Annotated in this window: 104 protein-coding genes and 2 tRNA genes (2 of these 106 only partly in view); 48 read left to right on the plus strand and 58 right to left on the minus strand. The window is 47.8% G+C overall.

Annotation, left to right across the window (positions count from 1 at the left end; all coding sequences use genetic code 11):
• Positions 1–894, minus strand: the 5' portion of a protein-coding gene (locus ACH3Y6_RS12760) for a dihydroorotase (protein ID WP_490836002.1). 375 nt of this gene lie to the left of the window's left edge; the window shows 894 of its 1,269 coding nt (coding positions 1–894); the start codon lies at positions 892–894; its stop codon lies off the left edge, out of view.
• 274 nt (positions 895–1,168) lie between these two features.
• On the opposite strand from ACH3Y6_RS12760, the gene ACH3Y6_RS12765 reads away from it, so the two are divergent.
• A complete protein-coding gene (locus tag ACH3Y6_RS12765; RefSeq protein WP_490836177.1) occupies positions 1,169–1,372 on the plus strand; it encodes a GIY-YIG nuclease family protein in 204 nt (67 codons plus the stop codon).
• Between the two features lie 6 nt (positions 1,373–1,378).
• Positions 1,379–1,452 (plus strand) — tRNA-Pro (locus tag ACH3Y6_RS12770).
• Between the two features lie 119 nt (positions 1,453–1,571).
• On the opposite strand, the gene ACH3Y6_RS12775 is transcribed toward ACH3Y6_RS12770, so the two are convergent.
• A complete protein-coding gene (locus ACH3Y6_RS12775) occupies positions 1,572–1,988 on the minus strand; it encodes a nucleoside-diphosphate kinase (RefSeq protein ID WP_490836003.1) in 417 nt (138 codons plus the stop codon).
• A gap of 134 nt (positions 1,989–2,122) precedes the next feature.
• Between ACH3Y6_RS12775 and ACH3Y6_RS12780 the strand changes: the two genes are divergently transcribed.
• Complete coding sequence (locus ACH3Y6_RS12780) at positions 2,123–3,130, plus strand: DHH family phosphoesterase (protein WP_490836004.1); 1,008 nt, start codon at positions 2,123–2,125, stop codon at positions 3,128–3,130.
• A 6-nt stretch (positions 3,131–3,136) separates the two neighbouring features.
• Positions 3,137–4,066, plus strand: coding sequence for an FKBP-type peptidyl-prolyl cis-trans isomerase (locus ACH3Y6_RS12785; RefSeq protein WP_490836005.1), 930 nt, complete (start codon positions 3,137–3,139; stop codon positions 4,064–4,066).
• Between the two features lie 74 nt (positions 4,067–4,140).
• On the opposite strand, the gene folP is transcribed toward ACH3Y6_RS12785, so the two are convergent.
• Positions 4,141–4,965 carry a dihydropteroate synthase gene (gene folP, locus ACH3Y6_RS12790; RefSeq protein WP_490836006.1) on the minus strand — a complete coding sequence of 275 codons (825 nt, stop codon included), beginning with the start codon at positions 4,963–4,965 and terminating at the stop codon, positions 4,141–4,143.
• Positions 4,966–5,033: 68 nt separating this feature from the next.
• Between folP and ACH3Y6_RS12795 the strand changes: the two genes are divergently transcribed.
• From ACH3Y6_RS12795 to ACH3Y6_RS12805, 3 genes are read left to right on the plus strand one after another with little or no spacing between them, the layout of a single operon-like run.
• Entirely contained in the window at positions 5,034–5,579 is a 546-nt protein-coding gene (locus tag ACH3Y6_RS12795; protein WP_490836007.1) for a DUF1599 domain-containing protein, read from the plus strand.
• 5 nt (positions 5,580–5,584) lie between these two features.
• Positions 5,585–6,691: a BT_3928 family protein gene (locus ACH3Y6_RS12800; protein WP_490836008.1), complete on the plus strand. Its 1,107-nt coding sequence runs from the start codon at positions 5,585–5,587 to the stop codon at positions 6,689–6,691.
• A gap of 31 nt (positions 6,692–6,722) precedes the next feature.
• Entirely contained in the window at positions 6,723–7,766 is a 1,044-nt protein-coding gene (locus tag ACH3Y6_RS12805) for an ABC transporter permease (protein ID WP_490836009.1), read from the plus strand.
• Positions 7,767–7,805: 39 nt separating this feature from the next.
• On the opposite strand, the gene ACH3Y6_RS12810 is transcribed toward ACH3Y6_RS12805, so the two are convergent.
• On the minus strand, positions 7,806–8,087 hold the full coding sequence (locus ACH3Y6_RS12810) for a DciA family protein (RefSeq protein ID WP_490836010.1): 282 nt from the start codon (positions 8,085–8,087) through the stop codon (positions 7,806–7,808).
• 202 nt (positions 8,088–8,289) lie between these two features.
• The gene (locus ACH3Y6_RS12815) at positions 8,290–8,817 is read right to left on the minus strand and encodes a hypothetical protein (RefSeq protein ID WP_490836011.1); all 528 of its coding nucleotides are present in this window, start codon (positions 8,815–8,817) and stop codon (positions 8,290–8,292) included.
• Positions 8,818–9,179: 362 nt separating this feature from the next.
• Here ACH3Y6_RS12815 and ACH3Y6_RS12820 point away from each other — a divergent pair, with 362 nt between their 5' ends.
• From ACH3Y6_RS12820 to ACH3Y6_RS12830, 3 genes are all read left to right on the plus strand, one after another.
• Complete coding sequence (locus ACH3Y6_RS12820) at positions 9,180–10,130, plus strand: IS1595 family transposase (protein WP_490836012.1); 951 nt, start codon at positions 9,180–9,182, stop codon at positions 10,128–10,130.
• A gap of 97 nt (positions 10,131–10,227) precedes the next feature.
• Positions 10,228–10,632 (plus strand): hypothetical protein, encoded by a 405-nt coding sequence (locus ACH3Y6_RS12825; RefSeq protein ID WP_490836013.1) that lies wholly within the window; start codon positions 10,228–10,230, stop codon positions 10,630–10,632.
• A gap of 581 nt (positions 10,633–11,213) precedes the next feature.
• A complete protein-coding gene (locus ACH3Y6_RS12830; protein ID WP_490836014.1) occupies positions 11,214–12,344 on the plus strand; it encodes a hypothetical protein in 1,131 nt (376 codons plus the stop codon).
• Between the two features lie 167 nt (positions 12,345–12,511).
• Here the strand turns inward: ACH3Y6_RS12830 and recF are convergent, their stop codons facing one another.
• A complete protein-coding gene (recF, locus tag ACH3Y6_RS12835; protein WP_490836015.1) occupies positions 12,512–13,630 on the minus strand; it encodes a DNA replication/repair protein RecF in 1,119 nt (372 codons plus the stop codon).
• 82 nt (positions 13,631–13,712) lie between these two features.
• On the opposite strand from recF, the gene pyrR reads away from it, so the two are divergent.
• From pyrR to ACH3Y6_RS12855, 4 genes are all read left to right on the plus strand, one after another.
• On the plus strand, positions 13,713–14,234 hold the full coding sequence (pyrR, locus tag ACH3Y6_RS12840; protein ID WP_490836016.1) for a bifunctional pyr operon transcriptional regulator/uracil phosphoribosyltransferase PyrR: 522 nt from the start codon (positions 13,713–13,715) through the stop codon (positions 14,232–14,234).
• A gap of 109 nt (positions 14,235–14,343) precedes the next feature.
• A complete protein-coding gene (locus ACH3Y6_RS12845; RefSeq protein ID WP_490836017.1) occupies positions 14,344–15,270 on the plus strand; it encodes an aspartate carbamoyltransferase catalytic subunit in 927 nt (308 codons plus the stop codon).
• 74 nt (positions 15,271–15,344) lie between these two features.
• The gene (coaD, locus tag ACH3Y6_RS12850) at positions 15,345–15,824 is read left to right on the plus strand and encodes a pantetheine-phosphate adenylyltransferase (protein WP_490836018.1); all 480 of its coding nucleotides are present in this window, start codon (positions 15,345–15,347) and stop codon (positions 15,822–15,824) included.
• Positions 15,825–15,828: 4 nt separating this feature from the next.
• Positions 15,829–16,257, plus strand: coding sequence for a hotdog fold thioesterase (locus ACH3Y6_RS12855; RefSeq protein WP_490836019.1), 429 nt, complete (start codon positions 15,829–15,831; stop codon positions 16,255–16,257).
• 8 nt (positions 16,258–16,265) lie between these two features.
• Here ACH3Y6_RS12855 and ACH3Y6_RS12860 read toward each other — a convergent pair whose 3' ends face one another.
• Positions 16,266–16,682, minus strand: a complete 417-nt coding sequence (locus tag ACH3Y6_RS12860; protein WP_490836020.1) for an NUDIX hydrolase — start codon at positions 16,680–16,682, stop codon at positions 16,266–16,268.
• 82 nt (positions 16,683–16,764) lie between these two features.
• On the opposite strand from ACH3Y6_RS12860, the gene pyrE reads away from it, so the two are divergent.
• Positions 16,765–17,397, plus strand: coding sequence for an orotate phosphoribosyltransferase (pyrE, locus tag ACH3Y6_RS12865; RefSeq protein WP_490836021.1), 633 nt, complete (start codon positions 16,765–16,767; stop codon positions 17,395–17,397).
• A gap of 24 nt (positions 17,398–17,421) precedes the next feature.
• The gene (locus ACH3Y6_RS12870; RefSeq protein WP_490836022.1) at positions 17,422–17,826 is read left to right on the plus strand and encodes a heavy-metal-associated domain-containing protein; all 405 of its coding nucleotides are present in this window, start codon (positions 17,422–17,424) and stop codon (positions 17,824–17,826) included.
• Positions 17,827–18,011: 185 nt separating this feature from the next.
• Here the strand turns inward: ACH3Y6_RS12870 and ACH3Y6_RS12875 are convergent, their stop codons facing one another.
• On the minus strand, positions 18,012–18,458 hold the full coding sequence (locus ACH3Y6_RS12875; protein ID WP_490836023.1) for an LEA/WHy family protein: 447 nt from the start codon (positions 18,456–18,458) through the stop codon (positions 18,012–18,014).
• 251 nt (positions 18,459–18,709) lie between these two features.
• On the opposite strand from ACH3Y6_RS12875, the gene ACH3Y6_RS12880 reads away from it, so the two are divergent.
• The 3 genes from ACH3Y6_RS12880 (at position 18,710) to ACH3Y6_RS12890 (ending at position 24,122) form a co-directional block, all read left to right on the plus strand.
• The gene (locus ACH3Y6_RS12880; RefSeq protein ID WP_490836024.1) at positions 18,710–19,351 is read left to right on the plus strand and encodes a WbqC family protein; all 642 of its coding nucleotides are present in this window, start codon (positions 18,710–18,712) and stop codon (positions 19,349–19,351) included.
• Positions 19,352–19,453: 102 nt separating this feature from the next.
• Positions 19,454–23,089 carry a gliding motility-associated C-terminal domain-containing protein gene (locus tag ACH3Y6_RS12885; RefSeq protein ID WP_490836025.1) on the plus strand — a complete coding sequence of 1,212 codons (3,636 nt, stop codon included), beginning with the start codon at positions 19,454–19,456 and terminating at the stop codon, positions 23,087–23,089.
• A gap of 4 nt (positions 23,090–23,093) precedes the next feature.
• The gene (locus ACH3Y6_RS12890; protein WP_490836026.1) at positions 23,094–24,122 is read left to right on the plus strand and encodes a PorP/SprF family type IX secretion system membrane protein; all 1,029 of its coding nucleotides are present in this window, start codon (positions 23,094–23,096) and stop codon (positions 24,120–24,122) included.
• 4 nt (positions 24,123–24,126) lie between these two features.
• Here the strand turns inward: ACH3Y6_RS12890 and ACH3Y6_RS12895 are convergent, their stop codons facing one another.
• The 5 genes from ACH3Y6_RS12895 to ACH3Y6_RS12915 form a co-directional block, all read right to left on the minus strand.
• Positions 24,127–26,091: a M56 family metallopeptidase gene (locus ACH3Y6_RS12895; protein WP_490836027.1), complete on the minus strand. Its 1,965-nt coding sequence runs from the start codon at positions 26,089–26,091 to the stop codon at positions 24,127–24,129.
• Positions 26,092–26,094: 3 nt separating this feature from the next.
• Complete coding sequence (locus ACH3Y6_RS12900) at positions 26,095–26,478, minus strand: BlaI/MecI/CopY family transcriptional regulator (protein WP_490836028.1); 384 nt, start codon at positions 26,476–26,478, stop codon at positions 26,095–26,097.
• Between the two features lie 179 nt (positions 26,479–26,657).
• Complete coding sequence (locus tag ACH3Y6_RS12905) at positions 26,658–27,134, minus strand: hypothetical protein (protein WP_490836029.1); 477 nt, start codon at positions 27,132–27,134, stop codon at positions 26,658–26,660.
• Positions 27,135–27,232: 98 nt separating this feature from the next.
• On the minus strand, positions 27,233–29,668 hold the full coding sequence (locus ACH3Y6_RS12910) for a sodium-translocating pyrophosphatase (RefSeq protein ID WP_490836030.1): 2,436 nt from the start codon (positions 29,666–29,668) through the stop codon (positions 27,233–27,235).
• A 118-nt stretch (positions 29,669–29,786) separates the two neighbouring features.
• Positions 29,787–31,007, minus strand: a complete 1,221-nt coding sequence (locus ACH3Y6_RS12915) for a serine hydrolase domain-containing protein (RefSeq protein WP_490836178.1) — start codon at positions 31,005–31,007, stop codon at positions 29,787–29,789.
• Between the two features lie 115 nt (positions 31,008–31,122).
• On the opposite strand from ACH3Y6_RS12915, the gene serA reads away from it, so the two are divergent.
• Positions 31,123–32,361, plus strand: coding sequence for a phosphoglycerate dehydrogenase (gene serA / locus ACH3Y6_RS12920; protein ID WP_490836031.1), 1,239 nt, complete (start codon positions 31,123–31,125; stop codon positions 32,359–32,361).
• A 46-nt stretch (positions 32,362–32,407) separates the two neighbouring features.
• Here serA and ACH3Y6_RS12925 read toward each other — a convergent pair whose 3' ends face one another.
• The 11 genes from ACH3Y6_RS12925 to ACH3Y6_RS12975 form a co-directional block, all read right to left on the minus strand.
• Entirely contained in the window at positions 32,408–32,926 is a 519-nt protein-coding gene (locus ACH3Y6_RS12925; RefSeq protein ID WP_490836032.1) for a HEAT-like fold family protein, read from the minus strand.
• A gap of 16 nt (positions 32,927–32,942) precedes the next feature.
• Positions 32,943–33,653, minus strand: a complete 711-nt coding sequence (locus ACH3Y6_RS12930) for a copper homeostasis protein CutC (RefSeq protein WP_490836033.1) — start codon at positions 33,651–33,653, stop codon at positions 32,943–32,945.
• Positions 33,654–33,673: 20 nt separating this feature from the next.
• Positions 33,674–34,687: an isoaspartyl peptidase/L-asparaginase family protein gene (locus ACH3Y6_RS12935; RefSeq protein WP_490836034.1), complete on the minus strand. Its 1,014-nt coding sequence runs from the start codon at positions 34,685–34,687 to the stop codon at positions 33,674–33,676.
• A 56-nt stretch (positions 34,688–34,743) separates the two neighbouring features.
• On the minus strand, positions 34,744–35,049 hold the full coding sequence (locus ACH3Y6_RS12940) for a phosphoribosylpyrophosphate synthetase (RefSeq protein WP_490836035.1): 306 nt from the start codon (positions 35,047–35,049) through the stop codon (positions 34,744–34,746).
• Positions 35,050–35,559: 510 nt separating this feature from the next.
• The gene (locus ACH3Y6_RS12945; protein WP_490836036.1) at positions 35,560–38,358 is read right to left on the minus strand and encodes a M14 family metallopeptidase; all 2,799 of its coding nucleotides are present in this window, start codon (positions 38,356–38,358) and stop codon (positions 35,560–35,562) included.
• A gap of 1,625 nt (positions 38,359–39,983) precedes the next feature.
• The gene (locus ACH3Y6_RS12950) at positions 39,984–40,670 is read right to left on the minus strand and encodes a hypothetical protein (protein ID WP_490836037.1); all 687 of its coding nucleotides are present in this window, start codon (positions 40,668–40,670) and stop codon (positions 39,984–39,986) included.
• A gap of 467 nt (positions 40,671–41,137) precedes the next feature.
• Positions 41,138–41,554 (minus strand): hypothetical protein, encoded by a 417-nt coding sequence (locus ACH3Y6_RS12955; protein ID WP_490836038.1) that lies wholly within the window; start codon positions 41,552–41,554, stop codon positions 41,138–41,140.
• Positions 41,555–41,758: 204 nt separating this feature from the next.
• The gene (locus ACH3Y6_RS12960; RefSeq protein WP_490836039.1) at positions 41,759–41,926 is read right to left on the minus strand and encodes a hypothetical protein; all 168 of its coding nucleotides are present in this window, start codon (positions 41,924–41,926) and stop codon (positions 41,759–41,761) included.
• Between the two features lie 90 nt (positions 41,927–42,016).
• Entirely contained in the window at positions 42,017–43,384 is a 1,368-nt protein-coding gene (locus ACH3Y6_RS12965; protein WP_490836040.1) for a hypothetical protein, read from the minus strand.
• 15 nt (positions 43,385–43,399) lie between these two features.
• Entirely contained in the window at positions 43,400–46,051 is a 2,652-nt protein-coding gene (gene gyrA, locus ACH3Y6_RS12970) for a DNA gyrase subunit A (protein ID WP_490836041.1), read from the minus strand.
• Positions 46,052–46,300: 249 nt separating this feature from the next.
• The gene (locus ACH3Y6_RS12975) at positions 46,301–47,014 is read right to left on the minus strand and encodes a head GIN domain-containing protein (protein ID WP_490836042.1); all 714 of its coding nucleotides are present in this window, start codon (positions 47,012–47,014) and stop codon (positions 46,301–46,303) included.
• 180 nt (positions 47,015–47,194) lie between these two features.
• Between ACH3Y6_RS12975 and ACH3Y6_RS12980 the strand changes: the two genes are divergently transcribed.
• Positions 47,195–48,490: a saccharopine dehydrogenase family protein gene (locus tag ACH3Y6_RS12980; RefSeq protein WP_490836043.1), complete on the plus strand. Its 1,296-nt coding sequence runs from the start codon at positions 47,195–47,197 to the stop codon at positions 48,488–48,490.
• Positions 48,491–48,585: 95 nt separating this feature from the next.
• Here the strand turns inward: ACH3Y6_RS12980 and rnr are convergent, their stop codons facing one another.
• The 6 genes from rnr to ACH3Y6_RS13010 form a co-directional block, all read right to left on the minus strand.
• On the minus strand, positions 48,586–50,610 hold the full coding sequence (rnr, locus tag ACH3Y6_RS12985) for a ribonuclease R (RefSeq protein WP_490836044.1): 2,025 nt from the start codon (positions 50,608–50,610) through the stop codon (positions 48,586–48,588).
• A complete protein-coding gene (lpxK, locus tag ACH3Y6_RS12990) occupies positions 50,607–51,692 on the minus strand; it encodes a tetraacyldisaccharide 4'-kinase (protein ID WP_490836045.1) in 1,086 nt (361 codons plus the stop codon). Before lpxK ends, rnr begins: the two co-directional genes overlap by 4 nt.
• Positions 51,682–52,251, minus strand: a complete 570-nt coding sequence (locus ACH3Y6_RS12995; protein WP_490836046.1) for a 5-formyltetrahydrofolate cyclo-ligase — start codon at positions 52,249–52,251, stop codon at positions 51,682–51,684. Before ACH3Y6_RS12995 ends, lpxK begins: the two co-directional genes overlap by 11 nt.
• 2 nt (positions 52,252–52,253) lie before the next feature.
• Entirely contained in the window at positions 52,254–52,907 is a 654-nt protein-coding gene (gene bioD, locus ACH3Y6_RS13000) for a dethiobiotin synthase (RefSeq protein WP_490836047.1), read from the minus strand.
• An 88-nt stretch (positions 52,908–52,995) separates the two neighbouring features.
• On the minus strand, positions 52,996–53,538 hold the full coding sequence (locus ACH3Y6_RS13005) for an RsmD family RNA methyltransferase (protein WP_490836048.1): 543 nt from the start codon (positions 53,536–53,538) through the stop codon (positions 52,996–52,998).
• Positions 53,535–54,377 carry a DUF3822 family protein gene (locus ACH3Y6_RS13010; RefSeq protein WP_490836049.1) on the minus strand — a complete coding sequence of 281 codons (843 nt, stop codon included), beginning with the start codon at positions 54,375–54,377 and terminating at the stop codon, positions 53,535–53,537. The genes ACH3Y6_RS13005 and ACH3Y6_RS13010 overlap by 4 nt, the downstream gene beginning before the upstream one ends.
• 80 nt (positions 54,378–54,457) lie before the next feature.
• On the opposite strand from ACH3Y6_RS13010, the gene ACH3Y6_RS13015 reads away from it, so the two are divergent.
• Both ACH3Y6_RS13015 and ACH3Y6_RS13020 read left to right on the plus strand, forming a co-directional pair.
• Positions 54,458–55,828, plus strand: a complete 1,371-nt coding sequence (locus tag ACH3Y6_RS13015; RefSeq protein ID WP_490836050.1) for an MATE family efflux transporter — start codon at positions 54,458–54,460, stop codon at positions 55,826–55,828.
• Positions 55,829–55,871: 43 nt separating this feature from the next.
• Positions 55,872–56,537, plus strand: coding sequence for a hypothetical protein (locus ACH3Y6_RS13020; protein ID WP_490836051.1), 666 nt, complete (start codon positions 55,872–55,874; stop codon positions 56,535–56,537).
• 77 nt (positions 56,538–56,614) lie between these two features.
• Here ACH3Y6_RS13020 and ACH3Y6_RS13025 read toward each other — a convergent pair whose 3' ends face one another.
• The 6 genes from ACH3Y6_RS13025 to ACH3Y6_RS13050 form a co-directional block, all read right to left on the minus strand.
• Complete coding sequence (locus ACH3Y6_RS13025; RefSeq protein ID WP_490836052.1) at positions 56,615–56,872, minus strand: acyl-CoA-binding protein; 258 nt, start codon at positions 56,870–56,872, stop codon at positions 56,615–56,617.
• 52 nt (positions 56,873–56,924) lie between these two features.
• Positions 56,925–57,677 (minus strand): tetratricopeptide repeat protein, encoded by a 753-nt coding sequence (locus ACH3Y6_RS13030; RefSeq protein WP_490836053.1) that lies wholly within the window; start codon positions 57,675–57,677, stop codon positions 56,925–56,927.
• A 12-nt stretch (positions 57,678–57,689) separates the two neighbouring features.
• On the minus strand, positions 57,690–58,052 hold the full coding sequence (locus tag ACH3Y6_RS13035; RefSeq protein ID WP_490836054.1) for a dihydroneopterin aldolase: 363 nt from the start codon (positions 58,050–58,052) through the stop codon (positions 57,690–57,692).
• A 73-nt stretch (positions 58,053–58,125) separates the two neighbouring features.
• Positions 58,126–59,073, minus strand: coding sequence for a thioredoxin-disulfide reductase (gene trxB / locus ACH3Y6_RS13040; protein ID WP_490836055.1), 948 nt, complete (start codon positions 59,071–59,073; stop codon positions 58,126–58,128).
• 80 nt (positions 59,074–59,153) lie between these two features.
• The gene (locus ACH3Y6_RS13045) at positions 59,154–60,029 is read right to left on the minus strand and encodes a DUF4249 domain-containing protein (RefSeq protein ID WP_490836056.1); all 876 of its coding nucleotides are present in this window, start codon (positions 60,027–60,029) and stop codon (positions 59,154–59,156) included.
• 104 nt (positions 60,030–60,133) lie between these two features.
• Entirely contained in the window at positions 60,134–60,991 is an 858-nt protein-coding gene (locus tag ACH3Y6_RS13050; RefSeq protein WP_161818490.1) for a sigma-70 family RNA polymerase sigma factor, read from the minus strand.
• Between the two features lie 255 nt (positions 60,992–61,246).
• Between ACH3Y6_RS13050 and ACH3Y6_RS13055 the strand changes: the two genes are divergently transcribed.
• The 3 genes from ACH3Y6_RS13055 to ACH3Y6_RS13065 are packed head-to-tail and all read left to right on the plus strand — an operon-like array spanning position 61,247 to position 64,453.
• Entirely contained in the window at positions 61,247–62,263 is a 1,017-nt protein-coding gene (locus ACH3Y6_RS13055) for a threonine aldolase family protein (protein ID WP_490836057.1), read from the plus strand.
• Positions 62,264–62,306: 43 nt separating this feature from the next.
• Positions 62,307–63,965, plus strand: a complete 1,659-nt coding sequence (pgi, locus tag ACH3Y6_RS13060) for a glucose-6-phosphate isomerase (protein ID WP_490836058.1) — start codon at positions 62,307–62,309, stop codon at positions 63,963–63,965.
• Positions 63,965–64,453 (plus strand): GNAT family N-acetyltransferase, encoded by a 489-nt coding sequence (locus ACH3Y6_RS13065; protein WP_490836059.1) that lies wholly within the window; start codon positions 63,965–63,967, stop codon positions 64,451–64,453. Before pgi ends, ACH3Y6_RS13065 begins: the two co-directional genes overlap by 1 nt.
• A 49-nt stretch (positions 64,454–64,502) precedes the next feature.
• On the opposite strand, the gene ACH3Y6_RS13070 is transcribed toward ACH3Y6_RS13065, so the two are convergent.
• From ACH3Y6_RS13070 to hemN, 3 genes are all read right to left on the minus strand, one after another.
• Positions 64,503–64,961 carry a DUF3276 family protein gene (locus tag ACH3Y6_RS13070; RefSeq protein WP_490836060.1) on the minus strand — a complete coding sequence of 153 codons (459 nt, stop codon included), beginning with the start codon at positions 64,959–64,961 and terminating at the stop codon, positions 64,503–64,505.
• Positions 64,962–65,089: 128 nt separating this feature from the next.
• Positions 65,090–66,940: an ABC transporter ATP-binding protein gene (locus ACH3Y6_RS13075; protein ID WP_490836061.1), complete on the minus strand. Its 1,851-nt coding sequence runs from the start codon at positions 66,938–66,940 to the stop codon at positions 65,090–65,092.
• Between the two features lie 161 nt (positions 66,941–67,101).
• The gene (hemN, locus tag ACH3Y6_RS13080) at positions 67,102–68,466 is read right to left on the minus strand and encodes an oxygen-independent coproporphyrinogen III oxidase (protein ID WP_490836062.1); all 1,365 of its coding nucleotides are present in this window, start codon (positions 68,464–68,466) and stop codon (positions 67,102–67,104) included.
• Between the two features lie 160 nt (positions 68,467–68,626).
• On the opposite strand from hemN, the gene ACH3Y6_RS13085 reads away from it, so the two are divergent.
• Complete coding sequence (locus tag ACH3Y6_RS13085; protein ID WP_490836063.1) at positions 68,627–70,531, plus strand: gamma-glutamyltransferase family protein; 1,905 nt, start codon at positions 68,627–68,629, stop codon at positions 70,529–70,531.
• 68 nt (positions 70,532–70,599) lie between these two features.
• Here ACH3Y6_RS13085 and ACH3Y6_RS13090 read toward each other — a convergent pair whose 3' ends face one another.
• From ACH3Y6_RS13090 to fucP, 4 genes are all read right to left on the minus strand, one after another.
• Complete coding sequence (locus ACH3Y6_RS13090) at positions 70,600–71,643, minus strand: NAD(P)-dependent alcohol dehydrogenase (protein ID WP_490836064.1); 1,044 nt, start codon at positions 71,641–71,643, stop codon at positions 70,600–70,602.
• Positions 71,644–71,783: 140 nt separating this feature from the next.
• The gene (locus tag ACH3Y6_RS13095) at positions 71,784–72,551 is read right to left on the minus strand and encodes an SDR family NAD(P)-dependent oxidoreductase (protein ID WP_490836065.1); all 768 of its coding nucleotides are present in this window, start codon (positions 72,549–72,551) and stop codon (positions 71,784–71,786) included.
• 10 nt (positions 72,552–72,561) lie between these two features.
• Positions 72,562–72,912 (minus strand): L-rhamnose mutarotase, encoded by a 351-nt coding sequence (locus tag ACH3Y6_RS13100; RefSeq protein ID WP_490836066.1) that lies wholly within the window; start codon positions 72,910–72,912, stop codon positions 72,562–72,564.
• Positions 72,909–74,174, minus strand: coding sequence for an L-fucose:H+ symporter permease (gene fucP / locus ACH3Y6_RS13105; protein ID WP_490836067.1), 1,266 nt, complete (start codon positions 74,172–74,174; stop codon positions 72,909–72,911). The genes ACH3Y6_RS13100 and fucP overlap by 4 nt, the downstream gene beginning before the upstream one ends.
• 119 nt (positions 74,175–74,293) lie before the next feature.
• Here fucP and ACH3Y6_RS13110 point away from each other — a divergent pair, with 119 nt between their 5' ends.
• Positions 74,294–75,028, plus strand: a complete 735-nt coding sequence (locus ACH3Y6_RS13110) for an IclR family transcriptional regulator (RefSeq protein WP_490836068.1) — start codon at positions 74,294–74,296, stop codon at positions 75,026–75,028.
• A gap of 9 nt (positions 75,029–75,037) precedes the next feature.
• Here ACH3Y6_RS13110 and ACH3Y6_RS13115 read toward each other — a convergent pair whose 3' ends face one another.
• Positions 75,038–76,192 carry a dipeptidase gene (locus ACH3Y6_RS13115; RefSeq protein WP_490836069.1) on the minus strand — a complete coding sequence of 385 codons (1,155 nt, stop codon included), beginning with the start codon at positions 76,190–76,192 and terminating at the stop codon, positions 75,038–75,040.
• Between the two features lie 119 nt (positions 76,193–76,311).
• On the opposite strand from ACH3Y6_RS13115, the gene ACH3Y6_RS13120 reads away from it, so the two are divergent.
• A tRNA-Ser gene (locus ACH3Y6_RS13120) sits at positions 76,312–76,396 on the plus strand.
• A 177-nt stretch (positions 76,397–76,573) separates the two neighbouring features.
• Here ACH3Y6_RS13120 and ACH3Y6_RS13125 read toward each other — a convergent pair.
• A complete protein-coding gene (locus ACH3Y6_RS13125; protein ID WP_490836070.1) occupies positions 76,574–76,891 on the minus strand; it encodes a hypothetical protein in 318 nt (105 codons plus the stop codon).
• A 47-nt stretch (positions 76,892–76,938) separates the two neighbouring features.
• On the minus strand, positions 76,939–79,050 hold the full coding sequence (locus ACH3Y6_RS13130; protein ID WP_490836179.1) for an endonuclease MutS2: 2,112 nt from the start codon (positions 79,048–79,050) through the stop codon (positions 76,939–76,941).
• Between the two features lie 176 nt (positions 79,051–79,226).
• Here ACH3Y6_RS13130 and msrA point away from each other — a divergent pair, with 176 nt between their 5' ends.
• Positions 79,227–79,910, plus strand: coding sequence for a peptide-methionine (S)-S-oxide reductase MsrA (gene msrA, locus ACH3Y6_RS13135; RefSeq protein WP_490836071.1), 684 nt, complete (start codon positions 79,227–79,229; stop codon positions 79,908–79,910).
• Between the two features lie 41 nt (positions 79,911–79,951).
• Here the strand turns inward: msrA and ACH3Y6_RS13140 are convergent, their stop codons facing one another.
• A complete protein-coding gene (locus tag ACH3Y6_RS13140) occupies positions 79,952–81,622 on the minus strand; it encodes an ABC transporter substrate-binding protein (protein ID WP_490836072.1) in 1,671 nt (556 codons plus the stop codon).
• Positions 81,623–81,649: 27 nt separating this feature from the next.
• On the opposite strand from ACH3Y6_RS13140, the gene ACH3Y6_RS13145 reads away from it, so the two are divergent.
• Both ACH3Y6_RS13145 and ACH3Y6_RS13150 read left to right on the plus strand, forming a co-directional pair.
• Complete coding sequence (locus ACH3Y6_RS13145; RefSeq protein ID WP_490836073.1) at positions 81,650–83,320, plus strand: M1 family metallopeptidase; 1,671 nt, start codon at positions 81,650–81,652, stop codon at positions 83,318–83,320.
• Between the two features lie 129 nt (positions 83,321–83,449).
• Complete coding sequence (locus tag ACH3Y6_RS13150; RefSeq protein ID WP_490836074.1) at positions 83,450–84,985, plus strand: lipopolysaccharide biosynthesis protein; 1,536 nt, start codon at positions 83,450–83,452, stop codon at positions 84,983–84,985.
• A 114-nt stretch (positions 84,986–85,099) separates the two neighbouring features.
• On the opposite strand, the gene ACH3Y6_RS13155 is transcribed toward ACH3Y6_RS13150, so the two are convergent.
• Complete coding sequence (locus ACH3Y6_RS13155) at positions 85,100–85,816, minus strand: C40 family peptidase (protein WP_490836075.1); 717 nt, start codon at positions 85,814–85,816, stop codon at positions 85,100–85,102.
• A gap of 239 nt (positions 85,817–86,055) precedes the next feature.
• Between ACH3Y6_RS13155 and dnaE the strand changes: the two genes are divergently transcribed.
• Positions 86,056–89,727, plus strand: a complete 3,672-nt coding sequence (gene dnaE / locus ACH3Y6_RS13160) for a DNA polymerase III subunit alpha (RefSeq protein WP_490836076.1) — start codon at positions 86,056–86,058, stop codon at positions 89,725–89,727.
• A gap of 5 nt (positions 89,728–89,732) precedes the next feature.
• Here dnaE and ACH3Y6_RS13165 read toward each other — a convergent pair whose 3' ends face one another.
• The gene (locus tag ACH3Y6_RS13165; protein ID WP_490836077.1) at positions 89,733–90,455 is read right to left on the minus strand and encodes a superoxide dismutase; all 723 of its coding nucleotides are present in this window, start codon (positions 90,453–90,455) and stop codon (positions 89,733–89,735) included.
• 207 nt (positions 90,456–90,662) lie between these two features.
• On the opposite strand from ACH3Y6_RS13165, the gene ACH3Y6_RS13170 reads away from it, so the two are divergent.
• The 4 genes from ACH3Y6_RS13170 to mqnE all read left to right on the plus strand — a co-directional run bounded on the left by ACH3Y6_RS13170 (position 90,663) and on the right by mqnE (position 95,348).
• The gene (locus tag ACH3Y6_RS13170) at positions 90,663–91,886 is read left to right on the plus strand and encodes a DUF418 domain-containing protein (protein ID WP_490836078.1); all 1,224 of its coding nucleotides are present in this window, start codon (positions 90,663–90,665) and stop codon (positions 91,884–91,886) included.
• Between the two features lie 213 nt (positions 91,887–92,099).
• On the plus strand, positions 92,100–92,513 hold the full coding sequence (trxA, locus tag ACH3Y6_RS13175; protein ID WP_490836079.1) for a thioredoxin: 414 nt from the start codon (positions 92,100–92,102) through the stop codon (positions 92,511–92,513).
• A 288-nt stretch (positions 92,514–92,801) separates the two neighbouring features.
• The gene (locus tag ACH3Y6_RS13180; RefSeq protein ID WP_490836080.1) at positions 92,802–94,043 is read left to right on the plus strand and encodes a nucleoside permease; all 1,242 of its coding nucleotides are present in this window, start codon (positions 92,802–92,804) and stop codon (positions 94,041–94,043) included.
• Between the two features lie 129 nt (positions 94,044–94,172).
• On the plus strand, positions 94,173–95,348 hold the full coding sequence (mqnE, locus tag ACH3Y6_RS13185; RefSeq protein WP_490836081.1) for an aminofutalosine synthase MqnE: 1,176 nt from the start codon (positions 94,173–94,175) through the stop codon (positions 95,346–95,348).
• Between the two features lie 45 nt (positions 95,349–95,393).
• Here mqnE and ACH3Y6_RS13190 read toward each other — a convergent pair whose 3' ends face one another.
• Together ACH3Y6_RS13190 and ACH3Y6_RS13195 are read right to left on the minus strand one after the other, a co-directional pair.
• Positions 95,394–96,677 carry an NAD(P)/FAD-dependent oxidoreductase gene (locus tag ACH3Y6_RS13190; RefSeq protein WP_490836082.1) on the minus strand — a complete coding sequence of 428 codons (1,284 nt, stop codon included), beginning with the start codon at positions 96,675–96,677 and terminating at the stop codon, positions 95,394–95,396.
• Between the two features lie 123 nt (positions 96,678–96,800).
• On the minus strand, positions 96,801–98,225 hold the full coding sequence (locus ACH3Y6_RS13195; protein WP_490836083.1) for an L-serine ammonia-lyase: 1,425 nt from the start codon (positions 98,223–98,225) through the stop codon (positions 96,801–96,803).
• 132 nt (positions 98,226–98,357) lie between these two features.
• On the opposite strand from ACH3Y6_RS13195, the gene ACH3Y6_RS13200 reads away from it, so the two are divergent.
• Together ACH3Y6_RS13200 and ACH3Y6_RS13205 are read left to right on the plus strand one after the other, a co-directional pair.
• Complete coding sequence (locus tag ACH3Y6_RS13200) at positions 98,358–99,548, plus strand: pyridoxal phosphate-dependent aminotransferase (protein WP_490836084.1); 1,191 nt, start codon at positions 98,358–98,360, stop codon at positions 99,546–99,548.
• 92 nt (positions 99,549–99,640) lie between these two features.
• Entirely contained in the window at positions 99,641–100,594 is a 954-nt protein-coding gene (locus ACH3Y6_RS13205) for a class I SAM-dependent methyltransferase (RefSeq protein WP_490836085.1), read from the plus strand.
• A gap of 87 nt (positions 100,595–100,681) precedes the next feature.
• Here the strand turns inward: ACH3Y6_RS13205 and ACH3Y6_RS13210 are convergent, their stop codons facing one another.
• The 5 genes from ACH3Y6_RS13210 to nusB all read right to left on the minus strand — a co-directional run bounded on the left by ACH3Y6_RS13210 (position 100,682) and on the right by nusB (position 103,669).
• Positions 100,682–101,074: a hypothetical protein gene (locus ACH3Y6_RS13210; protein ID WP_490836086.1), complete on the minus strand. Its 393-nt coding sequence runs from the start codon at positions 101,072–101,074 to the stop codon at positions 100,682–100,684.
• Positions 101,075–101,171: 97 nt separating this feature from the next.
• Positions 101,172–101,531, minus strand: coding sequence for a cupin domain-containing protein (locus ACH3Y6_RS13215; protein WP_490836087.1), 360 nt, complete (start codon positions 101,529–101,531; stop codon positions 101,172–101,174).
• Positions 101,524–102,129, minus strand: coding sequence for a dephospho-CoA kinase (gene coaE, locus ACH3Y6_RS13220; RefSeq protein WP_490836088.1), 606 nt, complete (start codon positions 102,127–102,129; stop codon positions 101,524–101,526). Before coaE ends, ACH3Y6_RS13215 begins: the two co-directional genes overlap by 8 nt.
• A 163-nt stretch (positions 102,130–102,292) precedes the next feature.
• Positions 102,293–102,610: a preprotein translocase subunit YajC gene (gene yajC / locus ACH3Y6_RS13225; RefSeq protein WP_490836089.1), complete on the minus strand. Its 318-nt coding sequence runs from the start codon at positions 102,608–102,610 to the stop codon at positions 102,293–102,295.
• Positions 102,611–102,745: 135 nt separating this feature from the next.
• Positions 102,746–103,669: a transcription antitermination factor NusB gene (gene nusB, locus ACH3Y6_RS13230; RefSeq protein WP_490836090.1), complete on the minus strand. Its 924-nt coding sequence runs from the start codon at positions 103,667–103,669 to the stop codon at positions 102,746–102,748.
• Between the two features lie 423 nt (positions 103,670–104,092).
• Between nusB and ACH3Y6_RS13235 the strand changes: the two genes are divergently transcribed.
• A complete protein-coding gene (locus ACH3Y6_RS13235) occupies positions 104,093–104,374 on the plus strand; it encodes a co-chaperone GroES (protein ID WP_490836091.1) in 282 nt (93 codons plus the stop codon).
• A 124-nt stretch (positions 104,375–104,498) separates the two neighbouring features.
• Positions 104,499–106,136 carry a chaperonin GroEL gene (gene groL / locus ACH3Y6_RS13240; RefSeq protein WP_490836092.1) on the plus strand — a complete coding sequence of 546 codons (1,638 nt, stop codon included), beginning with the start codon at positions 104,499–104,501 and terminating at the stop codon, positions 106,134–106,136.
• A gap of 71 nt (positions 106,137–106,207) precedes the next feature.
• Here the strand turns inward: groL and ACH3Y6_RS13245 are convergent, their stop codons facing one another.
• Complete coding sequence (locus tag ACH3Y6_RS13245) at positions 106,208–106,411, minus strand: hypothetical protein (protein WP_490836093.1); 204 nt, start codon at positions 106,409–106,411, stop codon at positions 106,208–106,210.
• 383 nt (positions 106,412–106,794) lie between these two features.
• A complete protein-coding gene (locus ACH3Y6_RS13250) occupies positions 106,795–107,394 on the minus strand; it encodes a lysoplasmalogenase (protein WP_490836094.1) in 600 nt (199 codons plus the stop codon).
• A 204-nt stretch (positions 107,395–107,598) separates the two neighbouring features.
• Here ACH3Y6_RS13250 and ACH3Y6_RS13255 point away from each other — a divergent pair, with 204 nt between their 5' ends.
• From ACH3Y6_RS13255 to ACH3Y6_RS13285, 7 genes are all read left to right on the plus strand, one after another.
• Positions 107,599–107,934, plus strand: a complete 336-nt coding sequence (locus tag ACH3Y6_RS13255; protein ID WP_490836095.1) for a hypothetical protein — start codon at positions 107,599–107,601, stop codon at positions 107,932–107,934.
• Between the two features lie 35 nt (positions 107,935–107,969).
• Entirely contained in the window at positions 107,970–108,458 is a 489-nt protein-coding gene (locus tag ACH3Y6_RS13260) for an FKBP-type peptidyl-prolyl cis-trans isomerase (protein WP_490836096.1), read from the plus strand.
• 146 nt (positions 108,459–108,604) lie between these two features.
• A complete protein-coding gene (gene secDF, locus ACH3Y6_RS13265; protein ID WP_490836097.1) occupies positions 108,605–111,709 on the plus strand; it encodes a protein translocase subunit SecDF in 3,105 nt (1,034 codons plus the stop codon).
• Positions 111,710–111,870: 161 nt separating this feature from the next.
• Positions 111,871–112,254, plus strand: coding sequence for a hypothetical protein (locus ACH3Y6_RS13270; RefSeq protein ID WP_490836098.1), 384 nt, complete (start codon positions 111,871–111,873; stop codon positions 112,252–112,254).
• A gap of 74 nt (positions 112,255–112,328) precedes the next feature.
• Positions 112,329–113,645, plus strand: coding sequence for a TolC family protein (locus tag ACH3Y6_RS13275; RefSeq protein ID WP_490836099.1), 1,317 nt, complete (start codon positions 112,329–112,331; stop codon positions 113,643–113,645).
• A gap of 29 nt (positions 113,646–113,674) precedes the next feature.
• Positions 113,675–114,772, plus strand: coding sequence for an efflux RND transporter periplasmic adaptor subunit (locus ACH3Y6_RS13280; protein ID WP_490836100.1), 1,098 nt, complete (start codon positions 113,675–113,677; stop codon positions 114,770–114,772).
• Between the two features lie 52 nt (positions 114,773–114,824).
• Positions 114,825–115,343 carry the 5' end (the start) of an efflux RND transporter permease subunit gene (locus ACH3Y6_RS13285; protein WP_490836101.1) on the plus strand. Its footprint extends 2,613 nt past the window's final position, so the window shows 519 of its 3,132 coding nt (coding positions 1–519); the start codon lies at positions 114,825–114,827; its stop codon lies beyond the right edge, outside the window.

Consider the following 115,343-nt stretch of genomic DNA (forward strand, 5'->3'; position numbering starts at 1 on the left):
CACACCATTCACCACAGCTTCGCGCAAAGCCAGCATATCTTCCCTGGTGCGTAAAGGCGGGTTCACTTTCAGGTTGGTATCGTACGATTGCATGTCCTCATCACAGAAGAACAGGTGGTAAGGCGTAACACTGCAGCTGATGTTCAGGCCTTCTTTTTTGGCTGCCTCAATGAAACGCATTCCGTTCCGGGTTGACGCGCCGGTGATATGCAGTCTTGATTGCGTATACCGTAACAGGTCAATATCTCTTTTGATGATCACTTCTTCTGCCAACGCCGGTATACCGGGAAGTCCAAGGCGGGTAGAGATCACCCCTTCATTGATCAGTCCACCTGCACCAATGCTTTTGTCCAGTGGCACCTGCACCAGTGTGCCATCAAAGGCTTTTACATATTGCAGGGCTTTTACTAATAATCCTGGTGACTGTACCGGTAACATGCCATCTGAAAAAGCAGCGGCACCACTTTGTTTCATATCATACATCTCTGCCAGGTCTTTGCCTTCCGTTCCGCGGGTAATGGCGCCGAGTGGCTGGATGGTCACCGGTAAGGATCTTGATTTCTGGCAGATATATTCCACCTGCGATTTGCTGTCCACCACCGGTAAAGTATTCGGCAGCACAAAAACACGGGTAAATCCACCCGCTGCGGCAGCAGCAGCCCCGGTTTCCAGGGTTTCCTTGTATTCGTAGCCCGGATCACAAAAATGGGAGAAGATATCTACCCATCCCTGCGATACCAGTGCGCCGGCGGCGTCAATGATCTCATCAGCTGTATCGGAAATATTCGGAGCGATCTTACTGATCTGTTCTCCATTGATCAAAATATCGGTAGTCTGTCCGTGATAAGGCGAACCCGGATCGGCAATAACCGCCTGCTTTACAAGTATCTTCATGTAGCGGTGGGAAAATTTTCTGCAATATAACCTGAATTTTTCTTTTACCCCCTATATTTGCAACCCATTTACTGGTTGTTGGTTACTAGATGCTGGATACTGGATACTGGATACCAGATACTGGATATTAGCAACTAAATGGTTTTCGGGACGTAGCGCAGCCCGGTAGCGCATCCCGCCGTTAGGCGGGAGGGGGCGAAAGAAGTTCATTGAGAGAGAAAGATAACATGGATTTTGTGGTCTACATATTATTCTGTGATCATCTTCAAAAGTACTGTACTATGTTGGTCAGACCGGAGATCTGGAGAAGCGAATAGAGAATCACAATCTAGGGAAATCCGCCTTTACAGCAACAGGCATTCCCTGGAAACTAGTACATATTTTTGCTTGTAGTAATAGATCGGAAGCCATTAAATTGGAGCGTTCGATTAAGAAAAGAGGAATTAAGCGGTACTTACAGGATAAACATATTCTGTAATTTTTTCGGGACGTAGCGCAGCCCGGTAGCGCACACGTCTGGGGGGCGTGGGGTCGCAAGTTCAAATCTTGTCGTCCCGACAAGTAGGCCTCGTGGATTTTATCCACGAGGCTTTTTTTATGGGTGTTGTTTCTGGCGGGACATAAAAAAGCCATCTTTTCAGGGATGGCTCTTTCATTCATCAGTATAGTTGTTCTTATTAGAACCTTTCCAGTTTGGAGAAAAAGAAATCTCCTTCGATCACAGCGTTCTCATCACTGTCACTTCCGTGTACGGCGTTCTCACCTACAGAAGCTGCGAATTTTTTACGGATGGTACCTTCTTCTGCCTGGGCAGGGTTGGTGGCACCGATCAGTTTACGGAAATCAGCTACGGCATTCTCTTTTTCCAGGATAGCGGCTACGATCGGGCCACTGCTCATGAATGCAACCAGTTCACCGTAAAAAGGCCTTTCTTTATGTATCTCGTAAAACAGACCAGCCTGCTCCTGGGTCAAACGGGTCCATTTCATCGCTTTTACGGTAAAACCCGCTTTGATGATCTGGTCTAAAATAGCACCGGTATATCCTTTCTGGGTGGCATCCGGTTTGATCATGGTAAATGTTCTGTTACTCATATAGTTTGTAAAATTTCGGGCGCAAAAGTAAGCATTCAGCTGTCGTTTTGAGGATAATAAGGGTTGTTTTTTGTTAAAGTGATACAAATTGATTTGATAGAATAGCCCGGAAACCGCAATTTTGCCGGCATTATATGCTTCCGATCGATCAGTTTTACTCCCAGCTCAATACCCCCGCCAGGGTAGTGATTACCATGCACCAGAAGCCTGACGGCGACGCCATGGGATCTGCCCTCGGACTCTACCATTTTCTCATTGCCATGGGGCATGAGGTTACCGTGATATCACCCACCAACTGGGCCAATTTCCTTGACTGGATGCCAGGGATCGATACGGTGATCGATTTTGAACAGCAGCGGGACAAAGCCCTGGGTACCATACAGTCTGCCCACGTGATCTTCTGCCTCGACTTCAATGTGCTGCACCGAACGAAGAATATGGAACAGCCGTTACTGGATGCTAATTGTACCAAGATTCTGATTGACCACCACGAACAACCGCAGGAAGAAGCATTTACCTATGGCATCAGTAATACCGCCAAAAGTTCTACCTGTGAAATGGTCTATGACTTCATCGTTGATTCAGGTAATCTCGATAAATTATCTCTGCCTGCAGCAGAATGCCTGTATACGGGTGTGATGACCGATACCGGTTCTTTCCGTTTCCCGGCCACATCCGCAGGGGTGCACCGTATGGTGGCCACTTTGAAGGACCTGGGATTGAAACATACCAAGGTGCATGATAATATTTACGATAACTTTCTAGAAAACCGTCTCCGCTTCATCGGTTATGCCCTGGTGAACAGAATGGAAGTTATGTATGAATATAACACAGCTTTGATGTATATTACCCGCTCGGACCTGCAGCGGTACAATATCAAAACAGGAGATACCGAAGGACTGGTGAATTACCTGTTGACGATACAGGGTATCCGTTTCGGGGCGCTGGTGATAGACAGGGAAGGCGAGCGCAAATGGAGCTTCCGCAGCAAGGGCACTTTTGATGTGAACAAGTTTGCCCGGGAACATTTCAATGGGGGCGGACATGTGAATGCTGCGGGTGGAGGCAGTTACGACAGTCTGGATGCCAATGTGGCCCGGTTTAAAGAAGTGATCAAAGAATATCAACATCAACTACAATAAAAACAAATGATGAGAACAACCAGCACGCTGTTACTAGCGATCGTATTGCTTGCAAGCTGCAATCAATTCCAGAAAACCCCATCCGGTCTTTCTTATAAGATCACCAGTGGCGGCAGTAAAGACAAATTGAAACATGGCCAGTTTGTGAAATTTAATATTGAATATAAGGTTCCGCCAAAAGATTCTGTCCTGACCTCTTCCTATGGTCATGTACCTGCTTACCTTGTGATCGATACCTCTCGTCCCAGCAAACACAGTTTTCTTGAGATCATCACCAAATGTGCCGTTGGCGACAAGATCGAATTCAGCATGAGCGTGGATACCCTGAAAAAACTGGGTATGCTCGAGTACAACAATATCTTCCATGCAAGGGATATGATCAAAGGACGTGTAGAGATCCTGAAAGCATTCGACAAGCAGGAACTGGCTTCAGCCGACCTGGCAAAAGAACAGGATCTGGAGAAACAAAAAGAGATTAAGGAACTGCAGGAATTCACTGCCAAAAAAGGTATCAAAACCGTGTCAACCCCTTCAGGTGTGCTGGTTGAGATTCAAACACCCGGGGATGCCCAGTTCAAAGCCGATTCCGGCAAACAGGTATCCCTGATGTACAAAGGAACTTTCCTGAACGGTAAGGAATTCGATTCTAACATGGATAAGAATTCACCCAATAACCAGCCTTTACAGGTGGTAGTAGGCACCCAGGGGGTGATTCCCGGTATGGACGAAGCGCTGCGTTTGTTCAGCAAAGGTGCTAAGGGTAAGATGTATATCCCTGCTATGCTGGCCTATGGTCAGAATGGACAGCCTCCGGTTATTCCTCAATATTCCAATCTCGTGTTCGAAATTGAAATGCTGGATGTGACCACACCTGCACCGCAACCTGCACAACCTGCAGGCCCACAGGGTCAGCCACAGCAGCCACAGAGAAAATAATCAGGTCTTACTGAAATCATAATACAAAGGCTCCGGATTCCGGAGCCTTTGTCATTGTATATGAATGAATCCAACTATAAAAGATATTGGGTTAATTCGATGGCTTCTGCAGCTTCTCTCACATCATGTACCCGGAGAATGGCTGCACCTTTTAATAGACCGGCAGTGTTCAGTACCGTAGTGCCGTTCAGCGCCTCATCAGGGGTAATGCCCAGGGTCTTATAAATGGATGATTTGCGGGAAACCCCCAGCAGTAAAGGCTTTTCAAGCATGGAGAACAGTTCCAGGTTCTTCAGTATCTCAAAATTCTGGGCAATGGTCTTGCTGAAGCCGAAGCCAGGGTCAATGATCAGGTCTGTGATCCCGATATCGATGCAGGCCTGTTTTCTTTCGATAAAATAATCCAGCACTTCTTTGGTGATATCGCTCCCGGCATCCGATTGATGCATGGTGTCTGCACTGCCTTTTACGTGCATGCAAACATAAGGAACCCGCAATGCTGCCACAGCAGCAAGCATCCTGTTATCGAAACTGCCACCGCTGATATCGTTGACGATTGCCACGCCTGCCTCAACAGACGCTTTTGCTACCTCCGAAAAATAAGTGTCTATTGAAAGAAAACTTTCCGGAAACCGCTGGCAAATGGCTTCAATCACCGGTAATACCCTTGCCATTTCCTCTGCTGCTGTAAGGGTCTGGCTTCCGGGCCGGGTGCTTTGTCCGCCAATATCCAGGATCCGGGCTCCTTCGGCCAGCATGTTCTCGGCAATGCGCAGGGCACTGTCTACCGTAAACCGGCGACTCTCCGTATAAAAAGAATCGGGGGTGACATTGATGATGCCCATGACAACGGGCCGGGATATTTCCAGTAACCTTCCTTTACAATTCAGCGTGTACATACAGCGGGATTCATTTATCTTGCAGTCGGTCAAAGGTATTACCAAAGCGACGATAAATTGCGCAAAAAATGAGCAGAACGAATGTACAATACGATGAGGCGGTAAGCCAGTGTAAGGATATCTTTATCAAGAAGACCAAGGATTACGGAACAGCCTGGCGCGTACTGCGCACCATTTCGGTGGTGGATCAGATCTTTATCAAGGCGCTCCGCATCCGTACCATACAGGACCTGAATACGCAGAAAGTAGGGGATGATATCCCTTCAGAATTCAAAGGCATCCTGAATTATGCGGTCATTGGCCTGATGCAGCTGGAACTGGGTAATCCCCAGGTAGAGGAACTGCCCGTTGAAAAAGTGGATGAGTTATACCGGAAGAACATCGAACTGGCCAAAAACACCATGCTTGATAAGAACCATGATTACGGTGAAGCCTGGCGCGAAATGAGCCAGCAGAGTTTTGCCGACCTGATCCTGATGAAGCTCATGCGTATCAAACAGATCCTGGCCAATGATGGCAAGACCCTGATCAGTGAAGGGATCGATGCCAATTATGTGGACATCATCAATTACGCCGTTTTTGCACTCATATTGATCGCTGAAGGAAAACATTAATCCCCATGAAGACATTTCTGCTGCTCATCCGCTGGATCGTAGGCCTGTTGTTTATTTTCTCCGGACTGGTGAAAGCCAATGACCCTTTGGGCCTGAGTTATAAGATGCAGGAATTCTTTGAAGTATGGGGCCTGCATTTCCTGAACGATTATACCCTGGCTTTCGCGCTCCTCATGAACCTCTTCGAGATCGTTGCAGGCGTGGCCGTCATCATTGGCTGGCGCATGAAACTCTTCAGCTGGTTGTTGTTACTGCTGATCATTTTCTTTACATTCCTCACCGGTTATGCCTTGTTCTCCGGAAAGATCAAGACCTGTGGCTGTTTCGGTGATTGTTTGCCCTTGACGCCTGCCCAGTCCTTCGGAAAGGATATTTTCCTGCTATTGCTGATCCTGATCCTCTTCTTCAGTGCTAAAAAGATCAAGCCAGCCGTAAAACCGATCGGTGCAATGGTGTTGTTATTATTGGCTACGGTTGGCGTGGGATATGGCCAGTATTATGTACTGCAGCACCTGCCCATAGTGGATTGTTTGCCCTACAAGAAAGGCAATAATCTGCTGGAACAGATGAAGACCCCGGCCAATGCCATACCGGACAGCTTCTCCATTGTTTTTACCTACAAACACAAGGGCAAACTATTGGAATTCGACCAGGCCAATTTTCCTGCGGATTTTGATTCTACCTATGAATATGTTGACCGGAAAGACCAACTGATCAAAAAGGGGAATGGTTTACAGGCCAGAATCACTGACTTCTCTCTGCAAACATTATCAGGCAATGATACTACTGCTGCCGTATTGGGTACAGAAGCAAAGTACCTGCTGTTGCTGGTAAAAGATTTTGACCATTCAGCCGACTGGCTTTCGGGTTTTGACCAGGTGAAGGAAGCGGCTAAAAAGAAGAACCTGCCGGTACTCATTGTAACTGCAGATGCCGACAGGGCGCAGGCCAGTCTCCCCAACAGCATCATCCTGAAATGTGACGCTACCGTACTGAAGACCTTCGCCCGCGTAAACCCCACCTACGTGCTCATGCAAGGCGCCACCGTACTATCCAAGACCAGCTACGTAGACCAAAACCAACTACTATCCCAAATCACCCCCAAACCCTGATCAAAACATTCACTCATTCACTCATTAACCCATGTCTTACCTCGCCAAAAAACTCCTCTACGGTCTCCTGGTACTGGTAGGCGTGGTGATCATGGTATTCTTCCTGTTCCAGGGTTTTGGTGACCCTGCCAGGCTGGTACTGGGGCAGGCGGGAGACAGTGCCACCATCCAGAATATCCGCAAGGAACTGGCCCTGGATCAGCCCAAATGGAAGCAGTTCGTATTATACCTGAATGATGTTTCACCGATTGCTGTGCACAGTACCGCTGATATTGAAAAGAAACAGTTGAAAGGTTTTTTTGTAGGAGGAGAGAATAAACTGGGCATCAAATTACCTTACCTGCGCCGTTCCTATCAGACCAAAAAAGATGTGGGCGAAGTGTTGCTGGAAGCGTTGCCCGGTACAATGGTACTGGCCCTGGCTGCTATGTGTATCGCTACAGTGATCGGGATCTTGCTGGGGATCCTTGCTGCAGTCAAACAAAATACCTGGCTGGATACTTCTTCTGTTTTTGCCAGCGTGCTGGGTATTTCGGCACCTTCTTTTTTCATGGGTATCGTACTGGCCTACCTGTTCGGTTTTGTGTTCAGTCAGTATACGGGTTTGCACATGACGGGCAGTCTATATAATATCGATCCCTTCACAGGTAAGGATCTGCAGCTCAAGAACCTGGTGCTGCCTGCTATTACCCTGGGGATCCGCCCATTGGCCATTATCACGCAACTCACCCGGAGTTCCATGCTGGATGTGCTCGATCAGGATTATATCCGCACAGCGTACGCGAAAGGATTACAGAAAAAACTGGTCATCTTCCGCCACGCACTGCGTAATGCCCTGAATCCCGTGATCACCGCCATCACCGGCTGGTTTGCCGAATTGCTGGCAGGCGCTTTTTTTGTGGAATATATCTTTGGATGGAAAGGCATCGGCAAAGTGACCGTGGATGCCCTGGAAAAACTAGACTTCCCGGTGGTGATGGGCAGCGTACTGCTCACGGCCACTTTCTTTATCCTGGTCAATATACTGGCTGATCTTCTTTACGGAGTAGTAGATCCAAGGGTTCGGGTAAAATGATCCAGTGGTATTGTCCTAAATGACCCCTCCGGAAAAGGATTATTGTATGATCACTTCATTGATCACTTTCTCACCGAACGCTTCATTTACACGGTCAATGATCTGTTGCTTCTGGTAAAGCAATTCATTCTTCAACGGACCCACTGCTGTATGGATGAACAATTTCTGGTTGATGATCTGTATCTTATTGGTGTATTTGGCAATGGTCTTGCCCATCAGCTGTTCCCAGATCTCCTCGATCTGTACCGCACGGATCCCGTTACGCAGGTTACTCTTATGCAGGAACCCCTTGATCGCATCGCCAATATGAAACTCAGACATGGGGGTGAAATTAGTAATTAGTAGTTAATAATTAGGAATTAAGAAATAGAATAAAGGCAGACGTAAGCACATCCTCTGTATAAATCAATTAATAATTACTAATTATTAATTATTAAGGCAATTATACCCATTTACACGCAACTAATAAGTTAGTTGTTCCCGTTCTTCACTCACAAACTTATTGAAATGAAATATATAAAATCTATTTATTGGTGGCAGTATCTAAATGTAGCTTCTGCTCTATGGGCTTTGCTGTTTTCAATACATCTGTCCGTAGACTATCAATTTGACGGGATACATTGGATATTGATTCTTTTAGCGACTTGCGCTCTGTGTTGTTGTCTGTGGACAATATGGTTGCGAATACGGCAAATCCAGCTACAATAACAGATGCTACTAAATTACCGTTTTTAATCGCTCTATCAAATTTATCACTTTCCGATTTTTTAGTTTCTTTCTCTTCTTCGTATTTAAGATATGCCAAGTACGAACCATGTTTTCTAATTATTTCTAATCCAGTGCTTGCCATAATCCAAGCACCTAACTCTGGTCTGGTTCTAATTAATCCTAATTCTTTTGCCTTTATGAGTAACCTATTTAAATCCCATTTATGCACATCCGAACCTAAGTTTTCTTCTATGTGTCCAATGGGTATATATACAAATTCACCATTATTGTAAATCAATGCGAGTATTAAATCAATGGATTCGTTGTCGGTTAATTGGTTCATGAGTATGTAAAGTATTAAAGCATATTAATTAGTGCAAGTTTTTTTAAAAATAGTTAGTTTAAAGTTTGCAAGTACCAACTAAGTAATATATCTTTGGTGTATGAAAGGGGCTAAAAATACCGTTGACCTGAACGCATTGAAAACGATAAAGAACTTCGCTATTGGGGAGGGTGTTACTACCGCTTACATTTATAAACTGATAACAAATAATGTAATGGATTGCTTTACTATTGATGGAGTACAGTTTATTAATACAAATGAGTTTCCGACTATTCCGGCATCTGTAAAAAGGCGCAATAGATAGTCATATATTTTTTCACCTATTAGTTGACAGTTTTAAACCATAAACTAAACTATTTAAAATGGATTTCGCCTTCAAAACAATTTCAGAATTTAACGACTATTTCAGGGATGAAAAAACCTGTTATGAGTTCTACGAGCAAATAAGATGGAACGGTGTTCCATGCTGCCCACATTGCGGGAGTGCGAAATACTATACTGTTAAGGCAAGAGGTAAGTTCAAAGATATACCGTCTTACCGTTGTGGTATTCGTGAGTGTGGTTTACCGTTCACGGTAAGAACGAAAACAATTTTTGAAGGTAGTAAAGTGGAGTTCCGAAAATGGTTACAGGCTGCTTATGAATTGAGTATCGGCAAGAAAGGAATATCTTCTATTGAGTTGGGCGTAAGGATAGGTGTAAGCCAAAAAACGGCTTGGTTTATCAATCACCGTTTACGCAGTATGCTAACAGAAACAGCACCGAAATTATTACGTGACGTAGTGGCTTTAGATGAAACGTTCGTGGGCGGCAAAAATAAAAACCGTCACGCTGATAAGAAGATACCAAACTCGCAGGGAAGATCAGGGAAAGGGAAAACAACGGTTTTAGGTGCAAGGGGCTTGTTAGGAACTGTAAAGACAAAGGTTATAGCAAGTGCTGATAGTGAGCATATAAAGCCAGTCATTGAGCAATGGGTAGAGAAAGGTAGTATTATGGTAACAGACGAGTGGGGAGCTTACAACTCACTTAAAAACGATTATTTCCATGTTACGGTTAACCATAGTGAGGGAGTATATGTTAGCGGTGCATTTTCAAGTAACGGTTTAGAGAACTACTGGAGCATCTTAAAGCGTGGCATTATCGGTACTTTCCATTTCGTTAGCCCTAAGCATCTGCAAAAATATTGTGACGAGTTCACAGAGCGTTATAATAAGAGGGATATAACCAACATAGACCGTTTCATGAAGTCTATTGAGAAAAGCGAAAATAATAGGCTTACCTACAAGGAACTCACAGGTAAAGCAGAATAATCTCAAAGGGGGCTAATTGCCTCCTTTTTTGTCTAATTTCTGAAAAACTGAAAATATATTTGTTAGTTTATATTAGACGGATTAAATTTGACTTAAAATGAGCGAAAAAGCACCCAATATAATCCCTATAGACCTTTCTGAAATTGATAAGGAGATATTAGAAAAGGACGCTAAAATTGAAGCACTTCAAAATGAGCGTGAATTTCTAATTACTGTTAGGAGATTTCTTGTAACTAAGGTAGGGAATGCCGCTCCGCAATCTTTCCCTGTATTGGACTTAGGTATTTCAGACTACATCTTATCTCTGTTGCGAAAGTCACCGTTAGAAGGTGCAGCCATTAAACTATCCTATGCCAAAGCAATAGGTAAGAGTGTGAAAGAAGTAACAAATAATGTAGGGAACGCACTTACACGCTTAAAGGATAAAGGAGATATTGAAAGTACCGCTAAGGGAAAGAGTAAAAAAGCGGGTAGTGTATATCGGCTAATAAAAAAGGACTGATAAATCAGTCCGATTAAAATATTGGTGGGTCGAGGACGGTCTCATAAGCCGCTAAATCCGTGCTTGCAACACGTGTTTGAGATAGGGTTTAGTAGACTCTGACCATCAATCCCCGAAGGGGGTTAAAACTAAACATATAAGTGGTTGCGCGAACCCACAAGAAAACTATCCCCGAGATAGTCGCCTCGTCTTTACGGGGCTTTCTTGTTTCACAAAGATAACAATTTACTCTGTAAAAAGTATATTTTTATGGCGAAAATATTGGCGTTTAGCATTTATTCGGGTTGAGAGAAACTGGGAAATTTTTCAAAGTAACCAATGGATATAGTGCGATACGCTCACGTACGGCGTGGGCTATCGGCTATTGTGGTTACTAAGGTCTTCCCAGTCCTTTCTCAATCCTTTGGCTATAGTTCCACGTCATTTTATTTAAACAATTGCCATAGGAAACATGGCAGACAAACTAACGGCTTATGTTTTGGCAATCTGTCCTCCAAGGAGTTCTCATCCTATTAAACCTTAAAGTATGGTTGCTCATAGCGGGATATGCAATAGTTACAATGCTATTTCACCGTTCTTTTATGAACAAAATGATTACTACTAACGACCCAAGTAAAATAGCTAAATCTGGAATGGTTTTCATGATCCGCAAAAGTTTAATTGATAGCTTACTTATAGTGGTTGTTATTGTATTTATTGCACCAATTATCTTTGGTGGTACAGAGCTAAATACTTTCGCTAATGTATTCAAGGGCATTATCCCAATACTGGTTGTTACCGCTATCATAACAGGTGTTAGGGTAATATTTGCGAGTTTTAATTCTTTCAAATACGCTTTCGCAGAAGGTGGCGGCTACGCAACTTCGTTTATATGTATGATACTTATTATTACGATGGCAAACGCTTCTTTAGGTTCATTCGTTGACCTGAAAGACCCACAGCATATTCAATATCCATCATTTTGGATGAGTGCAGGTCTTTTTCTTATTACACTTCCAATGATATGGCTATTCATATTAGTATTTGGAGTTATCGCACAATCAATAGAAGAAAAAACACGGGAAGCTATAATAAAGGGTGTGGTTTTATCTTCAGGATTGATTTTTGGTATTGTCTTTATGCGGATGTATGGAGCAACGGTAGTTACTATGAATGGTACGCCAATAGTAGCAACTACCGATGCACCCGTAAACGATGGGATAGATTGGGATAAAAAACTATCAGCCGATATACGTTCATCAATTTATCTCATAACAGAAAGTACGGGTAAAGATGTAAATGTTTTAGAGCTAAATACTAATTGCGAAGAGTTTACAAATAAAATAAGCAAGTACCCTACCGATAGAATAAACTACATAAAGGAAGCAACCCAAACGTATATAAAATACAGTTTTGCCGATACTAAAACATTAGTAGATGCAATGAATGGATACTTTGAAAGTGGTGTCCTTACTCTCTCATTTAGTGATTCAATGATAGCCTATAAAAATATTTTGGTAGAGAAATTCAAACTGAATGATATAGTAGAATCATTAGAAAACGGCATGAAGCAACAAGCGGAGCAAATGAAAACAACACCTATTGGGGATAAAGAACAAGTGAACAAATTAAAAGAGCAATACAAAGCCAATTTATCCGCCTATATGGACAAGGCAAAAACTACAATGAATAGGACGTACAAAAGTATCTTCAATGAAGATTTAGTATATTAGCAGTATGAAAGATAAGAAGCCAAAAAAGACTAAACCAAAGGAAACTACGCAGGTAGTTACAGGTTCTTTTTTGGACATAATGAAAGCATCTGTTAAACACGCAGATAGCAAAGTAGTAAAGAAAAAACCTTAGAAAACTACTCTTTACTCATTATCAACCTCTTACGTTAGAGTGCGTGTAACTGGGTATAATTGCCATTATTAATTAACTCCACCACCTGGTAAGGCACATTGATCTGGGAGAGATGGGATTGCAGCCTGTCTGCATGGGTGTCGGTGATGAATACCTGTCCGTCGCTTTCTGTACAGACCCAGTTCAGTAACTGGAACATGCGCTGTTCATCCAGTTTTTCAAAAACATCATCCAGGAGCAGGATGGGAGTGAAGCCTTTTTTTTCCTTTAATACCTGCCATTCGGCCAGTTTCAGGGCAAAGAGCAGGCTTTTGCGTTGCCCTTGTGAGGCTTCGGTCTTAAAAGGGGCGGCTCCCATGAAGAATAAAAGATCGTCGCGGTGAATGCCCACCGTGGTGCGTGTCAGTGCCAGATCTTTTTGACGGGACTGCTGTAGCAATGAGGCAAGATCGTCTTTCAGTAACTGGCTTTCGTATGCCAGGCCAAGCCCGTCATCTTTACCGGCAATGCGTTGATAGATGGATGCGACCAAGGGCAGGAAATCCTGCAGGAAGTTTTTTCTTTCTGCAAAGATCAGGTTGCCTTTCACACATAACTGTTCATTCAGTATCTGAAGCAGTGCCTCATCGGTATCTCCTGTTTCTGCCGCCTGTTTCAGCAGGCTGTTGCGTTGCTGCAGTAATTTCTGGTAATCGATCAGGGCCAGCAGGTAGGTCTTGCTGATCTGCGATAACAATGTGTCCAGGAAGGCCCTTCTTTCCTCGCTGCCGCCTGTTACCAGTATCACATCGTCCGGAGCGATCATCACACAGGGGATCTTGCCGATATGTTCCGAGAACTTCTTGTAGGTCTCTTCGTTCAGGGATACTTCTTTCCGGTTATTCTCCCGGAGTATGCAGACCAGCTTCTGCGGCTCATCCTGCAGCGTGTACTGGGCTTCAAGACGCATGCCTGCCAGGCCATGATGAACGTTCTGGCTATCGGGGCGCGAGAAATAACTTTTGGTGAAACTCAGGTAATAGACGGCATCCAGCAGGTTGGTCTTACCGGTGCCGTTCAGACCGGAAATGCCTACGATCCGTTCCGAGAACGAGAACTGTTCCTGTACATAATTGCGGAACTGGACCAGCGATATGGAATGAAGCCGTAGCATTTGCGGGCAAATTAAACCAGACAGGCTGAATTATTCCCATCGGGTATGCGGGAAAGCATTTATTTTTATAAAAAATTCGGTTTTGAAGACGATATTATCTGAGCAACAACTGGCATTGACCGTTAAAAGGCTGGCACACCAGATACTGGAGAACAACCTGCAGTTAACCGATACCGTCATCATCGGCCTTCAGCCGCGTGGCGTATACCTCAGCGACCGGATCGTACACGAACTGAAAACGATCGTTGCGCCTGAACTGGTGAAATATGGCAAACTCGACATCACTTTTTACCGAGATGATGTGCGTAAGAGCCTGCACATCGCCAACCAGACCGATATCCCGTTCAGCATTGCCGAGAAAAAAGTGGTATTGATCGACGACGTATTATATACCGGCCGCACCATACGCGCGGCCCTGGATGCATTGCTGGATTTCGGCCGTCCCTCAAAAGTGTCGCTTTGCGTACTCGTAGACCGCCGTTTCAACCGGGAACTACCCATTCAACCCGATTATGCCGGCAAGGTCATCGATACCATCATTTCGCAGAAAGTGAAAGTGAACTGGCGCGAAAAAGACGGAGAAGATGCCGTAGTCCTAATCTGACCCCCTCAAAAAAATCCAGCATCCAGTAACAAGTATCCAGTATCCAACATCCAGCACCCAGTAACCAAATTTGCTACTTATACCCGGATTATATTACCTTTGATTTTTAATGAAACTATCTACCAAACATCTCCTTGGTATCAAAGATCTCAACAGGGAAGATATCCAGTTAATTCTCTCCACTGCACAGCAATTCAAAGAAGTTCTACAACGGCCGGTCAAAAAAGTTCCTTCACTCCGTGATGTGACCATCGTGAATCTCTTTTACGAGAATTCTACCCGTACCCGTATGTCTTTTGAACTGGCGGAACGCAGGTTATCTGCCGATGTGCTCAATTTTGCCGCCAGCAGTTCCTCTTCGGCAAAAGGAGAGACCCTGCTGGATACGGTGAACAATATCCTGAGCATGAAAGTGGATATGGTGGTGATGCGTCACAGCGCTTCCGGCGCACCGCATTTCCTGGCCAAACATATCCCTGCCGCCATTGTGAATGCCGGTGACGGTATCAATGAACACCCCACCCAGGCCCTGCTGGATGCCTATTCCATGCAGGAGAAACTGGGCAAACTGGAAGGCCTGAAAGTGGCCATCATCGGAGATATCATGCACAGCCGCGTGGCACTGAGCAATATGTACCTGCTGAAGAAGATGGGAGCCGAGATCATGGTAGCGGGCCCACCCACCTTGATCCCGAAATACATCGCCGAGGCATTGGGCGTAAAAGTGGAATATAACCTTAAGAAAGCCCTGCAGTGGTGCGATGTGGCCAATGTGCTCCGCATACAGCTGGAGCGCCAGAACCAGCCGCTGTTCTCTTCCCTGCGCGAGTATAACCTGGCGTATGGTATCAAAAGAAAGGTACTGGAAAGCCTGGGCAAAGATATCGTGATCATGCACCCGGGACCCATTAACCGCGGCGTGGAGCTGGACAGTGATGTGGCCGACGGACCTTATTCCATCATCCTGAACCAGGTGGAGAACGGCGTTGCGGTGAGGATGGCGGTACTGTACCTGCTGGTAGGCAGGGAACAGTAATTCCCGAACATTTAATCAAACGGCCGGTATTTTGTATTCTGTACTTCGTACTTTCACGCCCAGAATGCTGCACTATGGAAAGAATCTGCCTGTTTCCCGGAACCTTTGATCCCGTAACGCTCGGGCATACCGATATCATTAACCGGGCTTTGCCTTTGTTCGATAAGATTTATGTGGGTATCGGTATCAATTCTTCCAAAAGCCCCATGTTCAGTGCAGAACAGCGGATGCAGTGGTTCAGTGAGATCTATAAGAATGAACCCAAAGTACAGAGCGTGGTCTACGATGGACTGACCGTCAATTACTGCCGCAGTATCAAAGCCAACTTCATTTTGCGGGGAATCCGTTACGTGAGTGATTTCGAGTACGAGAAGACCATCGCTGATGCCAACCGTACGCTCGACAAACATATTGAAACGATCTTTCTTACCGGAGAGCCGAAATATACTTCCGTGGCATCTACCATTGTCAGGGATATCCTGCGCAACGGGGGAGACGCTTCGCCTTTCCTGCCCGATGCGGTGAACCAAACCTTATATCCTTCCAAAAAATAAGCGCATGCCTATCTGGTTCAAAAAAGACCTAAGCCTGGCCGATTTCGAAAACCTGGGCAAGGATACCATGGGAGACCATATCGGGATCCGCTTCTCAGAACTGGGCGATCAATACCTCAAAGCCACCATGCCGGTCGATCATCGTACCAAACAGCCCTATGGCCTGTTGCACGGGGGCGCTTCGGTGGCTTTAGCGGAGACTTTGGGCAGTGTGGGGTCTGCGCTGGTGATAGATCCGGAACAGTGTATCTGCGTGGGACAGGAGATCAATGCCAACCATATCCGCAGCGCCCGCAGCGGGCAGGTGACCGGAACCGCAACCCCCATCCATCTCGGCGCCACATCGCATGTGTGGGAGATCCGGATTCACGATGAACAGGACAAACTGGTCTGCATAAGCCGGCTAACGGTCGCGATCCTGAAAAAGCGGTAAAAATTTATTTATAGCAGCCCGGCCTTGCTGATCACATCAGTGACATTGTCGTAGGTGTTTTGCAGGCAGTCAGCCAGGCTTGCATCTTTTACCCATTTGATCTCAAGGATATCTTCTTCCGTTTGCGGCACCAGGTTCTGAACCCCTTTGGCGCGCATGGAAAACCAGTGTGTTTCCTTGATCACTTCTTCCTGCAGAAAACGGTCGAAATACTCGTGGTAACCGATGTCGATCAAAGCACCCAATTCCAGGTTGGTGGCACCGGTTTCTTCGGCCACTTCCCGCAAGGCACAGGCTTCAATCGTTTCACCATCATCCAGTTTGCCCTTGGGCAGGTCCCATTTGCCGCGACGGAAGATCATCAACAGTTCACCCGAATCGTTCAGTACCAGTCCGCCACCGGCGATTATTTTCTTTTTCACCATGATGCGTCAAATGTGAACCCTTTTTCTCAATTTCCCAAACCGGCCGGTGGGTGTTGGACGGTAATTATCTTAATTTCGCGGCATGACAAACGAAAAAGCCGTAGCTGAGAAACTGCTGCAGGTAGCTGCTGTAAAACTGAGTCCCGAAAAGCCCTTTACCTGGGCCAGTGGCTGGAAAAGCCCTATTTACTGCGATAATCGCAGGGTCTTATCATTCCCTTTTGTACGCGATTTTATCAAAAGTGAAATGTGTAATGTGATATTCGAACATTTTCCTGCAGCTGAAGTGCTGGCAGGTGTGGCTACAGCGGGTATTCCCTGGGGCGCCATGGCTGCCGACCAGTTAAAGCTGCCATATATCTATGTGCGGCCCAAGCCCAAAGAACATGGACTGGGTAACCAGATTGAAGGGCATTATACCCCCGGGCAGCGGGTGCTGGTGATCGAGGATCTGATCTCTACCGGTAAAAGCAGTTTACAGGTGGTGGACGTGCTTCGAAATGCCGGCGTGGAAGTAGTAGGCATGGTGTCTATTTTCACGTACGGTTTTGCGGTGGCCGATAAGGCTTTTGCAGATGCCGGCGTACCCTACCGTTCGCTCACCAACTATGCCAACCTGATCAGCCTGGCGGTTGAAAAGGGACAGGTATCGGCCGATACGGAACAACTGCTGCTTTCCTGGCGCAATGACCCCGCCAGCTGGCAGGGGATCTAAATAGGGATGTATAAACCTCATCGTATGAAAAAACTATTAGTACTGGCCGGTTTCTTACTGGCAACTGTGTTCGCAGTTCAGGCACAGCAACCCAAACCGGAATGGGTGACCATCAAATCGGCCAATCTGCGTTGCTGGGAGTGTAAAGAACGTCTGGACAAGTACCTGCTGATGGAGAACAAAGCCCAGATGGAAAGTGGTATGATGCAGTGGAAGATCAACCTGCTGCAGGGCGAGATCAAGGTACAGTTCCTGCCCGATCGTACCAATGCGCTGGCCATCAAAGCAGCCCTCAACAATGCCGGTTTCGATGCCGATAGCGATAAGGCCGAACCCGAAGCCTACCAGAAATTACCTCCCATCTGCAAACGTGCAGAAGACGGCGGAGGCCCGCAGAAAGGCAAACCCTGTCATATGCAGCCGTATTGAATATTGAATGATGAACAAGGAATGTTGAACGCTGAAGTGAAGAACTTTGGCGTTTTTTTATGTTGCCAGAGAAACCATTAGTCTGCCGAATCTCTCACACTTCAACATTCATCTGTTCCTTGCTCCTCTGTTCCTCTGCTCAAAAAACACTCATCATTCATCATTCCTTGTTCATCATTCATCATTCAAAAGAGATCCAGCTTGTGCCTGGATTCGTAACTGAAGGGAACATTGGTGAAAAAGCCGGCTTTGCCAACCCGGGTGGTGCCTTTTACCTGAACCAGTACTTCCTGGCTGAACAGGAGGTTGAGCCCGTTTTTCAGGATGGTTTTCATGTCTACGGCGATCCGGGAGGGTAGGTTGAACTCTGCTTTCCGGGGGATATGCATCAACGTGTCCAGCTGGTACCTGCCCAGGTAGCTGTTATCGATATAGATATCACAATCCACTTTTTTCAGGTCCACCCCAAAACCGTTGGGGTTGTAGTATACCAGGTCCATGGCCAGGAGGGTCTTGTCGAACCCCATATTCTCGATCTTGACATTTTTGATGGAACGGTAATCGAAGCCCTGTGGTTTCTGGCAGGCGAACAGGAAAAGGGCAAATAAGGCGAATAGAAGGCTTTTCTTCAAAAGGGAACAATTTGCCTGCAAAATAGGAGAGACTCGCCGATTTTCAAGAAACCGTCTTGTTAAATGCGGTATCTTTGTTGCTAAAATTATTAGCTTTTGACAGCAAAAACCATGAATTTCTTGATACTAATATTATTAGCTAACTGATAAATGTCATAAAGTATTAATAATCATTAAATTAATATAGTCTACTTCATTTAAATAAATTCCATTTTTGTAGTCAAAAACAATCAAAAGACAGTTGATCGGAAATGCTTAAACAAGGTCAAAATAATGAATCATTATTAATTGATTCTCAATTTTTTGGAACAATTGATTATTATAAAACTTTATTTCAATTTTCAAATATTGAAATTGAACAATATGAGACCTACCAGAAAATGAGTTTTCGCAACCGTTGTATGGTTGCGGGGAGCAATGGCGTGGTGGGTTTGTCGGTTCCGATCGAAAAAGGAAGGGGACAGCGGGAGTTGATGAAGGATACCAGGATCAGCAGCGGAGGCAACTGGAAGGTGCAACATTGGCGGACCATCGCTTCCTGTTACAGCCGGGCGCCTTTTTTTGAATTTTACAGTGATGGGGTGCATGATCTCCTGCTGAAGGAACATGTGTTCCTGCTCGATTGGAACCTGGAGATCCTGGACTGGTTGAAACGGATATTGAAACTGCCGGCCGAAATCCACAGGAGTCCCGAGTACCGGAAAACGGTTCCTGAAGGGATGACGGATCTGCGGAACCATCTCTTACCTAAAAACTACCAGGCAGAAGCCTGGAACATGAAGTATATCCAGGTATTTGAAGACCGGATCGGCTTCCAGCCCAATCTTTGTATCCTCGACCTTTTGTTCTGCTGTGGCCCTGAAACAAGGGGGGTGTTACAGACAGCATTTTAATGTTTTAATGCGTCTTTAAAGTGTTTCTTAAACATAGATGCCGTAATTTTAAATTTCGTGTGTCTATCAACAAGATACGCTTCGAATCATTGACCGCCCCCCATGAAGTATAATCGATTTCTGTTAGTTGTTTTGGCTATTCTGGTATACTCAGTTCTGCCCGCGCAGGATTTCTCCAATAAAGGAAAGGATTTCTGGTTAGGATATGGATTTCATGTGAATATGGGCGCCGGTGTTGCTGCCAACCAGAATAACCTGCAGGACATGGTCCTGTATTTCACTTCAGATAAAAATGCTAATGTCACTGTCGATATACCCGGTATCAACTATAAAAAGAGCTATTCTGTCCTAGCTAACCAGGTTACCACGTCAGATCCGATCCCGAAAACGGGTACACAGGATGCCAGGATCTACGGACCGGGAACTTTTGACCGGGGTATTCATATAGAAAGTGATGTGCCGATTGTTGCCTATGCGCATATTTACAACGCAAGTGTATCCGGAGCCTCCCTACTATTTCCTACCAATACCCTTGGTAAGGAATATTATTCGGTGAACTTCACACAGTCGTCCAATGCCAGTTTTGCCAACTCTTTTTTCTTTGTAGTAGCTACAGAAGACAATACTTCTGTAGAGATTACGCCTTCCGGAACCAACTTGAACGGGCTTGCCCCCGGTGTGGCATCGACGGTTACCCTGAACAAAGGACAAGTGTACAGTGTCATGGGTACTACCACGGGAACATTGGGTACAGACCTAACCGGCTCAAAAATCCGTTCGGTTAGTGCCGGAGGATCGGGGGGCTGTAAAAAGATTGCGGTGTTTTCTGGTTCAGGAAAAGTAAGTATCGGTGGAGCTGGCAATGCAAGCGGCAGTGCCGATAATTTGTTTGCACAGGCGTTTCCGGCAGTTGCCTGGGGTAAAAAATACCTGACGGCACCAACAGGTTCTCAGCCTAACAATTTTTACCGTGTCTGCGTAACCGATCCTACAACCGTTGTAAAACTGAATGGGGTAGTATTACCTGCTACCTCTCTCGTTAATGGTTTTTATTATCAGTTTAAAAACGCCAATGCTTCGGGAACCAACCCCGCGGTTCCCAATCTGATTGAAGCGGATAAACCCGTATTGGTGTCCCAGTACTGCACTACGCAGGGGCAGGAAGGAAATCCGAACACCACACCTTTCGGTGACCCTGAAATGATCTATCTGAGTCCCGTGGAGCAAACCATCAACCAGATCACCCTGTATTCTGCCGATAAATACCGGATATTACAGAGTTATATCAATGTCATCATCAAAAATGGTGGTACCGCCAGTTTTACCCTGGATGGCAGTAAGGTCACCGGTTTTCAACCCCACCCGCAGGAACCTAATTATTCGTATGCCATTATCCCGGTATCTGCCGGTTCACATACGCTGTATTCTGACACAGGTTTCAATGCCATTGCGTATGGTTTTGGTTCGGCAGAAAGTTATGGCTATAATGCGGGTACCAACGTCCGCGACTTTTCCTCAACCACCATCATTCAAAACCCCTATGGCAGGATTGACTCTGCCGTGACCTGTGTTAATACCCCTCTGCAATTGTCTGTTCCGTTCACATTTACCCCGGCAAGCATTACCTGGGATTTCTCCGCGGCGCCCAATATTTCTCCCAATACCAGGATCGGTCCCATTACTACCGTTGTGGCTGATAGCACGGACCTGGCAAGGAACCTGCGATATTACAGTCCCGGTAAAACTTTCACATTCACCAATGCCAACACGGCTGCCGTACGCGATACTATTAAATTGTACACCACTTCTTCCACGCCTGATGGTTGTGGCAGCACAGACCAGTTGTTTACCATACCGATATCCGTAAAGGATCTGCCTGTGGCGAAATTCACGGTTGCGGCAGGCGGCTGTGCCAACGATCCGGTTACCCTTACCGATCAGAGTACCGCGGCTCAGGGAACCGTGAAACGCTGGTTCTGGGATTTTGGTGACGGTACCACTGCCGATCTCGCGACTGCAACGGTACCCCAAAAAATATACAACAGCCCGGCCGCCTATACGATCAAACTGAAAGCAGTATCGGATATCGGTTGTTTGTCTGCTGAGACTTCACAGACGGTTCAGCAGAGTTCCAAACCGGTGGCACGTTTTACTACATCCACGCTAAAATGTATTGAAAAGGATGTGGTATTCACAGATGGCTCCACTACTTCCACCGGTACCCTGGCCAAATGGACCTGGGACCTGGCCGATGGGAAAACGGTTATCGTGAATTCCTCCAATGCAGCTGTCACCACTCAGTATGCATCGGATGGCGCTAAATCCGTTAGTCTGAAAGTAGCCACCACCACCGGTTGTGAAAGTGATCCTTACACACCGGCATTTGCTATCAATCCAAGTCCTAAGCCTGGATTTACTTTACCCGAAGTTTGTTTGAGTGATGCTTTTGCCATATTTACAGATACATCCAGAATTTCTGATGGTTCTGAATCACAATTCAAATACCTGTGGAATTTTAATGCCGGAACACCTGTAAGTCCCGGCCCCAATATCAGCAGCAGCACGCTCAAGAATCCGCAGGTCAAGTATGCCAGATCTGCCGTGTACCAGGTATCGCTTACGGTCACTTCCAAAGATGCTTGTGTGGCCAGCCTGGTGCAGGATTTTACCGTGAACGGAAGTATTCCCAAAGCGGCTTTTGATTTTGCCAATGCGGCGCCATACTGCGGGGTAAAACCTGTGAAACTGCGTAACAATTCCACCGTAGACTTTGGGGGGGTAACCCGGCTTGAGATCTACTGGGACTTTGCTAATGCCCCAGCCATAAAGGAAGTGGATGAAAACCCGGTGCAGGGTAAGATCTATCCGCATGCCTATCCTGATCCAACAGCTCCGAAAATTTATACCATCCGTTTGGTGGCGTATTCAGGAGGTTCGGCCTGTGTGGATGCCACTACGCAGACCATCACCGTGTATCCGCAGCCGAAAGCGGCTTTCAACGTGTCCGTCAGTCAGTTATGTTATGGCGATATCGTGAACTTTACCGACAAGAGTTCTGCAGGGTCCGGCAGCATCAGTAAATGGGTATGGGACCTGGGAGGAGGCACTGTCTCTGCCTCACAGAATCCCAATAAACAGTTCAATGATTCCGGGTCCTTTACCACACGTCTCTATTTCTTCAATACGGACGGTTGTATCAGCGATACGGCCACACAGGCACTTACCGTTTATCCCAATCCTAAATTGCTTTTACCGCATATGATCACGGTGTTGGCTGGCGGACAAGTTACGCTTACGCCGACCTATGTGTTTGGAAATGAGCTTAGTTATCTCTGGACACCCCCCACATACCTCAGCAGCGATACGGCAGCCACACCCAAAGCCATTCCGGATGATGATATCACTTATCAATTAAAGTTGACGGCACGTGGCGGATGTTCAGTAACGGATACTATTTTTATACGGGTTTTAAAGGGACCGGAAGTGCCGAATGCCTTCTCGCCCAACGGCGATGGCATCCATGATACCTGGAAGATCAAATACCTGGATGGCTATCCGGGTGCTACGATCGACGTGTACAACCGTTATGGTCAGATCGTATTCCGTTCACTGGGTTACGACAAGGAATGGGACGGCACCCGCAACGGCAACCCTTTACCGGTGGGAACGTATTATTATATCATCAATCCAAGAAACGGGCGGCAGATCATAACGGGATCGGTGACCCTGATAAAGTAAGTATATGCGAATCAAACAGTTCATGATAGGGGTCGCTTTGGCAGGCTGCCTGACGGCCGCAGCGCAACAACGCCCGTACTACACGCAATATATCATGAACAACTATATCATCAATCCTGCCGTGGCCGGAATTGAGAATTACTGGGATGTTAAAGCCAGTCACCGTCTGCAATGGGTAGGCCTGCAGGATGCACCCGTCACCACTTATCTTACCATACATGGCCCGCTGAAGAAAAGTGATTATGACGACAGGGGATCAGCCACCAGCTTCCGGGCAAGCGGACAGAATCCCAGGGGAGAAGCTTACTGGCGCGATTATACCGCACCCGACCCGCACCATGGAGTAGGTTTTACGATGCTCAACGATAAAACAGGTCCTTTGAACCGCTTTGCGATGTACGGAACCTATTCCTATCACCTGAGCCTTTCACCAACCACTTCACTGGCGGCCGGAGCATCGGTTGGTTTTACCAATATGAGCCTGGATGCGAGTAAACTGAATTTTGGTGGTACCTCCGTTGATCCTGCTGTGGCAGGCAGTGGTGTCATCAACCGCATCAAACCGGATATCAGTGCCGGTCTCTGGTTGTATTCGCGTAACTATTTTGTGGGCGTGGCCGCACAGCAGATCATACCGCAGCAGATCGCTTTTTCCGATAATACCGTGTATCTCCAGAACGGGAAATTGTTGCCGCACCTTTTTGTGAGCGCCGGATACCGCATGCAGTTATCGGATGATATCAGTCTGTTGCCTTCTATGTTATTGCGTTATATCAGCCCCTTACCGCTGGGCTTCGATCTGAATACCAAAGTTCAGTACCAGGACCTGCTCTGGGCCGGTGCCTCATACCGTTACCAGGATGGTTTTGCGGCCATGGTCGGACTGAACCTGAACCGTAACATCAATATCGGGTATTCCTACGATGTGCAGACCTCTAACCTGAACACAGTTAGCCGCGGAACGCACGAGATATTGATCGGTTTCTTATTGGGTAACAAATATGGCGACTGGTGCCCGCGTAATCTCTGGTAGGCCTTTACTGGAAAACGATCAGGTTCCGGTTTTCATTGTTCACCCGTTTGCGGTGCACCAACTGTATCAGTTGTACCTGTTTTTCGCTGGCATCTTTTACCAGAACCAGTTGCAAATGCATTCTTACTGACAAACGCTGGAGCAGCGCTGTTTTCATCCTTTGTATATCAAGGGGTGAAAGAACCGGTAGCGGGAAGGTGAGCAGGCTGTCTGCAGATTCCCTGATTTCCATCATCGCCAAAGCATCTTTGGGATCGGGTACATCCGGAATTTCCGGTATGGGTTCGGTCAGGATGGTTTTGGAGGATTTGAGATCAGTGGGATGCCCGATCTTATCATAACCACGGAGCATCGGTTCTACCGATTGCAGGGATTGCATGATGAGTTTGTTCAAACCTGCTTTATCAAGTTCGGCTACAGTTTCCATTGCTTTCTGCACATCACGCAGGATCTTTTCTTTGTTCAACTTGATATTGGCGCTTTCCTGGAAGGCTTTCTGCATGTCTGCCTTGGCTTTTCGGATCTCTGCAGACGCATTGCGCAGCTCTTTGTTCATGTCCTGCCTGAATTGGGTTCTCAGGTTGGCGGGCAGGAACAGGGAGTCGACAGACAGGGTCCTGTCCAGTTCCTGTTTGGCTTTTTCGATCTGTCCGATCTCTTTCTCCCAGTCCGGTTGCTGTGTTTGCATTTCCTGTGCCGCCAGTTTCAACGCGCTGGCCACCATCGGGGTAAGGGATGTGATCTTTTTCTGATCGGCTTTACTGGCTGCTTCCTGCGACTTCCCGGTACTGGCCATACTTTTCTTCATTTCGGCCTGCAAGGGCTTGGCCAAAAAGAATACGGGGTTGAATAAAGGGTTCTCTACGGTCATGGCCATGGGCTCTACCGTATAGGTCTGTTTGCGTTGTCCCAGCCGGGAAAGGCTTTTTGTAGCGGCCGTCTGTTTATCGGTCCGTGTGGTGTGCATCGGGCTTAACCAGGCCACCGAACTCAGGATCCCCGTTAAGAGGCAAAGGGCCAGCAGCTGTTTCCGGTAGCTGAAACTGTTCTCTTTTTGATCGGTCATCCGTTTTACACGATTGAGCAGGTCGTTCTTTTTACCGGTAGCGGCCATGGCCAGCGATGGTGCCTGTTGCAGGTAAGCGATGCGCAGCAGGGCTTCTGCATACACGGGAGCCTGGTACTGGAACTGCAATACCCAGTCGTCGCAACTGTTCTCTCTTTCTTTGCGGATGGCTTTGCTGAGCAGTTGGGTGAACGGGTTGAAGAACAGGCTGATCTCGGCAACCGACAGCAATAGGTTGAACAGGTAATCGTATCGTTTGATATGTGCTAGCTCGTGCAACAACACGGCTTCCATCTGTTCGGTGTTCAGGTGGTTGATGCTGGCCACCGGCACCAGGATCAACGGCTTCAGGAAGCCAATGGTGAGCGGGGTGCTGACCTGTTCAGATAAGAATACCTGTACCGGTTTTCTGATATCGAGCTGTGTGGCGATGCGTTGCACGAACAAACGCCATTCAGCCGGCATTTTCTGCAGGCCCAGGTACCTGATCTGTTGTGTTTTCCGGTACCCCAGGAACCAGCGGATACAGAGCACCGTGATCAGCAGCAGGTAGGCCATGGAAATATAGGGCAGTAACAGTTCGCCCTTCAGCATCCATTGAATGATGCCGGAAAGATAACTGCTGCCCTGTGGTATCACAGGCTGCAGTTCCGGCACCGCCGTGTTCTGCAACGGTTGCCAGGCGGCATGGTATTGCTGGTAATAGAACCGGAAGGTGAACAGGAACCAGATGAAACCCATACTTTGGGCGATGATGCCCATGCGGTACCGGGCAGCGGCACTCATAGAGATCAACCCGGTGATACAGACATACAACAGCCAAACAATAGCTGTTTGCCAGATGCTATGGGCAATGGCATAGCCCAATGCCTGTAAAAAACTGGATTGGAACAGTGACTGCATACACTACTGTTTTTTCAGGTTGTCCAACAATTTCTGGATCTCTTCCAGTTCCGATTTGTTGGGTGCATGGTTACCCAATGCCTGCATCACCAGCTGTGTGGAAGAACCACCGAACAGGGAGTTGATCATTTTACCAACGATCTGCTGTTGGGTGTTCTCACGCGAGATATTGGCACGGTAAATATGCGTTTTGCTGCTGTCGTCCCTTTTCACGATCCCCTTTTCAAACATGATCTGCATCAGCTTCAGGGTGGTGGTATAACCGGCGTCTTTGTGTTCACTCAGGATCTCGTGCACTTCCCTGACAGTGGCAGTGCCTTTGTCCCAGAGCACCCGTAAGATCTCCAGTTCACTTTCTGTGGGTTTGACATTCTTGGAAACGGCCATTTCTACGATTTTGTTCGTAAGCAATTTACTAAGCGTGTTCAAACAAGCCAAATAAAAAAATGTTAAACGGCAGCAGGGGAGGATAATTAACAGTTAAAAATTAATAGTTAATAGTTGATAGTTGGACTTGTGTGAGAACAGGGGGACTAACTGATCAATTAGAAATTATTAATTACTAATTATTTCTTCGTCTTATATGAGCCTACATAATAGCTGTTGGTCGTTTTGATCTGCAGGCGGTCGTTTTTGAAGCTGACCCTTTTGTAGGGTTTGAATTCCTGTTTCTTGTCCAGGAACCCGATGATGCAGGAGAGGGGTTCCTCGCCTTTACGGATTGCTACGGTAGGTTGTATGCCGAAATTTGGAATGGTCAGTGAATCTGTGATCCTCACTTCTTTGGCCTGCACACGGATGGTATACCGGAATGTCTGCCTGGTTTCATAAAGGGATACGCTGAATGTCCAGTTATTCAGTTCATCCGGGATCGGCTCGCTGTAACTGGCTGCCGGTGCCGTCTTTACACTGGCCCTGGTCTCGGGGATGGTGTCATAACTGACCACAACGGTGCTGTCTGCGCCGGTTTCATTGACCGGAGCATCTGATGCGCAGCCGGCCAGCAGGCACAGGCACAGGCATAAGAGGTGACTTATTCTCATGCGATAAAAATAAATGCTATTATCTGAACAGCCATCTATCTACAACAAAAATCCCGGTCATTGACCGGGATCCTGTAAACGAGCTTCTGATGAATGGGTTATTTTTTTTCAACTGACTCATCCAGTGTGATGTGGATGGATTTCTTGCCGTTGAAATAGCTTTCATATTTTTTCAGCACATCAGCAGACTGCTCTTTGCCGTTGATGCTGAACTTGCCGTCCTGGTACTCGATAGACAGTTTGCCTTCAGTGGCCAGGCCATCTTTTTTCAGGGCTTCCACCAGGCTTTTGAATCCATCTTCGCTGGCATTGACCGTTACTTCGGTGGTGGCAGAATCATTGCCGATCACTTTCACTTCCATCTTCTGCTCGATCACCTGGGCCGGTTTGGCATCTGATGTATGCAATTGTGCAAGGGTAGGCGCAATTACGAGCGATACGATCGACATCAGTTTGATCAGGATATTCATAGAAGGACCAGAAGTATCTTTGAAAGGATCGCCCACGGTATCACCGGTCACGGATGCTTTGTGCGGTTCAGATTTCTTGTAGAACATCTGTCCGTTGATCTCAACACCGGTCTCGAAAGATTTCTTGGCATTATCCCAGGCTCCACCCGCATTGTTCTGGAACATACCCATCAGTACACCACTTACGGTAGCACCGGCCAGGAATCCGCCCAGTACTTCCGGACCGAATACAAAACCAATGATGATCGGGGATAGGATGGCGATGGCGCCGGGCAACATCATTTTTTTCAGGGAAGCTTCGGTAGAGATGGCCACACATTTATCGTACTCGGGTTTGCCGGTACCTTCCATGATGCCTGGAATGGTGTGGAACTGGCGGCGAACCTCTTCCACCATCGACATGGCAGCTTCACCCACGGCACGGATGGCCAGTGAAGAGAAGATGAAGGGGATCATACCACCCACGAACAAACCTGCCAGTACATCGGCATGGTAAATATCAATTCCCTTGATGCCTGCAATACCTACGAAAGCGGCAAACAGTGCCAGCGCCGTCAGGGCTGCAGAAGCAATGGCGAAACCTTTACCGGTAGCAGCAGTGGTATTACCCACGGCATCCAGTACGTCGGTCTTTTCACGAACCTCTTTGGGCAGTTCACTCATTTCAGCGATACCACCTGCGTTATCTGCAATCGGACCGAATGCATCGATCGCCAGCTGCATGGCAGTAGTTGCCATCATACCGGCTGCTGCAATGGCCACACCGTACAGACCTGCGCAACAATAAGAACCATAGATACCACCTGCCAGCACCAGGATCGGCAGCAGGGTACTTTCCATACCGATGGCCAGACCGCCGATGATATTGGTGGCATGTCCGGTAGACGACTGGCGGATGATGCTCATCACCGGGCGTTTACCCATGGCTGTATAATATTCGGTGATCATGCTCATCAGCGTACCAACGGCAAGACCTACCATGATGGCGCCGAATACTTTATTGGGTGTAAAATCAAAACCTCTTAATAACATATGTTCCGGTAACAGGAAACTTACCAGGAAATAAGAAGCGATAGCTGTCAGGATGATGGAACCCCAGTTACCCATGTTCAGGGCAGCCTGTACCTTTTGGGTACTGATGCCGGCACTGTCTGAAATGCGCACGAACCAGGTTCCTACGATCGAGAACAGGATACCGATACCAGCGATCAGCATCGGCAGTAGGATGGGGGATAACCCACCAAATCCATCTTCCAGCACCACACCACCGGCTCCGGTCACTTCGCGTCCAAGTACCATGGTGGCCAGAACGGTAGCCACATAACTACCGAACAGGTCGGCACCCATACCGGCAACATCACCTACGTTATCGCCCACGTTATCGGCGATGGTGGCAGGGTTCCGGGGATCATCTTCCGGGATACCTGCTTCTACTTTACCAACCAGGTCAGCACCTACGTCAGCAGCTTTGGTATAGATACCGCCACCCACGCGGGCAAACAGCGCAATACTTTCCGCACCCAGTGAAAAACCAGTCAGTACTTCGATCGTACGCTTCATTTCCTCACTGTCCACGGCTGCTTCCGGAGCGAAGATCGCTTTCAACACTATGAACAGACCTCCCAGACCCAGCACAGCCAGACCCGCTACGCCCATACCCATCACAGAGCCGCCGGTGAAAGAAACCTGTAAGGCTTTTCTCAGGCTGGTCCTGGCCGCTTGTGCCGTACGCACATTGGCTTTGGTGGCGATCTTCATACCTACAAAACCGGCAAAAGCACTGAAGAAAGCACCCATTACAAACGCAAGGGCAATGCTCCAGTGGCTATGAGGGTCTGAATAACCCATGAAACCTAATAATAAAGCGACAATCACTACGAAATAGCCCAGGATCTTATATTCAGCTTTCAGAAATGCCATAGCACCTTCGGCGATATAGTTGCTGATCTGCTTCATGCGGTCTGTACCCGCATCCTGCTTGGATACCCAGTTAAACTTGATCAATGTGTAGAGGAGACCCAATGCTCCCATCGCCGGAACGGCGTAAAACAAGATTTTGTCCATAAAGCGAATTAATCTGCTGGTTTTTTAAAGTCTGCAAAAATAGGTGGATTTGACTAAAATACTTGCCCAAGCATTCTTTTCTGCCTGGGATAGGCTAAATCCGATGATAATCAATTAATTACTCTTCCAGTAGGGTGGTGTCTGCATGACCGGTGAACACTGAGCTCATTTTGCCTGCAGCCCAGATATTACGGTTGAATTTATTTCCCAGGATGATCACGGTGGCCGTATCGGCGATCAGCCTTTTGAACACCGCATTGTTGCCATGCCACCAGCCATTGTGGTACACGATGGTGGGATCCGGTGGTTTGATGAAGAGATGCCAGCCCAATCCGTAATTTTTCTGTCCACGGGTCTCATTACTGTAAGGCTGGAATGCCATTTCCAGTGTCTCTGTACTCACAAAACTTCCCTGGTACAGGGCACGGTCCCATTGCAGCAGGTCCCGCACGGTGCTGTACACATTTTTGTCGCCATACACACAATCCAGTTTCTGCAGCGGAAAGGGTGCGTTGTTGTAATTGTAAGAAGGTACGTAGTTAGATGCGTCTTTCAGGCTGAACACATAACTGTTGTTCATGCCCAATGGCTCAAATACCTGGGTGCGGAGGTAGTCGGGGTAAGACATATTGGTCACCTGTTCAATGATCAGCGCAAGCAGCATATAGTTGGTATTGCAATAGCTGAAACGCCTGTCGGGATTCGATTCGGGAGCAGGGCGGTTATTGATCATGTACAGCAGCACGTCCTTGTTGGTGGCCAGTCCGCTAAACTGCGGCGCAATGCGCACAGTTCGGGCTTTTTTAACCCATTTGCCTTTTTTGTTCTTCACCCGGATCATTTCCGTACGGGTGCCATCCATGAAATACTCGTATTTGGGCAGACCGCTGCGATGGGTCAGCAGGTTTTTGATGGTGATATTGGCATAAGGAAAATCGGGGAAGTATTTTTCCAGGTGGTCATCCAGTGTCAGTTTACCTTCTTCCATCAGTTTTAATATCACGGCAGAAGTGAAGGTCTTGGATACCGAAGCGATATGGAAAGGCGTGTTGGCGGTGATGGGCTCCTTGGTGCGCATGTTCACAGAACCGCGGTAGTCCTCAAACACGATCTCCCCGTTCTTGGCCAGCAGAATGCCTCCGCTGAACCCTCTTTTGGCCAGCAGGTTCTGGTACATGGGCGCAATGGCATTGGCATAATAGGCTTTCTCTTTGGGAGATACAGGGGAGAAACCGGAGTTGTTGGCCGTTTTGTGGGAGGGCGCTTTTTTGTCCGGCGAAGGATTGGCGCCACAGCCGATGATCAGGAAAGTAAGTAAAGGGATCAACTTCGGTTGCATCACGGTTGCGGTTTGGTACTAAAGCCGCAAATATAACTTCTGCCCACAGTGTAGCCAACCTTCGTGGAAAACTATGTGCATGGTGTTAAAACAAATAACATTTATTTTCGCGTACATGAGCAAGCAAGCCGTAACCAGTTATCCCAAAGACCGGATCAATATCCTGTTCCTGGAAAATATCAGTGACAAAGCCGTACAACAGTTCAACCAGCATGGCTATGTAAAAGTCCGCAAACTGGCGGGCGCTTTAAGCGAAGAAGAGCTGATCAAAGAGATCAAAGATGTTCACCTGCTGGGCATCCGTTCCAAAACCCATATATCCGCCAAAGTGCTGGCTGCAGCCCAAAAACTGCAGGCCATTGGTTGTTTTTGCATTGGTGTGAACCAGGTTGACCTGAAAGCGGCCACCCAGGCGGGTGTGGTGGTCTTCAATGCCCCTTACAGCAATACCCGCAGTGTGGCCGAACTGGTGATCGGTGCCTCCATCATGCTGATCCGCCGCATCATCGATAAGAACAACGCCGCCCACAAAGGCATCTGGATGAAAGAGGCCAAGGGCAGTTATGAATTGCGTGGCAAGACCCTGGGTATCATCGGTTATGGCAATATCGGCTCACAGGTAAGCGTACTGGCCGAAAGCCTGGGCATGAAAGTGCTTTTCTACGATACCGAGACCAAACTGCCTTTAGGGAATGCTACCGCAGCCAAGAGCCTGAAAGACCTGGTATCGCAGGCCGATGTGGTATCGCTGCATGTACCCGATACACCGCAGACTAAAAACCTCGTCAATAAAAACCTGCTTAAGTCATTCAAGAAAGGTTCTATCCTGCTGAATTATGCAAGGGGAGAAGTGGTTGACCTGAAAGCGCTGGCAACAGCCTTGCAGGAAAAACACATCAGTGGCGCCGCCATCGATGTGTATCCCTGGGAGCCGGAGAAAAATGGCGACAGGTTCGAGACCCCGTTGCAGGGTCTATCCAATGTGATCCTTACCCCGCATATCGGAGGTTCTACAGAGGAAGCCCAGGAAAATATTGGTGAGGACGTGAGCATCAAACTGTTCCAATACCTCGAAAGAGGTATTACCAACGGTTCTCATACGGTTCCGGCCATCGGTCTGCCGCCGGTAGAGAATGCGCACCGCATCCTGCATATCCACCACAATATTCCCGGTGTGTTAAGTGCCATCAATACAGCTTTGTCCAAAAACAATATCAATATCGTTGGCCAATACCTGAAGACCAATGATGCCATCGGTTATGTGGTGCTGGATGTGGACAAGAAACTGTCTAAACAGGCCGTGGAGCTGTTGAAGGAAGTGAAGTCTACGATCAAGGTAAGGATCCTGTACTAAGCTTACGGATCAGCGGATGCAGAACAGATCCTTGATGAGAGATCTGCTAATGCTTCTTTAACGCGGATAAGATCTTTCGGGCCCTGCTTTTAAAAGCGGGGCTTTCTGTTTCCCAGTTGTTCTCGATGATGAGTTTGAGTTCCTGCCGGATCTCGGGGTAAGTATCTGACAACCGGAACAGGATGGTGAGTGAAAAAGCCTTGATGGCCGCAGGTGTAGCGGGTGTTCCAATGAAACTGAAACAGGCATTCATCAGTTCTCCATGAAATCTTTTGGGAATATCCACCTGTTCCAGCACCCTGACCGAATTGCGTATCAGTGCGGGATGAATGCCTGTCCGCTGCAGGCAGGCCACCAGGTCCTTGATATAAGGACGGATCATCTCCGGCTGCTGTAATGCCGCCCAGCTCACGCTCCAGGCCGCACGTTGTGCTACGCGGTATTCCGGGCTCAGGAAACACTGCATCAGTTCCCTGAAATTTGCCGGGGAGCTGCAGGCATAATGCGCTATCCGCAACGCCTGTTTGCGGGAATGTTCCTGCAGTAATTCTTCACGAATGATCATAACGATCAGGAGTTGATCAGAACTGCGCTTTGATCTTACTGATCTCAGCGGCATCTACAAAATCAATATCAAAATCTTCCGGGATCCTGGCATTGCGGTATTGTGTTTCTGATGGTACACGGATGCGGGCCGAAGTATGTACTTCCGTTACACCGGCCGTAGCAATGATCTGGGCCACATTCGAACTGTTCAGTCCGCTGCCGGGCATGATAATGATGCGGTCGTCTGCCTGGTCCACCAGTTGTTTTACCAGTGCCAGGCCTTCTGTCACTTTTGGCTCCTGGCCACTCGTAAGGATGCGGTTACAGCCACAGGCAATGATCGTTTCCAACGCTTCCAATGGATGCTGACATCGGTCGAAAGCCCGGTGGAAAGTGACTTCCAGCGGATAAGCCGCTTCCACCAGTCGGGCGGTATTGTCGCGGTCGATCGTACCATCCTGGTTGAGCAGACCAAATACCACTCCATCAAAGCCCAGTTCTTTGCAAAGCAGTATGTCTTTCCGGATGATCTCTATCTCATCGGCGGTATGAAAATAATCACCACCTCTTGGTCGTATCATCGGGAACACGGGGATCTGTATCTTCTCGCGCACCGTTTTCAGGTAACCGTAGGAAGGCGTGGTTCCGCCATTGGCATAATTCTCGCATAGTTCCAGCCTGTCGGCCCCTGCTTTTTCTGCAGCAACGGCTGTGGCCGTATTAAAAACGCATATTTCCAGTAACATGATGTCCTTTCTGTTGGTGATTAAAGCAGGTATTTGCCATCTACCATAAAGTTCTTGTCGTCTGCATAACAGACCGCGAAATTGAAGCCTTTCTGTATGCAGTATCCGCCATATTCGCCCTGTTTGTTGATGGCGATGAAACCCACCTGTATGTCTTTGGCTTTGTCGCCCTTGATGCGGATGATCCTTTCCACGGCCTTTTTGCAGGCATTCTCGGGTGAGTGTCCCTGACGCATCAGTTCCACCACCAGGTGTGAACCACAGATGCGGATCACATCTTCTCCCTGCCCGGTGGCTGTGGCGGCGCCGATCTCATTGTCCACAAACAACCCCGCACCGATAATGGGCGAATCTCCCAGGCGCCCGCGCATCTTAAAGCCCATGCCACTGGTGGTGCAGCTGCCGCTCAGGTTTCCCTGCGCATCCATGGCCACCATACCAATGGTATCGTGGTTCCATTCGCCGTTCTCAAAGCGGGTGGGAGCGTAGGCGGTCTGGTTCTTGCTGTTCTCGATATTGATCACAGGTTTGTATTCACTTTTCTGGAGCCAGTTCTTGTAGGCTTTGTCCGCTTCAGGCGATAATACCTGCGGCTCCAGCGGAAAACCTTCTGCTACGGCAAACTGTTGCGCACCGGATCCCACCAGCATCACATGCGGTGTTTTTTCCATCACCCTGCGGGCCACAGAAACGGGGTGTTTTATGCGCTCCAGGAATGCCACGCTGCCGCAATTGGCATGTTCATCCATGATGCAGGAATCCAGTGTCACATAACCATCCCGGTCTGGATTGGCGCCCAGTCCCACACAGCAGTTCTGTGAGGCTTCCGTGACCATAACGCCTTTTTCCACGGCATCCAGTGCACGGCCACCGTTGCGCAATACCTGCCAGGCCGCGGCATTGGCGGCAATACCGGTATCCCAGGTAGAGATCACGATCGGTTTGCGGGCAGGTCCGGCGCTACGGAAACCGGCAAAAGAAAAAGAAGTAAGGCCCAGTGAGCCCAGTTGCAGAAATCGTCTTCTGTGGAGCATACTATTCTGATTTGTCTTTGAACAACAAGGGCGTGAAAATAAAGGAATTGATCCGATTATTTGTGTACGGAAAGTTTTTGGATCATCTCGTCACTGGCTGCATCTGCGTAGATGCCATAGGCGCTGATGAGTGTGCCTTTCATCTTGCCGTCTTTCGACTGGATCACATACAACACACTGGAATCATCCGGATCGGTATTGGCTTCAAATCGGTGATGGGCCACGATCTCGAATTCGGCAGGTGAGAGGTTTATTCCCGAGAGTCTGCACTGGATAGCATCAAAGGCAAGATGAAAATCAGTGACAAAGCCTTTTTGTTTCAGGTCGTTCACCGCATCTACCAGATTTTCGTATACCTGCATAAAATTTTGTTTCCTTAAAGTTACTGTTTTGCCGGTGATGAATAGAACAGAACTGATCAGGAATCAGAAAAACACTGATCAACGGCTTGCGCTTTCCGCAAGCCCATATCGATCACAGAACGGTCTGATCCCTACCTCATCCCGTATCCCATTGCTTGTCTGTTAAGAGATATCACCCCTATGAACCGTCAATATCCTGCCTGTGACCCGCCCTTTACAAGAGGCGGGTTATAGGCGGGTTATCTGCGGGTCATCGGCGGGTTATCCCTGAATCAATAGTGGATAATCAATGAGTTAGCATGCTTTCGCTGGCTTATGTAGACCGGTACAAGGCAGAGATCGTAATTAATGATTCATAATCAAATAGATAGGCAGCAGCTGGCCTGAGATCTGTCAGGTGAACGATCCCTTACTGCTGATCCTGTTCAGTTTGTTATGGGCTGTGTAAAATGAGAACGGGCCGTAAATCTTTCCATTTACGACCCGTTCTTACTATGAGAGGATCAACGGTTATTTTGTGGCCGGTGTGGTCACATATAACTCATTGAAGAGGAATTTGAATGTACCATGTGTCTGTGCACGGAAAGTGATCTCCGGACCAAAGGCGAACAGTTTACCCTGGCCCACATGGGCCACAAATGCGGCCACTCCGTCCTGCAGGTAGGATTGTCCCCAGGCCCAGCCACTGCGCAGGGGTTTGTTGGTAGAGAACCAGGCGATCGGTTTGACTATTCCTTTGGAACTGGCTTCAGGGGTGATCTTGAATACGGGACTGGCATCGAAATACACATCGGCCTGTGATGCCATGCCCCAGGCTGCCTGCTGGGTGGAGTCTACACTCACACGCAGGATACTTCCGGGGATATAATATTTTTCTGCGGCAAGTCTTTGTTCCTGTCCGTTCACCAGTTCCACCAGTGCATTACGAACCGGTACGCCTACATGGTAGGCCAGGTTGGTGCTGGAACCCATGGTCACGATCTGTCCGCCCTCTTCCAGGAACTTTTTCAGTTGCGGGATGGATCTTTCGGCTGTGATCCTGCCCAGACGGGCACGATATTCTTCCGGTATGTCCTCTGCACGGGGTGCGCCACCGCCAAAACCGCCTCTCATCGACGCACCTGCGCCTGGCAGGGCAGGGATGGCCCCGTCAACAAAAAGGATCACATCGTATTTGCTGCGCAGTCCACCGGTATCTATGTCTTTGGGATAGATCACGTCCACATCAAAGTGGAACTGTTCCATGATGTAGCGCATCCAGCCGGAAGGCATGGAGCCGCCATACATGTCCCACAAAGCGATACGCGATGCTTTGATCTTCTGTAATGTAGTGGCAGCAGGCTTTTTGGCCAGGGTCGTTACTTTTACGCCTGCGGAAGCGGCTGTTTTTTCCAGCAGGTTTTTGGCTTTGGCAGATGCGGGAACATAGAATGATCCGATGCTTGCATCGGGCTGTGCTTCCTGTAAACGGTATACGTTCAGGCCGGCTTTCAGCAGGTCATTGGCGGCTGTGAAAGACTGGTTGGCCTGCGCGGTCAGTACATATCCTGCCGCCGCAGTGCTGGGCATAGAACCTGGTACTGCCTGTAATTCGCCATAGGGTATGCGTTGAAAAGGACCGTCAAAATTCTCCTGGAACCGGTCGAATTGCACGCCCATGGTATAGGCCAGTGTCCAGCCGGCAGCATCATAAGGGGCCACGGGCGGACCTCCGGGGTATTGGAAATCGTTGGGGTGATCCTGTGGTTCGAACATATCCAGTACATGCGGGCGGAATGCCTGGTCTGTTTTTACGATATAGGAACCGGCAGGATATTGTTTTCCTTTTACGGTGAAAGCTTCTGTGGCTTTCTGTACCAGTACCCCTGTCCGGATCAGGGCATTCAGGAACCGGATGGCCGAACCCAGATCGGGTTGGTCTGCGGGTATGATATAGCCCCTGGCATCGCGCAGTGCGGGATTCTTGAAAACAGAATCAAAATATTTCACGGGTACCGTGCTCACGCCGCGTTGTGCAGCGGCTGCTTCGGTTTCGCTGGCGGCCGGACGCGGGTTGTTCCTCTGCTGATCGGCCTGGTAGAGCTGGTTGATCTCGGCCACCCGCTTGGGCGACAGTGTCCAGTAATCCTTTTGTCCGCGCTCGATCGAATTCCTGCCCATTTGATACATGTTGAACAGCAACTGGTCGCGGTTACGGCTGGCATAATCGAGAACGGCATAGTTCAGCGACACGGAATAATCGATCGACTGCCTGAAATACCATTTCTGGGGCACTACCGGGAAGGGTGTGTTGCCACTGGGGATCAGTCGCGACGGCACCAGCGGCACTTCAGAAGGGGTGGGGTTACCGATGATCTCGGTGAGCAGTCCCACCATGTTGTGGAAATAAGTGGTGGTACGCAATCCGCCGTTATACCAGGTAGAGAAATTGGAGCCACCGCGTTCCGTATAACCGGGTTTGCCCTCCACGTTCAGGCGGTTGCTCATGGCAGCGCCCAATGCGTCGAGACTGGTCACGATCACCGGATCGAATACATAGTTGAAGGGATCACGGTATGGCGCACCGGCCACCACGGATCCGGGAGGACCTGCCTGGTGGTGGTTATACATGACCTGTGGCAGCCACTCGATATACAGTTGACGGTTGATGTTCTGTGTTTCGCGCAGGTTCATCATGAAAAAGTCGCGGTTATTGTCGTGACCAGCATATTTCTCGTACAACCTTGGCACCTGGCTCAACGAGCGTTTTTCCGGAACGGGATTACGCATATACCAGTTGCTCACCAGTTCCTGGCCGTCGGGATTGGCGTGGGTGCAGAGAATGATCACATTGTCGAGGATACGTTTTGTTTCGGCATCGTTGCGGCTGGTCAGCTGGTACATGATCTCGATCAGCTGGTGGGCGCCCACGGTCTCTGTGGCGTGCAGGCCGCCATCGATCCAGACCACGGATTTACCTTCGGCGGCCAGTGCACGGGCCTGTTCGGCGGTAAGCCCTTCGGCATAGGCCAGTTTGCGCGAGATCTCCTTGTAGCGATCCAGTTTTTTCTGGTTCTCGGCCGATGTGATGATGAGCATGAACTGTGAGCGGCCTTCCTCAGTTTTGCCGATGTCCACCAGTTTGGCCCGGTCAGATGCGGCCGCCAGTTTTTTTACATAGGCTTCGGTCTGGGTGTACGTGGCAAGCTGGTAGTTGTCGCCAATGTTGAAGCCGAAATGTTCTTTGGGTGTGGGAATGTTTTGTGCGTGCAGCAGGCTGAAGCTACATAGGAGCAGCAACAGCAGGCCGATTTTTTTTCTCAGATGCATTACAGTTGTTTTGGAGGTTCAGATCCGTTTGGGCGGATGCAGGGAATTTCTTCCCATAAAAATATCCGTATATCCGTTCCCCAGAAAATAAATTGACAGGTGGAAGAAGATCGCTTTTTGCAGGATGAAGATGTCCTGCCTGTATACCATATAATATTATACCATTATTCCGGTCTGTGTCAATACCAGCTTAGGTTTCAGCTATCTTTCAAATATTACTGATTATCCTATAATGTATTTGCGTTATGTTACTTAAGTTAGCCTTGTGTGTGGCGTGATTTAAAAAGAAAATACCGCGGAGCCGTGAGTTGAAAACGAACATAAAAATAGAGTGCATAAAAAAAGACACAGAAAATCTGTATCTTTAGTTTTCTATTAATAGAAGCAACAAGGAGCCGCAATGGCTCGACTTGGGGCACCAATCCTAAGTTGTAAACCGCACTCTTTGAGCGGCGGGCGCCAATCCGCCGCTGCTTTTTTGAAGCGTTGGCTTTTCTTTTTTAATCACCGTGCGCTTATTTAACATAACGACTAATTATAGGTAGTTTTATTTCCTTGTCCGGTTATTGCGAATTATTACAGCCGCCCTTGCAACTACTGAGAGGCGTAATAATTCGCAATAACCGGACACCCGTGAGCGATAGCGAATACACTAAAGACAATAAAACTACCTATAATTAATATTATGTTAAACAGTGCACATAACTCATTGATTTCCAAGGATTTAAAAACGGCCAACGCTTCTGTTTAATATTATTTGTTTGGAAAGTTGGAAAGACTTAGCTTTGAACAAGAATAAAAAACTCCCGATGCGCTAACATCAGGAGAAAACCACCCGCGGTTTTTTTTGCCGCAACGCTATAAACGTTACGGTGTGAGCTCTGCAAGTTCCACAGACTTTAAACAATTTTAACCCGTATTTTTCAAAAGTACGGGTTTTTCTTTTAAAATACGGGAGTATTAGGCTCGTTTTCAACTCGCTTTGCTATTGGTTTTTAAAACCTTGTAAATCCATGAGTTCCCAGCATCGGGGCAATCGAACTGCTATCGCTAAACTTACGATTGCCCCTGCACACGGGCTACCTGTGTAACATAATATTGAGTTATAATTATTTTCCTTGTCTCTTTAGTTGGTTCGCTATCGCTCACGGGTGTCCGGTTATTGCGCCGATACCCGTTAAATCAGTAGTAAGCCTGTCGGCAACGGGTATCGGCGCAATAACCGGACAAGGCAAGGAAAACACTTATAACAAACCATTATGTTAAATGGCGCACAGCGAAATGGTTTGAAAAAAAAAGCCAACGCTTCTACTTTTGATTAGTGCGAGTAATGATTGTATTTAATTTTCAGAGTGTTGGTACGCGCAGATGTTCAAATGGAAATTTTTTGTTTACACTTTTTTAGGTAACGTCTTGTTTTGGTTTAAGAGTTTAGTCCTTTATTGGCTTTTATTGACACTTAACTCATGCTGGAGTTCAAAAAAAGATATTTCTAATTTATGTCATCCATCTATCAATAATGGCAATGTGATAGACTCTTTAATTAAAATGTATGAAAAAGGAGGCTTAAAAGACTTTGATTCAATCCGAATAAATAATGATGTTTATGTGGTTTGGGGTGATTCTTAATTATAAATTTCCCATTTTTCAGAACCTTTAGTTAATGTCAAAAATTTAATAGGTAAGCCAACACTTTCATCATGAAATGATATTTCTGACTTTATAGCTTTGATAATACTGGTTTTAATATTCAATGTATTATCAAGGCGTGGGATGTGGTCAGATGCTCCCAATATACTTATTGGGGAATCATTAGATATAAATTTTACCACAGGAATCCCATTAACTTCTGTTAGCTTAAAGAGATAAGTCGTCATAAAAGGATTATTTATAAATCCAAATATTGACACTTCTGCTATTTTGCCTGATTTTAAGTATCTATTGTAAATATCAGGAGCCGATTTCTTTAAATAATTAAGAGAACCAGTATATTGTTGAACTACCATTTTACAATAATTGTTCATTTTTTCAACTAAAGAGGCAACAGCGTTGGTGTTTATTGCTTTTATAGCTGTTTCGTGCAACATTTCATCTTGAGTACCGGATACAGCAAAAAAATATTTTCCTATTTTATGTATTTTTTCAATAGTTCTATACTCTTTAATTACTTTCCCGTTTTTTAATATATTAAATACCTGCCGACTATCTGCGGCGGCATAAATTGCAGTTGGTGTCAGTAATATTATTATGCAGGTTGCATACGAATTACTAACTGTAATGACCAATAAAAAAAACAGAACTATTTTTCTCATTTTTTGGCAGACTTATTATCAATACCTTAAATCTAAGCAAAAAGACCTGCTTCGGCTATCGCCTCAGTCGTTCCACGCTTTTTTTCTTTAAAACCTTTCTCCCTCCCCGCCCGTTTTTACGCTCCGCTGAAAATAAAAAACGGGCTACACAGCCCTAACCAAGTAACATAATATTGAGTTATAATTGTTTCCCTTTCTCTTTTAGTGGGTTCGCTATCGCTCACGGGTGTCCGGTTATTGCGATTTTATCCCTGATAATGCAGTTGAAGGAAAGAAAACAGGGATAAAATCGCAATAACCGGACAAGGAAAGGGGAACACTTATAACTAACTTTTATGTTAAATGGCGCACAGCGAAAAGATTTAAAAAAGGCCTACACTTCTATTTTTGATTATGAAGAAAGTAAGTTTGGCTTGTTTATAATAAAGTACTCCCCGTGATAATAACGCTAAAAGTTATTGTGCTGTTTACTCTTTTAATTTTAGAACTAACAAAACCAAAGAAATCAATAACGCTACGACAGCAAACGAAAAAGTGTACCAGTAAGTATTATACAGCCTCTGCGCATTAGCCAAATCAATTTTCTCTTTTCTTTCTTTTTCTTGTTCCTCTCGATATATCCTACCGAATCCTCCAGTTTCTTTAAAGTGTGCCGTTGAAATTGTACTTATAAAGTATCCATTCTTAACACCAGAAAATATATCACCTTCTGGGTCATAAGTGAGCAAAAGTATGTTTAGCAAGTCCATATTTTCTTGACTAAACCCATATCTCTGAATAACCTTAAACTGGGCCAATGTATCAGTCAGCCCAATTTCTATTGATAGGTCGACTATTAAATCCAAGTCTTTAGCCGACTGTTCGGTCAATCTAAGTATAGCCATGTAACTGGTTTTGATTGTCTCAAATCTAAGCGAAAAGGCTTGCTTCTCCTGCCGGCTCAGTCGTTCCACGTTTTTTTTCTTTATAACCTTTCTCCCGCCCAGCCCGGTTTTGCGCTCCGCTAAAAATAAAAAACGGGCTTCACAGCCCTAACCAAGTAACATAATAAGGATACAAGGAAAAATCACTATCATTGACCCAGTTATTTATCCTAAAACCACCACCATGCTCAAAAACACGATCTGTATCTGCTTTTTATTACTGTTCCTGGTTTCCTGTGCCACTGTAACCAGGCCGATGACCAACGCACCGGCCAAACCCACCACCGCACCGGTAGCTGCCACCACCAGTAATTGAATGCGATAACGGGGCATTTGCCAATGCGATAGCCTCTTCTTAAGATACTACCATAAAAAAACGCCGGCTTTTGGCCAGCGTTTTTTTATGTAATGAGGTTATTATACTTAGTATTTACCGTGTAAAGCATCAAATTCCTTGTACTTGGCTTCGAAGGCATCGAAAGCTTTGGGGTCCTTACCACGTACTTTGTCGCGCTTATAGGCGTACAGATTGGCCAGGAAGTCAACGGTCTTGTTGATCACGCTCTTCTCGGTATTGTTGCGGGTGCTCTTGTCCTTCAGGATCACATAGGCTTTCTCCAGCCATTCCAGCGACAGGTTCAGGTTCTCGTTCAGGGGCTTCTCAATATCGGCATTGGCCTTGCGGATCGGGTCCAGTTTGGCTTTCAGGGCCGCTTCAGCTGCTGCTTTTTTCTTGGGATCCTTTTCCTGTGGCCTGTCGGCGTTGATGCCCTGCATGGTACGGATGTTCTGTGCATAGGCATCATCGTACTCGCCATAGATATTGTAGTATACCACGCCTACGTTGAATGCGGCAATGGCGTTCTGGTTGTTCTTGGCATATGCTTTCTTGTAAGCATCCACCGCTTTCTGGTTGTAGAATTTTTCAGCGGCGCTGTCGAGGCTCTTGTCCTTGTGGTGTGCGTTCACGAAGATATCGGCGAACTGCAGGTATTTGACCTCGCTCAGAGTGCCTGCTGCATCTTCCTTATCGTACAGGGCGGTCTTTTCGGCCAGGGTCAGGTTCTGGTCCATGTAGTCGATCTCGAACTCATCCCAGGCAAAGGCAGGATACAATTTACGGCCCAATGCCACGTATTTCTTGAACAGTTCCTCATTCTTTACAGTGGTATAGTGACTGGCCAGGAACTTATAGATATCGATATACATCTCGCCTCCTACCTCTGCATCGGCCAGGCGGCTGTAGTATTTGGCCGCATCGTCGGGTTTAGAGGCATTCTGGTATGCATATGCCAGGTACAGGATCGATGTGGTATCGAAAGCGATGGTGGCATTGCTCCATTTGTTCTGGAAGATATAGTCGCTGTATTCTACGGCATATTTGAAACTGCCGGCGGCATCATCCCATTTTTTGTCGTTGAACAGTTTTACACCATTGGCGTAAGAAGTGGCGTACATATCAAAAAAGCCCTCTGCTCCTTTTTCTTTTACCTGTGCAAAAGCAGGATCGGCAGTTTTGTATGCTTTGAATGCCTCATCTGCGGTGGTGATTGCTGTCGGGTACTTGGTGCGCAGGTTGGCATCCTTGTACACGGCTGCATACACTTTTGCCTTCCAGTACAGGGCTTCCGGTTTGGCATTCTGTTTGGCATCGGCCATCACCTTATCTACTTCTGTCTTGGCATCTTCCATCTTGTTGATCAGGTAAGCTGTCTGCACTTTTTTCAGGTCTTGCGCCTGAACCATCTGCAGGCTTGCTGCAACCAGGGCAAGTAATAAGAACTTCTTCATATTAAGCGGGGTTTATTATTGATTTTCAGTAGTATTATCGTTGTTATCTTCTGTTTTATTTTCGGTGGAATCCATGTTTTCTGCTCCCTGATCTTCCGGGTTAACGGTTTCTTCCTCCTGTTCTTCTATCTGTGAAATAGCGGCGATCTCATCCCCTTCATCCAGCCTGATCAGGGTAACACCCTGGGTGGCTCTGCCCGCTTCGCGAATATCCTGGATACCGGTACGGATGGTAATGCCCGACTTACAGGTGATGATCAGGTCTTCTTTCTCCGTTACATACAAAATGCCTACCAAACTACCGGTTTTCTCCGTCACATTGATGGTTTTAACACCTTTACCACCCCGGTTGGTGATGCGGTATTCATCCACCACGGTACGTTTACCGAAGCCTTTTTCGCTAACCACCAGTATGGTATGGGTAGGATCGTCCTTGTGTATGCAGATCATGCCTACTACTTCATCGTTCTGATCGTCCACTTCAATACCGGCTACCCCGATGGCTCCCCTGCCCGTAGGCCTTACTTTCTCTTCGGGGAAACGGATGGCACGGCCGCTCTTCACGGCCATCATGATCTCCTGGTTACCATCGGTCAAACGGGCCGATAACAGCTCATCCCCTTCATTTACGGTGATGGCGATGATACCATTGGCACGCGGGCGACTGAAGTCTTCCAGTGAGGTCTTCTTGATGATGCCTTTGCGTGTACAAAGTACAACATAATGGTCCTGTACATATTCCTTGTCGTCCAGTTTCTTCACATCGATGATGGCTTTCACCTTATCATCTGCGGGCAACTGTATCAGGTTCTGTATGGCCCTTCCCTTGCTTTGTTTTTCTCCTTCGGGGATCTCGTATACACGCAACCAGAAACAGCGTCCTTTTTCGGTGAAGAACATCATGGTACCGTGGGTAGAAGCCACGAACAGGTGTTCCACATAATCTTCTTCGCGTGTTTTGGTACCTACGGCTCCCCTGCCGCCGCGGCGTTGCTGGCGGTATTCGGTAGCGGATGTACGTTTGATGTATCCGAGGTGCGAAATGGTGATCACCACGTCTTCGTCCTCGATCAGGTCCTCGATCCGCATTTCGTCTGCCAGGTACTGGATCTCTGTCTTACGCGCATCGCCGAACTTCTCCTTCACTTCGATCAGTTCTTTTTTGATGAGCTCGTAACGCATGTCTTCGCTGGCCAGCAGTTCTTTCAGGTATTTGATGGTGTTGATCAGGCTGTTGAATTCTTCCACGATCTTATCGCGCTCCATACCTGTCAAACGTTGTAAACGCAGTTCCAGGATGGCTTTGGCCTGTGCTTCCGACAGGCCGTCTTCCTGTTGGTACAGGTTGTTGGTGATATCAGAGAACAAGGCCCTGTTGAGAACCCATTTTTCTTCACGGCTCTTATTGATCAGGTTCTCTTTGGCGTCATCCGGCGTGCGGCTGGCACGGATCAGGGCGATCACTTCGTCCAGGTGATCCAGTGCTTTCAGGTAACCTTCCAGTATATGGGCGCGCTCTTCAGCTTTGCGCAGGTCGAACCTGGCGCGGCGGATCACCACTTCCATCCGGAACTCGATGAATTCGGCGATCAGATCCTTCAGGTTCATCACCCGGGGTCTGCCTTTGCTGATGGCTACGTTATTGATACCGTAACTGGTCTGCAGTTCGGTGAATTTATACAGTTGGTTGATGATGACCTGTGCCACCACATCACGCTTCAGGTCCAGTACGATACGCGTTCCTTCGCGCATGTTACTTTCGTTGTTCACGTGGGCGATGCCCTCGATGGTCTTATCGTTCACCAGTTGCCCGATACGGTCGGTCAACTGGTCGCGGTTCACCTGGTAAGGTACTTCGGTGATGATGATCTGTTCGCGTCCGCTGGTCTTGGTATCCACATGCACTTTACCGCGCAGCACTACCCTTCCGCGTCCGGTGAGCAATCCCTGGCGAACCCCTTCCATACCGTAGATGATACCACCGGTCGGAAAGTCGGGTGCTTTTACGTAGTTGATCAGTTCTTCTACCGGGATCTCGCGGTTGTCCACATAGGCCACGCAACCATCCACCACTTCGCTCAGGTTATGGGGCATCATGTTAGTTGCCATACCTACGGCGATACCTGATGAACCATTGACCAGCAGTTGCGGGATACGGGTGGGCAGTACGGAAGGCTCCTGCAGCGAATCGTCGAAGTTCAGCTGGAAATCGACCGTTTCTTTTTCGATATCATCCAGCATGGCTTCGGACAAACGTTGCAGACGTGCTTCTGTATAACGCATGGCTGCCGGCGGGTCGCCATCCTGGTTACCAAAGTTACCCTGGCCATCTACCAGTGTGTAACGCATGGTCCAGTCCTGGGCCATACGCACCAGGGTATCATAGATGGAGGAGTCGCCGTGCGGGTGGTATTTACCCATCACTTCCCCCACGATACGGGCCGATTTTTTATAGGGTTTGTTGCTGTTGTTGCCCAGTTCGTTCATGGCGTAGAGCACGCGGCGGTGAACGGGTTTGAATCCGTCCCGTACATCGGGCAGGGCTCGGCCAACGATCACCGACATCGAATAGTCGATGTAAGCGGTCTTCATTTGCTCTTCGATATTCACCTGAATAATCCGGTCGTTATCATTGGTTTTTTCCGGTGGTAACAGATTGTCTTCCATGTGTGTGATTCCGTGAGATTTTAGTTCTTTGACAGGTTGCTAAACAGCCCTGTTTACAGGTTGGCGAAGATACTTTTTTTAAGGGGGAAAAGGGGCCAAAAACAGCTCTTTTTTAAGGGGTTTTATCCACAGTTGTGAACTCGGGCCGCTGGCAGGATCGGGGTGTTATCAGCCGTCTGGCAGAAGGCATGCAAAAAGGGTTTCCTTTTGCCGGAAACCCTTGTCTGTATTGAATTCTATGCGTTGGTCTCAGTTCACCCGCTTGATGCTTCCTCCACCGCTTTTGCTGGTATGGGAAGTGGCGGATCCTTTGTAATACACATCGCTGCCTCCGCTGGCATTGGCCTGCAGCTCTTTGTTGGCGGTAATACGCACATCACTGCCCCCGCTGGATTCGATGGAACAGGTATTGGATACCAGTTCAAAACCATGCACATCACTGCCTCCGCTGGCAGTGATCGAGAGCTTATCCGCCTTTCCGGATAGATAGGCATCGGAACCGCCGCTGGCAGCTAATTTTAACTCACCGGCATCCAGTTTACCCCGAAAATCGGAACCTCCTGAAAGGGCCAGTGAGAGTTTCTCTGTGGTCAGCTGGTCCTCTATATACACATCCGATCCACCTGAAGCTGAGAGCCCTTCCAGTTTCTTCACCGTCACATAGGCTTTCAGTTTTCGGTTGCCAAACCAGTTCAGTCGCCAGGTGCCTTCCTGGTTAAAGTTGATCTTCAATACACCATTCACCACTTCGGTGCGAATGCGGTCGCGGAAATCGTTGGTGGAAGCACTTACCACAACAGCCTCCTCATTGCCCTGGCTAAGGTAGAGGTCTACCCCATCGGCTATCTCAATGGCGTGGAAAGGGCCCACATTGCGCACAGTGGCATTGGCATCGTGCACCGTTTTTTGTGCAGATGCAGCCAGCGTTGTGAGCAATAAAAAGAAGCAAACTATTTTTTTCATGAGGATGATTTGTTTTGTAACGGATACTCCGAAAAAATGTTACAGTCTCCTTTCAGGAAACTTCATTTTGCCGGTAAGGAAAGATAGGGAGAACTTTTTACGGTTGAAATACGGTGATCGACCATGACCGGTTTTTGTGGTAAGGAATGCGGACGTGAATACTCAGTATCTTTACAGATTATGAAACAGCTCCTCCTCTTTGGCGCCGGCAAGTCGGCAACCGTACTGATCGATTACCTGAAACAGACCGCTACCCAGAAACAATGGCAGGTAACCGTTGCGGATGTGAACCTGGCAGCCGTACAGGCCAAAGTGGGCGATCATGCCTGGGTGAAAGCCGTGGGTGTTTCGATTGATGATGCCACTGCCAGGCAGGCATTGATCCGGCAGGCTGATGTGGTGATCTCTTTACTGCCTCCTGCCCTGCACTATACGGTAGCGCTGGATTGCCTGGCATTTGGCAAACACCTGCTTACGGCATCGTATGTGGATGACAAGATCCGGGCACTGGCCGCAGAGATCCAGGAAAAACAGATCCTGTTCCTTTGTGAGATGGGACTTGACCCGGGCATCGATCATATGAGTGCCATGCAACTGATCCACCGGATCCAGGCCAAGGGCGGACAGATCGAATCCTTCCTTTCGCATTGCGGCGGACTGGTGGCTCCTGAGAGTGATACCAACCCCTGGCACTATAAGATCAGTTGGAACCCCAGGAATGTGGTGCTGGCTGGTAAAGCGGGAGCCATCTACAAAGAAGATACGGCAGTGCAGCGCAGGACCTACGAAGAGGTATTTACCGGCTGTGGCGAAGTGACCATTCAAGGCCTGGGCAGATTGGCCTATTACCCCAACAGGGATTCCCTGAGTTACATACCTACCTACGGACTGGAAAATGTCGCCACTTTCAAACGCACCACCTTACGTTACCCGGATTTCTGTACGGGCTGGAAACAGGTGATTGACCTGGGTCTAACGGATGAAACGGATTCCGTGGCTACCGATGGACTGAGCATAGCAGAATTCCTGCAGCAGCGTTGCCAGGACAGGAAGATCCGCTTTGAGGAGATGACTCCGTTATTGCAGGAACAGTTCCTTTTCCTTGGCTGGAACGACGATACCCTTATCAACAAAGGTCATTGCTGTTCTGCAGATGTGTTACAGTTCATCCTGGAAAAACAATGGGTATTGTTACCGGGCGACAAGGACCTGGTGGTGATGCTGCACGAACTGGGTTATGAAATGGATGGCGCTCATTACCAGATAAGCAGCAGCCTTGTGGTGACCGGTGAAGACCATATCCGCACCGCCATGGCTAAAACTGTGGGCCTGCCGCTGGGCATTGCCGCCACTTTATTGCTCGAAGGAAAGATCCGGGAAACAGGACTGCATATCCCCATCATCCCGGCCATCTATGAACCGGTACTGCAGAAACTGCAGGAGCAGGGGATCGTTTTCAGGGAAACAGCTGGATGAAAATAAGGTACAAGGATCAAGGAACAAGTATCAAGAATCAAGGAACAAGCATCCAGTATCAAGGATAAAGTATCAAGTATCCAGCATCCCGCCGCTTATTTCTTTTTGTTCTTTTGCGACTTGTTCTTCGGTTTGGCTTTTTTCTCTTCGTCCCCGCCGGCATTGATGACCCATTCGTAATCGAGCTGCCTTTTTTCGAGATTGGCTGCCACTACGCGGATGAAGACCTTATCGCCCATGCGAAAAGTTCTGCCGCTGCGTCTGCCTACCAGACTGTAATCGCCATCTACGTGGCGGAAATCATCATAATCTGAGAGACTGATGATGCTCACCAATCCTTCGCATTTATGCGCCACCGTCTCTACCCAGAAACCGAAGCTGGCAACACCGCTTACGACGCCTTCGAACACTTCGCCGATATGGTCGCGCAGGAATTCTACCTGTTTGTATTTATTGCCGGCCCGTTCGCATTCCATGGCCGCCCGTTCGCGTTCGCTGCTGTGTTTGCATTTCTCCTCCATCTTCTTATCGGTCTGCGGCTGGTCGTTCAGGATGGACTCCAGCACCCGGTGTACCAGTACATCAGGATAACGGCGTATGGGTGAGGTAAAATGGCAGTAGTATTCGAATGCCAGCCCGTAGTGGCCAATATTCTCCGTTGTATAGATGGCTTTGGCCATGGTGCGGATACCCAGCTGTTCCAGCACATGCTGTTCGGGTTTGCCTTCCGCATCTTTTAGCATGGAATTGAAGCTGTGCGCAATGGCCTGTGGTGAGGAAGTATCAAAACTATGCCCGTGTTTTTTGGCGAAAATGATGAAGGGGGCCAGTTTCTCTTCATCTGGCCTGTCGTGCACCCGGTATGGGAATGGCAGGGGTTTCTTGTTGATCTTGAGTTTGGCCACATTCTCGGCAACGGTTCTGTTGGCCAGCAGCATGAACTCTTCGATCAGCTGATGTGATTCCTTGCTTTCCTTCACCACCACTGCAATGGGTTTCCCTTTCTCATCCAGTTTGAAGCGCACTTCCTGTGAGGAAAAATTGATGGCCCCTTTGCTGAATCGTTTCTTGCGCAGTTGCTGGGCTATATCGTTCAACAACAGGATCTCATTTTCGTGTTTGCCTTTCCGGGTCTCGATGATCTGTTGCACATCTTCATATGCATACCGATGGTCTGAATGGATCACGGTTTTTCCTAGCCAGTACTGTTTCACTTCGCCTTTCCCGTTCATCTGGAAAATGGCCGAGAAAGTGAACTTGTCCTCATGAGGACGCAGTGAGCAGAGCTCGTTCGAGATCCTTTCGGGTAACATCGGGTTAACGCGGTCTGGCAGATAAACGGAAGTGGCGCGTTTATAGGCTTCCAGGTCCAGTTCGGTATCGGGGTGCACATAATAACTCACATCGGCAATATGCACACCGATCTCATACAGGCCGTTATGGAGCGTACGGATGGAGAGCGCATCGTCAAAATCTTTGGCGTCTGCCGGGTCAATGGTGAAGGTGAGTATGTCGCGACAGTCCTTTCTTTTTTTGATCTCTTCGCTATCGAGTACATCGGGCAGGCGCTCCGATTCCTCCAGCACGTCTTCGGGAAAGAACAGCGGGAATCCGGCTTGTGCCAGCAGTTCTTTCATGGCCGCATCGTTCTCGTCTTCCGGCTGCATAATGCTCACTACCGTGCCAACGGGTTTCTTATCGTCCTTGTCCCATTTCAGTAAACGTGCCACTACCCTGTCGCGATTCTTTGCCCCGTTCAGTTCTGCCAGGGGTATGAACAGGTCGGGCATGGGTTTATCGGTATCCGGAACAAAAAAAGCATAGTTGGTGGATAACTGTATGTGCCCGATGAACTCTGTCTGCTTGCGTGTGACCACTTCGGTGATCTTTCCTTCTTTTTTACCGGTACGGGTGTTCTCCTTGAACACTTTTACCCGAACGGTATCGCCGTTCAGTGCCGTGTTGAAATCGCCCGGGCGGACCAGCACATCGCCTTCGGTATTCTCAACGATCACGTAGCCCATTCCTGAACGGGTCACTTCCAGTTTCCCTTTTAAGAGAAGCTGGGCTGCAGGTTTGCCCTTTGATTTGGACCTGGTCTTTGTTTTTTTCTTACTCATGTTGCTGGATTGAAGTGGAAGTTCGTAATAAAATCCGTCACCAGTTCATTGAATTGTGGCCCTTCATCAAATAAAAAATAGTGGCGTATGGGTAATACATACAGGGGCAATGTGGCCAGTTCTTCCGTGAATTTGACCAGTCTTACCGCATCTTTCTCCGTGGTAAGGATCATTTTATCCTTGGCATGTATGTCGTTGAATTTCTCTTTGATCTCTTTCAGGTCATCAATGGTGAAAATGTGGTGATCTGAATAGTCCTGCTGGTAATAGGCATGTGTCTTGGCCAGCAGGTATTCTTTCAGGGGTTTGGGATTGGCGATGCCGCATACCAGTAACACTTCGTCCCTTGGCGTGATGAGCCACTCATCTGTCCTGTCAGTGATGTGGTAAGGCGTTCCGTATTCAATGGTGGTGAAAAATACTTTTTGTTTTGCTTCCGGTTTCAGGCTGCGGATGATCTTCTGTTTGGCTTCGGCCGAAAGGTTATAGGGGCATTTGGTGACAACGATCACATCGGCTCGTTTGGCAGATGACCACTGGTCGCGCAAATCGCCTGTGGGCAGGAAAAAATCCTGTGGGTACAGGTTGCTGTAGTCCGTAAGCAGGATGTTGAGACCTGCTTTCACCACCCGGTGCTGGAAGGCATCGTCCAGGATGATGGCCTGCAGGTCGGGCACGTCCTGCAGCAGGTGCGGGATACCCACGATCCTTTCTTCACAGGATGCTACCGCCACATTGGGGTATTTGTTGTGAAAGAGCATGGGCTCATCCCCTATCTCGAGGGCGGTCGTTACACGGTTGGCGAGCACATACCCTTTGGTCTTTCGTTTGTAGCCCCTGCTCAGGGTTCCGGTCTTGTATCTTTTCTCCAACAGTTCCACCAGGTATTCCACCATGGGCGATTTGCCCGTGCCACCTACCGATAGGTTACCCACACAGATCAGCGGGAAATTGAATTCCGCGGACTTGAGGTAACCTTTGTCGAATAACCAGTTACGTATGACCACCACCAACCCGTAGATCAGTGAAAAGGGCAATAACAGGATGCGGAAAGACTTCAGGAAGAACGCGTTAAAATTCATAGGTCTGCTGCGGCGTGATACAATACGATAAAGGTACATCAAAATGCCCGGTGTCGCTGATCTGTTCGATGGGATCGAAATATGAGAAGCCGATCTTAACAATATCTTCTCTGCAGAGAGCGAGGAACCTGTCGTAGTAGCCTTTCCCATAGCCTACCCGGTAGCCTTGGGTATCGCAGACCAATAATGGCACCAGTACCAGGTCGATCTCTTCCGGTTGCAATATTTCGCCTTCTTTGGGTTCGGTGATGCCCAGTGTATTGGTTTTGTAAACGGTGTCTTCATTGATAGCGATGGCCGTCATTTCGCAGGTGCGGGTATTGGTGAGCGGGTAGGCCAGCACCAGGTTGGGCACCATATGCCGCAGGTAACCCGAAAAAAGATGTGTGTTGGGTTCTGCCTGTCCGGATAAGGGCCAGTAAGATAATACAGTATAAATACCCGAAAAATCGAACTGCTGGAATTGTAATAACAACAGGTCATCGAACCGCAGTCGTGACCGCGGATCGAGGCTGGCCCTTTTTTCCTTATAGATCTGTCTGAGTGTTTCTTTGTTCATGGTCAGTGAGCAAAGGTACCGGTTAAAACGGGTTTCAGGCGTTGCGCCTGTTCCCGTATGGTAGCTGCATTGATGACGGACAGGTGCGGGACACGGCCCAGCGACGGATAACCCGACCAGCCTACGATCTCGTCATCGTAATACAGGTAATCGTCCATGAAGATCCAGCCAGCCACAGGGATATTGTGGTGGCGGCACCAGGCAGCGGTCAGCAGGGAATGATTGATACTGCCGAGATAATTGCGGCTTACCAGGATCAGTTTTGCCTGCAGGGTCCTGATGAGGTCGGCCACGGTATGTTGCGGAGACAAGGGCACCAGTAATCCACCTGCCCCTTCAATGATCAGTTGGCGGTTCGGTTGTTCCGCCTGGATCCGCTTTGCCTCTGCCGCAATGGAATCGATATCAATGGTAACCTGGTCGATCCTTGCCGCGATATGCGGTGAAGCCGGTGTGGTCAGGCGGTAGACTTCGGGGTGTATCTGCGACCGGTGATTACTGAGCAGGGAACGGACCCGCATGGCATCGGTGCCATCCTCCAGTCCTGCCTGTACGGGTTTCCAGTAATCTGCTTCCAGCGCCTCGGTCACGATGGCCGCTACCAGTGTTTTACCTACATCGGTTCCAATGCCTGTGATAAATATGGGAGAATGCATGGGTTGTTTTTTTGTGAGAAATGGTTGCTGGCGACCGATAGCGTATGCTGATCCGGGTATACGCTCCTCTTCATCTATCGACCAACAACTATTCCCCGCTGACGAAAAATGAGAATAAGGTAGTGCCGTAATTGCGAACAAAACTGAAGCCGGCAAAGTTCTCGTATTGGTTGCGTGGGGTATGTTCCAGCACAAAAAAGCCGCCGGGCCGGATCATCTTTTTTGCCACAATGATCTTGGGCAGTTCATCGATAGTGCCCAGCGCATAGGGCGGGCCTGCAAAGATGAAGTCGAAGGATTCGGAACAGCTGTTCAGGTATGCGAACACATCCATCTTCAGGATCTTTACGTTTTCCGCTCCCAGCAGGTTCATATTTTTTGTGATGAAAGCATGCATGATATTGTCCTTCTCCACGATCGTCATATCAGCCGCGCCCCTTGATGCCAGTTCGTAACTGATGCAGCCGGTTCCGCCGAACAGGTCCAGTGTTTTGATGCCTGTAAAATCCATCCGGTTCTGCAGTATATTGAATAGACCTTCCTTGGCGATATCGGTAGTGGGTCTTGTGTGGGGCATTTTTGCCGGCGGATGAATTCTTCTGCCTCCCCATTTGCCGGAAATGATCCTCATACAACCAGTTTATAAAAAGGGGTAAAATAATGTAAGGGATGTGCGCCCGCTGTTTTGAAGATGCCATCCGGTTCTGTTGATTCAAAACTGATCAGACCGAACAGAGACTGCAATTGTTTGTGCAGTTCCGAACCTGTATCGAATTTTCCGCTAAGCTCCAGATGTGATCTTTTTGGATCGAGTGAGAACTGGCGGCTCAGGTTGGCCAAATGGTACAGGGCATCTTCCTGGGTTTCGCTGGCAAAGGACTGCACCAGTTGTAACTGCCCGTCCTTCACTACCGCTGCAACAAAATGTTTTTCGTAGAGCAATACTTTGATAAAATGCTCCGGCAGGTCTTTTGCGGCAAGCACATGCTGTACCAATACGGAATAGATATGGTGTGGCTTGTTCAACAGGAAATAACGGTTCACCTGTTCCAGTATCGTCTTTTTGATGCGGTATACGTTGACCATGGGCGTTTCCCCGACAAGGGTGTCGTACCTGATCTCGTGACGGTCGCTTTCTCCATAGACCAATCCAAGCATATCTTCTGCGGCACCGGCACTGAACAGGTGTTGGGGAACCAGCAGGGCCTCTTCAAAATTGTAATAACAATGGATATCACGATAGGTACGGTTCAGGAAAAGCGATTGGGACTTAATCTGGTGAAAGATATCATTCCATTCGGCAGCCGGCTGCTCGATGGTGAATATTTCCAGCGCTTCCACTTCCCCGGAAACAGCTCCCTTTACCAGGCAGGCGATATGCGATGTGCAGACCTCCAGCACCAGCTGGTCCGCATCGGAATGTGATGCGCCCGTGATATCGTTGTAATAACTGATGGTTCTGCTGGTCATGAAATTGAATTACACTGCAATGATATAAAAAAAGCCTTAGGCCGTAAAAGGCGAAACAGTAAAACTGCAAAATAGTAGCTTTGCGCCACATTATGGGAAAAGCCTTACAAGAGATCAACCTGCAGGTGAATACGAGCAACCGGCAAATACTGGGTATCGCGCTTCCCATTACGGCCGCGATCATTGTTCCGCAGATCAATTTCATCACCAACAATATTTTCCTGGGCGGTCTCGGACAAAAAGAGCTGGCTCTGGCCGGCATTACCGGTGTGTACTACCTGATCTTTGCGGTGATGGGACATGGCCTCAACAACGGTCTGCAGGCATTGATCTCGCGCCGTGCCGGTGAGAACCGCATTGATGCCATCGGTAACCTTTTCTCGCAGGGACTGCGTGTGGCCATGGTGTTCGCATTGATCGGTATGCTGCTTACCTGGTTCATCGCCCCTACCGTATTGGGCTGGTCGCTGCACGATGCGGAGAGCGTGCAGATCTGCGTTCGTTTCCTGAACATCCGCATCCTGGGGCTGCCCTTCCTGTACCTGTACCAGATGCGTAATGCTTTGCTGGTAGGTACCAATAACAGTAAATACCTCATCATCGGAACGGCAACGGAAGCCCTTACCAATATCTTCTTTGACTATTCACTGATCTATGGAAAATTCGGTATGCCGCAACTGGGTTTTGATGGTGCCGCTTATGCATCGATCATTTCTGAGTTCGCGGGCTTGCTGGTCATTTTCATCGTAATCCGCTGGAATGGCGTTGCCAAACAATTACACCTGTTCCGCAACTGGGCCTATGATGCTTCGAATGTGAAACTCATTATCAATCAGTCGTACCCGTTGATCCTGCAACATGGGATCAGTGTAATCAGCTGGGAATTCTTTTATATCCTGATCGAACACCATGGTGAACGCGACCTGGCTGTATCGAATACCATGCGGAATATCTTCGGCTTCTTTGGTTGTTTTACCTGGGCTTTTGCTGCCACGGCCAATACCATGGTCAGTAATGTGATCGGCCAGAACCGGGAGCATCATGTGAAGGAACTCATTTACCGCATCATGTCCTGGAGCCTTGGTTTTGCATTGCTGGTATGTTTGTTCCTGAATATTTTTCCGCATTTATTCCTGTCTATGTACGGACAGGGAGATGATTTTATTGCAGCTGCCATACCTGTTTTGCGTGTGGTGTCAAGTGCATTGGTGCTGATGTCCATCGCCGTTGTATGGATGAATGCGGTTACAGGTACCGGGAATTCCAAAATGAACCTGTTGTCTGAAATAGCTGCCATTACCTTTTATTGCATCTACGTGTATATCGTACTGGAGAAATTACAACTTCCTATTGCATGGGGTTGGGCCAGTGAATGGATCTACTGGTCAACCATCTTTATTCCGTCTTATTGGTATATGCAAAGTGGTCGCTGGAAAGATACGCGAATCTGATCTTTGGTATGATAATTGGAGCTCATCCGGAAAACCAATTACCATGAAAAAATTATGTTTAGTACTCGCCTCGTTTTGTGTTGTGTATGCTGCTGAGGCTCAGTTCAGTACCGGTCAGCGAATGATCGGCGGACAGTTGTCTGTGGGATATAGTAATACGGATTTCAATACCACCCCTATCATAAAACAGAACAATAGTTCTGTTAGCATCTCTCCTATTTTTTCCAAATTCAGCAGTCCCACAAGGATTAATGGTTTCGGCTTACAATACAGTTATCAGCATCAGAGAACCGGCATTGGCAGTCCTTCGGAGCAGACCTACAATTCGCATCTGATCGGTGCTTTCGTATCGCAGACACATTTGCAACCACTGGCCAAAAAATTGTATTTCACCTTGTCAGGAACCGTAGGTGCCAACTATCAGTTCCAGAAAACCAGCAACACGAGTTCGCCTGCTACGACCGATACCAAGGGTGTAAATGTATATCTCCGCGGCGGCATCGGATTATTGTACCAGTTGAACCAGCGCTTTGTACTGAGTACACAATTGAACAATCTGGTAAGTCTTGAGTTCGGTCACGGTAAGACCACTAACTTCAATGGTACTACCTCTGTCAACAGTACCAGCAACCAGGTTGGTTTCTCAACCGGCCTGAATGGTTTTTCTCTGAATTCGATTGGTATCGGAGTCAGTTATCTGTTGAAATAAGATGTGTCTAAACAAGGAACAGATGAATGACTCCCATTCATCATTCATCTGTTCCTTGTTCCTCTGTTCAACATTACCTACCCTTTGAGTTGGGTTACCAGGTCAATATACTGCTGCATGGCAGACTCTTTAGAAGTGCCGGCCAGTTTGGACCAGGCTTCGTGTTTGAACTTGGCCACAAAGTCAAATGGATTTGAGGGGCCGCTTTCTGTGTTATCCCCTTCAGTAGCCTGTTTGTAGAGCGAATACAGTTTCAGTAAAGTTTCATTATCGGGTTTTTCAGAAAGCAGTTTACTGTTGGCTACGGCCTGTTCAAATAGTTGCTGGAGTTCCATGGTAATTAAAAATTTAAAATGAAAAATTCAAAATGGGAATACCGGTATGCAGTTATTGCATTGACTCCAGTAGTTTAGTTCCTTCTGCTTTGCTGGATATGTCATCGGTGCTTCGGGTAGGCAGTTTTATCAGGCGGTTCAACACTTCTATGGCCTGTGCCGGTCTGCGGTTGTCTTTATAGGCTTTGGCCAGATCCAGGTAATTGCTCACAAAATAAGGTTCCAGTGATTTGCATTTTTCCATATACGTGATGGCATCATCCAGGTTGCCTTCGGGTAAACCGCCATAGAACAGCTTCACGGCTATTTTTTTGACGCCCGACAGGTTGGCCATTTCATAATGCCATTTGCCCAGGGTATAGTTGGCCCTTGCATGATTGGGGTTGATGGACAATGCGCGGTCGGCGTACTTTTTTACATCCTTCACATAAGCTACGATTTTTTTGTTTTCTGTTTCCACATCCGTCATTTTTCCGGATGCCATCGACATGGCATAAGATGCATCCGCCTGGTTGCTGTCGGCCATAAACGCCCGGTTGGCAAAAGACAAAGCTGACTCGTAATACAGGCGTTTGCTGTTCTTATCGGTTTGCCGGTTGCCCAGGGATACATTCAGCTCGGCCGCTTTGACCAGGGCTTTCAGTTGCACCGGGTTCTGCAGCAATACCTGTTTGTATTTTTCCAGCGCTTCCGGTTCTTTGAGTTGTTTCTCAAGATTGTCCGCCTCTTTCAACAGCACATTGATATCCTGTGCACCGGCGGTGAACATCAACAGGGAACCGATAAGGATGACCAGGTATTTCATGGGTACGATGGATTATAATTCTTTTCTTGTGATCGCAAAACTTACCCCTACACTGCCCTCTATCTGTTGGATGGGCGGGTGTTTTTTCCGGATAGAGATGTCAACTTCTTCGGCCAGCGGGAATTTCTTCAGTATTCCGATCGCGATCTCGGTGATCACGGTCTCCAGTAAGGGCGTGGCCTGTGCCATCCTTGTCCTTACCAGTTCATACACGGCCACATAATCGATGCTCTCTGATAAATGCTGTACGGGTAATTTTTCGGGTTGGTACCGGATGGTGAGATCCAATTCGAACCAATTACCCAATATTTTTTCCTCCGCATAGATGCCATGATGTGCAAACAGCTGAAGTTGATGAAGATGGATCGATAACATGATGCGTTTTGAGATCCGGGGCTTGCTGACGGGAACCTATCGGCACTCAACAGCAAACCCCGGTAATGACAGATCAGGCGAGCCCTTTGGCACTTAAGTAACGCTCAGCGTCCAGCGCGGCCATACAGCCACTGCCGGCAGCGGTAACTGCCTGGCGGTAGTTCTTGTCCTGCACATCGCCTGCGGCAAATACCCCTTCCAGGTTGGTCTTGGTAGTACCGGGTTCGGTGAGGATATAACCGGTCTCGTCCATTTTGATATAGTCCTTGAAGATATCGCTATTGGGTTTGTGACCGATGGCCACAAAAAAACCGCTTACAGGGATCACCTGTGTTTCCTGTGTTTGATTGTTCCTGATGCGGACCGCTTCTGTTTTATGTTCGCCCAGGATCTCTTCGGTATCGGTGTTCCAGTATACCTTGATGTTCGGGGTGTTCAGCACCCTGTCCTGCATCACTTTACTGGCACGCATTTTATCTTTCCGGATGAACATGTGAACGGTGGTACAGAGTTTGGAGAGATAGATCGCTTCTTCTGCAGCGGTATCTCCTGCACCAACAATGGCCACTTCCTTGCCCCGGAAGAAAAAGCCATCACATACGGCACAGGCACTTACGCCAAAACCGTTCAGGCGTTCCTCGCTGGGCAGACCGAGCCATTTGGCAGAAGCACCGGTACTGATGATCACCGCGTCGGCCTCGATCAGTTTCTCCTCATCGATCCATACTTTATAGGGTTGCTGGCTGAAATCCACTTTGGTGGCTAGCCCGAAACGGATATCGGCTCCCATTCGGGCAGCCTGTTTCTCAAAATGCACCATCATCTCCGGGCCCTGTATCCCATCGGGATACCCTGGATAGTTCTCCACTTCTGTGGTGATGGTCAGTTGTCCACCAGGTTGTATACCCTGGTACAATACCGGTTTCATATTCGCCCTGGCCGCATAAATGGCAGCCGTATATCCTGCAGGGCCTGATCCGATGATCAGGATATGCACCCTTTCTGTAGCCTCATTTGACATATGTACTCTTTTATCTTTTATAACGAACAAAAATATCAATCCCTTACGGATTATACGCGTTGATTGTACACAAAAACGCTTTATTTGGGGATAATCAGCTTTTTGTACTGTACCGCGTATCCGCAAAAGGAGCCTAATCCACCATTATCGATGTTTCCGATGACTTTTCCGGGGGTGGAAAAAGGATTGCCGATGGACTGGTAAGCGAATTCCCAGGTCTTCCAGAAATCAAAACTGGCTTTGTCGATATTGCACATTTTCACGATCACGGTATCCCCTCTTTTGAAATAACCGTAATCCTCGAATTTGATCTTCTGGTTCTTGGTAACGCCCTGGTCTATCTGGATATCGTATGTTTTACCATCCACGATCTGGTCATCGAACACGCTGTTCATGCCCGGAAAGAACTCCTCGCTGTTGACTTTGGTAAAATATCGGATATAGTTGCCCAACCCCGGAGGATCTGTAACCCTTGACATCAGCACTACTTTATTGGTATCGGTATTGAACGGGGCTTTTTTCCACCAGAGCGAGTCGATCTTCTTGGTGAGATAAGGAATACGCGTGGAGGACTTATAAAGCTGTCCTCCGCTTTCAATACTGAGCTGGTAGGTCTTGCCCTGCTCTCCAAATAAATTACCACCACTGCCGGTACTATAATAGTAAAAGAAATAGCCGTTGCCAAGTGGTACGCTGTATTCCTGCAGGGCAACATTTCTGCTGCCGTCGCTGATACTCACTTTTGCATTGCGTACATAGGTGCCGTTGAGTGTGGCGGCGTCAATGGTAGAAAAATAATTCAGTGAGCTGGATAAGATCACATAGGGAGCCTGTCCGTCCTCGATCTGCGCTTCCACCACCAGTTTGGGTGCCTGTATTTCGGGTTGCAGCTGGATGTCCTTTTCGCAGGAAACGAAAGCAAAGAGCACAACTGCCAACCATCCCCATTTTTTCATACGGTAAAATTATAGGTAATACAACAAGCAGAAATCATAAAAGTTAGCGACAAAAAAAGCTCCCTGCAGTGCAGGGAGCCTGGTTATGTTACAGGAGTAAAGTTTTACCCCAGATACGCTTTCAATGCATTGCTGTAACGCGCTTTCTGCAGGCGTTTGATGGCCCTTTCCTTGATCTGGCGGATACGTTCCTTGGTAAGATCGTATTTCATGCCGATCTGTTCAATGGTAACCCCATTCTCGCCATCCAGTCCAAAATACGCGTTCACGATCTCGGCTTCGCGTGGACTGAGTGATTTCAGCACGCGGCGGATCTCTTCGCGCAGTGAATCCTTCATCACGTCCTCATCGGTATCATCGCTGCCTTCCAGCAGGTCGCCCATGGCCACGTCTTCTGCTTCGTGCACGGGGGCATCCAGTGAAGTGTGACGGGTATTGCTCTGGAAGATATTGTTGATCTCTGTTTCGCTCATTTCCAGGATCTCGGCCAGCTCTTCGGTAGAAGGCTCACGCTCGTGTTCCTGTTCAAATGCCATGTAGGCTTTGTTGGCTTTATTATAGGTGCCGATCTTGTTCTGTGGCAGACGTACCAGACGACCCTGCTCGGCCAAAGCCTGCAGAATAGACTGACGGATCCACCATACGGCATAAGAGATGAATTTAAAACCTTTGGTTTCATCAAAACGCTGGGCAGCTTTGATCAGGCCAAGGTTACCTTCGTTGATCAGGTCGCTCAGGGAAAGACCCTGGTGCTGGTATTGCTTAGCAACAGATACCACGAAACGGAGGTTGGCCTGCACCAGTTTATCCAGTGCCCGCTGGTCGCCCATTTTGATTCGTTGTGCCAAAGTAGTTTCCTCTTCTGGAGTGATCATTGGGATCTTGGAAATTTCCTGCAGATACTTCTCAACGGCTTGCGAATCTCTGTTGGTAATCTGTGTAGCGATTTTGAGCTGCCTCATGTTGTATGGTTACGTATTTATGGTAAACGACTTTAAGACCCCAATTGTTTTATGAACGCTGTAAAGGATTTCGTTAAAATAACGAAAATCCATTCTGAGGCCTGCAAAGGTACGTTGGAACATCGAATTATGCCAGCTTTTGTGGAAAAACTTACCTAAATGAGCAAAAAAATGCAGGATTTTGCTGTAAATCTGTATAAATTATCCCTGTCTCCCCGAGGGTTACAGTCCGGAATCGGAGTATCTTCGCAACTTATGATAGATTTTCGTTCCGACACCGTTACCCGCCCTACCCCGGGCATGCTGGAAGCTATGATGAAAGCCCCCGTTGGGGATGATGTTTTTGGTGAAGACCCCACTGTAAATCAGCTGGAAAACATGTCAGCCGAACTTTTTGGCATGGAAGCGGCCATTTTTTGTCCCAGCGGCACCATGACCAATCAAATAGCAATAAAATGTCATACACAGCCGGGTGATGAAGTGATCTGTGAAAAACTATCGCATATCTACCAATATGAAGGCGGCGGGATCGCTTTTAATTCCGGTGCTTCCGTTCGGCTGATCGATGGTGACCGCGGACGGATCACGGCTGACCAGGTAAGGGAGAACATCAATCCCAAAGAAGATGTGCATAAACCCCTTTCCACCCTTGTCTCCCTTGAAAATACGGGTAACCGCGGCGGAGGCAGTTGTTATAACTTTACTGATATACAGCAGATTAAAGAGGTTTGTTTACAAAATAATATGAAGCTGCACCTGGATGGTGCCCGACTGTTCAATGCCCTGGTGGCCAAAAATGAGACCTGTAAACAGTACGGTGAAGTGTTCGATTCGATCTCCATCTGTTTGAGTAAGGGATTAGGTACCCCGGTGGGCAGCGTACTGATCGGAACCCGCGATACCATTAAAAAGGCACGCCGCATCCGCAAGATCTTTGGAGGCGGTATGCGACAGGCGGGTTACCTGGCCGCGGCCGGGATCTATGCCCTGGAGAACCATGTGGCACGTTTGGCGGATGACCACAAACATGCGCAGCAGATCACTGCGGCACTGGCCGGCAAACACTTTGTTGGCGAGATCCTGCCTGTTGAGACCAATATCGTTATTTTTGAGGTCAAAGGAAAATACACAGCAGCCTCACTGGCGGCCCTGTTGAAAGAGCAGGGGATTTATGTGATGGCTATTTCCCCCAAACAGATCAGGATCGTGGTTCACCTGGATATCCGTCCGGAAGATGTAGAGCGAACCATCGACACGATCAACACCCTTTAGCAGAGAAGAAAGCAGCAAGAGAATCATTAATATCAGTACAGCTATGTTACCCAGAATTAATCCCACGAATACGCAGGCCTGGTTTTTATTGAAGAAACACCACGAGGAAGAGATGAGTCGCCGTCATATGCGCGACCTGTTTGCACAGGATCCCGACCGTTTTCAGAAATTCTCCATCCGGTTGGATGATATTCTCTTTGATTATTCCAAGAACATCATCAACCAGAAAACATTGCAACTGCTGTTACAACTGGCGGAAGACTGTCAGTTGAAAGAAGCTATCCACGAAATGTTTGCGGGTATCAAGATCAATGAGACCGAGCAGCGTTCCGTGTTGCATACGGCCTTGCGCAATTTTTCCGATACGGCGATCCTGGTGGAGGGTAAGGACATCATGCCCCGGATCCGCAAGGTGAAAGCGCACATGAAAGAGTTCTGTGAACAAGTGCATAGCGGTAAATGGAAAGGTTATACCGGCAAAAAGATTAAATACATTGTGAACATCGGTATCGGTGGCAGCGATCTGGGGCCTTTCATGGTGACCGAAGCGCTTCGCCCCTACTGGGTGGAAGGTGTCGAGACCTATTTCGTGAGCAATGTGGATGGTACCCATATTGCTGAAACGCTCAAGAAAGTAAAAGCAGAGGAAACCCTGTTCCTGGTGGCTTCCAAGACCTTCACCACGCAGGAGACCATGACCAACGCGCTCACCGCACGCGAATGGTTCCTGAAGCATGCCAAGGATGCGGCTCATGTGGCCAAACATTTTGTGGCGTTGAGCACGAATGAGACCGAAGTGACGGCATTCGGCATCGACAAAGCAAACATGTTCGAATTCTGGGACTGGGTAGGCGGCCGTTATTCTCTCTGGAGTGCGATCGGGCTTTCGATCGCATTGACCATCGGATACGACAATTTTGAGCAATTGCTGAAAGGCGCCAATGCGGTGGATGAACATTTCCATAAAGAGAAATTCGATAAGAACATACCCGTGCTGATGGCATTGATCGGTATCTGGTACACCAATTTCTTTGGGGCACAGAGTGAAGCCATCCTGCCTTACGATCAATATATGCATCGTTTTCCCGCTTATTTCCAGCAGGGAAATATGGAAAGCAATGGAAAGAGTATTGACCGAAGCGGCAACCCTGTCAATTATGCCACCGGCCCCGTGATCTGGGGTGAGCCCGGGACCAATGGCCAGCATGCATTCTACCAGCTGATTCACCAGGGCACCTGCATGATCCCCTGCGATTTCATAGCACCGGCCATCAGCCACAATGCCATCGGCGACCACCATGTGAAGCTCCTGTCTAATTTCTTCGCACAGACCGAAGCGTTGATGAACGGGAAAACAGAGAATGGTGTGAAAGTGGAACTGATGAAAGCCAATAAGTCTGAGGAAGAGATCAAGAAACTGGCACCTTTTAAAATATTCGAAGGCAACAAGCCCACCAATTCCATCCTGGTAAAACAGATCGATCCCTATACCCTGGGTAGCCTGATCGCATTGTACGAACACAAGATCTTTGTGCAGGGCGTGATCTGGAATATTTTCAGTTTTGATCAGTGGGGTGTGGAACTGGGTAAACAGCTGGCCAACCAGATCCTGCCTGAACTGATCACCGAAGAGGCCGTGGATTCGCACGATGCCTCCACCAATGGATTGATCAACGCATTCAAAAGCTTCATAAAACAATAATGGAAGGGATAGAGATCAGACCCATACAGTTTTCCGATAACGCCACCATGGCGCGTATCATCCGTAACAGCCTGGAAGAGTTCGGCGCGGCGCGCCCCGGTACTGTTTACTTTGATGAATCGACCGATCATTTATTCGAATTGTTCCAGTCTACTCCCTTGAGCGCCTATTTCGTGGCCGTGAAAAATGGAGCGCTGGTAGGCGGTGCGGGTATCTTTCCAACGGAAGGATTACCGGGAAGCACCTGCGAACTGGTGAAAATGTATCTCTCTCCTGAGGTACGTGGTATGGGACTCGGGCGCTTTATGATCGACCGCTGTTTACAGAAAGCAAAGGAGAACGGTTTCGATTCGGTGTACCTGGAAACCATGCCCGAATTGAAAAAAGCCGTCAGCGTATATGAAAAATTCGGGTTCGCCTATCTCAACGGCCCCATGGGTAATTCAGGGCATAATGGTTGTGATATCTGGATGCTGAAGAACTTATAAAAAAAGAGCCGCTGAAAAGCGGCTCTTTTGATTGGTCTGTATAAGGTCATTACCATTTGTCTACTTCTTCTGAAGCCAGGTTCGAAGCGGCTTCATCGGTAACCGAACTGCTGGCTGCCGGGGTTACCGGAGCTTCGGCCACAACTGCAGGCTCAGCGGGAGCGGCACTTACTTCAGCTTCTTCTGCCACTTCTGCTACGGGTGCACCTTCTTCGTCGTATTCATGGTTGAAAGCATCGAAATCGAAATCAGGCATCAGGTCTGTTTTCACATAATCGATCGCTTCGCCCAGTGCCTTGATAAACTTATTAAAGTCTTCTTTGTACAGGAAGATCTTATGCCTGTCGTACCCATTGTCATCAAAGCGCTTACGGCTTTCTGTAATGGTCAGGAAATAATCGTTACCCCTGGTTGCCCTTACATCAAAAAAATAGGTCCTTCTTTTTCCTGCCCTGATCCGTTTGCTGTAAACACTTTCCATTTTTTTGTCGTTGTTCTCGTACGCCACAGTAGTTAGTTTTTTGGTTTTCGAATCCTTTTTTAAGTAGGACAAATATAGGATTGTTTCAGAATTACCAAAATTTTACGAAAAAAGGACAACAGCCTGTAGAACCGGGGTTTTATCCATTTCAGGCATTACGGGTTCTCTGGTTTTTCAGCCTTTTCTGTGGCCCGGTCTTCCATCAGCTGAAGCCTGAACAGTTCGGCGTAATAGCCATTTTGGGTCATCAGGCTTTCGTGTGTGCCCTGTTCTACCAGTTCGCCGTTCTCGAGAACCAGTATCTTATCGAAGGGAAAACTGGAGAAGATCCGGTGTGTGATGATGATGGCCGTTTTATCGTGCAGGTAACGGTACAGGTTACCGATGATCTCATTCTCTGTTTTGGCATCCACGGCACTAAGGCAATCATCGAATACGATGATCTCCGGTTCCTTGATCAGTGCCCGGGCGATGGAGATCCGTTGTTTCTGGCCACCGCTCAGCGTAACGCCCCGCTCGCCGATCATGGTCTCATATCCCTTGCTGAAGCCCAATATCTCTTTGTGTACACTGGAGAAACCGGCTGCCTGCTCCACTTTTTCCTGGGTGGCCGGATTGGCCAGACCAAAGCTGATATTATTGCGGACCGAATCGCTGAAAAGGAACACATCCTGCTGCACATAACTGATCTGCTCCCGCAGGCTGGTAAGATCAATATCGCGGATGGGGGTACCCCCTATCTCTATACTGCCACTTGTCGGATCGTAAAAACGAAGCAGCAGCTGCGCCAGTGTTGATTTGCCGCTACCCGTTCTGCCCAGTAACAGGATCTTCTCCCCTTTCCGGATCTGCAGGTTACAGTTTTTCAGCGCTTCGATGCCCGTATGCGGGTAGGTGAAATTCACGTTGCGGAAATGGATATCGCCGGCAACGGTCTGTTTACGCGCACCGGCCGTATTGGCAATGGTGGGCTCGGTATGCAGAAATTCATTCAGCCTTTTTTGCGAGGCTGCTGCCCGTTGTATCATACTGGCCGTCCAGCCGATGGCACTTACCGGGAATGTGAGCATATTGATATAGATCACGAACTCCACGATCAATCCAACCTTACTGCTGTCCTCCAATGCCTGCATACCCCCCAGCATGATCGTGACCAGTGTGCTTAACCCGATCATCAATGCCATACTCGGAAAATAGATGGCTTCCACTTTGGCCAGTCCGATGGCATTCTTCTTGTATTCCTCACTGTTCTTCTGGAAGAAACCCAGCATCGCTTTTTCCTGTACAAAGGATTTGATCACCCGGATACCGGAAAAGGATTCCTGTGCATTGGTGGTAAGGTCGGATAACAGGGCCTGTATCTTTTCGCTTTTTTTGTTGATGACGCTGTTCACCAGGTAAATGGTGATGGCGAGTATGGGCAGTGGCGCCAGTACCAATAAGGTCAGCTGCACATCTTTTCGCAGCATGTTCACCACACAAAAACCGATCAGGGTAACCAGGTTGATGAAATACATCAGTGCAGGACCTGTATACATCCTCACACGACTCACATCTTCCGTCATCCGGTTCATCAGGTCGCCGGTGCTGTGTGTCTTGTAGAACTGTGTATCCAGTTGCTGGTAATGGCGAAAGATCTCGTTCTTCTGGTCATATTCTATGTGCCGGCTCATCACAATGATGGTCTGCCGCATGAAGAACATCAGGATACCGCGCACGATGGCCAGTCCCAGAATGGTGAGACTGCAAATGGCCACCAGCCAGCCAAAACTGAACTGACCCGATTGCATGGTATCCACGAACCAGTTCACCAACTGATCGTGTGCCGGCCTGGTAACGGCGGGTTTGGCACCGGGTAAACGCTGCTGTACCTGGTTCACCACAAAACCGGTGACCTGTGGTGCCAGCACGGCAAAATAGTTGGATGCCACCACGAAAAAGATCCCGATGAAAAAACGGTTGCGGTATTTCCAGAAATATTTATTGAGGGCCGAAAGATGCTTCAATGCTGGTACTTGTTTGTGCAAAGGTAAAGGGCGAAGCGCATCTGTGTGAATCGCTTTTTGATAAGTGGGTAAATGGCTTGTGCGGACAGAACTCATACCCGAACGGACACAAACCCGCTAAACCTTCGCTCATGCCGCAGCTTTTCTCTGTATTGACCGGATCAAATGGCTTTACTGAATGTATTGGCGCCACTGTGGTTGCGCCAGAGATGGGCATCGATCGTTGCGCTGATATTCCGGATGAACGACATGCCCAGCGGGGTAACTTCGATCCTGTTGCCCGACAGCGTTACCAGTCCGTCTGCTTCCAGCAACGCCAGTTTCCGGAAAGCTTCCTGAACAAATGCCGGATCCAGTTCCGGGTCATCGAGTTCGGTCTGGTTGCGGCACATCAGTTCCAGGATCTTTTTACGGAGTACCCCATCCTCCTTATTCAGCAGGTGGCCATGTACCAGGGGCAGTACACCCTGGTTGATCTTGGCCTCATACGCTTCCACTTCTTTTTCGTTCTGGGCAAACGCATGCCAGGCATCGCTGATGCTGGATACGCCAAGACCGATGATCAGTTTGGAACGGGTTGTGGTATACCCCATAAAATTGCGATGCAGATTTCCTGCACGCGCTGCCGTAAATAATTTATCGTTGGTCAGCGCAAAATGATCCATGCCGATACTCTGGAAACCGGCGGCTTCCAGCAATTCCCTTCCCCTGCTGTACATGGCCCATTTCTCTGCTGCTGCCGGCAGATCGGCCTCTGTATAACGGCGCTGCACCTTACTTTTCCAGGGCACATGTGCATAGGAGTAAAAAGCGATCCTGTCGGGCATCAGGGTCTTGATGCGTTCCACCGTATGTTCTACACTGCTGATGGTCTGGTGCGGTAAGCCATATACGAGATCGATATTGATACTGTTGTAATGGTAGGCACGTGCCCAGTCAACCACTTCTTTGGTCTTTTCGAAAGATTGGATCCTGTTGATCACGAACTGCACTTTAGGATCAAAATCCTGCACACCCAGGCTGATGCGGTTAAAACCCAGTTCAGCCAGCCGTTTGATATGTTCTTCTGTGGTGTAGTTCGGATGTACCTCAATGCTGAATTCATGATCCTGGGTAACGATCGCATCCTGGGTGATACCGGTGATCAGTTGTACCAGGTTATCGGGACTGAAAAAAGTAGGTGTACCACCACCCAGGTGTATCTCTTTGATGATGGGCGTAGTTGGCAAGAGGGAACGATACATGGCCCATTCTTTGAGTACGGCGCTGATATAGGGATCCTCTACTGCATGGTTCACGGTGATCCGTTTGGTGCAGGCGCAGAAAGTACACATGTTCTCACAAAAGGGCAGGTGGATATAGATACAGATCTCACCATTCTCTTCCCGGAAAGTATTCACCACCGTATCCTTCCATGTCTGTTCGTTGATGCTGGCAAAATCCCAGTAAGGAACCGTTGGATAACTGGTATAACGGGGTGTGGGCAGGTCGTACTTCTGCAGTAAGGGTAATATGGATGGCTTCATACAATAAGTTGTGGTACGGGGCAAAATTATCCAGGCTGGTTGCTGTAAAATATGATAAATGTTAGCGGATTTGCCGGAAAGGCCCAAGAACTGTCATCTGGCTGTAAAATAATCGGGAGTTGAGTATCTTTAGACCTCCTGACCAACTAAAACAATGCAAATGAAGAAATCTCTTTTCTCCCTGGTTCTTGTTGTTATGGCTTCTACCCTGCTGGCCCAGCCCACCCAGAAACCGCCTTTACATGGCAAGAACTGGATGGCCATAACCGGCAAACCGCTGGCAGCCACAGCCGGATCCATCGTTTTTCAAAAAGGTGGCAACGCCGTTGATGCGGCCTGTGCCATGCTGGCCGCCACCTGTACCATGTGGGATGTACTGAGCTGGGGCGGTGAAACGCAGGCTCTGATCTATAACCCTAAAACAAAAAAAGTCATCGCAATCAATGCCCTGGGCGTAGCACCCACCGGCGCCACCGTTGATTTCTTTAAAAGCAAAGGTTACCAGTTTCCACCGGAGTATGGTCCGCTGGCTGCTGTAACGCCCGGCACCGTAGGTGGTTTGTGCCTGATGTTGTCTGAATATGGTACCATGAGTTTGAAACAAGTGCTGGAGCCTGCCATGCAACTGGCGGCAGGATACCCGATCGATGCTCAGACGGCCAATAGTATTGAGCGGGGTAAGGACCGCATCAAGGAATGGCCCTATTCCGCCAAAGTGTTCCTGACCCACAAGGGTGAAAAACGCGAAGCGCCCGAAGCCGGAGAGATCTTTGTGCAGAAAGACCTGCTGAATACCTTGACGAAACTGGTAGAGGCCGAACAAAACGCATTGAAGAAAAAGAAGAGCCGCAAAGAAGCCATCATGGCGGCATACGACCGTTTTTACAAAGGCGATATCGCCGATGAATTCGTGCGTGGCAGCCGCGAACAGGGCGGACTGATCACCAAAGAGGACCTGGCCAAATGGAAACCCATCATTGAAGAGCCCCTGATGACGAATTACAAAGGCATTGATGTATACAAACTGCAGCAATGGACACAAGGACCAATGCTATTACAGACTTTGAACATCCTGGAGAATTTCGACCTCAAATCCATGGGGTATAACAGTCCCAAATATATCCATACCGTTTACCAGGCCATGAACCTGGCCTATGCCGACCGTGATTTCTATTATGGTGACCCTGCTTTTCCGCCACAGGAACCCATCAAGGGCCTGTTGAGCAAGGACTATGCAAAAGCGAGGGCTAAATTGATCGGTTATGAGAAGAATGATGCGTTTGCCCAACCCGGTGATCCCTATCCTTTCGAAGGAAAGACCAATCCTTATCTCGATCTGCTGAAACAGCGGGTGGCACTGACAGACAGCGCTGCAGGATCCGGCAATGCCATACCTAAACACGACCAGACCGCTTCCCTGCACCAGGCAGTACCGGGTGTTGATGAAGCCTATATGGACCGTTTATGGCGCGGTACCACTTCTGTGGAAGCGGCCGATACCTCTGGCTGGGTGGTGTCCATCGTACCCAGCGGTGGCTGGATCCCTGCCTGTATTGCGGGTAATACCGGTGTGGGTATGAGCCAGCGTATGCAGAGTTTTGTACTGGATCCGCTGATCGATCCGTTCAATGTGGTAGAGCCGGGTAAAAGGCCCCGTGTGACCTTAACGCCTTCACTGGCACTGAAAGAGGGCAAACCTTATCTCTGTTTTGGTGTACAGGGGGGCGATACCCAGGATCAGAACCTGGTACAATTCTTCCTGAACATGGTTGAGTTTGATATGACCGTGCAGAAAGCCACCGAAGCACCGAATTTCAATACCAACCAGTTGTGGTTATCCCTGGGCGGAACCAAACTGGCCGATCGCAAACCCAGACCGGGCAGTATCCTGCTGTCCAATGAAACACCGGAAGCCGTTCGTAATGAACTGAAGAAGATGGGCTATAAGATCAGTACCGGCAACAGGACCAGCGGCCCTATCAATGCGATCCTGTTCGATCACAAACATGGCAGTTTGTGGGGCGGCAGCAGCAATAATGGAGAAGACTACGGAATAGGCTGGTAAACCTCTCTGTTCGCATACAAAAAGCCCTGACTGTTATACAACCAGGGCTTTTTTATGGGAATACTATTTTAAAGCGTACTCATGTCCAGCACAAACCGGTATTTCACATCAGACCGGATCATTCTTTCGTAGGCATCGTTGATATAGCTCACCGGGATCAGTTCGATCTCGGAAACGATGTTCTTTTCGGCACAGTAATCCAGCATTTCCTGGGTTTCTTTGATGCCGCCGATCATGGACCCGATGATACTCCTGCGTTTGGTGATGAGTGAAAAAGGTGATAAGGAAGGCTCTTCCGAGGGAAGTCCTACGATCAGCAGTTTCCCTTCCAGGTCAAGCAGGTCCAGCATGTCCGTATAATCATGGTTGGCGGATACGGTATCCAGGATCACATCAAAATGACCGGCATGTTTTTTCATGGCCTCCTTATCGGTCGAGAGCAGAAAATGATGCGCACCGAGTCTTTTGGCGTCAGCTTCTTTTTTTGGAGAAGTACTGATCACGGTTACATCCGCACCAAAGGATACGGCGAATTTAACGCCCATATGGCCCAGTCCACCCAAGCCCACTACGGCCACTTTCTGTCCCGCTTTCACACCTGCAAAACGCAAGGGTGAATAAGTGGTGATACCGGCACAGAGCAGAGGCGCGGCAGCTGCAGGGTCCAGTTTATCGGAAAGATGCAACACAAAACGTTCTTTCACCACGATCTGGGAGGAATAACCTCCCTGTGCAATGGTAACGCCATCTCTTTCCAACGCGTTATACGTTCCGGTCATACCCTCTTCGCAGTATTGCTCCATGTCTTTGTTGCAACTTTTACAGTTGCAGCAGGAATCCACCATTACGCCTACGCCTACTTTTTCACCTACTTTGAAATGGGTGACAGCGCTGCCCACGCCCACCACTTCACCGATGATCTCATGTCCGGGAACCATCGGGTACATGGAACCGCCCCATTCATTACGGGCTTGGTGTATGTCGCTGTGACAGACACCACAATAGTGAATCCTGATCTGCACATCATCCGCACGCAGATCCCTTCTTTCGAAGGAAAAAGGTTGTAACGGGCTTTTTGCATCCAAGGCTGCATATGCTTTTGCTGGTATCATAATCTTTTTATTTGGTTGAGTCGGGCAAAGTTCTGGATTAACAGGATAAAAAAGCAAAACAGATTTGTATTAAACCATCCATTTCTGATAGTTTATTGATAAGCTGTGCAGGGCAGGTTACTGGGACTGTTTTTACAGGACTAATTATTCAGCTTGATGAAACCGCCGTCGATGGGATAGTCGTTCCCGGAAATAAAGGAAGCTTCTTTACTGCAGAGATAGAGTGCCATTGCCGCCACTTCTTTGGTTTCAGCCATACGGCCGATGGGTTGTGTCTGTGATAGTTTGGCAAACATTTCTTTCTCTTTTCCGGGATAGTGTTTGGCAAGAAAGCCGTCAACAAACGGGGTATGCACCCTGGCCGGCGAAATGGAATTGCAACGGATGCCTTCCTGCAGGTAATCCCTGGCCACGCTGAGGGTCATGGCATAAACTGCGCCCTTACTCATACTGTAGGCAAAACGATCCGGTATGCCCACCAGGGCTGCAATGGAAGCTATGTTAAGTATGACCCCTCCCCCTTGCTGTAGCAATTGCGGAATAGCCTGGTGCAAACAATTATAAGTGCCTTTTACATTCACATTGAATACCCGTTCAAAATCTTCCGCAGAAGTATTGGCCGCATTGCCTACATGCGCCACACCGGCGCTGTTCACCAGGATATCGATATGGCCGATCTGACCGAAGACAGCCGCTACCTGGGCCTGGTCGCTCACATCACAGATATGGTATACCGCTTTGCCTCCATCAGCTTCAATACTTTCTACAGTTTGTTTCGCATGTTCCTCGTTGATCTCGATGATATGTACGATGGCACCCTGCCGGGCGAAGGTTTCTGCAATGGCTTTTCCTATTCCGCTTCCGGCACCGGTGATCACGGCTTGTTGTTGTTGTAAAGAGAACATCATGCTACACTTCTTATGATTGAATATAATCTTGTTCCAGGTCAAATATCTTGTTCATCAGCACCCATTTTTCACCAGGCCGGGCAAATGGGAGGGCTTGCTGAAACTGCCACATCAGTTGTTCCCATTCCTGTACTTTCGGGTTGCCGGCATCGGCGCGTGCTTTCTCTTCAAAACGGAAACTGTCGTTCACTTCCATGATCATAAAAAGCCGGTTGGCTACCCGGTAGATCTGCATCTGTGTGATGCCGGATGCGGTAATGCTGCCGATGATCTCCGGCCATACTTTCCGGTGCCAGTCATCATAAGCCGCAATGCGGGCAGGCTCATCCACCAGGTCAAGTGCAAAACAATACCTGTTCATGAAATAACGGTTTTACGGATCCTCTGCCCTTTCCATCCAAAATAAAATACTATGGCAAAACAAAAGAGTGGCACGATATATCCCAGCTGGATATTGCCTGTCATATCACTGATCTGTGCCATCACCGGGGGCATGATGGCGCCTCCCACGATGGACATTACGATCAAACTGCTGCCAAATTTAGCATCACCCCCCAGTTCGCGGATACCCAGTGAAAAAATAGTGGGAAACATGATCGACATGAAAAAAGCAATGGCGATTACCGCATACACGGCAACCATACCCTGTGCAAACATGGCGACACCGCATAATACGGTGCTAAGCAGCGCATAGATGGCCAGCAACCGGGCAGGTTGTATGAACTTCATAAAGAAAGTGCCCGCAAAACGGCCGATCATGAATGCCATCCCACAACCCCAGCCAAGATAATCGGCCGCTTTCACCCGGTCAATACCGGCTGCATCAACGGCAAAAAGTATGAAGAAGCTGAACACACATACCTGTGCGCCCACATAAAAGAATTGTGCGATCACGGCCCAGCGCAGGTGGCTGTGGCGGAGACTATGGAACAGGTTCTTGCCAACGATCTGTTCATCCTGGTCATGGATCTCCGGCAACCTGATCAGGGCGAACAGGATGGCTACAACCAGGATGATACTGCCCAATACCAGATACGGTGTTTTTACACTGGACGCTTCGGATGCCAGTGCCAGTTTTCTTGCTGTTTCCGTCATCGCATTCAGCTCTTCATCTGAGAATCCTTTGGTCAGGATGATCCGGGCTCCAATGATGGGTGCCAGGGTAACGGCCAGCCCGTTGAAGGACTGCGCAAAATTCAAACGCTGTGTCGCTGTGGCCGGATCGCCCAGCAGGGATGCGTAGGGATTGGCAGCAGTCTCAAGTATGGTCAACCCGCAGGCAATGATGAACAGTGCCAACAGGAAGAATAAATATTGTTGTGTATTGGCTGCCGGAATGAACAGGAAGGATCCAATCGCGAAAAGCAACAAACCCGCAATGATGCCAGCTTTGTATCCGTATTTGCGCATGATGAACCCTGCCGGTAAAGCCATCACGAAATAAGCAATAAATACGGCAGAATCTACCAGTGAGGACTGCAGGGTATTCAGGCTGAATGATTTTTTCAGGTGTGGTATCAGGATGGGATCCAGGTTATGCACAAAACCCCATAAAAAGAAAAGCGATGTCACCAGTATAAAAGGATACAGCATATTGCGCTGTTGCGGCGAGGCTGATTTCATAAGCAGGTAGTCGTTTATTCCATGTAATGGAACTATATTCTTTTATATGGATTGAAACTAAGGTTTTCTCTGAATCATTCCATATTTTTGTTTTGTTTTTTACAGAAAATTAAAGATGTATGATACAGGTAATCCATCGGGCGATCGATATCCTTGAGTTTGTAGCACGTGACCCGGAAAGGCCTAAACTTTTGGGTGAGATCTCTGCCGGCATCAACCTGAAACCCGGTACCTGCGCCAATATTGTAAAAACGCTTACCCTACGCGGTTATTTGGAAAAATTGGATGCACAGAAAGGTTATCTCCCCGGTAAACAACTGTACACTTTACTGGGCAATACCGGATACAAGAAAGACCTGATAGAAGCGGCAGATCTGGAAATGGAGATCCTGACCGCTAAATTGAATGAGAACACTTTACTGGCCGTACTGAATGGCGAAAACCGGGTGGTGATCCACCGCAAACAAAGCAACCAACTGGTTCAGGCGCACACGCCGGATGAGAAAAAAGCATACGATTCTTCCACCGGCCGTTTACTGATCGCTATGTTACCGGATGAGGAACTGGAGAAATTCATCACCCGTTTTGGCCTGCCCCCTTCGCAGTTATGGCACGATGCCAACACCCAACGTAAATTTTACCAGCAGGTGGAACAGATCCGCGACAAAGGATATGCATTGATTGAAGACAGTGTACAGATCATTGGCCTGGCCGTACCGGTTTACCGGAACGATACCATGGTGGCCAGTCTCAGTATCTATATGCCGGCATTCCGCTGTACCGACAAGATCCGGAACCGCATGATCAAACTGGGAATGGAAGCGGCCAAAAAAATATCTAAGAACCTGAATTAACCTGCCTGCTTATTCCGGCAGGTTTCGCAAAAAGAAATCACGGATATTGCCGCCCATGATCTTTTCAATGGACTGCCTGTCGTAGCCCAGTTTTACCAGTTCCGTAACGATCAGCGGCGTGCCGGTCACATCAAAATGCATTTCAAAAGCACCGTCCCAGTCGGAACCGAGAGCTACTTTATCCACCCCGATCCTGTTGGCCACATATTGAATGGTACGGGCCGTGGCCGCAGCATCTTTACCACAGACAGCGGTCTCCCATAATCCTACGCCAACCAGTCCGCCACGTTTGCCGATCTCATCTATCTGCGCATCCGATAAATTGCGCTGGTTATCGCACAGTGCCCTTACACCGGTATGTGATACCAATAAAGGTCCTGTATGGTACCTGAACACATCATTGATGGTGGCCTGCGAACTGTGGGCCAGATCAATGGTGATGTGCAGGCTGTCCATCTTCTTCACCAGTTCAATACCCTTGGTAGTAAGACCGGTTTTCTGCATCCCATGCGCCGATCCGGCCCATTCGTTATCAAAGAAATGGGCCAGGCCAATATACCGTACGCCTGCTTTGTAAAAAACGTCCAGGTTGTTGAGGTCATTCTCCAGCGGTTGGGCACCTTCCAGTCCCAGCATACCAGCCGTCAGTTTGGGGTTAGCGGCCCTGTCGGAAATGAACTGGGCCAGTTCCCTTTTATTCGTGACCACCCGAAAAGCTCCTTTTGAATTCCTGGCCAGGCGGTCCAGGTCGTGACACTGCCGCAAAGCCCTTGTTTTGATGCTGAACCAGTTACCCGGTGTTTGCAATTGCGCAAAATTGAGGAGTCCGATCTGGTCCGAGTTGGAGGGATTCTGTTCAATATTGATGCCTGCCGGCACTTTACTCACAATGGTGAATACCTGTAATGCCATATTGGCCTGCTGCATACGGGGCAGGTCCACATGACCATATTCATGAAATTGGGTCAGGTCGCGGTTCCATAACAGGGCATCGCAATGCAGGTCGGCGATAAAAGGGATCGAGTCGTACCAGCTTTGTTTTGGGAAGGGCCCGGTAAGGGTCACTTTGTTTTTTGAGCGATCGATATAGGATGGACCATAGATAAAGAACAATGCAACAAAAATGACCAGCAGGATCGCCAGTGTACGAAGGATTTTTTTCATGGCTTACAGATTAGGAGATCGGTAAGTTATGAAAAGCCAATGTATTGGCTAGCAAGATGTTTTTGACAAAATCCATTCTTTTTTTGGTAGATCGATCGCCACACTATTATTTTGCACCCGGAGAGATGGCAGAGCGGTCGAATGCGGCGGTCTTGAAAACCGTTGACTGTCAAAGGTCCGGGGGTTCGAATCCCTCTCTCTCCGCTGAAAAGCCTGCAAATCAATTTTGCAGGCTTTTGCTTTTTGTATTGCCGCTATTCATTCATTGTAATGGTTACCAGCATATTTAATGCTACAATTACACTTCACACTTAACTCAATAATTTCAACTTATTTATTATCAGATATTTACACTAATATCCTATTGACTCTGCCTATTGTTTATGGAATATCATACTGGATATCGATTGCCCCTTTTGTGGCCTTATAATGATGGTATGAGACCTCATACGCTTTCGAATAGAAATCTAACTGCCAGTTTTCATGGATCTTACCCCCGGGTACTTTCTTTCCCTGCAGCATAATGGTATCATCAACGTTACCCTTAACTGATAGAATGATCGTCGTGGTCTGGCTTTTATTGGTTTTGATAAGAAATGATGTATCCCTTGATGCATCCACAACAGTCAGTGAACCCTTCCCATCAGAGCATCCGATGAAAGAAATAGCCAAAGCGAGAAGAACAATCAGGCATTTCATGCTATAAGTTTTTCAGGGTTGAATGAAAAGATTTAGCAAGTCCTGGTCTATTTCTCAACCTTCTCTTCCAGTTTTTCCACTGTTATCAGATCGGCCAGGTCCACATTCATCGGTAACACGCCGATCTGCACAATGGCCCGTTTACCCCGGATCTCTTTCACCTCTCCTACCTGGTAGTTCTTTTTCAGTTTCACCAGCGAGCCAACCGTGATGTTCTGGTTCAGTTCCTTGTATTTCTGGTCCACTTTTTTGGCCAGTTTGTTGACCACGATCTCTTCCTTGCGTTTGAAGAGCAGGTTCTGCAGGTTCCTGACCACCTGGTTCTTATCCTCCGATTTTTTCCAGTCCAGTACGATCTGCTTCAGTTTGCGTTCCATGTCCTTCAGGTACGCCAGCCTGTCTTCCGCTATCCGGTTCTGCTGTTTCAGTAACTCTACCTGCTGACGGTGACGTTCTTTGTTCATCACCAGTTCCATTTCTTTCTTCAGTTTCTCGTTCTCTTTTACCAGCCGGGCCAGTTCTTTTTTCTCTTTCTGCAGTTGCTGCAGGTCCTGCTCGGTGCTGTTCAGCAGCCTGTCCAGTTTAAAATGATCCTCATCCACCAGTTTCCTGGCGCGGTTGATGAGGTGTTGTGGCAGACCGATGCGCTCTGCAATGGCAAATGTGTAGGAGCTGCCGGGTTTACCCACGATGAGTTTGTACATAGGCTGCAGGTGTACCTCATCGAACTGCATGGCGCCGTTGATGATGCCCTGGGTATGGTTGGCCATCACTTTCAGGTTCAGGTAATGCGTGGTAACGATACCGAAGGAATGCCGGCGCGACAATTCCTCCATGATTACTTCTGCAAATGCCCCACCCAGGTTGGGATCACTGCCGCTACCCAGTTCATCGATGAAGAACAGGGTCTTACCGTTGGCCGTTTCAATGAAATATTTCATGTGCAGCAGGTGACTGGAATAGGTACTCAGTTCAAATTCCAGGTTCTGCGTATCACCGATATGGATAAAGAGCTGTTTAAAAATGCCCATCTGCGATAACGGGCTTACCGGCACCAGTAACCCGCTCTGCAGCATCATCTGGTTCAGCCCAATGGTTTTCATGGTCACGGTCTTACCGCCTGCATTGGGGCCGCTGATCACCAGGATCCGGCTTTTATCATCGAGGGTCAGTGTGACCGGGATCGTTTTTTTACCGGAAGCCTTGTTGTAGAGGTATAACAACGGATGATAGGCATCTATCAGGTGTACATGTGCTTTATCTGCCAGCTCGGGAAACTGGCCGTTCATGTCCAGCGCCAGCCGGGCTTTGGCATGGATGAAATCGTATTCGCCGGTGATCTCCAGGTATTGTTGCAGGAGAGAGGCGTATACGGATAACCGCGATGTGAGCTCCCGCAGGATACGCTGCACTTCGCGACCCTCTTCGTGTTCCAGGGCGAACACGTCGTTGTTGAGTTCGATGGTTTCTTCGGGTTCGATGAATGCGGTCTTGCGACTGTCACTCTCCCCATGCAGGATCCCTTTTACCTGTCGTTTGTGTTCAGAAAATACCGCCACTACCCTCCTGCCGTTGCTGAAGCTTTCATCGATATCTGCACTGTAGCCTGCTTTGGCCAGTTTGGCCACCACTTTTTCAAATACCCTTCGTAATTCATTTCTTTTACGGAATAGGCTCATGCGGATCTTTTGCAGGTCTTCCGAAGCATTGTCCTTTACGTTCCCGTTCTCATCCAGTACCTCGTCGATCATCTCGATGATCAGCTTCTCGTAGTAACTGCCCGAGATCACTTTCGCCAGTGCCGGAAATGCCAGCCTCCGTTCCGTATCGAACCAGCGGAAGATATTGCTGATGTTTTCGGCCAGCTTGCGTATCGGCATCCATTGTTCACCGGTCAACAGGGCGCCGGGTATGGATAACAATTTGATATCGCGGGCGATATTATGGGTAAAATCGTTTGGAAAATATTGCGCCTGCTGCAGAATGAGTTTGTACTCGTGACTTTGTTTGAGCTCTGTTTCGATGTATTCCTTTCTTGTATGGATCCGCAGGTTTTCGGCCTTTGTTTTGGCGTATTCGGTGCGGGCATGCTCTTTTAGCAAAGCCTTGACCTTGTCGAATTCCAGTTGAGTGAGAGCCGATTCCGGGTATAGACGCATAGAGATCCTTACAGTTTTAAGTGCTGCAAAGGTAATGTTGTAGCGGGTATCTCCGTGAAAACCTCTTACCGGCAATACCTGCTGCGCATGGGAGTTCCTCCCTGATATTTCACAGGGATTGTTAAAACCGGGTCGTCTTGTAAGTCCTGAACCATTGCGCCGTCCAATTGTTACTGATGTTTCGTCGTACATTTAAAAAAATTAAAATGATGCGCACCTGGTTATTCATTTTATGGCTGGTACCCGGCTTCATGGCCTGCGCGCAGCCCAAGACCGATAAGAAATTGACAACTATGCATAGCCAATCGATCCCCAATGGGGTAAAAACGGATACGGCCACTTTTGGAGAAGGCTGTTTCTGGTGTACCGAAGCTTTTTTTCAGCGCCTGGAAGGTGTTTACGAAGTGGTCAGTGGTTATGGCGGTGGTTTTGTAGAGAATCCCACCTACGAACAGGTATGCGATAAAAATACCGGCCATGTGGAATTGGCGCGTATTGTATACGACCCCGCCAGGATCACCTATGATGAACTGCTCGAAGTGTTCTGGAAAACGCATGATCCCACCACCCGCGATCAGCAGGGGAATGATGTAGGGCCGCAATACCGCAGCGTGATCTATTACCACAACGAAGAACAGCGGAAAAAAGCTGAACAATACAAGGCTGAACTGGACAAAAGCGGTGCCTGGAGCAGACCGATCGTTACGGATATTGAGCCTTTTAAGAATTTTTACCCGGCAGAGAACTATCACCAGAACTATTATAACAGTAACCAGAACCAGGGTTATTGCCGTTTCGTGATCGCTCCCAAACTGGAGAAATTCGAGAAAGTGTTCAAAGACAAACTCAAAAAGAATTAGCAGATGATGGAGTTGTCTGTTGCTATGGCAGACAACATCCCTTACTCTTCCAATTTCGCTCTCCTCAGTTCCAGCAGGTTCAACGCATTCGGATAAAAGCCGGTGATATTGGGTTGCACCAGGTGAAAAGCCATATCGTACCAGATCGGAATCACGGGTGCATCGTTGATCACCATCTGGTCCATTTCGCGGTAAAGCTGGTAACGGATTGAGTCGTTGTTCTCGAGCAATGCTTTTTCATAGAGCTGATCGAATGCAGGATTCTTGTAGCGGGTATAGTTGGGTGGCGCCGGATTTTTGCTGTAGAACATGGCCATATAGTTCTCTGCATCCGGGTAATCGGCGATCCAGCTGCCGCGGAAGAACTGGGCCTGCGATTTGGCTGTCTGCTCCAGCAACAGGCTTTTCTGTATCACTTCCACCTGCACCGGTATACCCACTTCTTCCAGCTGCCGGGCCACAAAACTGGCGATATCCGCATAGATATTGATGGTGAGCAGTTTTACCGTAGGTAATCCCCTGCCATCGGGGAAACCGGCCTGTTTCAACAATTGTTTGGCTTTGGCGGGATCATAGGGATACCCTTTCACCATTTCCGTATTACGCGAAGGCAAACCTCCCGGCACAAAACCCGCTTCGGCCGGTATGCCGATGGAGTTGCGCATGTACATCATCAGCTGCCGGCGGTTGATGGCATGGTTCATGGCCTGCCGCACCAGCCGGTTGCCATTGGCACTGTTCTTTACCAGCGGATTGTTCTTATCCACCAGTATGCCAAAGTATTCCGTGTTCAGGTAAGGATGTTTTTTCAGCAGGATCTTTCCCTCCCACTGTTTACGCAGTTCGCCTTTTTTGGTCAGCACTTCATCTTTGAAAGAAGGATCCAGGTCATTCACAAAACTCAATCCACCCTGCCGGAACTGGAGGAACTCCGTGGCTTTGTTGTCGAAGAAACTGATCTTTACCGCATCAAGGTAGGGCAATGAACGGCCACTGCTGTCCCGCTCCCAGTATTTCGGGTTCTTATGCAGTACCAGGGCCTCTCCCTCATCCCAGGAAGCGAACTGGAATGGCCCGGTACCACAGGGATGTCTGCGGAAATCCTTGCCGTATTTTTCCACCACTTCCTTCGGAACAATGCTGCAGTACTGCATGCTCAGAATACCCAGTATGGGATGAAAGGGTCGCAATAGTTTCAACTGAAAAGTAGTGTCGTTCGGTGCGGTAAATCCTTCCGTGGTATCCACCCGGTTATTGAAGATCCAGGCGCCGCTACTGGCCGTATTTTTATCGATGATGCGCTGCAGACTGTAGGCAACATCCGCTGCCGTCATGCGCCGTCCTTTTCCTCCGGCAAAAGCTTCGTTGTCGTGGAAATACACATCGTTCCTGAGATGGAAGGTATAGGTAAGCCTGTCTTCGCTGATGTCCCAATTACGGGCAACCGAAGGCACCAGGTTCAGTCCGCTGTCTATTTCCACCAGTGTATTATAGATCTGGTGAACGGGCCACATGATTGACTGGTTCTTGGCAAAAGCCGGGTCCAGCGTGGCAATACCTGTGGATTCGTTATAGTAAAACACCTGTCGTTTTTCTGTCCGGGCCTGCTGACAGGCCACAGCGATCAAAGCTGGCAGCAGCCAAAGCAAGTGCCGGAGATGGTTAGTATGTTTGAAAACGGGAGGGACAATTAGCTGATTATTCACTTTCATGCCCCCCGAATATCATAATTTTAAACAATGAATACAAAAATCAGATTCCTGCTGCTGGCTGTCATGTGCAGCTGGGGTATGGCACAGGCGCAATTGGGTGTTGACAAAGAAGTTTTCACCAAAGCAGATAGCCTCCGCGGCAGTCTGAATGAGAACCGTACCTGGTGGGATGTGTTGTATTACAGCATCGGCGTAACACCTGATTTTACCCAAAGAACGATTAAAGGCAAAGTGGATATTTCATTCAAGGTATTGCGTCCCGGTAAAATCATGCAGATAGACCTGCAGGAGCCGATGCAGCTGACCAAAGCCTACCTGGGCGATACCAAACTGACATATAAACGGGAGGGAAATGTTTACTGGATCGATATTCCCATGAACCTGGTAAAAGGCAGCACACAGAAACTGGCCCTGGCTTATGAGGGATCTCCTAGAATAGCGAAACGGGCTCCCTGGGATGGTGGCTGGATCTTCCAGAAAGATGAAAAAGGCCGCCCCTGGATGACGGTGGCCTGCCAGGGACTGGGGGCCAGTGTATGGTATCCCTGCAAGGACCACCAGAGCGATGAACCGGATAATGGTGCCACGATGCTCATTACGGCTCCGGATACACTGGTGGCGGTGGCCAATGGCAGACTGATCAGCAGTAAGAGTTACAGTCCGGGTAACCTGACCTGGCGCTGGGAAGTGAAGAACCCGATCAATAATTACAACCTGGTTCCCTATATCGGTAAATATGTCAACTTTACGGATACCCTGATGGGCGAAAAAGGCAAATTGGACCTGAGTTATTGGGTACTGGATGATAACCTCAACAAAGCCAGGGAACAGTTCAAACAGGCCAAGACCATGCTGCGCGCCTTTGAATACTGGATGGGGCCCTACCCTTTTTATGAAGACAGCTACAAACTGGTAGAATCCCCGCATCTGGGCATGGAACACCAGAGCGCAGTGGCTTATGGTAACAAATACCAGAACGGTTACCTGGGCCGTGACCTGAGCGGCAGCGGCTGGGGACTGAAATGGGATTTCATCATCGTTCACGAAAGCGGCCATGAATGGTTTGCCAACAGCATTACCAGTAAAGACCTGGCCGATATGTGGATACATGAAGGGTTCACCAATTATTCCGAAACCCTGTTCACGGAGTATGTATTTGGCAAAAAGGCCGGCAATGAATACAATTACGGTACCCGCAGGGGGATCCAGAACGACAAACCCATCATTGGCCCTTATGGCGTGAATAAAGAAGGCAGTGGTGATATGTATCCCAAATCAGGCAATATGCTGCACAGCATACGGCATGCCATGAATGACGATGAGAAGTTCCGGGAAATGCTTCGCTACCTGGGCAGGAAATTCTACCACCAGACGGTCACCACCGAAGATATTCAGCAGGTGGTAAGCCAGTATTTCGGCAGCAGCGTTGAGAAAATATTCGATCAGTACCTGCGCACCACACAGGTTCCTGTGTTTGAGTATTCCGTTTCGGCCGATCAGAAAACCCTGTCATACCGCTATACCAACTGTGTTGATGGATTTAATCTTCCCATTTTCCTGAACACGCCCAAAGGCGGTCTGTTGCTGGGACCTGAATCCAACAAATGGAACACCAAACAACTCAGGCCCGGAGACCTGGCGGTTTTCCCTTTTAAAGAGATCGAGAAAAATTATTATGTGGTGGTGAAAGCTAATTAGGAATGAATAATTAATAATTAGTAGTTAGGAATTGTATTATCAGTAAATTCTTTCATATTCGCACATTACCAATTAACTATCGCTGATAGAAAATTATTAATTACCAATTATTAATTACTAATTAACCACATGGGGAGTATACGAAAACAGACGATCATTTCCAGTATACTGGTGTATATCGGGTTCCTGATTGGTTTTGTCAATAACTATTTCTATACCACTTCTACCCCATTCTTTTTTTACGAAACAGGTAACCTATTCACCCCCAGCCAATATGCCCTGACCCGGATCTTTTTCGATTTTGGACAGATCATGTTCGCATTTGGGGCATTGGGCGTGATACCGGTGATCTATAAATTCTATCCGTATTACAAAGACAACCTGCCCGAAAAAAAGATTGACCTGTTGTCCTGGGCATTGCTGGCCTCATTTATCGGGTTTCTCCTGGTACTGTGGGGTGGCTGGTATTTTAAACCCCTGTTCATCCGGAAATTCACAGAGAAGTCGGCATTGGTGGTGGACTACTATTTCTGGCTGTTCCCCTTTGCCATGGGTATGCTGTTCTTTTCGGTGACTGAGAGTTTTTGCTGGGCCGTGCACAAATCGGTGCTTTCCAATTTTCTGAAAGAGACCGGACTGCGCATCCTCACCAGTGTTTTGATACTGCTGTTCTACTTTAAAGTGCTCAGTTTTGAATACTTTATTTACCTGTTCGCTTTTCAGTACCTGGTGGTGTTCCTGGTATTATTGGTTTACCTGTATCGCACCGGTCATTTATACTTCACATTCCGGATCAGCCGGGTAACGCGTAAGTTCTGGAAAAAGATACTGAGCGTGCAGGCCCTGATCTTCGGCGGAACGCTGATCCTTGCTGTGGCAGCCACTATCGACAGCCTGATCATCGCCAGTTTAAAAGGACTGACCGCCACCGGCATTTTTGTATTTGCCCAATATGCGGCCAACCTGATCCAGGTTCCGCAAAGAAGTATCCAGTCCATCTCGGCGGGTGTTCTGTCACGCGCCTGGAAGGAAAAGGATTACAAAGAGATCCACCGTATTTACCAGCGTTCCTGTATTAACCTGTTATTGCTTTCCCTGTTCATTTTCGGTAATATCTGGCTGAATGTGCTGGATGGCATGCAGGTACTGAATATCCAGAAAGATTATGCAGATGGACTGGGTGTGCTGTTCATCCTGGGAATGGTCCGCATCATTGATGCCGGCACCGGGCTGAATGCAATGGTGATCAACACCTCCACTTTCTGGCGTTTCGATTTTTACAGCGGTGTGGTGTTGCTGGCTTTCCGGTTGCCCCTTACTTATTTCCTGATCAAACACTATGGTATCATCGGCTCGGCTTTTGCAGAGCTGGCTGCGTATTCAGTGTACAATTTTATCCGCTTCGAGTTCCTGAGACGGAAATTCAATATGCAGCCATTTACCCTGAAAACCCTCTATTCACTCTTATTGGCGATAGCAGCATATGGATTCTGTTATTTACTGATGAAGGATATTCATGGCTGGACAGGACTGATCCTCCGGGGTATCAGCTTCTCAGCCATCATGATCGGCGGTATCTTCTATTTCCAGTTAACGCCCGATGCGGGACAGCTATATGCTGTTTTTCTAAAAAGGGTCAATTCTTTTAGAGGGAAGAATAGTTAATCATTATTCATTAGGAATTGCGTGTTGTGTTGGAAAACTTCACCGCAGAGCCGCAGAGAAGCAGAGATTTCGCAGAGAAGATTAAAGCAATTAATGATGATTACTAATTAAGAACTACTTCGTCACCCTCCCTGCGCCCCGAAACTTAGGCTGCCAGTATTTTTCGTTCAGGTCGCTGATCATGACCCCGCCACTGGTGGCCGCATGTACGAATTTGTTATTGAGCAGGTAAACACCTACATGCGAAATATCCCGTCCGCTGGTGTTAAAAAATACAAGATCACCTTCACGCAGGTCTTCCAGTTCTATCTTTTCCGCAAAATTGTACTGTTCCTGCGAGGTTCTTGGCAGGGTTACCTGGTATACATCGCGCATGATCACCTGGGTGAACGCAGAACAATCGATGCAGTTATCGGTGCTGCCACCCATGCAGTACTTGGTGCCCCACCATTTATCGATCACTTCCAGCAAAGGGATATTGGTCAGCTTTTCTACTGAAGCATCGGTGGCAATGGCATATTTCAGCTGCAACATACTGGCATTCTCAATACCGAACGACATGAGCCGGTTTTCCGCTTTACCATAAGCAGCCGACTCATCCCTCCCTCCTTTTTTCGTATTGCCGAAACCTGTTTTCTGGCTGGAAGTAACCAGGTAACCGGGGGTAACTTCTATGCCGTTGATAAACTCACGTTTGGCAGTGGACCTTACTTTTTTGAGGGCCGTGGCAGAAGAAGCACTGTCTTTCGTGGAGATCTTACGAATGGAACCACAGCCCGACAACACGAGTATGGCAAACAAAAGCAGATATGATACCTGTAATTTTTTCATATACCAATATCCGCAAGTTAAGTGCCAACAGGCTGAAAAAAGGATAAGGGGAATAACTTTTGCATTTTAATGAACCGTTATCCGGGATGTGGATAAGTTACCTGGCTCAGAAAAGACTTGCCTGACCGGCAGTTGTGGAAAAAAATGACTTCTTTCCGGGGGCTAGATGAACGATATTTGTCGTTTGTCTGGACTCCCTTAAAACTCCAGACCCCAAACCCCAAACTACAGACCTCTCCATGCCCCAGTTCTCACATTTACACGTGCATACCCAATACTCGTTACTCGATGGTGCCGCACCGATCGACAGCCTGTATAAAAAAGCCATGAAAGACGGGATGCCGGCACTGGCCATAACCGATCACGGTAATATGTTTGGCGCTTTCAATTTTGTGAGCCAGGCCTGGAAGAATACCAAAGTGGTGGGTAAGGATGCCAATGGAAAAGATATCCTGGAACCTACGGTAAAACCGATCGTAGGCTGTGAGTTCTATGTGGTGAAGGACAGGCATGTTAAAACCTTCACCAAGGAGCTGAAAGATGAGCGTTACCACCAGGTATTGCTTGCCAAGAACAAGATCGGGTACCAGAACCTGGTAAAACTGACTTCGCTGGGTTTTATTGAGGGCATGTACAGCAAGTACCCGCGTATAGACAAGGAACTGATCGAGAAATACCACGAAGGGCTGATCGCCACTACCTGCTGCATTGGCGCTTATGTGCCACAGACCATCCTGCACGATGGAGAGGAAAAAGCGGAACAGGAATTCAAATGGTGGCTGGACCTGTTCGGTGAGGAATATTACATAGAACTGCAGCGTCATAACATGAAGGAACAGGAACTCATCAACCAGACCCTGCTGAAGTTCTCAAAGAAATACCAGGTGCCGGTGATCGCCACCAACGACAGTCACTATGTTGACAAGGACGATTCCAACGCGCACGATATCCTGCTTTGCATCAATACCGGTGAGAAACAGAGTACGCCGGGGTTTGATGATTTTGTGAACGATGATGTTCAGCTGAAGAACCGCCGTTTCAAATTCCCCAACGACCAGTTCTATTTCAAGACCACGGATGAGATGTCGAAACTGTTCAGCGATATACCGGAATCGTTGGAGAATACGCAGGCTATCGTGGATAAGGTGGAGATTCTGAATCTCAAAAAAGACATTCTGCTCCCCGCCTTCCCTATTCCTAAGGATTTCCAGGTACACGGTGATGCCAACCTGAACCAGTGGGAGTTTCTGAAGCACCTTACCTATGAGGGTGCCAAACAACGTTATTCCGATCTGACGCCGGAGATACAGGAGCGGATCGATTTTGAGTTGTTCACCATCAAGACCATGGGGTTTGCCGGTTACTTTTTGATTGTTAGCGACTTCATCAAAGCGGGCAGGGATATGGGTGTATTCGTGGGCCCGGGCCGTGGATCGGCTGCCGGCAGTGTGGTAGCCTATTGCATTGGCATCACCAATATCGACCCCATCAAGTACAACCTGCTGTTCGAGCGTTTCCTGAACCCGGACCGTAAGAGCATGCCCGATATCGATACCGACTTTGATGATGAGGGCCGGCAGAAAGTGATCGATTATGTGGTGGACAAATATGGCAAAAACCAGGTGGCCCAGATCATTACCTATGGTACCATGGCGGCCAAAATGAGTATCAAGGATGTGGCCCGTGTTCTGGACCTGCCATTGGCCGAAAGCAATATGCTGGCCAAACTGGTACCGGATAAACCGGGTACGGAATTAAGACGTGTGTTACACGCACCGCTCACCGCAAAAGAAGGTGAGAAATCACTGGAAGAAAAAGAGGCCTACCAGCAGGAGGATATCGAAAATGTAAAGAAGCTCCGCGAGATCTATAACGGAACGGATATCCGTGCACAGGTATTGAAAGAGGCCGAAAGACTGGAGGGCTCCGTGCGCAACACCGGTATCCATGCGGCCGGTATCATCATTGCCCCAAAAGACCTCACCGAACTGCTGCCGGTTGCCACTGCCAAGGACTCTGACCTCTGGGTTACCCAGATCGAAGGAAGTGTGATCGAAGATGCGGGCGTTATCAAAATGGACTTGCTGGGTCTGAAGACCCTCTCCATTTTAAAAACGGCGCTGGAACTGATCAAGCAGAACCATAATGTTGACATAGACCTGGACAATATTCCGCTGGATGATGAAAAGACCTTCCAGTTATACCAGAAAGGCGAGACCAATGCCACGTTCCAGTTTGAAAGTGTAGGTATGCAGAAATACCTGCGCGAACTGAAACCGGATAAGTTCGACGACCTGATTGCGATGAACGCCCTGTACCGTCCGGGTCCAATCGCTTATATCCCCAAATTCATCGACCGGAAACATGGCCGTGAAGCCATCAGTTACGACCTGGACGATATGAAGGAATACCTCGAAGATACTTACGGTATCACGGTTTACCAGGAGCAGGTGATGCTGTTGAGTCAGAGTATCGGCGGTTTTACCAAGGGCGATGCAGACGTGTTGCGGAAAGCCATGGGTAAGAAACAGAAAGCCGTACTGGATAAGATGAAAGCCCAGTTTATTTCCGGAGCCACGGCCAAAGGGCACCCAGCCGACAAACTGGAAAAGATCTGGACCGACTGGGAAGCTTTTGCCCAGTATGCATTCAACAAGTCGCATTCAACCTGTTACGCGTTCGTGGCTTATCAGACGGCTTATCTGAAAGCGCATTATCCGGGAGAATATATGTCGGCGGTACTGAACCATGCCGGAGCCATCGAAAAGATCACTTTCTTCATGGAAGAGTGTAAACGCATGGGCATAAAAGTACTTGGTCCGGATATCAACGAATCGCTGAAAGGTTTTGCTGTGAACCAGCGGGGTGAGATCCGTTTTGGACTGGGCGGTTTAAAAGGCGTGGGTGATGCGGCTGTAGATACGGTGATCGCAGAAAGGGAAAAGAACGGCCCGTACAAAGACATTTTTGATTTCATCAAACGTGTGCTCCAGAAGAACGTAAACAAAAAATCATTGGAAAGCCTTGCTTATTCCGGCGCTTTCGATTGTTTTACAGCCTACCACCGCGCGCAGTATTTCTTTACCCCGGAAAACGAACGACAGAGCGGGCTGGAACGCATCATTGCCTACGGTCAGGCACAGCAAACTGCCGCAGGAACTGCCAATACCCTGTTCGGTGATCTTTCGGATGCCATGCAGGTACAGATACCCAAGATCCCCAATTGCGAACCCTGGACACTGACCGAACTGCTGGATCATGAAAAAGAAGTGACCGGTATGTTCATGAGCGGCCATCCGCTGGACCATTTTAAGTTCGAACTGAAACATTACGGCATTACCCGGATCAGTGATTTTAATGAGATCAAGGATTCCTTGAGCCTGCAGCCGAACCTGGGAAAAAGTTTACGTGTGGCAGGACTCGTGATCGATGTGCAGCACCGGGTAACCAAGACCGGTAAGAATTTTGGTTCCTTCGTGATCGAGGATTTCACCGGCAAAACCGAATTTGTTCTGTGGAGTGAAGATTATATCAAATTCCAGAACTACCTGGAAAAAGGACAGAATATCCTGTTAACCGGTTTTTTCCGCAACCGGTATAACCAGCCCAACAATTTTGAATTCAAGATAAATATCATGTCCTTACTGGAAACCGTGAAGCAGAACCTGACCCGCAGTATCGAGATCAATATGCACCCGGCTTCTGTTACCCCTGATTTTGTGAGTTTTGTTGATAAGAACGTCCGCAGCCACCCGGGTAAAGCCACTTTAAAGTTCAATATTTTCGAACCCAAGGATAACCTGAAAATCACGCTGAGCAGTTTCGACAGGGGTTTCCAGATGAACGAAGAAATGGCCGAGTTCCTGATGAACAACCCGGATGTGGACATCCATGTGGGTGTTGCAGGTTAATACGGTCAAACCAGCTTTTCTGCCGTATTCAGGCGTTCTGCTACGTTGTCCCAGTTCAGGATATTCAGCATGGTGTCTACAAAATCGTTACGCTTGTTCTTGTATTTCAGATAATACGCATGTTCCCATACATCGAGCACCAGTAAGGGTATCACCCCCCATTGCGTCAGTTTTTCATGGTTCTCGCATTGTAACAGGGTAAGTTTGTCGGCATAAGGCTGGTAACCCAGTATGCCCCATCCGTTGCCATCCACGTCTTTCGAAGTTTTAGCCAGGTAGTTTTTCAGTTTGTCGTAACTGCCGAAATCCTTTTCGATCCTTTTCAACAGTGTACCCGATGGTTCGGTCTTTTTATTGGTGAGGTTGGTCCAGAAAATGGTATGCAACACATGTGAGGAAAAATGGTAACTGAGTTTCTTTGTCCAGTAGTCAACCGTTTCCAGGTTACCCTCGTCCATCGCTTTCCGGATCATCTGCAGGTCTTTATTGGCCCCTTTTACTGCTCCGCCATGGTGAAAGGTATGGTGCAGGTACACCGTTTCCTCATCCATATACGGTTCCAGGAAATTCCGGTTATACGGAAGGTTCAGTAACTGGAATTCGCCATTGGCATTGGTAAGTTTATCGAGCCCGTTTTCCTGGTAATGCTGTGCAACCACAGAATTCAGAGGCAGAATGGTGGCTGCAGATAAAACAGCCGAAGCCGAAAGAAAACTTTTCCGGTTCATAGGATTCAGGTTTGATGGTTGAAAAAATGAGGCCTGCGTTCTGACGGGCAAAAGAACCGAAGGTTTAATGCATTGTTAGCTGCTGTTGTAACCACATATTTATGTGATATCCTGTTTTTCAACCTCTTATACAACTGTTCATCCTATTTTACTGAAGCTGGTTATACTTTTTCTGCTACTTACGGATGCAATCAAACCCATACCTATATGCAAACAACTGTTTCCTCTGAAAGGATCCTTACAGTAGATGTGTTACGAGGTTTCGCACTCTTCGGCATCCTGCTGGCGCATATGATCTTCTGGTACAATGCCGGTCCCCTGCCCGGTGAACTGTTCAATAAATACCAGGATATTGCCTCGCAGATACTTCCCGTACTGAACGAGTTGCTGATCGCCGGTAAATTCTTCGCTTTCTTTTCTTTCCTGTTCGGATTGAGTTTTTACCTGCAGATGAAGAGCATGGAGAAGCAACAGGACAATTTTGTGCTTCGGTATGCCTGGCGCATTGCCTTGCTGGGCATCATCGGTGTGATACACCATGCTTTCTGGCGGGGAGATATCTTATCGATCTACGCTCCTCTGGGATTCCTGTTATTGCCCATGCGAAACTGGAGCAACCGGGTGATCCTGATACTGGGGATCCTCTTTGCCATGAATATCCCGGGGAAACTGATCGAATTGACCAGGCTATTGAGTATGTCCCAGCCACAACCCCAAAATGGCCCACCGCCGGATTTCGATTCGGCAGGTAAAGCATTCCTGGCGCTGGTACAACAACCTCACTGGTTACCGCTGTGGAAGGCCAATCTGATCGCTTTTTCCGATAAATTCCGCTTTCAACTGGATAGCGGTCGCATTTTTGTCACATTCGGTTTCTTCCTGCTGGGTATGTACAGCGGCCGAAAGAACTGGTTCCACCAGGGCGAGGGCTCACGCTCGGTTTTCCGGAAGATCTTCCGAAAGAGCGGCTGGCTGGTACTGGGTTGTTTTCTCTGTGGCCTGAGCATTTTTGGCGCCAATAGCCTCTTTCATCTTGGCTGGGAGCAGAAACCTCTGACCGGTTTTATTTTCAGCCAATTTTTCGATGTGATGAATGCCTCACTGGTCTGCTGGTACATCACCGGCCTGAGCCTGCTGTTATACAAACCTAACTGGCAAAAAAGACTCTATCCGCTGGCCACCGCAGGTAAACTGGCGCTTACCTGTTACCTGACGCAGACCCTGTTGGGCCTGGGACTTTTTTATGGTATTGGACTGGGCCTGGTAGGTCAGACGCCGCCCTGGTTGAACTGGCTGATCGCTTTGGCATTCTTTGTGTTACAGATCGCAGTAGGCAAATGGTGGCTGAAAAGCTTCCGGTTCGGACCGGTGGAATGGCTCTGGCGCTCCGCTACCTTCCTGCGTTGGTACCCATTGAAAAGGGACCGGTAAACCGCTGAACATTAACCGGAGTATCACCGGAGAGTGACAGGGCAGGTAACGCTATAACTTAACTATAACTTCGCTATAAGTTAGCTATAACTTAACGATAAGCCATTAAAATAGTACCGTACTGGGGGCTGTTTTCCTTGTTTTGGAAAGGATCTTACGAAATAACTGCCCCCTTGTCAGGTTTTTACTGTTGCAACGTCATTAATCACAATAGTGGAAAAGTCAAAACAGCATAAACCAGGGTTTGGATTTATATTTGACGTCCTTCTATCATTAGAGACAAATCATAAACAACTTAAAACGAAAAAAATGGCTTTAGAATTAACAGACGCAAACTTCCAGTCAAAAGTGCTGGACAGCGATAAACTGACCGTGGTGGATTTTTGGGCAGAATGGTGTGGACCCTGCCGTGCTATCGGACCCGTTATTGAAGAACTGGCTAAGGAATATGATGGCAAGATCAATGTAGGTAAAGTGAACGTTGACCATAACCCGAACCTGAGTGTGAATTATGGCATCACTTCCATCCCGGCTATCCTGTTCATCAAAGGTGGCCAGATCGTAGACAAACAGATCGGTGCCGTACCGAAATCTGTATTGGACAAGAAGATCCAGGCACATATTTAATTGCCGCAGAGATATTTTAAAAGAGCCCGAAAATCGGGCTCTTTTTTTTTGAACAATTGAACAGATGAGCAAGGAACAGATGAATGTTGAAGTTGTGTTCATAACGATATGAATCTGGTGGCATAATTACTGCCGGTTATCTACCCTCCAACTTCCACTCATCAGGTCCTTGCTCATCTGTTCGTCTGTTCATCTGTTTCACCGGCCAATTCAACCTTCATCATTCCTTGTTCAATATTCATTATTCCCTATCTTTCACGCTGATTTCTGAACCAAAACGATGCTTCTATGAACATTAAGGCGCGGTTGATATTGATGAATTTTCTGGAATTCTTTGTCTGGGGTTCCTGGCTGATCTCGCTGGGTGGCTATATGATCGTTACACTCAATTTTACCGGTGGCGAAGTGGGTGCTGTGTATGCCACCATGGGTATCGCTTCGCTCTTCATGCCTGCTTTGATGGGGATAGTGGCCGACCGCTGGATTAATGCAGAAAAAGTATTGGGTTCCTTACACATCATCGGTGCCTTATTGTTGATCTGGGCCTCCACGGTCACCGATTACCGCACTTTTTACCTGATCATGTTGTTGAACTCCATGGCTTTCATGCCTACCATTGCATTGAACAATACCGTTTCTTATATCGTGCTTGAGAAAAAGGGGTATGATATTGTAAAAGACTTTCCTCCCATCCGCGTATGGGGAACCGTGGGTTTTATCGTGGCCATGTGGATGGTGGATATCTTCGGTTGGACCAAAAGCCCACTCCAATTATACGTCAGTGCCGGATCAGGCCTTTTACTGGGACTATATGCGTTTACCATGCCAGCCTGTACCCGCGTAGCAGTGGAGGCCAAACGCAGCCTGGTATCGGCGTTGGGCCTGGATGCTTTTGTATTGTTCCGCAGGAAAAAGATGATCATTTTTTTCCTGTTCGCCATGTTGCTGGGGGCAGCCCTGCAGATCACCAATGCATTCGGTTCGCCTTTCCTGGATGATTTTAAGGGCAAATTTCCCGATTCATTCGGGGTGCAGCATCCCAACCTGCTGATCTCCATTTCGCAGATCTCTGAAACCCTGTTCATCCTGACCATCCCGTTTTTCCTGAAACGGTTCGGCATAAAGAATGTAATGCTGCTGAGCATTTTTGCCTGGGTATTCCGTTTTGGTCTTTTTGCCATCGGTGATCCCGGCCCGGGACTCTACCTGCTGGTACTTTCTATGATCATTTATGGTATGGCTTTCGATTTCTTCAATATTTCCGGTTCCCTTTTTGTTGAAAAAGAAGCCGATATCAAGATTCGCGCCAGCGCACAGGGGTTGTTCATGCTGATGACCAATGGTATCGGGGCCTATCTCGGAGGAACCATCAGTGGCTGGGTGGTGGATTATTTTACGGTAGATGGTGTAAAGAACTGGCAGAATATCTGGTTCAGCTTTGCCGGATATGCATTGATCCTGGGTATTGTGTTCCCGATCGTATTCCGTTACAAACATGACAGGAATGCGTTGGAAACCGTTAAACATTGATCACTCTGTTTATTGGATAAAAGCCCCTGTATGCGTGCAGATGTAAGGGGTTTTTCCCAATCTGCCAATGACAATTATTAATTTCTGATTACCAATTACTGATTAATTTCGTGCCTCAAATATGTGACTATGACCGCTGCAGTATCAGACCCTTTTAGCCTGGTAGCCAACACACAGGATACACAACTCAAACAGATCGGCGAAAAAATACTGAACAAGGAAAGGATCCTCTTTGATGAGGGGGTTACCCTTTTCGAAAAAGGTTCCCTGGCCTATCTTGGCGCACTGGCCAATTGGGTGCGCGAGCAAAAACATGGCAACAAGACCTATTTTAACCGGAATTTCCATATTGAACCCACCAATGTATGTGTGTTCTCCTGTAAATTCTGTTCCTATTCCCGTTTATATGCCCATCGCGAAGAAGGTTGGGAACTGAGCATCCAGCAGATGCTAGATATCGTAAAAAGCTATGATGGACAGCCGGTCACTGAAGTACATATCGTAGGCGGTGTTCACCCTAAAATGGACCTGGACTTCTTTATCGAACTGCTCCGGAGCATCAAAGCACATCGTCCGGATTTACATATCAAAGCTTTTACACCGGTGGAACTGGACTACATGTTCCGCAAGGCCAAAGTAAGCATTGAAGAAGGTATGCGCCTGGCCCACGACGCCGGACTGGATTCTCTGCCCGGCGGTGGTGCAGAGATCTTTCACCCGGAGATCCGCAAACAGATCTGCGAGGACAAAGTGGATGCGGATGGCTGGTTACATATTCACAAAGCCGCACACCAACTGGGTATGCATAGCAATGCCACGCTGCTGTACGGACATATCGAGAAATTCTGGCACCGTATAGACCATATGGAGCGCCTGCGCAGCCTGCAGGACGAGACCGGTGGTTTCAACACATTTATACCACTTAAGTTCCGTAACAAGGATAACGACATGAGCCATATTGCAGAATCATCCGTGATCGAAGACATGCGTATGTATGCCGTATCCCGTTTGTATATGGACAACTTCCCGCATATCAAAGCCTACTGGCCGATGCTGGGCAGGCAGAATGCACAGCTGACATTATCTTTCGGCGTAAACGATATCGACGGCACCATCGACGATTCCACCAAGATCTACGCTATGGCGGGCAGTGAAGAACAAACTCCGGCCATGAGTACTGCAGACCTGGTCCGTCTGATCAAACAAGTAAAACGCCAGCCGATTGAAAGGGGCACTTTGTACAACGAAATCAGGGACTATACCCATGTGAATGTTGACGAGCCTGAGTTAAATGTAACACTATAGCTTTTAGCGATCCCATAATGCAAAAGACGTCATAGTAATACACCACTATGGCGTCTTTTCTTTTAAAGTGGATTGCTTGGCGTCAGGCATCAAAATCAAACGTAAAGTAGTGTCGTTGGTGAAATAACTGATCGTCCAATTGATAAAGATGAATAACCGGTTCTTTACGCTTACGATCAGCATCAGGTGTAAGAACATCCATACATACCAGGCCAGCCGTCCCTGGAAGCTGATAAAAGGCAGGTCAACAACCGCTTTTCTTTTGCCTATGGTGGCCATGGTACCGGGATTCCTGTAAACAAAAGTACGCAGGGGCTTACCCTGAAGCAGGTTCCTGAAATTATGTGCGAGGTTTTTTGCCTGTGCAATCGCCACATTAGCCAATTGCGGATGTCCTTTCGGGAAATCCTTGTTTTCCATATAGGAGATATCCCCTATCACATATACATTGTCTGATCCTTCCAACCTGTTACAGCTATCCACTTTTATCCGGTTGCCCCGAACCAGTTGCTGCGCTGAAATACCCGTTGGTACATTGCCTGTCACTCCTGCAGACCAGATAAGTGTATGTGTTGGAATGGTTCTGCCATCTGCCAGGGTAACCATTTTACCATCGTATGTTTTCACCAACGATTGCGTCCATACATTTACACCCATCTTTTCCAGGTATTGTTGCGATTTCTGCTGAGAAGCCTTACTCATCACACCCAAAGTGGCAGGTCCTGCCTCAAGCAGGTACACATTCAGCTTCGAAAAATCCATATCCGGATAATCTTTAGGGAGCACATGGGTTTTCAATTCGGCCAATGAACCCGATAATTCAACCCCGGTTGGACCACCACCCACCACCACAATATTCATGATGGCAGGTAATGCTTCCGCATCTGCAGACAAAGCTTCCTCAAAATTCAATAATATCCTGTTACGGAGTGTGATGGATTCCACAGTGGATTTCATGGGGAAAGCGAAACGCTCAATATCCCGGTTGCCGAAATAGTTAGTGGTGCATCCTGTAGCGATCACCAGGTAATCGTACGTAAAAATACCCGCTGAAGTCATTACCTGTTGTGTGTCGGTGTTTACCTCTTTTACGGAAGTCAGCCGAACATGAACATTCTTTTTTTTCTGAAACACTTTCCTTAGCGGAAAGGAAATGGAGCTGGGCTCCAGCCTGGCCGTAGCTACCTGGTACATGAGTGGCTGGAACTGGTGAAAATTGTATTGATCGATCAGGGTTATCTCATAATCGCTCTCACTGATTCTTCGGGCCAGTTGCAACCCGGCAAATCCGGCGCCGAGTATCACGATATGTTTCTTATTTGTGGACATATTTCATAGGATTTACGACCAGTCATTCGAAGACGGGGGGGGGAACAATGAGTGAATGAGTGAATGAGTGGATGAGTGGATGTTTTGATTGTACTCACGACTTATTACTTATTGCTCACACTGTTAACATTCCGGCAAACTGATCGGTATATGTATGGCTAATCCCCCATCGGCTGTTTCTTTGTACTTGCTGCTCATATCGAGCGCGGTATCCCACATGGTTCTGATCACTTTATCCAGGCTCACGATGGCGTAGTCCGGTGAACTTTGCAGTGCCAATTGTGAGGCAGTGATGGCTTTAATGGCCCCCATGGTGTTTCGTTCAATACAGGGGATCTGTACCAGTCCGCCGATCGGGTCGCAGGTAAGTCCCAGGTGATGTTCCATGGCTATTTCAGCGGCCATCAGTGCCTGTCGTTGGGTGCCTCCCATACATTCGGTGAGTGCGGCGGCGGCCATGGCAGAAGATACGCCGATCTCGGCCTGGCAGCCACCCATTGCCGCAGATATGGTGGCACCTTTTTTAAAGATGCTGCCGATCTCGGAAGCCACCAGCAGAAAACGAATGATCTTATCTTCACTATCGCCATCACAAAAGGCAATATAATACTGCAATACGGCCGGTATCACGCCCGCAGCGCCATTGGTGGGTGCAGTCACCACCCTGCCAAAAGAAGCGTTTTCCTCATTCACCGCCAAAGCAAAACAACTGACCCAGTCCAATATGTATTTGAAATCGTTACCACCCTTTTTTATGCAGGCTATCCAGCTGTCATAATCCGAGTAAGTCAGCCCTTTTATCAGTTTTTTATTCAGGTCAAACGCCCTTCTACGAACGTGTAATCCGCCCGGTAATTGTCCCTGTGCATGGCAGCCCCGATACATGCATTGTTTCATGGCATCCCAGATTTGCAATACCCCTTTTCTGGTCTCGGCTTCAGAGCGCCAGGCGCTTTCATTCTCCATCACCACTTCGTGTATGGCCATTCCCTTCATGCAGGAATGCAGCAGGTCATTGGCCGTATCTATCGGGAAAGGCAGTTGTACCACAGGTTTACCGCCATGGGCTTCCCCTTCTTTTACCACGAATCCGCCACCAATGGAGAAGAAGGTCTCACTCCAGTTCTCACCATTCTTCAGGGTGACCAGGAAGGATAGGCCATTGGGATGATAGGGAAGTGTTTCATTGAATAGAAAATGAATATTTTCCGTCACGTGAAAAGGGATCATCACTTCCCCGCCCAGGAGTAATTGCTGATCGGACGTGATCTGCTGGATACTGGGCGTAATGCTATTGACATCGATCGTTACAGGATCTTCGCCGCCCAAACCCAGGATAACGGCAATATCGGTACCATGTCCCTTACCGGTTTTGGCGAGTGATCCATAGAGCAATACCGTTACTGAAGCCACCTGGCCGAAGCTGCTTTTTTGCCGGATCGTATCCAGGCAACGTTGAGCGGCTTTCCAGGGCCCCAATGTGTGCGAGCTCGATGGCCCCACACCTATTTTAAACATATCAAACACCGAGATCGATTCGTAAGGCATGGCAATCTGTATTTCTTTCTGTTCAAAGGTACTTAACGGAACTCAGCTAAAACTTACAAGCGTTTGGATTGTTTTTCCGAACTTTCCACCGCAAAACTAATATGTAGTTAATTTTTTTAATGTAAATTCTGTATGCAACTTTCCTCCCTTTTAGACAGGTTTGCCGAACCCGAAACACTGAAAATGGCCAAACTGGGCCGTGAACTGGCAGCTAAAGGTCATAATGTGATCAATCTGAGTCTTGGTGAACCGGATTTCGATACCCCGCAACACATCAAAGACGCTGCTATCAAAGCCATCAATGATAACTGGAGCCACTACTCTCCTGTTCCCGGTTATATGGACCTCCGTGAAGCGGTTTGCACGAAATTGAAACGCGATAATAATCTCGATTATAAACCTGAGAACATTATAACCTCTACCGGCGCCAAACAAAGCCTCGCCAATGCTATCCTGGCGTTGGTGGATGAAGGTGATGAAGTGGTCATCCCAACCCCTTATTGGGTAACCTATTCTGAACTGGTGAAAATTGCCCGTGGTAAAGTGGTTGAGATCAGGACCAAAGTAGAGAATGGTTTTAAAGCCACTGCTGCAGAACTGGAAGCTGCCATTACCGATAAGACCCGTGTGTTCATGTTCTCTTCGCCCTGTAACCCTTCCGGTGCTGTGTACAGCAAGTCTGAACTGGAAGCACTGGCCGCTGTGTTCAGGAAATATCCGAACATCATTATCCTGTCTGATGAGATCTATGAATACATCAATTTTGTTGGCAAACACGAAAGCATTGCACAGTTCGATGACCTGAAAGACCGTGTGGTATTGATCAATGGTCTGAGTAAAGGTTTTGCCATGACCGGATGGCGCCTGGGGTATATTGCCGCCAATGTTACCATTGCCAAAGCCTGTGAAAAATTACAGGGACAATTCACCAGTGGTGCCACTTCTGTCACACAGAAAGCCGCTGTGGCCGCTTTGACCGGCGACCTGCGTCCTTCACAGGAAATGACCGCTGAGTTTACCCGCCGCCGTGCCCGTACTTTGGAACTGATCAAAGAGATCCCGGGTTTCAAATGTTTTGCACCCGAAGGCGCATTTTATGTGTTCCCGGATGTGAGTGCCTATTATGGGAAATCCGATGGACAGGAAACCATCCACAATTCAGCCGACCTGAGCATGTACATACTGAACAATGCGCATGTTTCCTGTGTCATGGGCGATGCGTTCGGAGAACCCAACTGTGTTCGTTTTTCTTTTGCTGCCAGCATGGAAAATATTGAAACAGCCTGGGCAAGGATCAAGGAAGCTCTGGCCAAATTGAAATAAACGCGGTATTCGTTTACCGTTTACTGTACCAACGTGGTGAGGAAATACTTCACCACGTTTTTTATGCACCTGCTAATCCGTATTTTGCAGCCATGAGTGAACAGGCAAAAACAGAGATGTTCCGCAACCGTTTGGCAAAAGTGTACAAACACAAAAGCAAACTGGCCAAAAGGCAATCGGTATCCTGTTACCGTGTGTACGACCATGACCTGCCTGAATTTCCGCTTTGCATAGAGATCTATGAAGACAAGATCTACCTGGCCGAATACCTTCGCCGCCATGGCATGACAGACGAAGAACATGAAGTATGGCTGAATGATTGCCTGTCCGTCATCACCGAGATAACCGGCATACCACAGGAGCTGATGTTTGTGAGACAGCGCAAGCGGATGTCGCACCGCGGCGAGGACCAATATGAGAAGATGGATACCAAACAGGAGTTCTTCACAGTATTGGAGAATGGCCTGAAATTCCAGGTGAACCTGACCGACTATCTGGATACCGGCCTGTTCCTTGACCATCGCATCACCCGGCAGATGGTGCGGGAACAGAGTAAGGACAAACGTGTACTGAACCTTTTCTGTTATACAGGATCTTTCTCTGTATATGCCGCCGCCGGTGGCGCAGCTACGGTCACTTCCGTGGACCTATCCAAGACCTACCTGGCCTGGGCAGAAGATAATATGGTGATCAACCATTTCAAGGATGCGGCTAAATACCGGTTCATCCATGCAGATGTGAAACAATACCTGAAAACACTACAGCCCGACAGCTTTGACCTGGTGATCATGGACCCGCCCACATTCAGCAACAGCAAGCGCATGAAAGACTTTCTCGATATCCAGCGCGACCATGTGGAATTATTGAACGATGTACTGGCAGCCACCACCCCGGGAGGCATCGTCTACTTCAGCACCAACTTCACCAAATTCGTTCTGGAACCCGAAAAGATCCATGCATCCGAGATCAAAGACATTACCAAAGCCACCACAGCTTTCGATTTTGAAGGCAAACTGAAACGGTGGTGTTACAGGGGGAGAAAATAATGAGTGAATGAGTGAATGATAGGATGAGTGAATGGTAAGGAAATTTTTTACGCCATTCTATCATTCACTCATCCTATCATTCTATCATTACTTAATGGAAATACTGTCAATACTGTAATCCCTCTTCCACAACCATTTCTCAAATTGGTAACGTATCACATAACCCGTGGCTGTGCTGTCGCTTGCGTAGTATACCTGGAGGTAGTAGCTTTTTCCCTTGCTGCCGGATGCCCATTGGTCCAAATCAGTGGAAGATGCGGCGGGTGCTCCGAGATAAGCCTGCACAATATCCCTTTTCTCGCGGAGCGGAAGGTTGCGCCATTTCATGGGAGTGGCAAAACGGGCTGCTTGGGGAACAGCAATGCCGAACACCATGTATTGCAACCCAGCCAGCGCCAATAAACAGATCACCAGGATCAGGGTCGTTCTTTTGCGGGCAGACCGGATGATGGGCTCGTATAATTGTGGTATGATGGGCAATTAATAGAAATTAACTTATTCAGAAAAGACGCCAACTAAATAATCGGTTCATTCTATGGTAGGTTTTCCCTTTTCGGAGAAATCTCTTACAAATGGATCAGATGCGGTTCAGTTGCTTTTGGGTGAATTCGTTTTCTGTATTTCCTGTATTCAGGGTAGAAGCCGGCTCGAATAACATAACCCAAACCTCTTCCTCGGCATTGGGACGATGCTCCACACCCCGGGGTACCACCAGAAAATCACCTTCCTGTAAGGCAATGTTTTTGTCGCGGAGTTCCATTACAAAAGAACCCTTTACCACAAAAAAGAATTCATCTTCCAGTGCATGGTGATGCCAGGTGAAGGGGCCTTTGAATTTGGCCAGTTTTACCTGTTGTCCGTTCAGTTCACCCACAATATGTGGGTTCCAATAATCTGTGATCTGCGAAAATTTGTCTGTCAGGGTTACTTTATACATGGTAGGTATTTCCTGTTTCGTTCAGAAACTGTTCGTGTAATTTCAGTACCTGAGGTATCAGCAAATGCTGGTCATCGTTGAGCACCACAAAATCGCATAAGCGCATTTTGATCTCTTCCTGGATCTGCCGTTTCATCCGGCTGAGCACTTCTTCCCTGCTCACCTGATCCCTGTCCATTACCCGCTTGATACGAATATGCTGGGGCGCATATACACCGATCATATAATCAAACCCGATGGCAGAACCGGCTTCAAAAAACAGGGCCGCTTCCTTAACGGTATAAGGCGTGGTCTGCTGTGCTGCCCATTCCTCTGCCGCGGCAATGGTATATGGATGTACCAGTGCGTTCAGGGTTTCCAGTTGAAAAGGATTGCTAAAAACGATGGTAGCCAGCTGCTTCCGGTTCAACCGGCCATCGGTATATACCGTCTCTCCAAATTTGTCGATGATAGCGTGTTTCAGCGCGGGATGGGTTTGCATCAGTTCTTTGGCAGCCGCATCAGCATCGAATACAGGAATACCGAGCACCTTAAAAATGCCCGATACGGTTGACTTACCGCTGCCGATACCACCTGTTAGACCGATGCGCAGTGCCATGGGTAGGAATTCTGTTGGAAAGATATTATTTCTGGCGCATTACCGGAAACCCACTGCCGGGTATTTGTTGTATACAGGCTGGTTTTACTCTGTATCCATAAAAAAGCCGGATGAAGATCATCCGGCCCCATTTTCAGATAAAGCGGTAAGCTTTTGGTTACAGCTATTTATTGATGGCGCTTGACCATTCCATGCTGATCGATGATTTTTCGATCTTCAGGTAACTGCCTGGACTTACTTCCAGCTGTAAAGTATTGTCTTCGTTGATCTTGTTGATGGTTCCATGGATACCTGCAATGGTCACCACTTTGTCGCCTTTCTGCATATTGTCAACAAATTTCTTCTGCTCCTTGGCTTTCTTGGCCTGCGGACGAATCATGAATAACCAGAAAACGAGGATGATACCTCCCATCAAAACCAGCTGCACCATACCGCCACCAGATCCGGCAGCCTGCAGTAAAACGAAATGTAAATTAGTCATTATAGTTGTTTTTAATGATTGACGTAACCTGTATCCTTTTCTTAATCATATGGATCAAGGGCCGTAAAGATAAGTGTCTGCACCTTTCGTTGGAGCGAATTTCTGGTAACAAAAAGGTAAATTCCTGCTACCTGCTTATTTCTTGAAACTTACCTTATGGATCTTGCCTGCTTCCAGCATTTCTTTGTGGATATTGTCGAGGATACCATTCACGAACTGTCCGCTCTGCGGGGTACTGTAATCCTTGGCCAGGTCTATGTATTCGTTGATAGTGACTTTTGTGGGGATGGTTTCAAAGTACAGCAGTTCACAAACGCCCATGCGCATCAGTACCATATCTAATTGGGCTATCCGCTCCGAATCCCAGTTCTTCAGTTTGGGTTTGATGAGCTCCATACAGAAGTCCTTCTTCTCCAGTGTAGTGGTGAGCAGTGATTTGGCAAAACCCCATTTTTCCGGGCTTAACATTTCCTGCAGGTTATAACTGGATGGTTTCTGGATATAGTTCTGCATCAGCTGATCCATCATGTCGGCATCATCGTCCCAGTTATTGAAAAGTTCTTCCAGGTGGGCAATGAACAGTTCATTGGGCAGCATGAGCTGTGTGAAGATCAGTTTGATGATCTCTTTCTCTTTGGCCTTTTCCCTGCCTTCGTGGTTGATGTATTCCTTGTATTTTTCCGTATTGGTCAGATCTTCATAGATCTTCTTTACCAGATCCTTATCCAGCAATTTGGAAGGCAGGTCGGTTTCCACCGCTTTTTTGAAAGATTCATTCTCCAGTATCTGCCAGAGGAACTCATTACCGGCGATCTTGATGTTCACATTCAGGTCTTCCTCCGTAGGGAGGTTCCGGGAAGCTCTTTTTTGTGCGCTGGTTTCCGCGTAGCGGGCCACTTCTGTGAGAAAGTACAACAGGTATACGAACAGTTCCCTGCTTTTATCCAATTGTTTCTGTAATTCTTCAACGGGTTTTTTAAAAGCGACCGGGTTATCCGCCGCTTCAATCATGTACAGCAACTGCATCACTTTCACACGAATATTTCTTCTACTGATCATCTGGTAAGAACTTAGTTTGAGGGATGCAAAGATATTGGTTTCGGCTTCTGGTGCAAAATGTAAATCATCGGCGGTAAACCGGGGCCTGTCACCTGTATGTACCCTATTCCCTAAGCTGTTTCTGCCGTATCAGTAACAGGAAACAGCCGGGAAAAAATCCGACGATCAGCTCTTCCGCTAAGATCGCTTATTGAGGAGGGTGAACTGCCCGTTCCAGGTGGTACAGACCAGCCGGGCAGGTTATGAAATTTTGACACGGGTTGTCAGAAACTTACCCCATCTTTGCCCCCGTTTCTGACAGACTATACAGCTGCGGGGCCTATTTGGAGCGGGATGCTGCAAATTTGACCTGAAACACCCGGGTGGCACAAAAATGGTTACCAGGACAATATTATTTCTCAATTCATTAAAAACCCATAACGTATGGCAAAAAAACTCAACGTTACTCCTCTGCACGACAGAGTAATTGTTAAGCCTGCCGCTGCTGAAGAAAAAACCGCAGGCGGAATCATTATCCCTGATACTGCAAAAGAAAAACCACAACGTGGCACCATTGTAGCTGCCGGTGCTGGTAAAAAGGACGAGCCTGTAACTGTAAAAGTTGGCGATACCGTTTTGTATGGTAAATATGCAGGAACCGAGATCCAGATCGAAGGTCAGGATTTGCTGATCATGCGTGAGAGTGACATCCTCGCGATCGTGTAAAATTTGAAAATGTGAAAATGTGGTCATTTGAAAAGGATCATCTTTTCAGATCGTTGCAGGTTTCAGGTTTTCAATTTTCCCAATTCTCAAATTTTCAAATTTTCAAATTCTCAAATTAAACAATATGGCAAAGCAGATTTTCTTTGACATTGAAGCAAGAAATAAGATGAAAAAAGGCGTTGACACCCTTGCCAACGCTGTAAAAGTGACCCTCGGACCAAAAGGTCGTAACGTGGTTATCGAAAAGAAATTCGGTGCACCCCAGGTAACAAAAGATGGTGTGACCGTAGCGAAAGAAATTGAACTGGAAGACCCTATCGAGAACATGGGTGCCCAGATGGTGAAGGAAGTGGCTTCCAAAACCGCTGACATTGCCGGTGACGGTACCACTACCGCTACCGTTCTGGCCCAGGCCATCATTGGCGAAGGTCTGAAGAACGTAGCTGCAGGTGCCAACCCGATGGATCTGAAGCGTGGTATCGACAAGGCCGTTGACAAGATCATCGAGAGTCTGAAAGCCCAGTCACAGACTGTAGGTAACGACACCAAGAAAATCGAGCAGGTAGCTACGATCTCTGCTAACAGTGATAGCGAGATCGGTAAACTGATCGCTACTGCCATGAACAAAGTGGGTAAAGAAGGTGTGATCACCGTAGAAGAAGCAAAAGGTACCGATACCACAGTTGATGTGGTGGAAGGTATGCAGTTCGACCGCGGTTATATCTCTCCTTACTTCGTTACCAACAGCGAGAAAATGGAAGTGGAACTGCAGAACCCTTATATCCTGATCTACGACAAGAAGATCAGCGCTATGAAAGATATCCTCCATATCCTGGAGAAAGTGGCCCAGAGCGGTCGTCCGCTGTTGATCATTGCAGAAGACCTGGAAGGTGAAGCACTGGCAACACTGGTTGTAAATAAATTACGTGGTACCCTGAAAGTAGCTGCTGTGAAAGCACCTGGTTTCGGCGACCGTAGAAAAGAAATGCTGACCGATATCGCGATCCTGACTGCAGGTACCGTGGTAAGCGAAGAGCAGGGCTTTAAACTGGAGAATGCAGACCTGACCTATTTAGGACAGGCCGCTTCTGTAACCATTGACAAGGATAACACCATCGTGGTAGGCGGTAAAGGTAAAAAAGCCGACATCGTTGCCCGTGTTAACCAGATCAAAGCCCAGATCGAAAACACCACTTCTGACTACGACCGCGAAAAATTACAGGAGCGCCTCGCTAAATTAAGCGGTGGTGTGGCTGTACTGTACGTAGGTGCTGCTACAGAAGTGGAAATGAAAGAGAAAAAAGACCGCGTTGACGATGCCCTGCACGCAACAAGGGCTGCTGTGGAAGAAGGTATCGTTCCCGGTGGTGGTGTAGCATATATCCGTGCCGTTGAGAGCCTGGAAAAATTGAAAGGTTCCAACGAAGACGAATCTACCGGTATCCAGATCGTGAAAAGAGCGATCGAAGAGCCCCTGCGCCAGATCGTGGTGAACAGCGGTATTGAAGGTTCTATTGTGGTGCAGAAAATCAAGGAAGGCAAAGCCGACTTCGGTTTCAACGCCCGCACAGAAGTGTATGAGAACCTGTTCAAAGCCGGTGTAATTGACCCAACCAAAGTAAGCCGTGTAGCATTGGAGAATGCAGCATCCATCGCCGCTATGTTGTTGACAACTGAGTGTGTGATCGCTGATAAACCAAAAGCGGAAGCTCCGCACGCACACGCTGGTGCACCTGATATGGGTGGTATGGGCGGATACTAATCCCTACCCCATCCTGCCAATAAAAATCCCCGCATCTTGCAAAAGAGCGGGGATTTTTTATGCACAATAGATTATCGGTTATCCTGTTTTTGTTTCAGGTATCGTTGCAGGATACCTTTTGCCAGCAGGAACTGTGCAATGGTATACGGTATGATGCTGTACACGAGCCCCTGTGAGTGACCGCCCGCTCCGAACAGGTTCCAGGCAAAAATGAGGTTCTGAATGATGAATATACAGAGCGCCTTACATGATCTGCAGCTAAAACCGGTTGCCACGATATCAAACGTATGGGCAATAATCTTTCTGCGACACAGTCCTTTTTTATAAATAATAAGATGATAACCAGTTAATTATAATGCATTTTAGGTACCTAAACTATTGTAACCTATTGATTATCCGTATCATATAAACAGATGACCTGCAGATAACCCGCAGATAACCCGCCTATAACCCGTAGATAACCCGCCTCTTTAAAAAAGCGGGTTATCTGCAATATATATACGGTATATGGGTAGAATATAGGACAAGGATGTTACTATCAGGTCCGGAAGAAAGGTCCATAGAGAAGTGGGAAAATAAGGACAAGCACTCTGTACAAGTCTGGCTACGAATATGCCCGGAGGCAATTCTTCACCAAACAGGTTAGGTATACCGGAAATCAAATGACCGGAACCTGCTGCTTTCGGGTTTCTGCATACGCCGCAAAACCCTGTACCAGGAAATATTGCGCCAGGCCATAGGTCAACATCACGCCCATATCTGCCCAACGGTTATGCAGGGCGAATTTATTGATGGCGAGCAAGCCGTCGGACAAAACGAACAAAGCCGCACCAGGTATAAAACAGGTGACCGCTATCTTTTGTACCGCGGGGTTCACCAGGGTCTGTGTAGCCATGACCGCCATGGTGCAGATGATCACCATATAAACGAGTATGGGCACCCGGAAAGTTCCCAATTGATCATTCAGGTAATAGAAGATCTGCCCCGAGATCAGGACCAGCACAATAATAGCCAATGCCAGGTTACGGGGTTTACCGGTGTACCCTTTTTGCAACCGGTAAAAGAACCAGCTGTTACAAAGATGCGTACCGATGAATGCCAGCATGCCCAACAGGAAAAATGCCTCGCCTGAACGCGTCAGCAACAGGTCGCCCAGAAAGGAACAGAACAGTCCCAGGTAAAGAACCGGGCTGGTCTTACCCTCACCGGCATATAGATAACCCATCAATACGGGCAACAATAAAAGTTTCGTTAACATCCTGAACGAACTTATTTCCAGATAAATAAATCCACAGTGAAGCAGCAGGACGGCAAGGAACAAGCCCATACCATATTTTCGGAGCAATTGCATAAAAAGCGGATTGGGTGATCAATGGAAAGTCCTGATCTGAAACGTTCACAAAGCCGTATTTATTACCATGGGCCTGAACTATATTATAGGGGGAAGGATTACTTTTGCCGCATGTTGAGCCAGGAAAACGAATCATTTCTGCAATGGTGGGCCGAGAACAGGATCCGGGAAAAGAACAGCCTGAGACCCTTTCTGATCGGCCTGTCTTTCGGTTTTTCCATTGGTATCGGGGTTCTGCTGATACTCGAAACGGGATGGTATGAGCGGGCCAATATGGTGGCCAATTCCCGTTTGAGTTCGGTGGTATTTGTACTGGCATTGATGATCGTATCTGTTTTTATGGCATTTGTTTACCGGAAATTCCGGTGGGAAATGCAGGAACAGCGGTACCAGGAATTATTGATCCTGAAAAATAAGTCAGAAAACAAGCTGCCTAAGCAGCCTTAGTAATCAAAATACAGTCTATAAATCTAAAAAACTGCATGAAAAAATTTGTTCTCTCGGTTCTTGTTCTCTCAATGGTTATTTTTAATATATCCTGTGGAAAAAGCGATACCAGTGGTTGCCAGCCGGCCAGTATTGCGTCTGAAAAAGCCCAGATGGTGGCCTATTGCACCGCCAATGGCATCAATTATACAGAAAGCAGCAGCGGACTTTTATATGAGATCATTGCTCCAGGCAGTGGCCTGGCCCCAGTGAGCACTTCCATCGTTTCGGCGGTATATACCGGTAAATTGCTGAACGGCACTACATTTGATGCTACCGCCAACCCTGTAAGTTTCTCACTCAGCGGCGTAATTGACGGCTGGAAGATTGGTCTGCCCCTGATCAAAAAAGGTGGCCGGATCAAACTGGTCATTCCTTCAGCACTGGCTTACAGCTGTACCGGCAGCAAAAACGGTGCCGGCCAGTATGTTATCAACCCAAATGAACCTTTGTTTTTTGATGTCACATTGACTGATGTTAGATAACTCTTCTGAAAAACACCCTATCTAGGAAGGCCGGCAAGCGAAAACCGGTCTTTTTTTGCTAAAAACCAATATCATGGGGGATATCGGATTTCATTACCATTCCCCTATCTTTGCCGCTCTAAAAAAATTTGTAAACCGTTACTAATATGCAACTGAAAGGTTTAGTGCGATTTTTTGCGATTGCCTTGATACTCATCTGCCTGTATCAATTGTCATTCACCTGGTTCGTGAAGAACCATGAAAGTGAAATGGAAAAAAAGGCCGATACCTGGCTGAAAACTTTCCCCACTCCCGAGGCCAAATACCCCGGAAACAAAGAATTACAGGCTGCTTATGCAGATAGCCTGGGCGATCTGAAAAAAGAAAGACTGAAGCGCCTTCTCGACAGCACCAAAGACGCGAAGCTGGCTTTTGGTCTGACCACTTACCGCAGCGCCAAAGAAAAGGAACTGATGCTGGGTCTCGACCTGCAGGGTGGTATGAGCGTAACCATGGAAGTGGGCCTGGATGGTCTCCTCAAATCCCTGGCCAACTATACCAAGGATGCCAACTTCAACAAAGCGCTGGAGCAGGCAGTTGCCCGCAAAGCCAATACCAGTGCCGACCTTATTTCCCTGTTCCGCGAGGAACTGGCCAAAGTGAGTCCCGGTACCAGACTGGCCCCTTTCTTTGCGGCACGTAGCGGTAACCCACCCAAAGTTAAGATCGACGACAGTGATGATAAAGTGGCTTCTTACCTGAAAGACCAGGCGAATATTGCTTTCAATACCACTTACCGCATCCTGCGTACCAGGATCGACCGTTTTGGTGTGGCATCACCCAATATCAATCCTGACCCGGTTAAAGGTTATATCAACATTGAACTGGCCGGTATCAACGATAAGGAAAGGGTTCGCGCCTTCCTGCAATCTACCGCCAACCTCCAGTTCTTTGAAGTATATACTTTCGAGAGCAAAGAATTACAGAACGGCATTATAGAAGCCGATAAAGCGGTGGAAGATTACCTGAATGGAATAAAAACAGCAGACACTACCCAAAAGGCAAGTGTTGACACCGTTGCCAAAACTGCTACGGCCGCTACTCAAAAAGACAGTGGTAAAACAGCTACCCTGTCTGCCATTGCCGGTAATACCAAAGCTGCAGTGAAAGCAGACTCTGCCAAAGCCAATGCCAACAAGAACCCGATCGGCCGACTGATTCAGTTCAGCCAGCCTTATGCTGGACAGGACGGTAAAACCGTATTTCCTGCAGCTATCGGATATATCCCTTCAAAAGATACCGGTACATTGAACGATTACCTGCACCTGGATGTGGTGAAGAACAAGTTCCCATCCAACCTGGTATTCATGTATGGTAAAGCAGAAGGTGATGATCCCAAGTTGAAAGACATCCTGACCCTGTATGCCATCAAGACCCTGGATAACGGTCAGGCAGAACTGGGTGGCGAAGGTATCAGCGCTTCCCAGGACTATGATGAACGTGGCCGTATCGCTATCAAAATGAATATGGACAAAGCGGGTACTGCCGGCTGGGCCAGAATGACCACCCGTAACGTGGGTAAACCCATTGCCGTGGTACTGGATAATTTCGTGTACTCCGCTCCTAACGTAAACGAGCCCATCACTACCGGTAACTCACAGATCTCCGGCAGCTATACCATTAAAGAAGCGCAGGACCTGGCCGAGATCCTGGAGAGCGGTAAACTGCCTGCTCCGGCCAAAATCATACAGGAACAGCAAGTGGGCCCAACCCTGGGTAAAGCTTCCATTAATGGTGGCGCCATGTCGTTCCTGGTTTCCTTCATCGTCATCTTTGCCCTGATGCTGCTGTATTATAACACCGGCGGATGGGTGGCCAATATTGCCCTGATCCTGAACCTGCTGTTCACCATCGGTATCCTGAGCGCCCTGGGCTTTACGCTGACGGCTCCCGGTATTGCCGGTCTGGTACTTACCGTAGGTCTGGCAGTGGATACCAACGTAATCATCTTTGAACGTATCAAGGAAGAGCTGACCAAAGGAAAGAGCTACCAGAATGCCGTTAACGATGGTTACAGGCGTTCTCTGGCTCCCGTACTGGATGCACACGTGACCACCCTGCTCACCGCCATCATCCTGGCTTATTTCGGATTGGGTCCGGTACTGGGTTTTGCCACTACACAGATCATCGGTATCCTGTTGTCGCTGTTCTGCGGTATCCTGGTATCCAGGCTGATCACAGATATCTATATGGGCAAGAACCGACACTTTGAATATTTTACGGGACTGTCTAAAAAAATCTTCAAACACGCTTCTTTCAAATTCATCGAGTACCGGAAAATTGCATATGGTATTTCCGTTGTGATCTTCCTGCTGGGACTGAGCACCCTGGTACGCAAAGATGCTTTTGATGAGGGTGTTGAATTTTCAGGTGGACGCAGTTATACCATCAAATTCGACAAACCGGTGAATGAAGACCAGATCCGCGACGAGCTGAAAGCTGAATTCGGAGAGGCTGTGATCATCAAGACCGTGGATGTGAAGAACCAGATCAATATCACCACTTCTTATAAGATCAAGGAAACCGGCAGCAATATTGATTCACTGGTAGAGAAAAAACTCTTTGCCGGCCTGAAGAACCACCTGCCTGCCAATACTACTTTCAACGATTTTGAAAAAGTATACAAACAGAGTTCACAGACTGTATTACCGACCATTTCAGACGACCTGAAAAAAGGTGCTACCAAGGCGGTGATTTTTGGTCTGATCATGATCTGTCTGTATATCTTCATCCGATTCCGTGACTGGCGTTATTCACTGGGTACGATCTTCTCCCTGTTACACGACGTATTTGTAACACTGATCGTATTTAGTTATGCCCGGACAATCGTTCCTTTCCCGCTTGAGATTGATCAGCACTTCATTGCTGCGATCCTGACGGTGATCGGTTTCTCGATGAACGATACGGTGATCGTGTACGACAGGATCCGTGAAGACAGCTCGCTGATGAAAAGTTCTGACAATGCTGCGGTGATTAACCGTGCGATCAACGAGACATTGAGCCGTACAATCATGACTTCACTGACCGTATTCCTGACCATCCTGATCCTCTTCATCTTCGGCGGAGAAGTTACCCGTGGTTTCGCATTCGCCATGCTGATCGGTGTGGTTACCGGTACTTACTCTTCTATCTTTGTAGCGGCCCCTGTTCTGGTAGATTTTGCCAAGCACCGCCCACTGGGAAGAAAGTCTTCCGTTGAAGCCAAGAAATAATATAATCTTTTGATAACCAAAGCCCGTAGTCATCGCTACGGGCTTTTTTATGACCAACCGGAACTGGACAGGCAGATTAAAATTCACTTAATGGATTCCCCTTTAATCATTCATTAACATCTATTCTGTTCACATCAGATGTAACTTTGAAAGGTTACATTGTGCAGCATTCAAAGAAACATATTACCCGGTTCATAGTTTTCTTACTTGCTTTGCAGGTATTGAACCTGAGTATCTATGCCCCTAATTTCAGTCCCCTGTATTCTCCTGTCAAAGAAGAAGTGACTACCAATATCACGGAAACAGCTGTTGAATATGTAATGGAAGTGATCATGGGTATCAAAAATGCGATTCCCGAACAGGTACAACACCATAAAGACCTGCATTTTCATAAACAGGTATCTTTTAAAGCGGAATGTACTCCCCTGTTTTACGAATTATCGTCATTTCAGGAGAAATCCGGCAAAGCTGCTATTGCCTTGCAGCACGCTTACAACTACCTGTTCCTGCAGGAGATCAATCCCCCACCTCCCAAAACCTGCTGATCCTTCTATTTCTGTTAACACACTGACAGCTGTTTTTTGCTACCAGTATTGATTTGGACATCCTAATTCTTATTATGCGTTTATCATTACGTACACGTATGTGTTCGGCGTTATTGCTGACCACTTTATTTTTGGGTTCTGCACAGACAACGGCTCGTGCTCAGACTTTTACCCATGACACCCTCACCCTTCATTTACCTGAAGTTGAAAAAAGGTTCCTGGACAGTAACCTCTTATTATTGGCGGCTCATTTTAACGTAGATGCCCAGAAAGCCCTGGTGCAACAGGCGAGACTTTGGGATAACCCGGTTCTGAATACAGACCAGGTGATCGCCGCCGGCGGCAGGTTTTTTCCATATGGCAAAAATGCCGATGGATCATTCAGCGGGCAGTATTATGCACAGGTACAACAGCTGATCAAAACCGCTGGCAAAAGAAATAAGCTGATCAGCCTGGCCAATACCAATGTGAAATTAAGCGAATGGCAGCTGCAGGATGTCTTGCGCAATCTCCGTTACCAGTTGCGCATCGACTACTTTACCATACTGCAGCAGCTGGAAACAGGGAAGATCTATGCAAACCAGCTGGCACAACTGCAAAAACTGCTCAATGGCATGCAGGCACAGCTGAACGCAGGTAATATTGCACAGAAAGACTTTCTGCGGATCCGGAACCTCGTCATCTCACTGGAGCAGGACCTGACAGAACTGAACCGTTCACTGGCAGATAATGAAGCGGATCTGAAAACCCTGCTCGGCATCAGGGAAAACGTGTTTATCAAACCCGGCGACAGGTTCCCGTTGAAAACCGATCCGGATGTCTCTTTGGTTTCAGAGCAGGACCTGTTGTATGAAAGTGCAAGGAAAAATAATCCTTATTACCAGTTGCAGGTAACGCAGACTTTATACCAGCAGCAGAACCTGGATTACCAGAAAGCTTTACGTATACCCGACATCACACTCGGGCCTAATTTTGACCGCAACTCGAATTATACGCCCAATTATGTGGGACTGGGTATTTCCCTCCCCCTGCCCATCCTGAACAAAAACCAGGGGAACATCCGTTCGGCAGCATTTTCAGTAAAACAGCAGCAGTCCGTTACGGCCAATGCAGAAACGGAATTACGTAACAATATTACCAATGCCTATACCAAACTGTTATTGTCCGTAAAACAGAACAGTGGCAGTCAGCCGGAGTTTTACGAAAAGTACCATGCCATGTACGGAAACGTGGTGCAGAGTTATCAGCAAAAACAGATTGGACTACTGGAGTTCCTCGATTTTTTTAACGACTACACGGCATCGCAGCAGCGGTTATTACAGCAGCAGCTTGCCCTGCAACTGGCAAAAGAGGCTTTGAATTACCAGCTTGGAACAGACATGATCAAATAAAAATTTCATTACCCATTACACTATTGAATATGAACAAGAACATACTTCTTTTGCCGGCATTACTGATGATAGGAATGATATCCTGCAAGGAGAAAAAAAACGCAGACGAGAAACCCGGAAAATTTGTATTGAGTGATACCATGGCGAAGATGATCACCATTGACTCTGTGTCACGCTGTTATATCGACAATGAAACTACACTGACGGGAGAAGTCAGCTACAATGAGAATAATATCAGCAAAGTATATCCGCGTAGCAGCGGACAGGTAATTGACTGTAAAGTTACCCTGGGCGATAAAGTGCAGGCCGGACAGGTGCTGGCCGTATTGCGCAGTGCCGATGTGGCGGGGAATTATGCCGACCTGAACAGTGCCGAAGCTGATGTAACCATAGCCAAAAGGCAATTGGACAATGCCGAGCAGTTATACAAGAACGGCATATCCAGTGAAAAAGAATATACCGAAGCCAAACAGAATTATGCAAAAGCATTGGCGGCTAAGTCAAAAATACAGTCACTGATCAGTATCAATGGCGGCAAAGGCAGTAATGCCGGAGGTACGTATACGCTTGTCTCCCCTATCAGCGGTTATATTGTTGAGAAAAAAGTGAATACGGGCAATTTTATCAGGACGGATATGGGCGATTATCTTTTTATCATTTCAGATCTGAAAAACGTGTGGGTAAATGCCAATGTATTTGAAGCTGATATCCCAAAAGTGAAGGAAGGGTATGCAGTGGAAGTCACCACGCTTGCTTATCCTGATATCCGGCTGAAAGGAACCATCGACAAATTAAGCCAGGTGCTGGATCCTGTTACCAAAACCATGCGGGTAAGGATCAAACTGGAGAACAAAGACCTGCTGTTACGACCGGAAATGTTTGCCCGCGTGATTGTGTCTAACCAGGAAAACAAACAGGCCATTTGTGTCCCTACCAAAGCGTTGATCTCCCTGAACGGGAAGGATTTTGTAGTGGTGTACAGGTCCGCGAAAGACATGCAGATAGCCGAAGTGAACATCCTGAAATCAAATGAAAACAAAACCTATCTCTTGAGCGGCGTTGCTCCTGGCGACAGGATCATCACACAGAACCAGCTGCTGGTATTTCAGCAGTTACTCAACCAATAACCCGAAATGGCAGATGCCGTTTCATTATTCTCATTTGTAATATGCTACCACTATGGTAAAGTTTATTAAATCCATCATACATTTTTCACTCCGGCACAGGTATTTTGTGTTTTTCCTGACAGCCATACTGGCAACGATCGGCTTTATCAGTTATCGCAACACACCGATCGAAACCTTCCCGGATGTAACCAATACACAGATCATCATCATTACGCAATGGCCGGGACGCAGCGCAGAAGAAGTGGAGAAATTTGTTACGATACCGTTGGAAACAGTATTGAATTCTGTTCAGCGTAAAACGAATCTCCGCACCACTTCCTCATTTGGCCTATCCTATGTGCGATTGATCTTTGATGATGATGTGACCGATGAGTTTGCCCGTCAGCAAGTGCTTAGCCGCATCGGTAATGTGGATCTGCCCGAAGGAATTAAACCAGACGTGCAACCACCCTATGGTCCAACGGGCGAAATATTCCGGTATACGTTAAAAAGCAAAACCAGGAGCATACGTGAACTGTATACCATACAGGATTGGGTACTGGATAAAGAATTCAAACGGGTGCCGGGTGTT

This window comes from Sediminibacterium sp. FW305-C-269, from assembly GCF_058231045.1.

Coding starts and splice junctions, on each gene's coding strand:
- ACH3Y6_RS12775 (WP_490836003.1), bottom strand. CDS start 1,988: ATGAGTAACAGAACATTTACCATGATCAAACCGGATGCCACCCAGAAA.
- ACH3Y6_RS12780 (WP_490836004.1), top strand. CDS start 2,123: ATGCTTCCGATCGATCAGTTTTACTCCCAGCTCAATACCCCCGCCAGG.
- ACH3Y6_RS12785 (WP_490836005.1), top strand. CDS start 3,137: ATGATGAGAACAACCAGCACGCTGTTACTAGCGATCGTATTGCTTGCA.
- folP (WP_490836006.1), bottom strand. CDS start 4,965: ATGTACACGCTGAATTGTAAAGGAAGGTTACTGGAAATATCCCGGCCC.
- ACH3Y6_RS12795 (WP_490836007.1), top strand. CDS start 5,034: ATGAGCAGAACGAATGTACAATACGATGAGGCGGTAAGCCAGTGTAAG.
- ACH3Y6_RS12800 (WP_490836008.1), top strand. CDS start 5,585: ATGAAGACATTTCTGCTGCTCATCCGCTGGATCGTAGGCCTGTTGTTT.
- ACH3Y6_RS12805 (WP_490836009.1), top strand. CDS start 6,723: ATGTCTTACCTCGCCAAAAAACTCCTCTACGGTCTCCTGGTACTGGTA.
- ACH3Y6_RS12810 (WP_490836010.1), bottom strand. CDS start 8,087: ATGTCTGAGTTTCATATTGGCGATGCGATCAAGGGGTTCCTGCATAAG.
- ACH3Y6_RS12815 (WP_490836011.1), bottom strand. CDS start 8,817: ATGAACCAATTAACCGACAACGAATCCATTGATTTAATACTCGCATTG.
- ACH3Y6_RS12820 (WP_490836012.1), top strand. CDS start 9,180: ATGGATTTCGCCTTCAAAACAATTTCAGAATTTAACGACTATTTCAGG.
- ACH3Y6_RS12825 (WP_490836013.1), top strand. CDS start 10,228: ATGAGCGAAAAAGCACCCAATATAATCCCTATAGACCTTTCTGAAATT.
- ACH3Y6_RS12830 (WP_490836014.1), top strand. CDS start 11,214: ATGAACAAAATGATTACTACTAACGACCCAAGTAAAATAGCTAAATCT.
- recF (WP_490836015.1), bottom strand. CDS start 13,630: ATGCTACGGCTTCATTCCATATCGCTGGTCCAGTTCCGCAATTATGTA.
- ACH3Y6_RS12845 (WP_490836017.1), top strand. CDS start 14,344: ATGAAACTATCTACCAAACATCTCCTTGGTATCAAAGATCTCAACAGG.
- coaD (WP_490836018.1), top strand. CDS start 15,345: ATGGAAAGAATCTGCCTGTTTCCCGGAACCTTTGATCCCGTAACGCTC.
- ACH3Y6_RS12855 (WP_490836019.1), top strand. CDS start 15,829: ATGCCTATCTGGTTCAAAAAAGACCTAAGCCTGGCCGATTTCGAAAAC.
- ACH3Y6_RS12860 (WP_490836020.1), bottom strand. CDS start 16,682: ATGGTGAAAAAGAAAATAATCGCCGGTGGCGGACTGGTACTGAACGAT.
- pyrE (WP_490836021.1), top strand. CDS start 16,765: ATGACAAACGAAAAAGCCGTAGCTGAGAAACTGCTGCAGGTAGCTGCT.
- ACH3Y6_RS12870 (WP_490836022.1), top strand. CDS start 17,422: ATGAAAAAACTATTAGTACTGGCCGGTTTCTTACTGGCAACTGTGTTC.
- ACH3Y6_RS12880 (WP_490836024.1), top strand. CDS start 18,710: ATGCTTAAACAAGGTCAAAATAATGAATCATTATTAATTGATTCTCAA.
- ACH3Y6_RS12885 (WP_490836025.1), top strand. CDS start 19,454: ATGAAGTATAATCGATTTCTGTTAGTTGTTTTGGCTATTCTGGTATAC.
- ACH3Y6_RS12890 (WP_490836026.1), top strand. CDS start 23,094: ATGCGAATCAAACAGTTCATGATAGGGGTCGCTTTGGCAGGCTGCCTG.
- ACH3Y6_RS12895 (WP_490836027.1), bottom strand. CDS start 26,091: ATGCAGTCACTGTTCCAATCCAGTTTTTTACAGGCATTGGGCTATGCC.
- ACH3Y6_RS12900 (WP_490836028.1), bottom strand. CDS start 26,478: ATGGCCGTTTCCAAGAATGTCAAACCCACAGAAAGTGAACTGGAGATC.
- ACH3Y6_RS12905 (WP_490836029.1), bottom strand. CDS start 27,134: ATGAGAATAAGTCACCTCTTATGCCTGTGCCTGTGCCTGCTGGCCGGC.
- ACH3Y6_RS12910 (WP_490836030.1), bottom strand. CDS start 29,668: ATGGACAAAATCTTGTTTTACGCCGTTCCGGCGATGGGAGCATTGGGT.
- ACH3Y6_RS12915 (WP_490836178.1), bottom strand. CDS start 31,007: ATGCAACCGAAGTTGATCCCTTTACTTACTTTCCTGATCATCGGCTGT.
- serA (WP_490836031.1), top strand. CDS start 31,123: ATGAGCAAGCAAGCCGTAACCAGTTATCCCAAAGACCGGATCAATATC.
- ACH3Y6_RS12925 (WP_490836032.1), bottom strand. CDS start 32,926: ATGATCATTCGTGAAGAATTACTGCAGGAACATTCCCGCAAACAGGCG.
- ACH3Y6_RS12930 (WP_490836033.1), bottom strand. CDS start 33,653: ATGTTACTGGAAATATGCGTTTTTAATACGGCCACAGCCGTTGCTGCA.
- ACH3Y6_RS12935 (WP_490836034.1), bottom strand. CDS start 34,687: ATGCTCCACAGAAGACGATTTCTGCAACTGGGCTCACTGGGCCTTACT.
- ACH3Y6_RS12940 (WP_490836035.1), bottom strand. CDS start 35,049: ATGCAGGTATACGAAAATCTGGTAGATGCGGTGAACGACCTGAAACAA.
- ACH3Y6_RS12945 (WP_490836036.1), bottom strand. CDS start 38,358: ATGCATCTGAGAAAAAAAATCGGCCTGCTGTTGCTGCTCCTATGTAGC.
- ACH3Y6_RS12950 (WP_490836037.1), bottom strand. CDS start 40,670: ATGAGAAAAATAGTTCTGTTTTTTTTATTGGTCATTACAGTTAGTAAT.
- ACH3Y6_RS12955 (WP_490836038.1), bottom strand. CDS start 41,554: ATGGCTATACTTAGATTGACCGAACAGTCGGCTAAAGACTTGGATTTA.
- ACH3Y6_RS12960 (WP_490836039.1), bottom strand. CDS start 41,926: ATGCCCCGTTATCGCATTCAATTACTGGTGGTGGCAGCTACCGGTGCG.
- ACH3Y6_RS12965 (WP_490836040.1), bottom strand. CDS start 43,384: ATGAAGAAGTTCTTATTACTTGCCCTGGTTGCAGCAAGCCTGCAGATG.
- gyrA (WP_490836041.1), bottom strand. CDS start 46,051: ATGGAAGACAATCTGTTACCACCGGAAAAAACCAATGATAACGACCGG.
- ACH3Y6_RS12975 (WP_490836042.1), bottom strand. CDS start 47,014: ATGAAAAAAATAGTTTGCTTCTTTTTATTGCTCACAACGCTGGCTGCA.
- ACH3Y6_RS12980 (WP_490836043.1), top strand. CDS start 47,195: ATGAAACAGCTCCTCCTCTTTGGCGCCGGCAAGTCGGCAACCGTACTG.
- rnr (WP_490836044.1), bottom strand. CDS start 50,610: ATGAGTAAGAAAAAAACAAAGACCAGGTCCAAATCAAAGGGCAAACCT.
- lpxK (WP_490836045.1), bottom strand. CDS start 51,692: ATGAATTTTAACGCGTTCTTCCTGAAGTCTTTCCGCATCCTGTTATTG.
- ACH3Y6_RS12995 (WP_490836046.1), bottom strand. CDS start 52,251: ATGAACAAAGAAACACTCAGACAGATCTATAAGGAAAAAAGGGCCAGC.
- bioD (WP_490836047.1), bottom strand. CDS start 52,907: ATGCATTCTCCCATATTTATCACAGGCATTGGAACCGATGTAGGTAAA.
- ACH3Y6_RS13005 (WP_490836048.1), bottom strand. CDS start 53,538: ATGAGGATCATTTCCGGCAAATGGGGAGGCAGAAGAATTCATCCGCCG.
- ACH3Y6_RS13010 (WP_490836049.1), bottom strand. CDS start 54,377: ATGACCAGCAGAACCATCAGTTATTACAACGATATCACGGGCGCATCA.
- ACH3Y6_RS13020 (WP_490836051.1), top strand. CDS start 55,872: ATGAAAAAATTATGTTTAGTACTCGCCTCGTTTTGTGTTGTGTATGCT.
- ACH3Y6_RS13025 (WP_490836052.1), bottom strand. CDS start 56,872: ATGGAACTCCAGCAACTATTTGAACAGGCCGTAGCCAACAGTAAACTG.
- ACH3Y6_RS13030 (WP_490836053.1), bottom strand. CDS start 57,677: ATGAAATACCTGGTCATCCTTATCGGTTCCCTGTTGATGTTCACCGCC.
- ACH3Y6_RS13035 (WP_490836054.1), bottom strand. CDS start 58,052: ATGTTATCGATCCATCTTCATCAACTTCAGCTGTTTGCACATCATGGC.
- trxB (WP_490836055.1), bottom strand. CDS start 59,073: ATGTCAAATGAGGCTACAGAAAGGGTGCATATCCTGATCATCGGATCA.
- ACH3Y6_RS13045 (WP_490836056.1), bottom strand. CDS start 60,029: ATGAAAAAATGGGGATGGTTGGCAGTTGTGCTCTTTGCTTTCGTTTCC.
- ACH3Y6_RS13050 (WP_161818490.1), bottom strand. CDS start 60,991: ATGAGGCAGCTCAAAATCGCTACACAGATTACCAACAGAGATTCGCAA.
- ACH3Y6_RS13055 (WP_490836057.1), top strand. CDS start 61,247: ATGATAGATTTTCGTTCCGACACCGTTACCCGCCCTACCCCGGGCATG.
- pgi (WP_490836058.1), top strand. CDS start 62,307: ATGTTACCCAGAATTAATCCCACGAATACGCAGGCCTGGTTTTTATTG.
- ACH3Y6_RS13065 (WP_490836059.1), top strand. CDS start 63,965: ATGGAAGGGATAGAGATCAGACCCATACAGTTTTCCGATAACGCCACC.
- hemN (WP_490836062.1), bottom strand. CDS start 68,466: ATGAAGCCATCCATATTACCCTTACTGCAGAAGTACGACCTGCCCACA.
- ACH3Y6_RS13085 (WP_490836063.1), top strand. CDS start 68,627: ATGAAGAAATCTCTTTTCTCCCTGGTTCTTGTTGTTATGGCTTCTACC.
- ACH3Y6_RS13090 (WP_490836064.1), bottom strand. CDS start 71,643: ATGATACCAGCAAAAGCATATGCAGCCTTGGATGCAAAAAGCCCGTTA.
- ACH3Y6_RS13095 (WP_490836065.1), bottom strand. CDS start 72,551: ATGATGTTCTCTTTACAACAACAACAAGCCGTGATCACCGGTGCCGGA.
- ACH3Y6_RS13100 (WP_490836066.1), bottom strand. CDS start 72,912: ATGAACAGGTATTGTTTTGCACTTGACCTGGTGGATGAGCCTGCCCGC.
- fucP (WP_490836067.1), bottom strand. CDS start 74,174: ATGAAATCAGCCTCGCCGCAACAGCGCAATATGCTGTATCCTTTTATA.
- ACH3Y6_RS13110 (WP_490836068.1), top strand. CDS start 74,294: ATGATACAGGTAATCCATCGGGCGATCGATATCCTTGAGTTTGTAGCA.
- ACH3Y6_RS13115 (WP_490836069.1), bottom strand. CDS start 76,192: ATGAAAAAAATCCTTCGTACACTGGCGATCCTGCTGGTCATTTTTGTT.
- ACH3Y6_RS13125 (WP_490836070.1), bottom strand. CDS start 76,891: ATGAAATGCCTGATTGTTCTTCTCGCTTTGGCTATTTCTTTCATCGGA.
- ACH3Y6_RS13130 (WP_490836179.1), bottom strand. CDS start 79,050: ATGCGTCTATACCCGGAATCGGCTCTCACTCAACTGGAATTCGACAAG.
- msrA (WP_490836071.1), top strand. CDS start 79,227: ATGTTTCGTCGTACATTTAAAAAAATTAAAATGATGCGCACCTGGTTA.
- ACH3Y6_RS13140 (WP_490836072.1), bottom strand. CDS start 81,622: ATGAAAGTGAATAATCAGCTAATTGTCCCTCCCGTTTTCAAACATACT.
- ACH3Y6_RS13145 (WP_490836073.1), top strand. CDS start 81,650: ATGAATACAAAAATCAGATTCCTGCTGCTGGCTGTCATGTGCAGCTGG.
- ACH3Y6_RS13150 (WP_490836074.1), top strand. CDS start 83,450: ATGGGGAGTATACGAAAACAGACGATCATTTCCAGTATACTGGTGTAT.
- ACH3Y6_RS13155 (WP_490836075.1), bottom strand. CDS start 85,816: ATGAAAAAATTACAGGTATCATATCTGCTTTTGTTTGCCATACTCGTG.
- dnaE (WP_490836076.1), top strand. CDS start 86,056: ATGCCCCAGTTCTCACATTTACACGTGCATACCCAATACTCGTTACTC.
- ACH3Y6_RS13165 (WP_490836077.1), bottom strand. CDS start 90,455: ATGAACCGGAAAAGTTTTCTTTCGGCTTCGGCTGTTTTATCTGCAGCC.
- ACH3Y6_RS13170 (WP_490836078.1), top strand. CDS start 90,663: ATGCAAACAACTGTTTCCTCTGAAAGGATCCTTACAGTAGATGTGTTA.
- ACH3Y6_RS13180 (WP_490836080.1), top strand. CDS start 92,802: ATGAACATTAAGGCGCGGTTGATATTGATGAATTTTCTGGAATTCTTT.
- mqnE (WP_490836081.1), top strand. CDS start 94,173: ATGACCGCTGCAGTATCAGACCCTTTTAGCCTGGTAGCCAACACACAG.
- ACH3Y6_RS13190 (WP_490836082.1), bottom strand. CDS start 96,677: ATGTCCACAAATAAGAAACATATCGTGATACTCGGCGCCGGATTTGCC.
- ACH3Y6_RS13195 (WP_490836083.1), bottom strand. CDS start 98,225: ATGCCTTACGAATCGATCTCGGTGTTTGATATGTTTAAAATAGGTGTG.
- ACH3Y6_RS13200 (WP_490836084.1), top strand. CDS start 98,358: ATGCAACTTTCCTCCCTTTTAGACAGGTTTGCCGAACCCGAAACACTG.
- ACH3Y6_RS13205 (WP_490836085.1), top strand. CDS start 99,641: ATGAGTGAACAGGCAAAAACAGAGATGTTCCGCAACCGTTTGGCAAAA.
- ACH3Y6_RS13215 (WP_490836087.1), bottom strand. CDS start 101,531: ATGTATAAAGTAACCCTGACAGACAAATTTTCGCAGATCACAGATTAT.
- coaE (WP_490836088.1), bottom strand. CDS start 102,129: ATGGCACTGCGCATCGGTCTAACAGGTGGTATCGGCAGCGGTAAGTCA.
- yajC (WP_490836089.1), bottom strand. CDS start 102,610: ATGACTAATTTACATTTCGTTTTACTGCAGGCTGCCGGATCTGGTGGC.
- nusB (WP_490836090.1), bottom strand. CDS start 103,669: ATGATCAGTAGAAGAAATATTCGTGTGAAAGTGATGCAGTTGCTGTAC.
- ACH3Y6_RS13235 (WP_490836091.1), top strand. CDS start 104,093: ATGGCAAAAAAACTCAACGTTACTCCTCTGCACGACAGAGTAATTGTT.
- groL (WP_490836092.1), top strand. CDS start 104,499: ATGGCAAAGCAGATTTTCTTTGACATTGAAGCAAGAAATAAGATGAAA.
- ACH3Y6_RS13250 (WP_490836094.1), bottom strand. CDS start 107,394: ATGTTAACGAAACTTTTATTGTTGCCCGTATTGATGGGTTATCTATAT.
- ACH3Y6_RS13255 (WP_490836095.1), top strand. CDS start 107,599: ATGTTGAGCCAGGAAAACGAATCATTTCTGCAATGGTGGGCCGAGAAC.
- ACH3Y6_RS13260 (WP_490836096.1), top strand. CDS start 107,970: ATGAAAAAATTTGTTCTCTCGGTTCTTGTTCTCTCAATGGTTATTTTT.
- secDF (WP_490836097.1), top strand. CDS start 108,605: ATGCAACTGAAAGGTTTAGTGCGATTTTTTGCGATTGCCTTGATACTC.
- ACH3Y6_RS13275 (WP_490836099.1), top strand. CDS start 112,329: ATGCGTTTATCATTACGTACACGTATGTGTTCGGCGTTATTGCTGACC.
- ACH3Y6_RS13280 (WP_490836100.1), top strand. CDS start 113,675: ATGAACAAGAACATACTTCTTTTGCCGGCATTACTGATGATAGGAATG.